This window comes from Tepidimonas taiwanensis, from assembly GCF_020162115.1.
Classification (GTDB): Bacteria; Pseudomonadota; Gammaproteobacteria; order Burkholderiales; family Burkholderiaceae_C; genus Tepidimonas; species Tepidimonas taiwanensis.
This window is the reverse complement of sequence record NZ_CP083911.1, coordinates 1,189,632-1,304,974: the sequence shown is the minus strand read 5'-3', so window position 1 is coordinate 1,304,974 and position 115,343 is coordinate 1,189,632. Positions and strand designations below refer to the sequence as shown.

At 69.3% G+C, this 115,343-nt stretch carries 92 protein-coding genes and 1 pseudogene (2 of these 93 cut by a window edge); 65 read left to right on the top strand and 28 right to left on the bottom strand.

Annotated features, from left to right (window positions below):
- From LCC91_RS05975 to LCC91_RS05935, 9 genes are all read left to right on the top strand, one after another.
- Positions 1-357 carry the 3' portion of an IS481 family transposase gene (locus LCC91_RS05975; protein ID WP_224440934.1) on the top strand. It extends 603 nt beyond the left edge of the window, so only the last 357 of its 960 coding nucleotides appear in the window; the start codon falls outside the window, past its left edge; its stop codon occupies positions 355-357.
- A 340-nt stretch (positions 358-697) separates the two neighbouring features.
- The gene (locus LCC91_RS05970) at positions 698-2,815 is read left to right on the top strand and encodes a 3-hydroxyacyl-CoA dehydrogenase NAD-binding domain-containing protein (RefSeq protein WP_043703574.1); all 2,118 of its coding nucleotides are present in this window, start codon (positions 698-700) and stop codon (positions 2,813-2,815) included.
- A gap of 33 nt (positions 2,816-2,848) precedes the next feature.
- Positions 2,849-4,024, top strand: a complete 1,176-nt coding sequence (locus LCC91_RS05965; RefSeq protein ID WP_043703573.1) for an acetyl-CoA C-acyltransferase — start codon at positions 2,849-2,851, stop codon at positions 4,022-4,024.
- Complete coding sequence (locus tag LCC91_RS05960; protein ID WP_043703571.1) at positions 4,024-5,880, top strand: acyl-CoA dehydrogenase; 1,857 nt, start codon at positions 4,024-4,026, stop codon at positions 5,878-5,880. Before LCC91_RS05965 ends, LCC91_RS05960 begins: the two co-directional genes overlap by 1 nt.
- 46 nt (positions 5,881-5,926) lie before the next feature.
- Positions 5,927-6,718, top strand: a complete 792-nt coding sequence (locus tag LCC91_RS05955; protein WP_043703570.1) for an SDR family oxidoreductase — start codon at positions 5,927-5,929, stop codon at positions 6,716-6,718.
- Positions 6,687-7,169: a PaaI family thioesterase gene (locus LCC91_RS05950; RefSeq protein WP_043703568.1), complete on the top strand. Its 483-nt coding sequence runs from the start codon at positions 6,687-6,689 to the stop codon at positions 7,167-7,169. The genes LCC91_RS05955 and LCC91_RS05950 overlap by 32 nt, the downstream gene beginning before the upstream one ends.
- A 142-nt stretch (positions 7,170-7,311) precedes the next feature.
- Positions 7,312-8,328 (top strand): NADP-dependent oxidoreductase, encoded by a 1,017-nt coding sequence (locus tag LCC91_RS05945; RefSeq protein WP_043703631.1) that lies wholly within the window; start codon positions 7,312-7,314, stop codon positions 8,326-8,328.
- An 80-nt stretch (positions 8,329-8,408) separates the two neighbouring features.
- Positions 8,409-10,064 carry an isovaleryl-CoA dehydrogenase gene (locus tag LCC91_RS05940; RefSeq protein WP_043703566.1) on the top strand — a complete coding sequence of 552 codons (1,656 nt, stop codon included), beginning with the start codon at positions 8,409-8,411 and terminating at the stop codon, positions 10,062-10,064.
- A gap of 188 nt (positions 10,065-10,252) precedes the next feature.
- The gene (locus tag LCC91_RS05935; protein WP_043703564.1) at positions 10,253-11,161 is read left to right on the top strand and encodes an SDR family oxidoreductase; all 909 of its coding nucleotides are present in this window, start codon (positions 10,253-10,255) and stop codon (positions 11,159-11,161) included.
- A 14-nt stretch (positions 11,162-11,175) separates the two neighbouring features.
- On the opposite strand, the gene LCC91_RS05930 is transcribed toward LCC91_RS05935, so the two are convergent.
- Positions 11,176-13,689 (bottom strand): chemotaxis protein CheW, encoded by a 2,514-nt coding sequence (locus tag LCC91_RS05930; protein ID WP_143897799.1) that lies wholly within the window; start codon positions 13,687-13,689, stop codon positions 11,176-11,178.
- 101 nt (positions 13,690-13,790) lie between these two features.
- On the opposite strand from LCC91_RS05930, the gene LCC91_RS05925 reads away from it, so the two are divergent.
- Genes LCC91_RS05925 through LCC91_RS05910 form a run of 4 tightly spaced genes read left to right on the top strand, consistent with a single transcriptional unit; the run spans position 13,791 to position 18,889 of the window.
- On the top strand, positions 13,791-16,124 hold the full coding sequence (locus LCC91_RS05925; RefSeq protein WP_043703560.1) for a Tex family protein: 2,334 nt from the start codon (positions 13,791-13,793) through the stop codon (positions 16,122-16,124).
- Positions 16,125-16,151: 27 nt separating this feature from the next.
- Positions 16,152-16,979: an HDOD domain-containing protein gene (locus tag LCC91_RS05920; protein WP_043703559.1), complete on the top strand. Its 828-nt coding sequence runs from the start codon at positions 16,152-16,154 to the stop codon at positions 16,977-16,979.
- Positions 16,980-16,988: 9 nt separating this feature from the next.
- Positions 16,989-17,795: an HDOD domain-containing protein gene (locus LCC91_RS05915; RefSeq protein ID WP_143897797.1), complete on the top strand. Its 807-nt coding sequence runs from the start codon at positions 16,989-16,991 to the stop codon at positions 17,793-17,795.
- Complete coding sequence (locus LCC91_RS05910; RefSeq protein WP_043703554.1) at positions 17,795-18,889, top strand: patatin-like phospholipase family protein; 1,095 nt, start codon at positions 17,795-17,797, stop codon at positions 18,887-18,889. Before LCC91_RS05915 ends, LCC91_RS05910 begins: the two co-directional genes overlap by 1 nt.
- A 13-nt stretch (positions 18,890-18,902) precedes the next feature.
- Here the strand turns inward: LCC91_RS05910 and LCC91_RS05905 are convergent, their stop codons facing one another.
- Positions 18,903-20,051 carry an iron-containing alcohol dehydrogenase gene (locus LCC91_RS05905; protein WP_043703552.1) on the bottom strand — a complete coding sequence of 383 codons (1,149 nt, stop codon included), beginning with the start codon at positions 20,049-20,051 and terminating at the stop codon, positions 18,903-18,905.
- Positions 20,052-20,216: 165 nt separating this feature from the next.
- Here LCC91_RS05905 and LCC91_RS05900 point away from each other — a divergent pair, with 165 nt between their 5' ends.
- The 3 genes from LCC91_RS05900 to LCC91_RS05890 all read left to right on the top strand — a co-directional run bounded on the left by LCC91_RS05900 (position 20,217) and on the right by LCC91_RS05890 (position 24,277).
- Complete coding sequence (locus LCC91_RS05900) at positions 20,217-21,200, top strand: alpha/beta hydrolase (RefSeq protein WP_082007738.1); 984 nt, start codon at positions 20,217-20,219, stop codon at positions 21,198-21,200.
- Positions 21,201-21,250: 50 nt separating this feature from the next.
- Positions 21,251-21,763, top strand: coding sequence for a MaoC family dehydratase (locus LCC91_RS05895; protein ID WP_052231797.1), 513 nt, complete (start codon positions 21,251-21,253; stop codon positions 21,761-21,763).
- 144 nt (positions 21,764-21,907) lie between these two features.
- A complete protein-coding gene (locus LCC91_RS05890; RefSeq protein WP_043703628.1) occupies positions 21,908-24,277 on the top strand; it encodes a YgiQ family radical SAM protein in 2,370 nt (789 codons plus the stop codon).
- Here the strand turns inward: LCC91_RS05890 and pobA are convergent.
- Entirely contained in the window at positions 24,235-25,428 is a 1,194-nt protein-coding gene (gene pobA / locus LCC91_RS05885; RefSeq protein WP_043703548.1) for a 4-hydroxybenzoate 3-monooxygenase, read from the bottom strand. The two genes, LCC91_RS05890 and pobA, sit on opposite strands and share 43 nt — an antisense overlap.
- Before the next feature lie 155 nt (positions 25,429-25,583).
- Here pobA and LCC91_RS05880 point away from each other — a divergent pair, with 155 nt between their 5' ends.
- Together LCC91_RS05880 and LCC91_RS05875 are read left to right on the top strand one after the other, a co-directional pair.
- Positions 25,584-26,432, top strand: coding sequence for an IclR family transcriptional regulator domain-containing protein (locus LCC91_RS05880; protein WP_043703626.1), 849 nt, complete (start codon positions 25,584-25,586; stop codon positions 26,430-26,432).
- A gap of 18 nt (positions 26,433-26,450) precedes the next feature.
- Entirely contained in the window at positions 26,451-27,080 is a 630-nt protein-coding gene (locus LCC91_RS05875; RefSeq protein WP_082007737.1) for a thermonuclease family protein, read from the top strand.
- Positions 27,081-27,425: 345 nt separating this feature from the next.
- Here the strand turns inward: LCC91_RS05875 and LCC91_RS05870 are convergent, their stop codons facing one another.
- Positions 27,426-29,000: a bifunctional ADP-dependent NAD(P)H-hydrate dehydratase/NAD(P)H-hydrate epimerase gene (locus tag LCC91_RS05870; RefSeq protein ID WP_052231795.1), complete on the bottom strand. Its 1,575-nt coding sequence runs from the start codon at positions 28,998-29,000 to the stop codon at positions 27,426-27,428.
- Positions 29,001-29,312: 312 nt separating this feature from the next.
- On the opposite strand from LCC91_RS05870, the gene rpsB reads away from it, so the two are divergent.
- From rpsB to LCC91_RS05770, 20 genes are all read left to right on the top strand, one after another.
- A complete protein-coding gene (gene rpsB / locus LCC91_RS05865) occupies positions 29,313-30,053 on the top strand; it encodes a 30S ribosomal protein S2 (protein ID WP_043703546.1) in 741 nt (246 codons plus the stop codon).
- Positions 30,054-30,165: 112 nt separating this feature from the next.
- Positions 30,166-31,062, top strand: coding sequence for a translation elongation factor Ts (gene tsf / locus LCC91_RS05860; protein ID WP_043703545.1), 897 nt, complete (start codon positions 30,166-30,168; stop codon positions 31,060-31,062).
- Between the two features lie 126 nt (positions 31,063-31,188).
- The gene (pyrH, locus tag LCC91_RS05855) at positions 31,189-31,899 is read left to right on the top strand and encodes a UMP kinase (RefSeq protein ID WP_043703543.1); all 711 of its coding nucleotides are present in this window, start codon (positions 31,189-31,191) and stop codon (positions 31,897-31,899) included.
- A 23-nt stretch (positions 31,900-31,922) separates the two neighbouring features.
- Entirely contained in the window at positions 31,923-32,486 is a 564-nt protein-coding gene (frr, locus tag LCC91_RS05850) for a ribosome recycling factor (RefSeq protein WP_143897794.1), read from the top strand.
- A gap of 85 nt (positions 32,487-32,571) precedes the next feature.
- Positions 32,572-33,255, top strand: a complete 684-nt coding sequence (gene uppS, locus LCC91_RS05845; RefSeq protein WP_052231794.1) for a polyprenyl diphosphate synthase — start codon at positions 32,572-32,574, stop codon at positions 33,253-33,255.
- Between the two features lie 26 nt (positions 33,256-33,281).
- Positions 33,282-34,121: a phosphatidate cytidylyltransferase gene (locus LCC91_RS05840; RefSeq protein WP_043703539.1), complete on the top strand. Its 840-nt coding sequence runs from the start codon at positions 33,282-33,284 to the stop codon at positions 34,119-34,121.
- Positions 34,122-34,172: 51 nt separating this feature from the next.
- Entirely contained in the window at positions 34,173-35,384 is a 1,212-nt protein-coding gene (gene dxr / locus LCC91_RS05835; protein WP_052231793.1) for a 1-deoxy-D-xylulose-5-phosphate reductoisomerase, read from the top strand.
- A gap of 51 nt (positions 35,385-35,435) precedes the next feature.
- Positions 35,436-36,797: an RIP metalloprotease RseP gene (gene rseP, locus LCC91_RS05830; RefSeq protein WP_043703538.1), complete on the top strand. Its 1,362-nt coding sequence runs from the start codon at positions 35,436-35,438 to the stop codon at positions 36,795-36,797.
- 21 nt (positions 36,798-36,818) lie between these two features.
- Positions 36,819-39,131: an outer membrane protein assembly factor BamA gene (gene bamA, locus LCC91_RS05825; RefSeq protein ID WP_043703537.1), complete on the top strand. Its 2,313-nt coding sequence runs from the start codon at positions 36,819-36,821 to the stop codon at positions 39,129-39,131.
- On the top strand, positions 39,131-39,649 hold the full coding sequence (locus tag LCC91_RS05820) for an OmpH family outer membrane protein (RefSeq protein ID WP_052231792.1): 519 nt from the start codon (positions 39,131-39,133) through the stop codon (positions 39,647-39,649). The genes bamA and LCC91_RS05820 overlap by 1 nt, the downstream gene beginning before the upstream one ends.
- Positions 39,646-40,713, top strand: coding sequence for a UDP-3-O-(3-hydroxymyristoyl)glucosamine N-acyltransferase (lpxD, locus tag LCC91_RS05815; protein ID WP_043703536.1), 1,068 nt, complete (start codon positions 39,646-39,648; stop codon positions 40,711-40,713). The genes LCC91_RS05820 and lpxD overlap by 4 nt, the downstream gene beginning before the upstream one ends.
- A 2-nt stretch (positions 40,714-40,715) precedes the next feature.
- A complete protein-coding gene (gene fabZ, locus LCC91_RS05810) occupies positions 40,716-41,153 on the top strand; it encodes a 3-hydroxyacyl-ACP dehydratase FabZ (protein ID WP_043703535.1) in 438 nt (145 codons plus the stop codon).
- Positions 41,154-41,163: 10 nt separating this feature from the next.
- Positions 41,164-41,958 carry an acyl-ACP--UDP-N-acetylglucosamine O-acyltransferase gene (lpxA, locus tag LCC91_RS05805; protein WP_043703534.1) on the top strand — a complete coding sequence of 265 codons (795 nt, stop codon included), beginning with the start codon at positions 41,164-41,166 and terminating at the stop codon, positions 41,956-41,958.
- A gap of 8 nt (positions 41,959-41,966) precedes the next feature.
- Positions 41,967-43,154: a lipid-A-disaccharide synthase gene (gene lpxB / locus LCC91_RS05800; RefSeq protein ID WP_224441042.1), complete on the top strand. Its 1,188-nt coding sequence runs from the start codon at positions 41,967-41,969 to the stop codon at positions 43,152-43,154.
- A complete protein-coding gene (gene rnhB / locus LCC91_RS05795; protein WP_043703533.1) occupies positions 43,151-43,798 on the top strand; it encodes a ribonuclease HII in 648 nt (215 codons plus the stop codon). Before lpxB ends, rnhB begins: the two co-directional genes overlap by 4 nt.
- A complete protein-coding gene (locus LCC91_RS05790; RefSeq protein WP_043703531.1) occupies positions 43,795-44,583 on the top strand; it encodes a TrmH family RNA methyltransferase in 789 nt (262 codons plus the stop codon). Before rnhB ends, LCC91_RS05790 begins: the two co-directional genes overlap by 4 nt.
- A gap of 149 nt (positions 44,584-44,732) precedes the next feature.
- Complete coding sequence (gene carA / locus LCC91_RS05785) at positions 44,733-45,905, top strand: glutamine-hydrolyzing carbamoyl-phosphate synthase small subunit (RefSeq protein WP_043703529.1); 1,173 nt, start codon at positions 44,733-44,735, stop codon at positions 45,903-45,905.
- Positions 45,906-45,909: 4 nt separating this feature from the next.
- Positions 45,910-49,179, top strand: a complete 3,270-nt coding sequence (gene carB / locus LCC91_RS05780) for a carbamoyl-phosphate synthase large subunit (RefSeq protein ID WP_143897792.1) — start codon at positions 45,910-45,912, stop codon at positions 49,177-49,179.
- A 252-nt stretch (positions 49,180-49,431) separates the two neighbouring features.
- Positions 49,432-49,908 carry a transcription elongation factor GreA gene (greA, locus tag LCC91_RS05775; protein ID WP_043703526.1) on the top strand — a complete coding sequence of 159 codons (477 nt, stop codon included), beginning with the start codon at positions 49,432-49,434 and terminating at the stop codon, positions 49,906-49,908.
- Complete coding sequence (locus tag LCC91_RS05770; protein WP_052231791.1) at positions 49,905-50,378, top strand: DUF4149 domain-containing protein; 474 nt, start codon at positions 49,905-49,907, stop codon at positions 50,376-50,378. Before greA ends, LCC91_RS05770 begins: the two co-directional genes overlap by 4 nt.
- An 18-nt stretch (positions 50,379-50,396) precedes the next feature.
- Here LCC91_RS05770 and folD read toward each other — a convergent pair whose 3' ends face one another.
- Genes folD through LCC91_RS05755 form a run of 3 tightly spaced genes read right to left on the bottom strand, consistent with a single transcriptional unit; the run spans position 50,397 to position 54,458 of the window.
- Positions 50,397-51,248, bottom strand: a complete 852-nt coding sequence (folD, locus tag LCC91_RS05765; RefSeq protein ID WP_043703524.1) for a bifunctional methylenetetrahydrofolate dehydrogenase/methenyltetrahydrofolate cyclohydrolase FolD — start codon at positions 51,246-51,248, stop codon at positions 50,397-50,399.
- A gap of 10 nt (positions 51,249-51,258) precedes the next feature.
- Complete coding sequence (locus tag LCC91_RS05760; protein ID WP_043703522.1) at positions 51,259-51,885, bottom strand: response regulator transcription factor; 627 nt, start codon at positions 51,883-51,885, stop codon at positions 51,259-51,261.
- Positions 51,885-54,458, bottom strand: a complete 2,574-nt coding sequence (locus tag LCC91_RS05755; protein ID WP_143897790.1) for a PAS domain-containing sensor histidine kinase — start codon at positions 54,456-54,458, stop codon at positions 51,885-51,887. The genes LCC91_RS05760 and LCC91_RS05755 overlap by 1 nt, the downstream gene beginning before the upstream one ends.
- A 239-nt stretch (positions 54,459-54,697) precedes the next feature.
- Between LCC91_RS05755 and aceE the strand changes: the two genes are divergently transcribed.
- The 4 genes from aceE to LCC91_RS05735 all read left to right on the top strand — a co-directional run bounded on the left by aceE (position 54,698) and on the right by LCC91_RS05735 (position 61,735).
- The gene (aceE, locus tag LCC91_RS05750) at positions 54,698-57,415 is read left to right on the top strand and encodes a pyruvate dehydrogenase (acetyl-transferring), homodimeric type (protein ID WP_143897788.1); all 2,718 of its coding nucleotides are present in this window, start codon (positions 54,698-54,700) and stop codon (positions 57,413-57,415) included.
- Between the two features lie 15 nt (positions 57,416-57,430).
- Positions 57,431-58,906, top strand: a complete 1,476-nt coding sequence (locus LCC91_RS05745) for a dihydrolipoyllysine-residue acetyltransferase (RefSeq protein ID WP_043703519.1) — start codon at positions 57,431-57,433, stop codon at positions 58,904-58,906.
- A 12-nt stretch (positions 58,907-58,918) separates the two neighbouring features.
- A complete protein-coding gene (gene lpdA / locus LCC91_RS05740; protein ID WP_143897786.1) occupies positions 58,919-60,892 on the top strand; it encodes a dihydrolipoyl dehydrogenase in 1,974 nt (657 codons plus the stop codon).
- Between the two features lie 216 nt (positions 60,893-61,108).
- Positions 61,109-61,735: a c-type cytochrome gene (locus LCC91_RS05735; protein ID WP_185974888.1), complete on the top strand. Its 627-nt coding sequence runs from the start codon at positions 61,109-61,111 to the stop codon at positions 61,733-61,735.
- A gap of 102 nt (positions 61,736-61,837) precedes the next feature.
- Here the strand turns inward: LCC91_RS05735 and fabI are convergent, their stop codons facing one another.
- The gene (gene fabI / locus LCC91_RS05730) at positions 61,838-62,644 is read right to left on the bottom strand and encodes an enoyl-ACP reductase FabI (RefSeq protein ID WP_143897781.1); all 807 of its coding nucleotides are present in this window, start codon (positions 62,642-62,644) and stop codon (positions 61,838-61,840) included.
- 43 nt (positions 62,645-62,687) lie between these two features.
- Between fabI and LCC91_RS05725 the strand changes: the two genes are divergently transcribed.
- The 7 genes from LCC91_RS05725 (at position 62,688) to LCC91_RS05695 (ending at position 71,977) form a co-directional block, all read left to right on the top strand.
- A complete protein-coding gene (locus LCC91_RS05725) occupies positions 62,688-64,610 on the top strand; it encodes an extracellular solute-binding protein (protein ID WP_143897779.1) in 1,923 nt (640 codons plus the stop codon).
- Between the two features lie 27 nt (positions 64,611-64,637).
- Positions 64,638-65,666 (top strand): microcin C ABC transporter permease YejB, encoded by a 1,029-nt coding sequence (locus LCC91_RS05720; protein ID WP_143897803.1) that lies wholly within the window; start codon positions 64,638-64,640, stop codon positions 65,664-65,666.
- 13 nt (positions 65,667-65,679) lie between these two features.
- The gene (locus tag LCC91_RS05715) at positions 65,680-66,732 is read left to right on the top strand and encodes an ABC transporter permease (protein ID WP_143897777.1); all 1,053 of its coding nucleotides are present in this window, start codon (positions 65,680-65,682) and stop codon (positions 66,730-66,732) included.
- A complete protein-coding gene (locus LCC91_RS05710) occupies positions 66,729-68,369 on the top strand; it encodes an ABC transporter ATP-binding protein (RefSeq protein ID WP_058616591.1) in 1,641 nt (546 codons plus the stop codon). The genes LCC91_RS05715 and LCC91_RS05710 overlap by 4 nt, the downstream gene beginning before the upstream one ends.
- 115 nt (positions 68,370-68,484) lie before the next feature.
- Positions 68,485-69,294 (top strand): DUF2189 domain-containing protein, encoded by an 810-nt coding sequence (locus LCC91_RS05705; RefSeq protein WP_082007734.1) that lies wholly within the window; start codon positions 68,485-68,487, stop codon positions 69,292-69,294.
- Between the two features lie 4 nt (positions 69,295-69,298).
- Entirely contained in the window at positions 69,299-69,520 is a 222-nt protein-coding gene (locus LCC91_RS05700) for a DUF2788 domain-containing protein (RefSeq protein ID WP_043703510.1), read from the top strand.
- A gap of 36 nt (positions 69,521-69,556) precedes the next feature.
- On the top strand, positions 69,557-71,977 hold the full coding sequence (locus tag LCC91_RS05695; RefSeq protein WP_224441041.1) for a GspE/PulE family protein: 2,421 nt from the start codon (positions 69,557-69,559) through the stop codon (positions 71,975-71,977).
- Between the two features lie 67 nt (positions 71,978-72,044).
- Here the strand turns inward: LCC91_RS05695 and LCC91_RS05690 are convergent, their stop codons facing one another.
- The 5 genes from LCC91_RS05690 to LCC91_RS05670 are packed head-to-tail and all read right to left on the bottom strand — an operon-like array spanning position 72,045 to position 77,560.
- A complete protein-coding gene (locus LCC91_RS05690) occupies positions 72,045-73,304 on the bottom strand; it encodes an acyl-CoA dehydrogenase family protein (protein ID WP_043703508.1) in 1,260 nt (419 codons plus the stop codon).
- Positions 73,305-73,333: 29 nt separating this feature from the next.
- The gene (locus LCC91_RS05685; protein WP_043703506.1) at positions 73,334-74,413 is read right to left on the bottom strand and encodes a phosphotransferase; all 1,080 of its coding nucleotides are present in this window, start codon (positions 74,411-74,413) and stop codon (positions 73,334-73,336) included.
- Between the two features lie 51 nt (positions 74,414-74,464).
- A complete protein-coding gene (locus LCC91_RS05680) occupies positions 74,465-75,184 on the bottom strand; it encodes a Crp/Fnr family transcriptional regulator (RefSeq protein ID WP_043703608.1) in 720 nt (239 codons plus the stop codon).
- A 56-nt stretch (positions 75,185-75,240) separates the two neighbouring features.
- Positions 75,241-76,020, bottom strand: coding sequence for an oxepin-CoA hydrolase, alternative type (locus tag LCC91_RS05675; protein ID WP_043703504.1), 780 nt, complete (start codon positions 76,018-76,020; stop codon positions 75,241-75,243).
- Positions 76,021-76,024: 4 nt separating this feature from the next.
- Positions 76,025-77,560 (bottom strand): 3-hydroxyacyl-CoA dehydrogenase, encoded by a 1,536-nt coding sequence (locus LCC91_RS05670; RefSeq protein WP_043703502.1) that lies wholly within the window; start codon positions 77,558-77,560, stop codon positions 76,025-76,027.
- A gap of 1,128 nt (positions 77,561-78,688) precedes the next feature.
- Between LCC91_RS05670 and LCC91_RS05665 the strand changes: the two genes are divergently transcribed.
- Complete coding sequence (locus LCC91_RS05665; RefSeq protein ID WP_153004511.1) at positions 78,689-79,957, top strand: hypothetical protein; 1,269 nt, start codon at positions 78,689-78,691, stop codon at positions 79,955-79,957.
- 58 nt (positions 79,958-80,015) lie between these two features.
- Here the strand turns inward: LCC91_RS05665 and LCC91_RS05660 are convergent, their stop codons facing one another.
- Positions 80,016-81,023, bottom strand: a complete 1,008-nt coding sequence (locus LCC91_RS05660) for a D-2-hydroxyacid dehydrogenase family protein (RefSeq protein WP_043703496.1) — start codon at positions 81,021-81,023, stop codon at positions 80,016-80,018.
- Between the two features lie 70 nt (positions 81,024-81,093).
- Between LCC91_RS05660 and LCC91_RS05655 the strand changes: the two genes are divergently transcribed.
- A complete protein-coding gene (locus LCC91_RS05655; protein ID WP_043703494.1) occupies positions 81,094-82,317 on the top strand; it encodes an MFS transporter in 1,224 nt (407 codons plus the stop codon).
- 7 nt (positions 82,318-82,324) lie between these two features.
- Here LCC91_RS05655 and LCC91_RS05650 read toward each other — a convergent pair whose 3' ends face one another.
- The 10 genes from LCC91_RS05650 to dapC all read right to left on the bottom strand — a co-directional run bounded on the left by LCC91_RS05650 (position 82,325) and on the right by dapC (position 94,697).
- A complete protein-coding gene (locus LCC91_RS05650) occupies positions 82,325-83,314 on the bottom strand; it encodes an RsmB/NOP family class I SAM-dependent RNA methyltransferase (protein WP_052231787.1) in 990 nt (329 codons plus the stop codon).
- Between the two features lie 31 nt (positions 83,315-83,345).
- Entirely contained in the window at positions 83,346-85,352 is a 2,007-nt protein-coding gene (locus LCC91_RS05645) for an ABC-F family ATP-binding cassette domain-containing protein (protein WP_143897773.1), read from the bottom strand.
- Positions 85,349-86,287, bottom strand: coding sequence for a 50S ribosomal protein L3 N(5)-glutamine methyltransferase (prmB, locus tag LCC91_RS05640; protein ID WP_052231786.1), 939 nt, complete (start codon positions 86,285-86,287; stop codon positions 85,349-85,351). The genes LCC91_RS05645 and prmB overlap by 4 nt, the downstream gene beginning before the upstream one ends.
- Entirely contained in the window at positions 86,284-87,888 is a 1,605-nt protein-coding gene (locus LCC91_RS05635; protein ID WP_052231785.1) for a L,D-transpeptidase family protein, read from the bottom strand. Before LCC91_RS05635 ends, prmB begins: the two co-directional genes overlap by 4 nt.
- Positions 87,889-87,898: 10 nt before the next feature.
- Positions 87,899-88,888, bottom strand: a complete 990-nt coding sequence (locus tag LCC91_RS05630; protein ID WP_224441040.1) for a YybH family protein — start codon at positions 88,886-88,888, stop codon at positions 87,899-87,901.
- 130 nt (positions 88,889-89,018) lie between these two features.
- Positions 89,019-90,050 (bottom strand): IS5 family transposase, encoded by a 1,032-nt coding sequence (locus LCC91_RS05625; protein WP_143898648.1) that lies wholly within the window; start codon positions 90,048-90,050, stop codon positions 89,019-89,021.
- A gap of 120 nt (positions 90,051-90,170) precedes the next feature.
- On the bottom strand, positions 90,171-91,370 hold the full coding sequence (dapE, locus tag LCC91_RS05620) for a succinyl-diaminopimelate desuccinylase (protein WP_043703488.1): 1,200 nt from the start codon (positions 91,368-91,370) through the stop codon (positions 90,171-90,173).
- Positions 91,371-91,375: 5 nt separating this feature from the next.
- Positions 91,376-92,560, bottom strand: coding sequence for a PilT/PilU family type 4a pilus ATPase (locus tag LCC91_RS05615; RefSeq protein WP_143898190.1), 1,185 nt, complete (start codon positions 92,558-92,560; stop codon positions 91,376-91,378).
- 28 nt (positions 92,561-92,588) lie between these two features.
- A complete protein-coding gene (gene dapD, locus LCC91_RS05610; RefSeq protein ID WP_043703486.1) occupies positions 92,589-93,413 on the bottom strand; it encodes a 2,3,4,5-tetrahydropyridine-2,6-dicarboxylate N-succinyltransferase in 825 nt (274 codons plus the stop codon).
- A 39-nt stretch (positions 93,414-93,452) separates the two neighbouring features.
- A complete protein-coding gene (gene dapC, locus LCC91_RS05605; protein WP_043703484.1) occupies positions 93,453-94,697 on the bottom strand; it encodes a succinyldiaminopimelate transaminase in 1,245 nt (414 codons plus the stop codon).
- Between the two features lie 41 nt (positions 94,698-94,738).
- Here dapC and smc point away from each other — a divergent pair, with 41 nt between their 5' ends.
- The gene (gene smc, locus LCC91_RS05600) at positions 94,739-98,269 is read left to right on the top strand and encodes a chromosome segregation protein SMC (RefSeq protein ID WP_058616695.1); all 3,531 of its coding nucleotides are present in this window, start codon (positions 94,739-94,741) and stop codon (positions 98,267-98,269) included.
- Entirely contained in the window at positions 98,266-99,327 is a 1,062-nt protein-coding gene (locus tag LCC91_RS05595) for a hypothetical protein (RefSeq protein WP_043703481.1), read from the top strand. The genes smc and LCC91_RS05595 overlap by 4 nt, the downstream gene beginning before the upstream one ends.
- A gap of 5 nt (positions 99,328-99,332) precedes the next feature.
- On the opposite strand, the gene LCC91_RS05590 is transcribed toward LCC91_RS05595, so the two are convergent.
- Positions 99,333-99,674, bottom strand: a complete 342-nt coding sequence (locus LCC91_RS05590) for an Hpt domain-containing protein (RefSeq protein WP_052231782.1) — start codon at positions 99,672-99,674, stop codon at positions 99,333-99,335.
- Positions 99,675-99,927: 253 nt separating this feature from the next.
- Here LCC91_RS05590 and LCC91_RS05585 point away from each other — a divergent pair.
- Positions 99,928-100,092 (top strand): annotated as a pseudogene (locus LCC91_RS05585) (EAL domain-containing protein); the annotation flags it as partial.
- A gap of 25 nt (positions 100,093-100,117) precedes the next feature.
- On the opposite strand, the gene LCC91_RS05580 reads toward LCC91_RS05585, so the two are convergent.
- On the bottom strand, positions 100,118-100,684 hold the full coding sequence (locus tag LCC91_RS05580; protein WP_143898194.1) for an NUDIX hydrolase: 567 nt from the start codon (positions 100,682-100,684) through the stop codon (positions 100,118-100,120).
- Positions 100,685-101,221: 537 nt separating this feature from the next.
- Between LCC91_RS05580 and maiA the strand changes: the two genes are divergently transcribed.
- Together maiA and pgeF are read left to right on the top strand one after the other, a co-directional pair.
- Complete coding sequence (gene maiA / locus LCC91_RS05575) at positions 101,222-101,896, top strand: maleylacetoacetate isomerase (RefSeq protein WP_058616233.1); 675 nt, start codon at positions 101,222-101,224, stop codon at positions 101,894-101,896.
- Positions 101,886-102,716 carry a peptidoglycan editing factor PgeF gene (pgeF, locus tag LCC91_RS05570; protein WP_224441038.1) on the top strand — a complete coding sequence of 277 codons (831 nt, stop codon included), beginning with the start codon at positions 101,886-101,888 and terminating at the stop codon, positions 102,714-102,716. The genes maiA and pgeF overlap by 11 nt, the downstream gene beginning before the upstream one ends.
- On the opposite strand, the gene LCC91_RS05565 is transcribed toward pgeF, so the two are convergent.
- Positions 102,618-102,953, bottom strand: a complete 336-nt coding sequence (locus tag LCC91_RS05565) for a hypothetical protein (protein WP_058616234.1) — start codon at positions 102,951-102,953, stop codon at positions 102,618-102,620. The genes pgeF and LCC91_RS05565 overlap by 99 nt on opposite strands.
- A gap of 205 nt (positions 102,954-103,158) precedes the next feature.
- Here LCC91_RS05565 and phaC point away from each other — a divergent pair, with 205 nt between their 5' ends.
- The 4 genes from phaC to dusA all read left to right on the top strand — a co-directional run bounded on the left by phaC (position 103,159) and on the right by dusA (position 108,147).
- Entirely contained in the window at positions 103,159-104,979 is a 1,821-nt protein-coding gene (gene phaC / locus LCC91_RS05560; protein ID WP_224441037.1) for a class I poly(R)-hydroxyalkanoic acid synthase, read from the top strand.
- A 39-nt stretch (positions 104,980-105,018) separates the two neighbouring features.
- Positions 105,019-106,200, top strand: a complete 1,182-nt coding sequence (locus tag LCC91_RS05555) for an acetyl-CoA C-acetyltransferase (RefSeq protein ID WP_143898185.1) — start codon at positions 105,019-105,021, stop codon at positions 106,198-106,200.
- Positions 106,201-106,245: 45 nt separating this feature from the next.
- A complete protein-coding gene (phbB, locus tag LCC91_RS05550; protein ID WP_058616237.1) occupies positions 106,246-106,986 on the top strand; it encodes an acetoacetyl-CoA reductase in 741 nt (246 codons plus the stop codon).
- A 147-nt stretch (positions 106,987-107,133) separates the two neighbouring features.
- Positions 107,134-108,147 carry a tRNA dihydrouridine(20/20a) synthase DusA gene (gene dusA, locus LCC91_RS05545; RefSeq protein WP_082668387.1) on the top strand — a complete coding sequence of 338 codons (1,014 nt, stop codon included), beginning with the start codon at positions 107,134-107,136 and terminating at the stop codon, positions 108,145-108,147.
- Positions 108,148-108,277: 130 nt separating this feature from the next.
- On the opposite strand, the gene LCC91_RS05540 is transcribed toward dusA, so the two are convergent.
- Positions 108,278-108,925, bottom strand: coding sequence for a GntR family transcriptional regulator (locus LCC91_RS05540; RefSeq protein WP_058616239.1), 648 nt, complete (start codon positions 108,923-108,925; stop codon positions 108,278-108,280).
- Positions 108,926-109,018: 93 nt separating this feature from the next.
- On the opposite strand from LCC91_RS05540, the gene scpA reads away from it, so the two are divergent.
- The 5 genes in view from scpA to accC are tightly spaced (at most 19 nt apart) and all read left to right on the top strand, a layout consistent with a single transcriptional unit that may run on beyond the window.
- Positions 109,019-111,184, top strand: coding sequence for a methylmalonyl-CoA mutase (gene scpA / locus LCC91_RS05535; protein ID WP_058616240.1), 2,166 nt, complete (start codon positions 109,019-109,021; stop codon positions 111,182-111,184).
- The gene (gene meaB / locus LCC91_RS05530) at positions 111,181-112,242 is read left to right on the top strand and encodes a methylmalonyl Co-A mutase-associated GTPase MeaB (protein WP_143898183.1); all 1,062 of its coding nucleotides are present in this window, start codon (positions 111,181-111,183) and stop codon (positions 112,240-112,242) included. The genes scpA and meaB overlap by 4 nt, the downstream gene beginning before the upstream one ends.
- Positions 112,236-113,024, top strand: coding sequence for a BUD32 family EKC/KEOPS complex subunit (locus LCC91_RS05525; protein ID WP_143898181.1), 789 nt, complete (start codon positions 112,236-112,238; stop codon positions 113,022-113,024). The genes meaB and LCC91_RS05525 overlap by 7 nt, the downstream gene beginning before the upstream one ends.
- 12 nt (positions 113,025-113,036) lie before the next feature.
- The gene (locus tag LCC91_RS05520; RefSeq protein ID WP_043703466.1) at positions 113,037-114,569 is read left to right on the top strand and encodes an acyl-CoA carboxylase subunit beta; all 1,533 of its coding nucleotides are present in this window, start codon (positions 113,037-113,039) and stop codon (positions 114,567-114,569) included.
- A gap of 19 nt (positions 114,570-114,588) precedes the next feature.
- Positions 114,589-115,343, top strand: partial view of an acetyl-CoA carboxylase biotin carboxylase subunit gene (gene accC / locus LCC91_RS05515; protein ID WP_043703464.1) — the 5' portion only. 1,297 nt of this gene lie beyond the right edge of the window; 755 of the gene's 2,052 nt are visible here — the first part of the coding sequence; the start codon lies at positions 114,589-114,591; its stop codon lies beyond the right edge, outside the window.

Below are 115,343 nucleotides of genomic sequence, written 5' to 3'. Positions count from 1 at the left end.
AATGGCAAGGAGTTCACCGCACGGCTGCTGGGGCAGCCCAGTGCCACCCACGCCTTCGAGAGCCTGTGCGAGGCACTCGGCATCGAGCACCGCACCACGCGCGTGCGACGCCCCCAGACCAACGGGATGGTAGAGCGCTTCAACGGCCGCATCGAGGAGGTGCTGCGCAGCCACCACTTCATCAGCGGCGAGGATCTCGAGAAGACCCTGCTGCGCTATGCTTGGCTTTACAACCACCAGCTGCCCCAGGCCGCACTCAAGGGTCTCACGCCCATGCAGGCCATGAAACAGTGGTACACGTCACACCCGCATCTGTTCCAAAAACGGCCATATGATCATCCGGGATGTGACAGGTAGAGCGGTGGCCAATCCGATATCAATGATTGGGGCAGCCATAAGCGACCGATCCGGTAAAACCAGCGGTGCTGGTAAGCGGGCGCTTCGCTGGCACACGGCTGGCGGTTAGGGTGTCACCGCGTTGTGAACGCCGAACACGGCGATACGTTTTGGTGGCGTTGTGCTCCGTCGCGGTAGCGGAGCGGCATTCGTTCCCTCGGGCGGGGTCAGCTCTCGGTCGAACGGGACGAGACAACCAGGCGACACCCCGACGTAGCCAAACCCCGGCGCATCGGCCTAGAATCGACGCAAAACCGAACGACCGTTCAGTTTTGTCCGTGATCGCTTTCGAGGAGGCACCATGACCGCTCATTACCAGGTCCACGGCGACGTGGCCGTCATCACCCTGGACAACCCGCCCGTCAACGGGTTGGGGTTGTCCACCCGGCAGGCCATCGCCCAGGGGCTGGACCGCGCCAACGACGACCCCGCCGTGCGCGCCATTGTGCTCACCGGCGCCGGCAAGGCGTTCTCTGGCGGCGCCGACATCAAGGAGTTCGGCTCGCCCAAGGCCTATCAGGACCCGAACCTGCTGAGCGTCATTCTGGCGGTGGAGCACTCGGCCAAGCCGGTCATCGCGGCCGTGCACAGCGTTTGCATGGGCGGGGGGCTGGAGCTGGCGCTGGGGGCGCACTACCGCATCGCGGCACCGGGCACCAAGGTGGCGCTGCCCGAGGTCAAACTCGGCCTCATCCCCGGCGCGGGCGGCACGCAGCGGCTGCCGCGGGTCCTCGGGGTGGAAGCGGCGCTGAACATGATCGTCAGCGGCGAGCCGGTGGCGAGCGAAATCCTCGCGGCCATCCCGGGGCAGAAGCTCTTCGACAAGCTCGCCGCGTCGGCCGAGACGCTGTTGGAGGAGGCCATCGCGCTGGCGCGCGAGGTGGCCGATAAGCACGCCGGTGGGGCGCCGCTGCCGCTGGTGCGCCACCTGCCGTGCCAGCATCCGCAGGGCGACGCGTACTTCCAGTTCGCGCGCAACATGGTCGGGGCGCAGGCCAAGCACTACCCCGCGCCGCTCAAGTGCATCGACGCGGTGCAGGCGGCGACGACCAAGCGCTTCGACGATGGGATGGCGTTCGAGCGCGAGACCTTCGTCAACCTGATGAACACGCCGGTGAGCATGGCGCTGCGCCACCTGTTCGTCGCCGAGCGGGCGGCGGGCAAGATCGCCGACGTTCCCGAGGACACGCCGGTGCGCGAGGTGCGGCAGGTCGCCATCATCGGCGCCGGCACGATGGGCAGCGGCATCGCGATCAACTTCCTCAATGTGGGCCTGCCGGTGACGCTGCTCGAGGCCAAGCCCGAGGCGCTCGAGCGCGGCGTGGCGCACATCCGCTCGGTGTACGAGGGCCAGGTCAAGAAGGGTAAGCTCAAGCCCGAGCAGGTCGAGCAGCGCCTCGCGTTGCTGCGCACGACGATGACCTACGACGACATCCGCGACGCGGACCTGGTCATCGAGGCGGTGTTCGAGGACATGGCCGTCAAGCGCCAGGTGTTCGAGCAGCTCGACGCGGTGATGAAGCCCGGCGCGATCTTGGCGACCAACACCTCGACGCTGGACGTCAACCAGATCGCCGCGTTCACGAAACGCCCGCAGGATGTCATCGGTACGCACTTCTTCAGCCCGGCCAACGTGATGAAGCTGCTGGAGGTGGTGCGCGGCGACAAGACGGCCAAGGACGTGCTCGCCACCGTGATGGCGCTGGGCAAGAAGATCAAAAAGACCTGCGTCGTCAGCGGCGTGTGCGACGGCTTCATCGGCAACCGCATGATCGAACAGTACAGCCGGCAGGCCGGCTTCCTGCTGGAAGAGGGCTGCACGCCCGAGCAGGTGGACCGCGCGATCGAGAAGTTCGGCTTTGCGATGGGGCCGTTCCGCATGGGCGACCTCGCTGGCAACGACGTTGGCTGGTACATCCGCAAGCGCCGCTACGTCGAAAAACCGCACCTGCGCTACAGCAAGATCGCGGACCGGCTGTGTGAGATGGGGCGCTTCGGCCAGAAGACGGGTGCCGGCTGGTACGACTATCAGCCGGGCAAGCGCGACGCGATCCCGAGCCCGGTGGTCAACCAGATGATCGAGGACTACCGCAAGGAGCTGGGCATCAACCCGCGCAAGATCAGCGACGACGAGATCGTGCAGCGCCTGGTGTTTGCGCTGGTCAACGAGGGCGCGCACATCCTGGAGGAGAAGATTGCCGCGCGCGCCAGCGACATCGACATGGTCTACATCACGGGTTACGGCTTCCCGGTATGGCGCGGCGGGCCGATGCACTATGCCGAGCAGTTTGGCCTGTTCAACGTCGTGCAGGCGATGAAGCGTTTTGCCAAGAACCCGCACGACGACGCCCAGTTCTGGCAGCCCGCGCCGCTGTTGCAGCGGCTGGTGGCCGAGGGCAAGGGTTTTGCCGCCGTCTGAGGCAGTGGCACCGCGATTACTGGAGAACCGAACATGAGCAATGCCGTCATCGTTTCCACCGCCCGCACACCGTTGGCCAAGAGCTGGAAGGGCGCTTTCAACATGACCCACGGTGCCACGCTGGGGGGGCACGTGGTGCGCGCCGCCATCGAGCGCGCCCGCCTCGACCCCGCGGAGGTCGAGGACGTCATCATGGGCTGCGCCAACCCCGAAGGCGCGACGGGTTGGAACATTGCGCGCCAGATCGCGTTGGCCGCGGGCTGTCCGGTCAGCGTCTCCGGCATGACCGTCAACCGCTTCTGCTCCTCCGGGCTGCAGACGATCGCACTGGCCGCGCAGCGCATCCAGTCGGGCGAAGGCGAGATTTATGTGGCCGGCGGCGTCGAGAGCATCTCGTGCGTGCAAAACGAGATGAACAAGCACATGATGACCGACCCGGCGCTGCTGGCGCGCAAGCCCGAGATTTACTGGACCATGCTGCAGACGGCGGAGCAGGTGGCCAAGCGCTACGGCATCTCGCGCGACGCGATGGACGAGTACGGCGCGGCGAGTCAGCAAAAGGCGTGCGCGGCCGCTGCGGCGGGCAAGTTTGACGATGAAATCGTGCCGATCACCGTGACCGCCGGGGTGTTCGACAAGCAGCGCGGCCTGATCACGCGCGAGGTCACGGTCAGCCGTGACGAGGGCCTGCGCGAGGGCACGACGAAGGAGGCCATTGCTGGCATCAAGCCAGCCATGCCCGGTGGCACGATCGCCGCGGGCAACGCCAGCCAGTTCTCCGACGGCGCCGGGGCGTGCGTGGTGATGGACGAAAAGGTCGCCGAGCGCAAGGGCCTGCAGCCGCTGGGGCGCTTCCTCGGCTTCGCGGTGGCGGGTTGCGAGCCGGATGAAATGGGCATCGGCCCGGTGTTTGCCGTGCCCAAGGTGCTTCAGCGCCTGGGACTGACCGTGGACGATATCGACCTGTGGGAACTCAACGAGGCGTTTGCGGTGCAGGTGATCTACTGCCGCGACCGCCTGGGCATTCCCGCCGACCGGCTCAACGTCAACGGCGGCGCGATCGCCATCGGTCACCCCTACGGCATGTCGGGCCAGCGCCTGACGGGCCATGCGCTGATCGAGGGCAAGCGCCGCGGGGCCAAGCGCGTGTGCGTGACGATGTGCATCGGCGGCGGCATGGGCGCGGCCGGCGTCTTCGAGGTGCTGTGATGGGCCAGGGCCTGCGCGCAGCCATCGACTTTCTGTTGTACGAGTGGCTGCGGGTGCAGGCCCTCACCACTCGCGCGCGTTACGCCGACCACTCGCGTGAGACGTTCGACGCCGTGCTCGACACGTGCGAGCGCATCGCGCGCGAGAAGTACGCGCCGTTCAACCGGCTCGTCGACACGGAGGAACCGCGCTTCGACGGCGAAAAGGTCATCCTGCCCGCCGCGACCCACGAGGCGTGGAAGGCGTACGCCGAGAGTGGCATGCTCAGCGCCGCGCAGGACTACGACGTTGGCGGCATGCAGCTGCCGTACACGATCGAGGCGGCGGGCAATGCGTTTTTTGCCGCGGCGTCGGTCAGCATCGGTGCCGGCATGCTGACGGTGGGCAACGCCAACCTGCTGATGGCGCACGGCACGCCGGCGCAGCGGCGGGCGTTTGCGCTGCCGGAACTGGCGGGGCGCTTCTCGGGCACGATGTGCCTGAGCGAGCCGCAGGCTGGATCCAGCCTGAGCGACATCACGACGCGCGCCGTGCCGGACGGCGACGGCTACGAGGCCGATCCGCTGGGGCCGCGCTACCGCCTGCGCGGCAACAAGATGTGGATCTCCGCCGGTGAGCATGAGCTCACGGACAACATCGTCCACCTGGTGCTGGCAAAGATTCCGGGGCCGGACGGGCGGCTGCCGCCCGGCGTCAAGGGGATTTCGCTCTTCATCGTGCCCAAGCGCCTGGTCGACGCTGAGGGGCGGCTCACCGGGCAGCGCAACGACGTGGCGCTGGCGGGCCTGAACCACAAGTGCGGCTGGCGTGGCACGACCAACACGCTGCTGAACTTCGGCGAGGGGCGCTATCCCGTTACCGGCGCGGCCTTCGGCTCCGGCTTGGACGGCCGCGGGGCCGGGGCGATCGGCTACCGGGTCGGTGCGCCCGGCGAGGGCCTGCGCTACATGTTCCATATGATGAACGAGGCGCGCATTGGCGTCGGTATGGCGGCCACGATGCTGGGCATGGCCGGGTATCGGGCGAGTCTGGATTACGCGCGCACGCGCACGCAGGGGCGCCCCATCGGCCCCGCGGGCAAGGACCCGGCGCAGCCGCCCGTGCCCATCATCCAGCACGCGGACGTCAAGCGCATGCTGCTGGCGCAAAAGGCCTATTGCGAAGGGGCACTGGCGCTGCAACTCTATTGCGCGCGGCTGGTGGACGAGCAGCGCACGGGCGACACCGCCGCGGCGGACGAGGCGCGGTTGCTGCTGGAGGTGCTCACACCGATCGCCAAGAGCTGGCCCAGCGAGTGGTGCCTGGAGGCCAACAGCCTGGCGATCCAGGTGCATGGCGGCTACGGCTATACGCGCGATTTTCCGGTGGAGCAGTACTGGCGCGACAACCGCCTCAACATGATCCACGAGGGCACGCACGGCATCCAGGCGCTGGATCTGCTCGGGCGCAAGGTGCTGATGGAGCAGGGGCGGGGGCTGGCGCTGCTGGGCGCGCGCATCGCCGCGACCGTCGCGCAGGCGCGCGAGGAGCCAGCGCTGGCGGCGCACGCGCAGGCACTGGCCGACGCGTGGGATGCGGTGCTGGCCGCGACCCGCGCCGCGTGGGCCGACGGCGACCCCACCGCGGCGCTGGCCAACGCCGTGCCGTACATGCAGGCGTTCGGCCACACGGTCATCGCGTGGATGTGGCTGGACGTCGCGCGCGTGGCCGCCCGGGGCGATGGCCCCGCCCACCGCGGCCGTCTGCAGGCGTGCCGCTACTTCTTCCACTACGAGCTGCCCAGGATCGAGCCTTGGCTGCGTGTCGTGCGCACGCGCGATCTGACGTGTGCCGAGATGCCCGACGAGGCGTTTTGACCCCACGGTCCCGCAACCCCCTACCGAACCAAAGAGGAGACCCTGCATGACCCGAACCATCACCGAACTGTTTGACCTCAAGGGCCGCACGGCGCTGGTCACCGGCGGCTCGCGCGGCCTGGGCCTGCAAATCGCGCAGGCGTTGGGCGAGGCCGGCGCGAAGCTGATGCTGACCGCGCGCAAGCCCGATGAGCTGGAAGAGGCCGTGCAGACCCTGCAGGCACAAGGGATCGACGCGCGCTGGATCGCCGCCGACTGCGCGCGCGAGGACGATATCCAGCGCCTGGTGTCGGAGACGCTGCAGCGCCTGGGTGACATCGACATCCTGGTCAACAACGCCGGGGCCGCCTGGGGGGCGCCGGCCGAGGACCACCCGCTGGAAGCGTGGGACAAGGTGATGAACCTCAACGTGCGCGGCTACTTCGTCCTGAGCCAGGCGATCGGCAAGGCGTGCATGATCCCGCGGCGGCGCGGCAGCATCATCAACGTCGCCTCCATCGCCGGGCTGGGCGGCAACCCGCCCGATATGCGCACCATCGCCTACAACACGTCCAAAGGCGCGGTGATCAATTTCACGCGGGCGCTGGCGGCCGAGTGGGGGCGCTACGGCATCCGCGTCAACGCGATCTGCCCTGGGTTTTTCCCGAGCAAGATGACGCGCGGCACGCTGCAGGCGATGGGCGAGGAGCGGCTGGCGGCGCACGCGCCGCTGAACCGCCTGGGCGACGACGAGGACCTCAAGGGCGTGGCCGTGCTGTTCGCGTCCGACGCGGGCAAGCACATCACCGGGCAATGGCTGGCGGTCGATGGAGGCGTCAGTGCCGTCGTCGGTGGGTGACATCCCGTTTGCGGTGCGCATCCCGTTCGTCGAGCTGCTGGGCCTGCGCCTGCGCCGCTGGGAGGACGGGGAGGCGGAAATCGCCTTCGACCCGGCACCGCAACATCTGAACTCCTTCGACGTCGTGCACGGCGGCGCGAGCATGACGCTGCTGGACGTGGCGATGGCGCACGCGGCGCGCAGCGTGCAGCGCGACATGGGGGTGGTGACCATCGAGATGAAAACCACCTTCATGCAGGCGGCGAAGGGGCCGCTGCTGGCGCGTGCGCGCCTGCTGCACCGCACCGCGACGATGGCCTTCACCGAGGGGGACATCCGCGACGCCGAGGGGCGGCTGTGCGCCCACGCCACCGGCACGTTTCGCTACGTGCGACGCCTGCCCGCACCGGGGCGCGACGTGCACGACCTCAACCGCAGCGCAGACGCGGGTGGCATCGCGCCCACCGACTGACGCGACCAACGACGGACAACGGACCGTTAGACGAACCACCGCCGATCGACCGGCGAACCGCCGATGACCAAAAGAGGGGTTGTCCCCCATCCACCCACGAATCACAACCGGCGCGTCCCGCGCCATGATGGAGGAACGTGATATGCCGCTGAACAAGCAGATCCTGCTCGTGAGCCGCCCGCAGGGCGAGGCGAGCGTCGACAATTTCCGCCTCGTGCAAACCGAAACACCGCCGCTGGCCGACGGACAGGTGCTGGTGCAGCACCATTACCTGAGCCTGGACCCGTACATGCGCGGGCGCATGAACGAGGGCAAGAGCTACGCGGCACCGCAGCCGCTCAACGAGGTGATGATCGGCGGCACGGTGGGGCAGGTGGTGGAGAGCCGCCACCCGCGCTACGCGGTAGGCGACTGGGTCGTCGGCATGGGCGGCTGGCAGGAGTACAGCGTGGTCGATGCCAACCAGCCCGGGGTGCTGCGCAAGGTGGACGTCTCGCGCATCCCGCCCAGCCACTACCTGGGGGCGGTGGGCATGCCCGGCGTGACGGCGTGGTACGGGCTGGTCAAGATCATCGAGCCCAAGGCGGGGCAGACGATCACGGTCAGCGCCGCGGCCGGCGCCGTGGGCAGCGCCGTCGGCGTGCTGGCCAAGCAGCGCGGCTGCCGCGTGGTCGGGATCGCCGGTGGTCCGGACAAGTGCGCTTACGTGCGCGACGAGCTGGGGTTTGACGACTGCATCGACTACCGCGAGCACCGGGACCTGAAGTCGCTGGCCGGCGCGCTCAAGGCCGCGTGCCCCAACGGCATCGACGGGCACTTCGAAAACGTCGGCGGGATGGTGCTGGACGCGGTGATGCTGCGCGCGAATGCCTTCTCGCGTGTGGCGCTGTGCGGGATGATCGCGGGGTACGACGGGCAGCCGCTGCCGATGCTCAACCCGGCGCTCATCCTCATCAACCGCATGCGCATCGAGGGCTTCATCGTCAGCGAGCACATGGAGGTCTGGCCCGAGGCGCTGGCCGAACTCGGCGAGCTGGTGGGCAGCGGGCGCTACCGTCCGCGCGAGAGCATCGCGCACGGCATCGCGTCCGCGCCCGAGGCCTTCCTGGGGCTGCTCAAGGGCCGCAATTTCGGCAAGCAGCTCGTCAAGCTGGTGTGACCCATCCCCCGCGGGCCGGACGCGGCGCGCCGGCCTTGGCGGGGGGATGAAGGAAGCTGCGCCGCGCGAGGAGTCCGCCCATGGGCACCGCCACGCACGAGGTCTTCAACCAGCCCGAGCCGCTGGTGGACGTCAACCTCTTCGAGGCCAACCGGCCGCTGCAGGACGCGCTGCGCGTGCTGGCCCCGGAGCTGGACTGGACGGACCTGCGCGCCGCGGGGGCGCGTTGGGGCACGCACGAGATGCAGCAGCACGCGCGGCTGGCCAACGTGCACGGCCCGCAGCTGCGCACGCACGACCGGCGCGGCCACCGCATCGACGAGGTGGAGTTTCACCCGAGCTACCACGCGCTGATGGCCGAAGCGACGGCCGCGGGGCTGCACGGCACGCCGTTCGCGCCGCCGGAGGCGGCCAGCGGCCACGCGCACGTCCGCCGCGCGGCGGGCTTCATGCTGTTCACCGAGCTCGAGCCGTCGGTGCTGTGCCCGATTTCGATGACTTATGCGGTCACGCCCGCGCTGCGCGCCAACGCCGCCGTCGCGCGTGACTGGCTGCCCAAGCTCACCGCGCGCGCCTACGACCCGCGGCTCGTGCCGTGGCACGAGAAGGCCGGGGTCACGATGGGCATGGGCATGACGGAAAAGCAGGGCGGCTCCGACGTGCGCGCCAACACTACGCGCGCGCGGCCCGACGGGCACGATGCGTGGGGCGCGCGCTACGCGGTGACGGGGCACAAGTGGTTTTTCTCGGCACCGATGAGCGATGCGTTCCTGATCCTGGCGCAGGCGCCCGGAGGGCTGTCGTGCCTGTTTTTGCCGCGCGTGCTGCCCGACGGCACGCGCAATGCGATCCGTATCCAGCGGCTCAAGGACAAGCTGGGCAACCGCGCCAACGCCAGCAGCGAGGTCGAGTTCGACGCTGCCACCGCGTGGCTCGTGGGGGAGGAGGGGCGCGGCGTGCCGCAGATTCTGGCGATGGGCACGCTCACGCGGCTGGATTGCGCGCTGGGCACGGCGGGGCTGATGCGCCAGGCCCTGTCGCTGGCGCTGGACCACTGCCGCCAGCGCCGGGCGTTCGGCCGCCCGTTGATCGAGCAGCCGCTGATGCGCAACGTGCTGGCCGATCTGGCGTTGGAGTCCGAAGCCGCGACGCTGCTGGCGCTGCGGCTGGCGCGCACCTATGACCGGCCCGACGACGCGCACGAGCGCGCGATGCAACGGCTGCTCACCCCGGTGGCGAAATTCTGGATTTGCAAACGCGGTGCCGCGTTCGCGCAGGAGGCGATGGAGTGCCTCGGCGGCAATGGCTACGTGGAGGAGGGCGGCGAGGGGGTGATGGCGCGTCTGTACCGCGAGATGCCGGTCAACAGCATCTGGGAGGGCTCCGGCAACATCATGGCGCTGGACCTGCTGCGCGCGCTGCGGCAGACGGACGCGGTCGCGGCGCTGGAGGCGGAGCTGGCACCGGCGCGCGGCGTGCACCCGGCGTTCGACCGGTGGCTGGGGACGTGGCCGGCTCGGCTGGACGCTGCCGCGACCGAATCCGACGCCCGGCGCCTCGCCCAGGACGTGGCGCTGGCGGTGCAGGCGGCGTGGCTCGCGCGCTGCGCGCCCGCGCCGGTGGCGCAGGCGTTCTGTGCCTCGCGGCTGGGGGGTGACTGGGGCCAGACCTTTGGCACGCTGCCCGCGGGCGTGGATCTGGCGGCGATCCTCGAGCGCGCGATGCCCCGCTGTTGATCCGGCAGTTGGGGCCTACCGCACAGCGTTCGGTGCTGGTGAGGAGCGCTGGAGACTCCAGACAAAACCGTACCAGAGCAGTGGATTGGCTTGTCCGGGCCGATGCAGGCCACGGAAAGAAGGCACTTGCCGAAGCCGCAACACCAGGGTAACACGGGCCCAGCGCCCGAGACAGCGGAGATGAAACGATGCTCACGCAATGGCAAGGAAAGACCGCGGTGATCACCGGGGCCGGGTCGGGCTTCGGGCTGGAGGTGGCGCGGCTGGCGGCGCGCCGCGGCATGCGGCTCGTGTTGGTGGACGTGCAGCCCGACGCGCTGCAGGCGGCGGCCGACGAACTGACCCACGCCGGGGCCGAGGTGCTGGCCCAGCGGGTCGATGTCGCGGACGCCGCCCAGATGGAGGCGCTGGCGCAGGCGGTGCAAGGGCGCTTTGGGGCGCCTCATTTCGTCTTCAACAACGCCGGGGTGGCGGCGGGCGGCCTGGTGTGGGAGAACACGGTGGCCGACTGGCAGTGGGTGCTCGGGGTCAACCTGTGGGGCGTCATCCACGGCGTGCGGCTGTTCACCCCGATGATGCTGGCGGCGGCGCGCGCCGACCCGGCGTGGCGTGGGCACATCGTCAACACCGCCAGCATGGCCGGGTTGCTCACGCCGCCCAACATGGGCGTGTACAACGTCAGCAAGCACGCGGTCGTGGCGCTGACCGAGACGCTGTACGAGGACTTGCGGCTGGTGACGGACCAGATCGGGGCCAGCGTCCTGTGCCCCTACTTCGTGCCCACCGGGATCAGTCACAGCCAACGCAACCGCCCCGCGGAGCTCGTATCCGCGCCGCCGACGCGCAGCCAGCTGATCGGACAGGCGATGAGCGAAAAGGCGGTGAGCAGCGGCAAGGTGACTGCGGCCGAGGTCGCGCAGCGCGTCTTCGACGCCATCGAGTGCGACCGCTTCTACATCTACAGCCACCCGCACGCGCTCGGGCCTGTGGGACAGCGCCTGCGCGCCATCGTCGATGGTGATAATCCCCCGGACCCCTTCGCCGACCGGCCGGAGGTGGGCGCGCAGCTGCGGGCGGCGCTGCGGGCGGCCAGCTGACGCCGACCGCGCCGCTACCCGAGCACCGCGCGGGCCAGCCGCTGCCCGTTGATCACGGCGATCAGCACCTGCCCGCCGCGGGCGCGGATCAGCCGGTCGATCAGGCCGACGCCGCCACCGAACGGGGCCTCGATGACCTCGCCCGCGTCGAACTCCGGCACCGCGTGCAGCTCGTCGACCAGCAGCCCGAACAGCTGCGTCCCTTGCTGCACGAGGATGATCTGCCGTCCCTCCAGCGGCCGGTGCAGCGGGGTGGCGGGGTTGAGCAGCGCCGCGAGGTCGTACACCCAGATGAAGTGGCCGAGGGCGGTGTTGCTCGTCGGCGGAATGAGGCCGACGCGCGCCGGGTGCGTGCCGGCGGGCGTGGCGGTCATCTGCTCGGCGGGGACCGCCTCGCGCACCATCGTGGCGTCCAGGGCGAGCAGCTCGCCACCCAGGTAGAAGGTGGCGTATTCGTGCCCGCCGCGCCCGCTCGACTCGGTCCACCAGTCGTCCTGGGCGCCGCCGTTGCGCACCGCAGCGTCGCGCACCTGCCCCAGCGGCTGGATGACGATCGCGAGAATGTCGTCGCGATACCCGTCGGTGGTCTTGAACTCCCGGTAGCCCGCCGACGCCGACGCGGCGAGGATCGCATACTGCCCCTCGTGGATGACGACCCGGCTGACCGTCTCCCCGTTGGCCAGCGCCAGCCACGGCGCGGCGGCCGGCAGCACCTCGCCCACCGCCTGGCGGGCATCGGTGCTGGCAACGATGCGCCCAGCGCGGTCGACCAGGTGGGCGTGCGCGTCGTCGCGTCCCCCCAGTGCCCCCTGCAGCATCGCCAGAAATTCACGCTGCGCATGAAAGACGATGCCGATGCCGCCGACGACCTGCCGCTCGTCATCGGGGTGGCGGATGGCGGCGTGGTAGGTGTAGGTCGGCCGCCCGTCGGTGAACGCATCGGTGCGAAAGGGGGTTACGTGGTAGTGCTGCTCGCTCGGCAGCGCCAGCACCGCCTGCAGCGTGTCGTCGTCGATCGGGCGGCCGATGACGCCATCGTCACCCCCGTCGTGCGACTGCGCCACGATGCGTCCGTGGCGGTCGTAGACGAACAGGCGCGCGTACACGGTGTAGAGCGAGTGGATGTAGCGCAGGATCGCGCCGATGGCTTCGAGCGCGGCCGGGTCGGGCTTTTCCAGTGCCAGCGTCGCGCGCAGTTCCGGCGTCAGGGCCCACCAGCGGCAGTCGTCCGCGCGCTCGTAGAGGTTGCGATCCAGCAGGTCCACGGCCAGCTGCGCGACGAAGCGGATCTGCTGCAGGCCCGAGGAGAGCACCGTCTCGTACAGGTCCCGCACCGACTGGGCAAACAGCGTGTTGCTGCGCGCGCCGGTTTCGCTGATCTGGTCCAGGATGGTCTTGAGTCGCTGGCGGTCCACGTGCTGGCCCGCGGTGACGACCTGACCGTTCCACACCACGCGGCGGATCGACTCGGTGGCGCGCAGCACCTCGTACAGCGGCGGGCTCAGGTGCCGGGCGTGCGACAGCAGCCCCGCGCGTATCGCGGCGTCCAGCGAGGCCAGCGCGCTGGTGTCGTCCCGCGCGAACGCCAAATCCACCGGCGTCATCACCTGACCCTGCCAGCCGGTGGGTCCGCGATAGCTCTGATAGCCCTGGGCCTGGCGCGTGCTCACCAGGTACTCCCGTCCCGCGTACAGCAGCAGGCGCGGCTGATCGCCCGGGTTGGTGGGCACGCGGGCACCGACGGGGATCCACTGCGCGTCGCCGCTGGCGATCACGGTGCCCTCGCCGTCGAGCAGTAGCAGGATGGAGCGCGCGTGCGGATCGCGGTAGGCGTGGAAGATGCCCGCCATCTCCGCCTGGAAGCCGAAGACCAGGCACAACACCCCGACGGGCTCGCGCGTGGTGGGGTGCAGCATGCGCTGGGCGTACAGCAGGCTCGGTCCGAGCCCCGGCCGCAGGTCGGTGGGGCGAAACACCTGCACGTAACCGTCCGTCTGCAGCGCCTCGGCCAGCAGCGGATCGTGGGTGCCTTCGACGGCGCAGGCGGCGTCGGTCTGCACGAGCACGCTGCCATCGCGGCCGAGCAGCAGGATCTCGTCGTACACGGTGTATTTGTGCCGGTACGACAGCAGCCGAGAACGCACCGCGTCGACGTCGTGGCCCAGGCCCGCGGCAAACTCGCACAGCACGCGGTCGGTGGCGAGAAAACCGACGTCCGCGGTGCGCTCGTACAGGTTGCGCACGACGATGTCGATGACGTAGCTGGCGCGCGTGCCGATGGCCGACATCACGTTTTCGATCTTTTCCGACACGAGGCTGTGGACCAGCTCGCTTTCCAGCCGGTCGAAGCCCACGCGGGTCGCGGCGATCGTCGGCAGGATCGCCTGCGCTTCGGTGGGGCAGACCATGCGGGCGGTGGATTCGATCAGCCGCCACATCAGGTTGAGTTCGCGCAAAGACGTCTCGCAGCGCGTGACGTCAGGCATGTAGGGCAGGAAATTGTCGACGGCAAGGGAAGGCAGGCTCATCGGAGGGGTGAAACGGGACGGTTCTCGACGGTTATGAAGCAAAATGTGCGCCAGAACCGATGTGGCACACTCGCGCGCTTCCGGAAACACCGCAGCGACCCATGACGACGATCATCCAACGCATCGCCGACGAGCTCGGCGTGCGCGCCGCCCAGGTGCAGGCCGCCGTGGACCTGCTCGACGGCGGCGCCACGGTCCCTTTCATCGCCCGCTACCGCAAGGAGGCCACCGGCGGCCTCGACGACGCGCAGCTGCGCCAGCTGGAACAGCGGCTCCTCTACCTGCGGGAGCTGGAGGAGCGGCGTGCCACCATCCTGCGCAGCATCGAGGAGCAGGGCAAGCTCACGCCCGCGCTGCGCGCCGCGATCGAGGCCGCAGCGACCAAGCAGGACCTCGAAGACCTGTACCTGCCGTACAAGCCGAAGCGCCGAACCAAAGCGCAGATCGCGCGCGAGGCAGGGCTGGAGCCGCTGGCCGACGCGCTGTGGGCCGATCCGACGCTGGATCCCCAGGTCGCTGCACAGCCCTACGTCAAGCCCGCTGTGGGCGAGGATGGCAGCGATTTCACCACCGTCGCGGCTGTGCTGGATGGCGCGCGCGACATCCTCGCCGAGCGCTGGGCGGAGGATGCCGCGCTCGTGCAGCCGATGCGCGAGTGGCTCTGGCGCGAGGGCCTGCTGCGCAGCCGCCGCATCGAGTCGCGCAACCCGGATGACCCGGAGGTGGCCAAGTTCCGCGACTACTTCGAGCACGACGAGCCGATCGCGCGCGTGCCGTCACACCGGGCGCTGGCGATGTTTCGCGGACGGGCGCAGGAGATTCTGGACCTGCGCCTCGTGCAGCCGCAGGAAGCGCCGCCGGGCCAGCCGTCGCTGGCCGAGGGGCGGCTCGCCCAGCTCCTGGGCTGGTCGCACCAGGGGCGCGCGGCGGACGACTGGCTGCGCCGCTGCGTCGCGTGGACCTGGCGGGTCAAGCTGAGCCTCTCAATCGAGCGCGAGCTGTTCGCGCGCCTGCGCGAGGCGGCCGAGGCAGTGGCGATCCAGGTGTTCGGTGCCAACGTGCGTGACCTGCTGCTGGCCGCGCCGGCCGGCGCGCGGCCGACGATGGGCCTGGACCCGGGCATCCGCACCGGCGTCAAGGTCGCGGTGGTCGACGCCACGGGCAAGGTCGTCGACACGGCGACGGTCTATCCTTTCGAGCCGCGGCGCGACGTCGAGGGGGCGCTGGCGACGTTGGCCGCCCTGGTGCAGCGCCACCAGGTGGAGCTGATCGCCATCGGCAACGGCACCGCCAGCCGCGAGACCGATCGGCTGGTGGCCGAGCTGCTGCAACGCCTGCGCGCGGCGGGGGCGTCCCTCGTCCCGCAGAAGGTCGTGGTCAGCGAGGCCGGCGCGTCGGTCTACAGTGCCAGCGAGTTGGCGTCGGCCGAACTGCCCGAGCTGGATGTGAGCCTGCGCGGGGCGGTGAGCATCGCGCGCCGCCTGCAGGACCCGCTGGCCGAACTGGTCAAGATCGACCCCAAGAGCATCGGGGTGGGGCAGTACCAGCACGATGTCGACCAGACGGCGCTGGCGCGTACGCTCGACGCCGTGGTGGAGGACTGCGTCAACGCGGTTGGTGTGGACCTCAACACGGCGAGCGCGCCGCTGCTGGCGCGTGTCTCCGGGCTGACACCGACCACCGCGCGGGCGGTGGTGCGCTGGCGCGACGCCAACGGCGCGTTCCGCAGCCGCCAGCAGCTGTTGCAGGTCACGGGCATCGGCCCCAAGACCTTCGAGCAGTGTGCGGGGTTTTTGCGCATCCGCGGCGGCGAGCAGCCGCTGGACATGACGGGCGTGCACCCGGAGGCGTATCCGGTGGTGGAGCGCATCCTGCGCGCCGCGGGGCAACCGATCGAGGCCGTGATGGGCAAGCCGGACGTGCTGCGCCGCCTGCGGCCCGAGGACTACACAGACGAGCGCTTCGGTGTCCCGACGGTGCGCGACATCCTCGCCGAACTCGAAAAACCGGGCCGTGACCCGCGGCCGGCGTTTCGCGTCGCCCGCTTCGACGACGCCGTGCAGGCCATCGAGGACCTGCGCCCCGGCATGGTGCTCGAGGGAACGGTCACCAATGTGGCGCAGTTCGGCGCGTTCGTGGACATCGGCGTGCACCAGGATGGGCTGGTGCATGTGAGCCAGTTGGCCAATCGCTATGTCGCAGACGCCCGCGAGGTGGTCAAGGCGGGCGATATCGTGCGCGTCAAGGTGCTGGAGGTGGACGTGCCGCGGCGGCGCATCGGCTTGTCGATGCGGCTGGACGCGCAGCCGGGTCCGGCCACCGGCCGCAGCGCGGTGCCGGCCGGGCGTGGGCCGGGACGCGCACGCGAGGCAGCGCCCGCCCCGGCAACAGCGATGGCGTCGGCCTTTGCGAAGCTGCAGGGATGGCGGAGCTGAACGCGCAGCGCCGATAATCACGTTGCCATGACGCTCGACGAACTGCTTCAACAGGCCAAGGCCATTCCCAGTATCCCGCGCGTGGTGTCGGAGGTGAACGCGGAGCTGGACCGTGACGACCCCGACCCCCGGCGCATCGCCGAACGGGTCGCGACCGACCCCGGCATGACCGCCCGGCTGCTCAAGCTCGCCAACTCGGCCTTCTTTGGGCTCACGCGCCAGATCGACAGCGTCGACGAGGCCATCGCCGTGCTCGGGTTCAACCACCTGCGTACGCTGGTGCAGGCGGTGGCGCTGGGCAGCAGCTTCAAGTCCGTGCCCGGCGTCAACCTGGAGCAGTTCTGGCGTTACAGCCTCAACACGGCCAAGATCTGCCGGCCGCTGGCGCGCAGCCTGAAGCTGCCGGACGGGGCGGCGTTCACCGCCGGGCTGGTGCACGCGGTGGGCGAGCTGGTCATGCACATGGGGATGCCCGATGTGGTGGCCAAGATCGATTGGGGCGTCTCGCCGTTCGACATGAAGCGGGCGGAGGTGGAGCGCTCGGTGCTCGGCTACACCTACGCCGATGTGAGCGCGGCGTTCGCCGAGCGCTGGGATTTCCCTCCGGTGATCGCGACGGCGCTCAAGCACCAGCTCGTCCCGTTCGAGGGCGACATCTACGAGCCGCTGGCGGGCGTCGTGCACATGGCGTCGTGGCGCGCGCGGGCGCAGGAGATGAATCTGGATCGCGAGGCGATGGCGGCGACGTTCCCGGATGTGGTGGCGATCCTGCTCGGGCTGAGCCTGGACATGGTGCTCGACAAAGACCCGCAGGAGTGGACGTCGGCCGGAGAACTCGCGGCGTTCCTGCATTGAGGGGGCGGGATGCGTCTGCCGGAACTGCTCCAGTGTCCCGAGGCGTTGCCCGCCGTCCCGGACGTCGCGGCCAGGCTCATTGCCACGTTCGGTCAGGATGAGGTCGATCTGCTCGACGTCACCGCGGCGATCGAGCGCGATCCCGCGCTGGCCGCCGCGGTGCTGCGGCAGGCCAACTCGGCGTTTTTCCGGCTGTTGCGTCCGGTGCACAGCGTGCGCGACGCGGTGAAGGTGCTCGGGCTGCGGCGGGTGCGCTCGCTTGTGCTCGCCGCCGCGGTGCAAAGCCGTTTTCCCGCCCCGCCGGGTATTGCGCTGGAGCGGTTCTGGACCTTCAGTTTCGTGGCGGCGTCCGTCGCCCGGCGTGTGTGCGCGCCGCGCCAGCTGGACGAGGACGTGGCCTTCACGGCCGCGCTGCTGCACGCGGTCGGCGAACTGGTGATGCACCAGGCGATGCCGGATGTCATGCGCGACATCGGGCACGAACACCCCTGGCACGACCTGGAGCGTGCGGGCGCGGAGTACCAGGCATTTGGCTACTCGTATGCCGAGGTGGGCGCCGCGCTGTGCCACCATTGGCGCCTGCCGCGGGCGCTGGTGCAGGCCATCGAGCAGCACGTCGACCCCCTGCACCGCGCGGTCGCCGACCCGCTGGCCGCGGTCGTGCACGTGGCGGACTGGCGCGCGCGGGCGTGGGCGATGGGCAATCAGCGCGACCTGCTGATCCACAGCTACCCCGACGGGGTCGGTGAGCTGCTGGCGCTCGACCCGGACCTGCTGGTTGACCCCGCCGTGGCGGAACCGGAGGGGGGCGTGTGATGCGTGCGCTGCGCATTTACGCTGGGCCAGTCGCGCTCGCGCACGTGCGACGCAACGGCCTGCAACCCACCGATGTGGGCATCATCCCGGGTGCCGCAGGCGGCCCCAAGGGGTTGATCCTCGGGCCGCTGGACCGCTTCGTGTTCGGCGAATGGCTGCCCCGTGGGGGCCACGCGGTCGACCTGGTGGGCGCGTCGATCGGCGCGTGGCGCATGGCCACGGCCTGCCTGGACGACGCGGTGGCGGCGTTCGAGCGGCTGGAGCGCGACTACATCGCGCAGGACTACGTGGTCGAACCGGGCCGGCAGCGCCCGACACCGGCGCACGTCAGCGCCGCGTTCGCTGCCAACCTGCAGGCGTTTTTCGGCGGGCGGCTGTCGCAGATCCTGCACCACCCCCGCTACCGCGTGCACATCGTGACCGCGCGCGGGCGCCACGTGCTGGGGCACGAGGGGCGCTGGCGCACGCCGATCGGCTACGCCGGCGCGTTCCTCGCCAACGCGCTGCGCCGCCGCGCGATGGGGGCGTGGCTGGAGCGCGTCGTTTTCTCGGTGCCGGAGGCGGGGTCCACCACCGGAGGCGCCGCACCGCTGCCGTTCGATCCCGCGGACTACCGCACCCGCCAGGTCGCGTTGCGCGAGGACAACTTCATGCCCGCGCTGCAGGCGAGCTGCTCCATTCCGTTCGTGTTGCAGGCCGTGCACCACATCCCGGGCGCGCCGCCCGGGGCGTACTGGGATGGGGGCATCACCGACTACCACCTGCACCTGCGCTGGCGCGCCGACAGGGGGCTGGTGCTCTACCCCCACTTCCAGCGCCATGTGATCCCGGGCTGGCTCGACAAGGGGTTGCGCTGGCGCCATAAGCCGACGGCCGCGCTGGAGCGCACGATCGTGCTCGCGCCGGATCCCGACTGGGTGCGCCGCCTGCCGAATGGCAAGCTGCCCGACCGCACCGACTTTCCCCGCTACGGCCATCGCCTCTCTGAGCGCATGCGCGCGTGGCAGACCGCGGTGCGGGAGGCGCAGCGCCTCGCCGACGAATTTGCGGCGTGGCTCGAGCGGCCCGATCCGGCGCGGGTGGAGCCGCTGTAGCCAGCCGGTTCGTTTACATCGACGCCTCCAACATTGCGCGGTAGTCCTCCCGCGTCGCCGCGCGTGGGTTGGTCTTGTGGCAATGGTCGGCCATCGCGCCGTCGATGATGCGCTCGAACAGGTCGGGCGTCACGCCCAGTTCGGACAGCCCGGCGGGCAGCCCCAGGCGGGCGTTGAGCGCGCGGATCGCGGGGCCGATGGCCTCGGGGTCGCGCAGGCCCATCACGCGTGCCATCCGTTCCAGCCGCCGCTCTCGCTGCACGCTCTCGGCCTCGGCGTTGAACGTGATGACCGCGGGCAGAAAGACCGCGTTGAGCGTGCCGTGGTGCAGAACGGGGTTCAGGCCGCCCAGGCTGTGGCTGAGCGAGTGCACGCACCCGAGCCCCTTCTGGAAGGCCATCGCCCCCTGCATGCTCGCGCTCATCATGTGCAATCGCGCCTCCAGGTCCTGGCCGTTGCGGATGGCGCGCTCGATGTGGGCCCAGCCGCGTTCCAGCCCATCGAGCGCGATGCCGTCGGCCGGTGGGTTGAACGCTGGAGCCAGAAAGGTTTCGATGCAGTGGGCAATGGCGTCCATGCCGGTGGCGGCGGTCAGGCGCGGCGGCAGGCCCAGGGTCAGCTCTGGGTCCAGGATGGCCGCCTTGGGCAGCAGGTGCCAGCTGTGGAACCCCAGCTTGCGCCCGTCGTCGACGATCAGGATGGCGCCGCGTGCGACCTCGCTGCCGGTGCCGGCGGTGGTGGGGATGGCGATGAGCGGCGGCACGCGGTCCGTGATCCGGGGCGAACCGCCTTCGATCGTGGCGTAGGTTTTGAGCGGGCCCTCGTGCGTGACCGCGATGGCGACGCCCTTGGCGCAATCGATGGCGCTGCCGCCACCGAGCGCGATCAGACCGTCACAGCGGTGTTCGCCGTAGACGGTAGCGGCGGCGCGCACCGCCGCCTCGGTGGGGTTGGAGGGTGTGCCGTCGTACACCGCGTGGGGCATGGGGGCGCCACCCTGCGCCAGCGCGGCGGTCGCCCGTTCCAGCAAACCGGCGGCCCGCACGCCCGCGTCGGTGACGATCAGCGGGCGCGAGATGCCGACCCGCTCGCATTCCGCGCGCAGCAGGCGCAGTGCCCCGGGTTCGAACTGGATCGTGGTCAGGTAGCGGATTTCGGCCATCGGCAAGGTCTCCTCGTCGTTCTCGTAGGTTGGGGAGTGCGATCACTGTAGCGTGCGGGTGATGAGGGAGCCAAACACGCAGGCGACAGTCGTGGCCTCTGCGGTGGTACCCGTACGCCTCGGGCTCCGACCTCGGCAGTGCCAGCCGCGCGACAATCGCGCCCCATGACACACGATCATCCACGGCGACGCCTGACGCCCGCGATGCGCGGGGTGCTCGATCGCATGGCGCGCGCGGGGCGCCCCCCGCTGCACGCCCTGACGCCGCAGCAGGCGAGGGCGTTTTACGAGGCCGGTGCCGGCGTGCTGGATGTGCCGCCGCACCGCATGGCGCGCGAGGAGGCGGTGACCATCACCGCGCGCGACGGCGCGGCGCTGGTGGCGGAGCTGGTCGTGCCGCACCGGCCTGCCGATGCGGCACCGGCGCCGGTCTTGCTGTACTACCACGGCGGCGGTTTCGTCGTCGGCAGCATTCGCACCCACGCCGCGCTGTGCCGGCGCTTGGCGCACCTCGCAGGCTGCGCGGTGCTGTCGGTCGACTACCGGCTGGCGCCGGAGCATCGGTTCCCGACGTCGGTGCACGACGCGTTCGACGCGCTGGCGTGGCTGCGGGACCACGCGGCGCGGCTGGGGCTCGATCCCCACCGCATCGCGGTGGGCGGCGACAGCGCCGGCGGCACGCTCGCCGTCGTCACCGCGTTGCAGGCGCGCGATGCGGGCTGGCCGCTGGCGCTGCAGGTGCTGTTCTACCCCGGCTGCAGCACGTGGCAGGACACGCCGTCGCATCGCCACTACGCGCACGGCTTCGTGCTCGAGGCCGAGACCATCCAGTGGTTCTTCCGCCAGTACATCGACGACGCGCAGCGCGAGGACTGGCGCTTCGCCCCGCTCCTGGCACCGGATTTCGAGGGGGTGGCGCCGGCGTGGATCGGGTTGGCGGAGTGCGACCCGCTCGTCGACGAGGGGGTGATGCTCGCCGACGCGCTGCGGCTGGCGCGTGTGCCGGTCGACCTGGAGATCTACCACGGGGTCACGCACGAGTTCATCAAGATGGGGCGTGTCATCCCCGAGGCACTGCGCGCCCACGAGGACGCCGCGCGGGCGCTGCGCGCCGCGTTGGGCACCGGGTCAACGGTGTCCGGCGCGTGACGCGGGTCAGCCCTGCGCGCTGTTAGGCTCTTACTCCCGGAGACTATCCCATGACCGCCATCGACCCCGTTTCCAGCCCGCACATCCGCTACTGGTGGGAGGACCTTGCCGTCGGTGAGACGCGCGACCTCGGCAGTCTGCGCGTGACCGAAGCAGAAATCCTTGCATTTGCGCGCCAGTTCGATCCCCAGCCCTTCCATCTGGACCCCGAGGCGGCGCGTCATTCGGTGTTCGGCGGCCTGTGTGCCAGCGGCTGGCACACCTGTGCGCTGGCGATGCGGCTGATGGTGACGAACTTCCTGCACGAGACGTCGAGCCTCGGTTCCCCGGGGCTGGAAAGCCTCAAGTGGCTCAAGCCGGTCTTTCCCGGGGACGAGCTGCGGCTGCGCCACACCATCGTGGACAAGCGCCCGATGGGCAAGCGGCCCGACGTAGGGCTGGTGCGCACCGTGTGGGAGATGTTCAACCAGCACGGGGACAAGGTATTGCACATGGAGGGGTGGGGGATGTTCCGGCGGCGCACGCCGGACACAGCGCCGGATCGGGCGCAGGGGGCGGCCTGAAGGGGCTAGCGCTTCGGGGGAGCGGCGGTGCCGGGCGGCCCAAGTGCAGCGGGCCACGCACCTGCCGGGGAGCGCGGGTTTGACTGGCGCGGCGACCACTTTCGCCATACACTGCTGGGTTTTCCTTTGCGGATGCCCGAGTCCATGAACGCATCGCCCGACCGTCCGACTGCCGCGCCGACGCCGCTGCACCGCTACAAGCCGTATTGGGCCAAGCGCTTCGGCGTCGCGCCGTTTTTGCCGATGAGCCGCGCCGAGATGGAGGCGCTGGGCTGGGATTCGTGCGACATCATCCTCGTCACCGGCGACGCCTACGTCGACCATCCGAGCTTTGGCATGGCGGTGATCGGCCGGGTGCTGGAGGCGCAGGGGTTTCGCGTCGGCATCATCGCCCAGCCGGACTGGCACAGCGCGGAGCCGTTCAAGGCCCTGGGGCGGCCGAACCTGTTCTGGGGCGTGACGGCGGGCAACATGGACTCCATGATCAACCGCTATACGGCCGACCGCAAGATCCGCTCGGACGACGCCTACACCCCGGGCGGTGTGGCGGGCAAACGGCCGGATCGCGCTTGCATCGTCTATGCCCAGCGCTGCCGTGAGGCGTACAAGGACGTGCCGATCGTGATCGGCGGCATCGAGGCGAGCCTGCGCCGCATCGCCCACTACGACTACTGGAGCGACACGGTGCGCCGCTCCATCCTGATCGACAGCAAGGCCGATCTGCTGCTCTACGGCAACGCCGAGCGCGCGCTGGTCGAGGTGGCGCACCGGCTGGCGCGGCGCGAGCCGGTCGAATCGATCACCGATGTGCGCGGCACCGCCTTTGTGCGGCGCGGGGTGCCGGCGGGATGGGTCGAAATCGATTCCACCGAGGTGGACCGCCCCGGGCGGGTCGAGCCGCACCCGAACCCCTACGGCGAGGAGGGCGCGATGGCCGCGCCCGGCGCGGGGTGCGCGTCTGCGGCCGCCGAGGCAGGGGACGGTGCGACTGTGCCGCAGCCCGTGCGGCTGGTGCCGCGCGCGGCGACGCTGCGCTTGCCGCGCGAGCGCACGGTGATCCGCCTGCCCAGCTACGAGCAGGTCAAGGCCGACCCGGTGCTGTATGCCCACGCCAGCCGCGTGCTGCACCTCGAGACCAACCCCCACAATGCGCGCGCGCTGGTGCAGCGCCACGGGGAGGGGCCGGCGGCGCGCGATGTCTGGATCAACCCGCCGCCGCTGCCGCTGACCACCGAGGAGATGGACTGGGTCTTCGGCTTGCCGTACGCGCGCAGCCCGCACCCGGCGTACGCGGACGCCAACGGCCGCCACGACGGGCCGACCAAAATCCCCGCGTGGGAGATGATCCGCTTTTCCGTCAACATCATGCGCGGGTGTTTCGGCGGCTGCACCTTCTGCTCGATCACCGAGCACGAGGGGCGCATCATCCAGAGCCGCTCGGAGGATTCGATCATCCGCGAGATCGAGGAAATCCGCGACAAGGTGCCGGGCTTTACCGGCGTCATCTCGGACCTGGGTGGCCCGACGGCCAACATGTACCGGCTGGCCTGCAAGAGCCCGCGCATCGAAGCCGCCTGCCGCAAGCCCAGCTGCGTCTATCCCGACATCTGTCCCAACCTCAACACGGATCATGGGCCGCTCGTCCGCCTGTACCGGCGGGCGCGCGCGCTGCCGGGGATCAAAAAGATCCTGATCGGCTCGGGCCTGCGCTACGACCTCGCGGTACGCAGCCCCGAGTACGTCAAGGAGCTGGTGCAGCACCACGTGGGCGGATACCTCAAGATCGCTCCGGAACACACCGAACAGGGGCCGCTGTCCAAGATGATGAAGCCGGGCATCGGCACCTACGACCGCTTCAAGGCGATGTTCGACAAGTATTCGAAAGAAGCGGGCAAGGAGCAGTACCTGATCCCGTACTTCATCGCCGCGCACCCGGGCACGACGGACGAGGACATGATGAACCTGGCCCTCTGGCTCAAGCGCAACGGCTTTCGCGCCGATCAGGTGCAGACCTTCTATCCCAGCCCGATGGCCACCGCCACCGCGATGTACCACACGGGGCTCAACCCCCTCAAGGGCATCCACCGCGACGAGCGCACGGAGCGCGTGGACGTGGTCAAGGGCGAGCGCCGCCGTCGGCTGCACAAGGCCTTTCTGCGCTACCACGACCCGAATAATTGGCCGCTGCTGCGCGAGGCGCTCAAAGCCATGGGCCGTGCCGACCTGATCGGCAACGGCAAGCACCACCTGGTGCCGACCTACCAGCCCCTGACCGACGGCAGCTACCGTGCACCGCGCCGCGCCAACTCCACGCCGCCCGCGGCACGCTCCCGTGTCCCGGGGGGACCGGCCCAGCCGGCGCATTCGACCCGTCCGCCACATCCTCCCAAGGGGCGGCTGCTGACGCAGCATACGGGCCTGCCGCCGCGGGTGACGGGTGCCGAGCCCGCGGGGCGGACGGGCGGCGTACCTCAGGCGCGGCGCAAACCAAAGTCCAGCGGCAGGCCGACGTAGTTTTCCGCGATCGTGCGCGCACCCGCCTCGCTGTGCAGAAGGTAGTCGAGCTCGGCCTGCTGGAACTTGTGCTCGATTTCCCCCTCGTTGGGGAAGCGGTGCATCAGCCGGGTGAACCACCACGAGAACCGCTCGGCGCGCCAGATGCGGCGCAGGCAGCGCTCGGAGTAGGTGTTCAGCCCCGCGTCCGAGCGCTCGCGGTAGTGTTCGATCAGCGCGTCCGCAAGGTATTTCACGTCCGTCGCGGCGAGGTTGAGCCCCTTGGCCCCGGTGGGCGGCACGATGTGTGCCGCGTCGCCGGCCAGCAGCAGGCGCCCGAAGCGCATCGGCTCGCTGACGAAGCTGCGCAGCGGCGCGATGCTCTTTTCGAGCGCGGGGCCCGTGACCAGCGCCTCGGCCGCCGCCGGGTCGAGCCGGCGGCGCAGCTCGTCCCAGAACGCCGCGTCGGACCAGTCCTCCACCTTGTCCGTGAGCGGCACCTGCAGGTAGTAGCGGCTGCGCGTGCGGCTGCGCATCGAGCACAGCGCGAACCCGCGCGGGCTGTTGACGTAGATCAGCTCGTGGTGCACCGGCGGCGTATCCGACAGCAGCCCCAGCCAGCCGAACGGATACACCTTCTCGTACTCGGTGATGGCGCTGCGCGGCACGGACGCTCGGCAGACGCCGTGAAACCCGTCGCAGCCGGCGATGAAGTCGGTATCGATCCGGTGGGTCTGCCCGCCGTGCGCGTAGGTCACCCAGGGGCGCTCGCCGTCGAAATCGTGCAGCGTGACATTGGCCGCCTCGTACACCGTGGTCTGGCCGCTGGCGGCGCGGGCTGCCATCAGGTCGCGCGTGACCTCGGTCTGGCCGTACACCAGCACCCGCCTGCCACCGGTCAGCCGCGCCAGATCGATGCGGTGGCGCTGCCCGTCGACCAGCAGGTCGAATCCCTCGTGCGGGAGCCCCTCGGCGTGCATGCGCTGACCCACCCCGGCTTCGTCCAGAATGTCCACCGCCACCTGTTCCAGCACGCCGGCGCGGATGCGGCCGAGCACGTATTCGGCGCTCTGCCTTTCGAGGATGACGTTGTCGATGCCGGCTTGGTGCAGCAGTTGCCCGAGCAGCAGGCCCGAAGGGCCTGCGCCGACGATCACGACCTGGGTACGCATGGGGAGTCTCCTGTGTGAAGGGGATGCCGCGATGCTAGGGAGTCGCCCTGACGGTGCCCAGGCTGCGGCGTGCCCGATTGCGCGGTGATCGTGCGTTTTGTGCGAATATCGCGCAAAAGACGACGATGGCGCTGACGATCGGGTATCGTTGCGATATGTCCATCGCCCCTGCGGATTTCATCGCCGGCCTGGCCAAGGGCCTCGCGGTGCTGGAGAGCTTCGACACCGAGCGCCAGCGACTCAACGCAACGCTGGCGGCGCAGCGCGCGGGCCTGACGCGGGCGGCGGCGCGGCGGCACCTGCTGACGCTGGCCCACCTCGGGTATCTGGAAACGGACGGACACTATTTTTGGCTGGCCCCCAAGGTGTTGCGGCTGTCGGGCTGCTACCTCGCGTCGGCGCGCCTGCCGCGGCTGGTGCAACCGGTGCTCAACCGGCTCGCGGCCCAGGCGCGCGAGTCGTTTTCCGTGACCGTGCTGGACGACGACGCGGTCGTCGTGGTCGCGCGCAGCGTCGCACCGTCGGCAGACCCCGGGGACGGCGACGGGGCGTCGCTGGGCCAGCCGGGCCCACGGGCAGTGCCCCGGGCGTTGTCACGCTGGATGGCGCACGGCCTGCACCTGGGCGCGCGGCTGCCCGCCCACGCCACATCGACCGGGCGGGTGCTGCTGGCGGCGCTGCCGCGGGCGGCGCTGACCGAATGGCTGGCGCGGCGCACGGCGGGCACCGGCCATTTGCCGCGGCTGACGCCCTACACCGTGACCGAGCCCGCCGCGCTGCGGCGCATCCTTCAGCAGGTGCGGCGTGACGACCACTGCATCTGCAGCGAGGAGCACGAGCTCGGCGTGCACGCCGTCGCGGTTCCGTTACGGGACATGGGGGGACGCACCGTGGCCGCGCTGAACGCGGTGCTGTCGCAGCGCCGCCTGCACGAGGGCGCGGTGGCGCGCGAGCTGTTGCCGCTGCTGCAGGAGGCGGCGCGCGAGCTGCGGCCGCTGCTGTGAGTGTCGCGGGGGAGGGCGATGAGGCAGGGATTGGGACGCTGGCGTGGGGTCATTTTGATCGGCGCGGCGCTGTGGGCGGCGGTGCTGGCCGCGTGCCGCGGCCCCGTACCGGCAGGGGGCGAGGGCGCTGTGCCGACCGTGACGGTGGTCGCTGTCCACGATGGGGACACGGTGCGCGTGCGCGGCGCCGACGCGCGGGTCCAGGTCGTGCGGCTGGCCACCATCGACGCGCCGGAGCTCGATCAGCCCGACGGCGTCGCGGCGCGCGACGCGCTGCGCGAGCGCGTCCTTGGCCAAACCGTGTGGCTGGAGCCCCGGGGGCGGGACCGCTACGGCCGCACGCTCGCGGTGTTGTGGCTGCCGCAGGACGGGGGCGCGACGGACGTCGCGCTGGAGGCGGTGGAGGCCGGCTGGGCCTGGCACTACCGCGCGCACGCCCACGAGCAGCCGGTGCCGGAGCGCTGGCGCTACGCGCTGGCCGAGACGATCGCGCGGCAGCAGGGGCGGGGGCTGTGGCAGCGGGCCGACGCGGTGCCGCCGTGGGAATGGCGGCGCCACCGTCGCTCACCCGCGGGGGTGTCGTTCACCGAACTGCCGGTCCCCGCAGGGACGGCGCCGGTGCCGCTCGGTGCATCGGCCCTTGACTGAGCGAAGGCGGCGGCCTGCGCGGCCCGGTGATGGTTGCGCACATCCGCGATCTCGATCGACGAGATGTTTTCGCCGACGGGGATGATGATGTCCTTGCTGCGGCTCGTGATCTTGACGTAGCCGTCCGGGTATCGCACGGCCAGATCCAACCTTGTGTTGCCATCGGCCGACAAACGCCTCGGTGTGTCGCGCCGTGGCCGTGGGCGGCGGGAGGGCCTCCGCCGCGTGCGCCGGAAACGACCGTGGCGTCAGCGGCGCGTGGTTCGTGGCGCGGTGGGGCCTGTCGCGGCGATCGAGCGATATCTGGACGGCCCCTTCGAGCGTTCGGCGGGGGCGCGATGCGGTTCAGGCGATGAGGTCGGTGGCCGTCGGCGGCCAGGGCGACGTCCAGTGTCGCACGAGATCGCCGTGGGCGGCAACCGCGTCGGCCACCGCCGCGGCGGTGTCGGCGGGGCTCGTCGCGTCCAGCGCCGCGAGCCGCGCGCCGATCAGCCCGGCGAGCACGTCACCGGTGCCGGCGGTCGCCAGCGCGCCGTCGCCGCCTCCGTTGATGATCGGGGTCACGCCGGGCGCCGCGGTCACCGAGCCGCTGCCTTTGAGCACCACCGTAGCGTTCAGTCGTTTGGCGAGCGTGCGCGCGGCACCGGGGCGGTCCGCCTGTACCTGGGCGACGTCCGTGCCCAGCAGGCGCGCGGCCTCCAGCGGGTGCGGGGTGAGCACGGTCCACCACCCGCGCGTGTGGCGTTCGCGCCAGACGTCCGGACACGACGCGGACGGCGCCGCGATCGGCCCGAGGGCGTTGAGGGCATCCGCGTCGAGCACCAGCCGCGGACACCGGGCGAGGAGATCCGTCAGGTGGGCATGGATCGCATCGCCCCCGCCGCATCCGGCCACCACCACCGCCCGCTGCGGCAGCTCCGACCCCAGGGCCGCTGCCGCGGTGCGCAGCATCAGCGCCGGCTGGACGGGGTCGCAAGGCGGCAGGTCCCGTGCCTCGGCCAGCAGCCCCACGTAGACCCGGCCCGCGCCCGCGCGCAGCGCCGCGCGCCCCGCCAGCAGCGCGGCACCGCCCATCCCGACGCCGGCACCCGCGCCGGGCGACTGGCCGCCGATGACCAGCACGTCGCCGCGGCTGCCCTTGTGGCTCGCGTGGGCGCGGCGCAGCGCGGCGCCGTCTGGCCACGCGGCGGTGGTCTGCAGCCACGCCGTCGGGGCGTCATCGGCTGGCACGCCGAGGTCGTCGAACCAGATCGCTTCCCCCGCGGCCGCGCGCCCCATCCCGGTGAAGAGCCCCGGCTTGAGGGTCAACAAGCTGAGCGTCAGCCGATCGCCGCGCGGTGCGACGGGGGCATCCACCCACCAGCGGCCGGTGTCGGCGTCGAGTCCGCTGGGCAGGTCCACGCACAGCGTCGGCGTCGCCTGCGCGTGCAGCCAGCGCAAGGTGTCGCGCCACACCCCTTCCACCGGACGCGCCAGACCGAGCCCGAACACCGCGTCGACGAGCAGCTCGGCGTCGTCCGGCGGGGTGTCGACCGTGCGCACACCGGCTGCGACGGCGGCCTCGTACGCCCACCGCGCATCGGCGGGCAACCGCTGGACACCGCCCGGCGCCCAGACGCACACCGCCGCACCGGGGACGTCTGCCAGGTGCCGGTGCAGCAACGCCGCCGCATACCAGCCGTCGCCCCCGTTGTTGCCCGCGCCGGCGATGACCCCGACGCGCCGCGCGTGCGGCTGCCACGCGCGTGCGAGCCGCGCAACGGCCATGCCGGCACGCTGCATCAGCGTGTGTGGGGGCAGCGTGGCGGCGGCGCGCTGCTCGATCGCGCGCGACACGGCCACGCCGTACAGGGGCCGGCGCCCAGGCCGGGCCGCCTCGCGGGGCGGCCCGTCGCCGGGCAAGGGCAGAATCTGCAGCATGGGGTCAGTATAGGGGTGCAACGGGCGATGGGAGACGACGGGCGCGCGATGCGCCGCGCCCCGCCCCCGCGGTTTCTCCGGGGACGCGTCTTTCCGGGGACGCCAGTGTCCGCGATGCGGCGATTTGCTACAATCCAAAAGTTTTGCGGATGCTGGGCTCTGGTGCCGTGTACGGTGCCTTGGCCGGGGAAAGCAAAACGAAACGCGAGTCGGCCCTTCCAGGTGCCGGGTGCGGGTGGCGGTACAGTGTGCCGCGCGTCCCACCGGTGCGGGCCGCCTTCAGACCCAACCGTTGGAAACGAAAGTCTCGACATGCCCATTTCGATGCGCGAAATGCTGGAAGCCGGTGTCCACTTCGGGCACCAGACGCGCTTCTGGAACCCCAAGATGGCCCCCTACATCTTCGGCCATCGCAACAAGATCCACATCATCAACCTCGAAAAGACGCTGCCGCTGTTCGAGGAAGCCTGCAAGTTCGTGCGCCAGCTCACCGCCAACGGCGGCACGGTGCTGATGGTGGGCACGAAGCGCCAGTCGCGTGACATCGTCGCGGCCGAGGCGCGCCGCGCCGGCGTGCCCTACGTCGAGCAGCGCTGGCTCGGCGGCATGCTGACCAACTTCAAGACGGTCAAGTCCTCCATCAAGCGCCTCAAGGATATGCAGGCGCAAAAGGAAGCCGGGCTGGAAGGCATGTCGAAGAAGGAGCAGCTGCTCTTCAACCGCGAGCTGGAAAAGCTCGAGAAGAACATCGGCGGCATCCAGGACATGACCGCGCTGCCCGATGCGGTGTTCGTGATCGACGTGGGCTACCACAAGATCGCGGTGGCCGAGGCGCAAAAGCTCGGCATCCCCGTCATCGGCGTGGTCGACACCAACCACTCGCCCGAAGGCATCGACTACGTGATCCCGGGTAACGACGACTCCGCCAAGGCGGTGGCGATCTACGCCCGCGGTATTGCCGACGCCGTGCTCGAAGGCCGCAACGCCGCGGTGGCCAACGTCGTGCAGGCCGCGCGCGGCGACGACGAATTCGTCGAGGTCGAGGAGGCCTGAGGCCCCCGCCGCGTCGGGACACGAGGGGCTGCGCGCCCCTTTTTTGTCACCGTCCCGACACCCTTCTATCCGATACTTCCGGGCGGCGCCTGCCGCCCACAGGAGCAAGACAATGGCAGCCATTACCGCTAGCATGGTCGCGGAACTCCGCGCCAAGACCGACGCCCCGATGATGGAGTGCAAGAAGGCCCTGACCGAGGCCGACGGCAACATGGAGAAGGCCGAGGAAATCCTGCGCGTCAAGCTCGGCAACAAGGCCGGCAAGGCCGCCAGCCGCATCACCGCTGAAGGTGTCGTCGCGTCGCACATCGACGGCAACACCGGCGCCCTCATCGAGGTCAACTGCGAAACCGACTTCGTCTCGAAGAACGAGCTGTTCGGCAACTTCTGCAATGCGCTGGCCAAGCTGGTCGTCGAGCACGCGCCGGCGGACGTGGCGGCGCTGGCGGCGCTGCCGCTGTCGATGGAGGGCTTTGGCCCCACCGTCGAGGACGTGCGCAAGGGGCTGATCGGCAAGATCGGCGAGAACATGACGATCCGCCGCTTCAAGCGCTACGCCGGCGGCGGCCAGCTCGCGACGTATCTGCACGGCGTGCGCATCGGCGTGATGGTCGAGTACGACGGTGACGCCGTCGCTGCGAAGGACGTGGCGATGCACATCGCGGCGATGAAGCCGGTGGCGACCTCGTCGGCCGAGGTTCCCGCTGAGCTGGTGGCGAAGGAGCGCTCGATTGCCGAGCAAAAGGCGGCCGAATCCGGCAAGCCGGCCGAGATCATCGCGAAGATGGTTGACGGCGCGGTGCAGAAGTACCTGAAGGAAGTGTCGCTGCTGGACCAGGTGTTCGTGAAGGCGGCCGACGGCAAGCAAACCGTCGCGCAATACCTCAAGGGCGCCAACACGACGGTCAAGGGCTTCACGCTCTACGTCGTCGGCGAAGGCATCGAGAAGAAGCAGGACGATTTCGCCGCGGAAGTGGCTGCGCAGGTGGCCGCCGCCCAGAAGGCCTGATCGCCCGCATCCCCATCCGGACGGCCGGCCCCCGCCCAGGGGTCGGCCGTTTTTGCAGCCCGATCCGTGGCCCGTCCGTCCCCCCTGTACCCCGTACAATCCCCGACCAGGCAGCGAGACCCCACCATGCCCGCTCTGCAGCGCATTCTTCTGAAGCTCTCCGGTGAAGCCCTGATGGGCGACGAAGCCTTTGGCATCCACCGCGGCACGATCGAGCGCATCGTCGCCGAGGTCGCCGAGGTGTCGCGCCTCGGGGTGCAGGTCGCCATCGTCATCGGCGGCGGCAATCTCTTCCGCGGTGTTGCGGGCGGTGCGGTCGGCATGGACCGCGCCACGGCCGACTACATGGGGATGCTCGCGACCGTGATGAACGCGCTGGCGCTGGGCGACGCGCTGGAGCGCGGCGGCACCAAGGCGCGCGTGATGTCCGCGATCGCGATCGACCAGGTGGTCGAGCCGTACGTGCGGCCCAAGGCGCTGCAGTACCTGGAAGAAGGCAAGGTCGTGGTGTTTGCCGCCGGCACCGGCAACCCGTTTTTCACCACGGACACCGCGGCGGCGCTGCGCGGCGCCGAAATCGGCGCCGAGATCGTGCTGAAGGCGACCAAGGTGGACGGCGTCTACACCGCCGACCCCAAGAAAGACCCGAGCGCCACGCGCTACCAGCGCATCAGCTTCGACGAAGCGATGGTGCGCCAGCTGCAGGTGATGGACGCGACCGCCTTCGCGCTGTGCCGCGACCAGAACCTGCCGGTGCGGGTGTTTTCCATCTTCAAGCCCGGCGCGCTCAAGCGCGTCGTGCTGGGCGAGGACGAAGGCACGCTGGTGCACGTCTGAGACCGTTGACGAAAGGCCTATCGATGAGCAGCATCCCCGAGATCAAAAAGACCGCCGAACAGAAGATGCAGCAGTCGCTGGAGGCGCTGCGGGCCAACCTGGCCAAGGTGCGCACCGGGCGCGCCAACCCGGCGCTGCTCGATACCGTGCAGGTGGAGTACTACGGCACGATGGTGCCGATCAGCCAGGTCGCCAACCTGTCGCTGCTGGACGCGCGCACGATCGGCGTGGCGCCGTGGGAAAAGGGCATGGGCGCCAAGATCGAAAAGGCGATCCGCGAGTCGGATCTGGGCGTCAACCCGGCCTCGCACGGCGACCTGATCCGCGTGCCGATCCCGCCAATGACGGAGGAGCGCCGCCGTGAGCTGACCAAGGTCGTCAAGGCCGAGGGCGAACACGCCAAGGTGGCGATCCGCAACGTGCGGCGCGACGCCAACGAACACGTCAAGCGCCTGGTGAAGGACAAGCTCGCCTCCGAGGACGACGAGCGCCGCGCGCAGGAAGACATCCAGAAGCTCACCGACCGCATGATCGCGGAGGTGGACAAGCTCGTCGCTTCCAAGGAAGCGGACATCATGGCGATTTGAGCGCACCGTGGCGGATCCGACTCCCCCCAGCGCTGCCGCGGCACCGCTCCCGCCCGGCGGGGTGCCCGCGCACGTGGCGATCGTGATGGACGGCAACGGCCGCTGGGCGCGCCAGCGGTTGCTGCCGCGCGTCGCCGGTCACCGCGCCGGGATGGAGACATTGCGCCGCGTCGTGGGCTGGAGCATCGAGCGCGGCGTGCGGGTGCTGACGGTATTCGCGTTTTCGTCGGAGAACTGGAGCCGGCCCGCCGATGAAGTCAGCGCCATCCTGCGCCTGATGGTGCAGGCGCTGATGGACGAGGTGCCGCGGCTGGATGAAGCGGGTGTGCGGCTGCACGTCCCCGGGTCGCGCGATGGGCTGCCCGCGTCGTTGGTAGATGGCATCGCGCAGGCCGAGGCCCGCACGGCCGGCAACGACAGGCTCGTGCTCAACGTCTGCTTCAACTACGGTGGCCGTTGGGACATCGTGCAGGCCGCGCAGGCGCTGGCGGCGCGCGGCGAGCCGATCACCGAGGCGTCGCTCGCCGGGGCGCTGGCGCTCGCGCACGTGCCGGACCCGGACCTGGTCATCCGCACCGGTGGCGAGCAGCGCATCAGCAACTTCCTGCTGTGGCAAATCGCGTACAGCGAGCTGTACTTTTCCGACCGGCTCTGGCCGGCGTTCGACGCGGCGGAATTCGATCGCGCGCTGGCCGCGTACGCGCAGCGGCAGCGGCGCTTTGGCCGTACGCCGGAACAGGTGCAGGCGGCCGCGGCGCGCGCGGCCTAGGGCGGCCCCGGGGCACGACGGACGGTATGCTGCTGCAGCGCGTGATCACGGCGGTGGCGCTGTTGCTGGTGCTGGTGCCGGCGATGGTGTGGCGCGGCACCTGGCCGTTCGCCCTCGTCACCGCGGCGCTGATGGGCGCCGCCGCCTGGGAGTGGGGGCGCCTCAACGGCCTGCGCCATGCGGTGGCAGTGGCCGTCGGTGGTGCGCTCGCGCTCGTGTTGGTGGTGGCGTGGGCGCGGGTCGGCGAGGTGCCCGTCCCGGCGGCCGTCTGGTGGGGCGTGACGACGGGCTGGGCCGTGGTGCTGGTGGCGGCGTTGCGCGGCGGTGTCGAGGGCTGGCCGCGTTGGCCCGCGGCGTTGCGGCTGGTGTTCGGCTGGGTGGCCCTGGCGGCGGCGTGGTGGGCGCTCGTCGGTCTGCACGCCCAAGGGTTTGGTGTGCTGCTGAGCGCGCTGGCGCTGGTGTGGGTGGCGGACGTGGCGGCGTACTTCGCGGGCCGCGCTTTCGGGCGGCGCAAGCTGGCGCCGCGCATCAGCCCCGGCAAGACGTGGGAGGGGGCCGTTGGGGGCTTGCTTGCCGTGTTGGCGCTGGCGCTGGCGTGGACGGCGATCGCGGGCCTTTGGCCGCCGGCGGGCGATGCGCTCTATCCGCGCCTGCTGGCCCACGGGCTGCCGGTCGCGCTGCCGGCCCTGTGCGTGTTGACGGCGGCGAGCGTCGCGGGGGATCTCTTCGAGTCGCTCGTCAAGCGCAGCGCCGGTGTGAAGGATTCCAGCGCGTTGCTGCCGGGGCACGGGGGGGTGCTCGACCGGGTCGACGCCCTGCTGCCCGTGTTGCCCGCGGCGATGGCGCTGCTGAGCGGGGCGATCTGACCCGCCCATTGCCCCCCGACGCTGGCCCCTGAGATCGTCCCATCCGACCCCATGACCCCGCATCCGCACCGTTTTTCCGTCGCCCACCGGCAGCGCGTGGCCGTGCTGGGGGCCACCGGTTCCATCGGCGGCAACACGCTCGATGTCGTCGCCCGGCACCCCGACCGCTTCGAAGTCGTCGCGCTCAGTGCCGAGCGCCAGGTCGAGGCCCTGCTCGCGCTGTGCGAGCGTTTCCGCCCGCGCTGGGCGGTGATCGGGGCGGCGCACCTCGATGCGTTGGCGGTGGGTCTGCGCGAGCGAGGGTTGGCCACGGAGCCGCTGGCGGGGCCGCAGGCCTTGGCGGAGATTGCGGCGCACCCCGCGGTGGACACCGTGATGGCGGCCATCGTCGGGGCCGCCGGCCTGGCACCGTGCCTGGCCGCCGCGCGCGCGGGCAAGCGCCTGCTGCTCGCGAACAAAGAGGCGCTCGTCGTCGGGGCGGAGCTGTTCGTCGACGCCGTGCGGTCCGGGGGCGCGCACGTGCTGCCGATCGACAGCGAGCACTCCGCGATCTTTCAGGCGCTGCCGGAGGATCCGCAGACGTGGCCGCAGCGCGTGGACAAGATCGTGCTGACCGCCTCCGGCGGTCCGTTTCGGCAGCGCGACCCGGCGACGCTGGCGGCCGTCACGCCCGAGGAGGCCTGTGCCCATCCGAACTGGGTGATGGGGCGCAAGATTTCGGTCGATTCGGCGACGATGATGAACAAGGCGTTGGAGGTGATCGAGGCGCGCTACCTGTTCGGTTTTGCGCCGGAGCAGATCGACGTCGTCATTCACCCGCAAAGCGTCGTGCACTCGATGGTGCAGTACCGCGACCGCTCCATCGTTGCGCAGCTCGGCACGCCGGACATGCGGGTGCCGATCGCGTATGGCCTGAGCTGGCCCGAGCGCATCGTCTCCGGCGCCGAGGCGCTCGATTTCGCGACGCTGGGCGCGCTGACCTTCGAGGCGCCGGACCGGCGGCGTTTTCCGGGGCTTTTTCTGGCGTGGGAGGCGCTGTGTGCGCCCGCGGGCACCACGGCGGTGCTCAACGCCGCCAACGAGGTCGCGGTGCAGGCGTTTCTGGACGGGCGCCTGCGCTTCGACCGCATCCACGCGGTCAACGAGGGAACGCTGGCGAGTTTTGCCCCCTCCAAGCCGCAGTCGCTCGACGATTTGCTCGCGCTGGATCGCGAGGCGCGCGTGCACGCCGAGCAGCGGGTGCGCGCCTACGCCGGGGCGTGATGCGCCCGCGCCGATCCGGCACGCCAACCCCGCACGAGGGATGATGCATCCATGGTGACCGTTTTGTCGTTTCTGGTGGCGATCGCCATCCTGATTGCCGTCCACGAATGGGGCCACTACCGCATGGCGGTGGCCTGTGGGGTGCCGGTGTTGCGGTTTTCGATCGGCTTTGGCCGGCCGCTGTGGACCTGGCGCAACCGGCGGGGCACGGAGTTCGTCGTCGCTGCCCTGCCGTTGGGCGGGTACGTGCGCATGCTCGATGGGCGTGAAGGGCCGGTGCCGGATGGCCAGCGGCACTTGGCCTTCGACGCCCAGCCACTGCGGCGGCGCGCGGCGATCGTCGCGGCCGGGCCCGCGGCCAACCTGTTGTTGGCCGTCTTGCTGTACGCGCTCGTGGCGTGGTGGGGCGTGCCGCAGGCCTTGCCGGTGCTCGCGAGTCCGACGCCGGACTCGCTGGCTGAGCGGGCCGGCATCCGCAGCGGGGAGTGGGTGACGGCGGTGGCGCCCGCGCAGGATGAGCCGCGGATGCTGCGCTCCTTTGATGAGCTGCGCTGGCACCTGACGCGTGCGGCGCTCGACGGGCAGGACGTGCGGCTGTGGCTGGCCGACGCGCCCCAGGCGCCAGGGCGTGAAGTGGCGCTGCCGCTGTCGGCGCTGGAGGCGCGGGACGTCGATGCGCGGCTGTTCGAGCGCATCGGCATCGTCGCGCCGTGGTCCGCGCCGCAGGTCGGCGAGGTGTTGCCGGACAGCCCGGCCGCGCTGGCCGGCTTGCAGCCGGGCGATCGCGTGCTGGCCGTCGATGGCGAGCCGATGACGGATGCGCAGCAGCTGCGCGCCCGCATCCGCGTGGCGGTCGATGACGCGGGGCGCGCGCGCGCGCAGCGCTGGCGCATCGAGCGCGACGGGCAGCCGCTGGAGGTCGTCGTCACCCCGCGTGCGGAGCGGCAGGGCGAGGGCTGGGTGGGGCGCATCGGCGCGATGATCGGTGCCGCGCCGGCGATGACAACCGTCTCGCTCGGACCGCTCGACGCGCTGGCGGAAGGCGTGCGCCGCACGTGGGAGGTGTCGGCGCTGTCGCTGCAGATGTTCGGCAAGATGCTGATCGGCGAGGCGTCGCTGCGCAACCTCAGCGGGCCGCTGACGATCGCCGACTATGCCGGGCGCTCCGCGAGCCTCGGGCTGGTGCCGTTTCTGACGTTCCTCGCGCTCGTCAGCGTCAGCCTCGGTGTGCTCAACCTGCTGCCGTTGCCGGTCCTCGACGGGGGGCACCTGATGTATTATCTGTGGGAGGCGGTGGCCGGTCGGCCGCTGTCGGAGGTGTGGATGGAGCGGCTGCAGCGAGGAGGGGTGGCCATCCTCGTGGCGCTGATGTCGCTGGCCATCTTCAACGATCTGGCCCGATTGCTCGGTTGAACCCGGGCGTTCTCGTATCGCATGAAACCCACTCTACAGCGCTCCTGGCGCGCGCGCGCGGGCCTGTTGCTCGCGACGCTGGCCACCGCAGTGCCCGCCTGGGCCGTCGATCCTTTCACCGTCCGCGACATCCGCATCGAGGGCTTGCAGCGCGTCGAGCCTGGCACGGTGTTCGCGTCGCTGCCGTTTCGTGTGGGTGACACATACTCGGACGAGCAGGGCGCGGCGGCGATCCGGGCGCTGTTCGGCCTCGGGCTGTTTTCGGACGTGCGCCTGCAGGTCGACGGCGACGTGCTGGTCGTCATCGTCGAAGAGCGCCCGACGGTGGCCGACGTCAGTTTCAGCGGCGTCAAGGAGTTCGACAACGAGGTGCTGCGCAAGGCGTTGCGCGATATCGGCCTCACCGAAGGGCGGCCGTTCGACCGGGCGCTGGCCGACCGCGCCGAGCAGGAGCTCAAGCGCCAGTACCTCAACCGCAGCATGTATGCGGTGCAGGTGACGACGACGGTCACGCCGATCGAGCGCAACCGCGTCAACCTCAATTTCCACGTCGTCGAGGGCGACGTGACCAAGATCCGCGAGATCCGCATTGTCGGCGCCCAGGCGTTTTCCGAAAAGACGCTGCTCGACCTGTTCGACCTCGACACCGGTGGGTGGCTGAGCTGGTACACGAAGAGCGACCGTTACTCCCGCGCCAAGCTCAACGCCGACCTCGAAACGCTGCGCTCGTACTACCTGACGCGCGGCTATCTCGAGTTCAACATTGACTCCACGCAGGTCGCGCTGTCGCCGGACAAGTCGGCGCTGTCGTTGACCATCAACATCACGGAGGGGCCGCGCTACGCGGTGTCGGCGGTGCGGCTGGAGGGTGACTTCCTCGGCAAGGAGGCGGAGTTTCAGTCGCTCATCCGCATCCGCGCCGGCGAGGCCTACAACGCCGAGCACGTCGCCGAGACGGTGAAGGCGTTCACCGACTATTACGGCGCGTTTGGCTACGCGTTTGCGCGTGTGGAGGCGGTGCCCGAGATCGACCGCGAGAAAAACCGCGTCACGATCGTCCTGCGCGGCCAGCCCTCGCGCCGCGCCTACGTGCGTCGCATCCAGGTCGAGGGCAACAACCGCACGCGCGACGAAGTCATCCGGCGCGAATTCCGCCAGCTCGAATCGGCTTGGTACGACAGCGACAAGATCCGCCTGTCGCGTGACCGGGTCGACCGTCTGGGGTTCTTCACCGAGGTGCGTATCGACACGCAAGAGGTTCCGGGCGCGCCCGATCAGGTCGACCTCGTCGTGACCGTGGTCGAGAAGCCCACCGGTAACCTCACGATCGGTGCCGGCTACTCGCAGGCGGAAAAGCTCTCGCTGCTCGCCGGCATCCAGCAGGAAAACGTCTTCGGCACCGGCAACTACCTGGGGTTGAACGTCAACACCAGCAAGTTCAACCGGCAGTTCGTGTTGAGCACGACGAACCCGTATTTCACGGACGATGGGGTGTCGCGCACGATCGATCTGTACTATCGCACGACCCGTCCATACGATGCGCAGGACGGCGATTACCGGCTGGTGACACCTGGGGCGAGCATTCGCTTTGGTGTGCCGTTTACAGAGATCGACACGGTCTACTTCGGCATCGGCGTCGAGCAGACGAAGATCGAGCCCGGCAATCGCATGCCGGTGGCGTACAACGATTTCATCCGGGACTTCGGTGACAGCCCGCTGTCGGTGCCGCTGACGGTGGGCTGGGCGCGCGACGAGCGCGACAGCGCGCTCGTGCCCAACCAGGGGACGCTGCGCCGGGTCAACGGCGAGCTCGGCATCGCCGGCGACACGCGCTACGTCAAGGCCAGCGCCCAGTACCAGCAGTACATCCCGCTCAACAAGAAGTTCACCGTGGCGTTCAACGCCGAGGCGGGCTGGGGCAAGGGGCTTGGCGGCAAGCCGTTCCCGCTGTTCAAGCACTTCTACGGCGGCGGTCTGGGCTCGGTGCGCGGCTTCGAGCAGGGAACCCTCGGTGCCCGCAGTCCGTTGACCGGCAGCACCGATGTGGCGTACCTGGGCGGCACGAAAATGGTGTTGCTCAATACCGAGCTGATCGCGCCGTTCCCGGGCGCTGGCAACGACCGGACGCTGCGGCTGTTCGGGTTCTTTGATGTCGGCAACGTCTATGCGCCCGACCAGAAGTTTCGGCTGAGCGACCTGCGCGCTTCTGCCGGTGTGGGGGTGAGTTGGATTTCTCCGGTCGGGCCCCTTAGAATCGCCTTTGCCAAGCCGGTGCGCAAGCAAGCCGGTGACAAGACGCAAACCATTCAATTCCAAATCGGTACCGCATTCTGATGGCACTTTCCCTTCGCCGCTGGGGCACCCGCTGCGCGCTGGCCGTGGTCGTTGCATCCACCGCCGTCGCATCGTTCGCCCAGGATCTCAAGATCGGCTTCGTCAGCACCGAGCGCATCCTGCGCGACTCCAACGCCGCCAAGGCGGCGCAGTCGCGCCTGGAGCAGGAGTTTGCCCGCCGCGAGCGCGAGCTCAACCAGCTCGGCGAGCAGCTGCGCCAAGCCACCGAAAAGCTCGAAAAGGACCTGCCGACGCTGTCGGAGTCGCAGCGCGCGAGCCGCCAGCGCCAGGTGGTGGAGCTCGACCGTGACTTCCAGCGCCGCCGCCGCGAGTTCCAGGAGGATCTCGCGCAGCGTCGCAATGAGGAGCTGCAGGCGGTCATCGAGCGCGCCAACCGCGTGATCCGGCAGATCGCCGAGACCGAAAAGTACGACCTGATCCTGCAGGAGGCGGTCTACATCGCGCCCAAGCACGACATCACCGACAAGGTGATCAGCGGCCTGAACAACGCCAAGTGAGCGTCGCGCTGCGCGAACTCCACGCCGCCTTTGGCGGCGTTTTGCATGGTGCGATGGATCGAGCCGTGGCGCGGCTGGCGCCGCTGGCCGCGGCGGGGGAGGATGCGCTCTCGTTCGTCGCGCATCCGCGCTACCGCACGGCACTGGCGGCCTCGCGTGCGGGCGTCGTGATCGCGCCGCCGGCGCTGGTGGCCGACGTGCTCGGGCGCGCCGATCCGCCGCCCGGTGGTTGGGCGTGCTGGGAATGCCCGGATCCTTACCTGACGTTTGCGCGCCTGACGCAATGGTGGCGCGAGCACGTGCAGCCGCGCCCGCGCCGCGCGGGTGTGCACCCGACCGCGTGGGTCGATTCGTCGGCGCAGGTGCATCCCAGCGCGTCGATCGGTCCGCACGCGGTGATCGAAGCGCAGGCCGTCGTCGAGGCGCAGGTGGACATCGGCCCCCACGCGGTGGTGGAGGCGCGTGCCCGCGTCGGCGCGGGGACGCGCCTCGGGCCCGGTGTCGTGATCGGCTACGACTGTGTGATCGGTGCGCGCGGCATCGTGCACGGCGGCACCATCATCGGGGCCGACGGCTTTGGTTTCGCGCCGGCACCGCTGCCGGATGGCACGGGCAGGGAATGGATCAAGATCGAGCAGCTCGGCGCGGTGCGCATCGGCGACGACGTCGAGATCGGCGCCAACTGCTGCATCGACCGCGGGGCGCTGGGCGATACCGTGCTGGAGGATGGCGTCAAGCTCGACAACCTGATCCAGATCGGCCACAACGTCCACGTGGGGCGTCACACGGCGATGGCCGGTTGCGTCGGCATCGCCGGCTCCGCCCGGATCGGGGCTTTCTGCACGCTCGGTGGCGGGGCCATCGTGCTCGGGCATCTGGAGCTGGCCGATCACGTGCACATTTCGGCGGCCTCGGTCGTGATGCGCTCGATCCTGCAGCCGGGACAGTACAGCGGCATCTTCCCGATCGACGACAATCGCGCCTGGGAAAAGAACGCGGCCACGCTGCGCCAGCTGCACGCGCTGCGCGAGCGGCTCAAGGCCTTGGAGCGACGCACCACATGACCATGGACATCCACCAGATCCTCAAACAACTGCCGCACCGCTACCCGATCCTGCTGGTGGACCGGGTGCTGGACGTGCAAAAAGGCGTCTCGATCCGGGCGCTGAAGAACGTCACGATCAACGAGCCGGTGTTCACCGGGCATTTCCCGCACCGGCCGGTGTTTCCGGGCGTGCTGATGCTGGAGGCACTGGCGCAGACCGCGGCGCTGCTGGCCTTCGAGACGCTGGGGGTGACGCCGGACGACAAGACGGTGTACTACTTTGCCGGGATCGACGGCGCGCGCTTCAAGCGGCCGGTGGAGCCGGGCGACCAGCTCGTGATGGACGTGACGCTGGAGCGCATGAAGGCTGGCATCTTCAAGTTCAAGGGCACCGCCCGCGTCGGCGACGAGGTCGCGTGCGAGGCGGAACTGATGTGCACGATGCGCACGATTGCCTGAGTGTCCGCCGATGGCCCGCATCCACCCGACCGCGCTGGTCGACCCGCACGCCCAGCTCGACGCCAATGTCGAGGTGGGGCCCTACACCGTCATCGGGCCGCACGTGCGCATCGGCGCCGGCACGACGATCGGCGCGCACTGCGTGATCGACGGGCACACGACGATCGGGCGCGACAACCGCATCTACCCGTTCGTGAGCCTGGGCCTGCCCAGCCAGGACAAGAAGTACGCCGGTGAGCCGTGCGAACTCATCATCGGTGACCGCAACACCATCCGCGAGTACAGCACCTACCACATTGGTACGGTGCAGGGCGGCGGCGTCACGCGGCTGGGCAACGACAACTGGATGATGGCGTACACCCACCTCGCGCACGACTGCGTGGTGGGCGACCACACGATTTTTGCCAACAACGCGCAGCTCGCCGGGCACGTGCAGGTGGGCGACTGGGCGATTCTGGGTGGCTTTACGGTGGTGCACCAGTTCGTGCGCATCGGCGCGCACGCGATGACGGCGATGTGCGCGCTGCTGTTTGCCGACGTGCCGCCGTTCGTGATGGCGCAGGGGCAGCCCGCGCAGGCGCGCTCGATGAATTTCGAGGGGCTGCGCCGCCGGGGGTTCAGCGCCAGCCGCATCGCCGCGGTCAAGGCGATGCACAAGGCGCTGTACCGCGAGGGGCTGACGCTCGCGCAGGCGGTCGAGCGCATCGACGCGCTGACCGCGCGCTACCCGGATGCGGCGGCGGACGTCGCGCTGATGCGCGCGTTTCTGGCCGGCGTGAACCCCGAGCGGGGCATCGTGCGCTGAGGTGGGCGGTGGCGGACGCGGTGCCCGGTGCCTCGGTCCCGCTGCGCCTGGCCCTGGTGGCAGGCGAGGCGTCGGGTGACGTCCTGGCGGCGCAGCTGCTGCGGGGGCTGCAGGCGCGCTGGCCGGGGCTGCGCGCGGCCGGTATCGGCGGCGAGGCCCTGCAGGCCGCGGGCTTCGAGGCCTGGTGGCCGAGCGAGAAGCTGGCCGTGCGCGGCTATGTCGAGGTGCTGCGCCACTACCGCGAGATCGTCGGCATCCGCCGCCGGTTGCGCGAGCGGCTGCTGGCGCAACGCCCGACGCTGTTCATGGGCATCGACGCGCCGGATTTCAATCTCGCGCTGGAGGCCGATCTGCGTGCCGCTGGGATCCCAACCGTGCATTTCGTCGCGCCGGCGATCTGGGCATGGCGGCCCGAGCGGGTCGCGCTGATCCGCCGGGCGTGCGACCACGTGCTGTGCATTTTCCCGTTCGAGCCGGCGTTGCTGGCCGAACACGGCATCGCCGCGACTTACGTGGGCCATCCGCTGGCCGCGGTCATTCCGGACGAGCCAAACCGTGCGGGGGCACGCCAGCGCATCGGGGTGGACGACGCGTTGGCGCTGGTGGCGCTGTTGCCCGGCAGCCGCCGCGCGGAGATCGCGCACCTGCTTCCGCGGTTTTTGCAGGCGGCGGCGCGGATGCGGCGCGATCGGCCGGACATCCGCTTCGTACTGCCGGCCGTGCCCGCGCTGGAGCCGGCGATCCGCGCCCAGGTGGCGGGCAGCGATGTCGCGGACGCGGTCACGGTGTTGCGCGGCGATGCGCACACGGCGCTCGCCGCGTGCGACGCGACGCTCGTGGCCAGCGGTACGGCGACGCTGGAGGCCGCGCTGTTCAAGCGCCCGATGGTGATCGCGTACCACATGCATCCGCTGTCGTGGTGGCTGACGCAGCGCAAGCGCCTGCAGCCGTGGGTTGGGTTGCCCAATATCCTGGCCCAAGCGTTTCTCGTTCCGGAACTGCTGCAGGACGCCGCGACGCCCGAGGCGCTGGCGCGCGAGACGCTGGCGTGGCTGGCCGACGATGCCGCGGCCCGGGCGCGCCGCGCTCAGGTGGTGGCGCGGTTTGTCGAGCTGCATGCGGCGCTGCGGCGCGATACAGTGGGGTTGACCGTACAGGCGCTGGAGCCGCTGCTCGCGCGCGGAGGCCGCCCATGAGCCGCCGCGCGGTCCGCGCGCCTGCCGTGGCACGTCAGTGCGCGTTCGATTGGGGCGACGGGGGACTGGTCGCCGGTGTCGATGAAGCCGGCCGCGGCCCGCTGGCGGGGCCGGTCGTCGCGGCGGCGGTGATCCTGGACGACGCGCAACCGATCGACGGGTTGGCTGACTCCAAGACGCTCAGTCCCGCGCGGCGTGAGCTGCTCTACGAGGCCATCCGCGCGCGGGCGCTGTGCGTTGGCGTCGGCACGGCCAGCGTGGAGGAGATCGACCGCCTCAACATCCTGCAGGCGACGCTCACCGCGATGCAGCGGGCGGTGGCGGCGCTGCGCCTGCGGCCGTCGCTCGTGCTGGTGGACGGCAACCGGCTGCCGGTGCTGCCGGTGCGCGCGGAGGCGGTCGTGCGCGGCGACGCGACGGTGGACGCGATCGCCGCCGCGTCGATCGTCGCCAAGGTCACGCGCGACCGGCTGATGGACGAGGCGCATGCGGCCCATCCGGCCTACGGGTTCGATCGTCACCGCGGATACGGCACGGCGCAGCACCTCGCCGCGATCCGGCAGTATGGCCCGACGCCGTGGCACCGCCGCAGTTTCGGGCCGGTGGCGCAGGCCTTGTTGGCGCACGGCGGGTCGGTGGCATGACCGGCGACGTCATTGCCTCGCGCGACAACCCGCGCATCAAACGGCTGCGACGCCTCGCGCACGAGGGGGGCGCCTACCGGCGCGAGGGGCAGGTGTGGGTGGAGGGCGATCACCTGTGCGCCGCGGCGCTGGCACAGGGGCATCGGCCCGAGGCGGTGATCGTCACCCCGGCCGGGATGCACTGGGTCGAGCGCTGGCGTCGGGAGGGTGGGCTTGCGGCCGATGTGCCGGTGTGGACGGTGACCGACGCGGTGATGGGGCACATCAGCCCACTGGAGTCGCCGCCGAGCGTGGCGTGTCTGCTGCCGCTGGCGGAGGGTACATCGGTGCGGCCCGATGTGCCGACGGTGGTGCTGGACCGGCTGCAGGATCCGGGCAATGTCGGCTCGATCCTGCGCAGCGCGGCGGCGTTCGGGTTTGCGCAGGTGATCGCGCTGCGCGCGACGGCCGCACTGTGGTCGCCGAAGGTGCTGCGCGCCGGGATGGGCGCGCACTTCGGCCTGCACCTGGTCGAGGGCGCGGACGCCGCGGCGGTGGAGGCGCTGCGCGTGCCGCTGATCGCCACCAGCTCCCACCAGGGGGCGTGGCTGCACACCGCGCGCCTGCCGTGGCCGTGCGCCTGGCTGTTCGGGCACGAGGGGCAGGGCGTCGATCTGCGCTGGATGGCGCGCGCGACGACGACGGTGCGCATCATCCAGCCGGGTGGTCAGGAGTCGCTCAACGTCGCGGCCGCCGCGGCGATTTGCCTGCACGCGAGCGCGGTCAGCGCCTTCGGCGGGCTATAATTCCAAGGTTTACCCAGACCGTCCGCGGAAGCACCCGGCGACTGTCCTGCGAGCCCCCGTCGCACCCTGCCACGCAGGTTGCACCCGGGCGCTGCGGCGGACGGGGCCGGTGCGGTGCGGGCGCGTCTTCAACGTCCTGGAGAGTGTCCGTGTTTCCCGTCCTTGCACCCGCCATCCTCGCGCTCGCAGACGGCACGGTCTTTGAAGGTGTGTCCATCGGCGCCGCCGGACGCACCGTCGGCGAAGTGGTGTTCAACACTGCCATCACCGGCTATCAGGAAATCCTCACCGACCCCAGCTACCGTCAGCAGATCGTGACGCTGACGTACCCGCACATTGGCAACGTCGGGGTCAACGGCGAGGACACCGAATCCGGCGCAGTGCAAGCCGCCGGCCTGATCATCAAAGACCTGCCCGCCCTTCACTCCAATTTCCGTGCCGAACAGCCGTTAGGGGACTACCTACGCGGGCAGGGCATCGTCGCGATCGCCGGGATCGACACGCGCGCGCTGACGCGGCGCCTGCGAGAGCACGGCGCCCAAAACGGTGCCATCATCGCCCTCGCGGTGGGTGAGGCGGTGACGGACGCGGTGCGCGCGCAGGCGGTGGAGGCCGCGCGTTCCGCCCCCCGCATGGCCGGGCTCGATCTGGCGCGCGTGGTCACCACGCCCACCGCGTACGAGTGGACCGAGACCGAGTGGCGGTTGCAGCGCGAGGACGGCACGCGCGGTTACGGCCGCCTGACGAACCCACGTTTTCACGTCGTCGCGTACGACTTCGGGGTCAAGCGCAATATCCTGCGCATGCTGGCCGAGCGCGGCTGTCGCGTGACGGTGGTGCCGGCGCAAACCCCGGCGGCCGATGTGCTGGCGTTGCGGCCCGATGGGGTGTTTCTGTCCAACGGCCCGGGCGACCCCGAGCCGTGTGACTACGCCATCCGCGCGGCGGCCACGATCATCGAGCGCGGCGTGCCGACGTTTGGTATCTGCCTCGGACACCAGATCATGGCGCTGGCCAGCGGCGCGCGCACGTACAAAATGAAATTCGGCCATCACGGCGCCAACCACCCGGTCAAGGACCTCGACAGCGGCCGCGTGAGCATCACCAGCCAGAACCACGGCTTTGCGGTGGACGCCGACAGCCTGCCCGCGACGTTGCGCGCGACGCACGTGAGCCTCTTTGACGGCTCGCTGCAGGGGATCGCGCGCACCGATCGCCCGGCGTTCGGCTTCCAGGGGCACCCCGAGGCGTCGCCCGGACCCCACGATATCGCGTACCTGTTCGACCGCTTCACGGCCCTGATGGCCGATGCCGGAAAGTGATGCCATGCCCAAGCGTACCGACCTTCGCAGCATTCTGATCATCGGCGCCGGGCCCATCGTCATCGGCCAGGCGTGTGAATTCGACTACTCCGGCGTGCAGGCGTGCAAGGCGCTGCGCCAGGAGGGCTACCGCGTCATTCTGATCAACAGCAACCCGGCGACGATCATGACCGACCCGGCCACGGCCGATGCGGTCTATATCGAGCCGATCACCTGGCAAACCGTCGAAAAAGTCATCGCCAAGGAGCGGCCGGACGCGATCCTGCCGACGATGGGCGGGCAGACGGCGCTCAACTGCGCGCTCGACCTGTGGCGCAACGGTGTGTTGCACAAGTACAAGTGCGAGCTGATCGGCGCCAGCCCGGAGGCGATCGACAAGGCCGAAGACCGGCTGAAATTCAAGGAGGCGATGACGCGCATCGGGCTGGAGTCGGCCCGCTCCGGCATCGCCCACAGCATGGAGGAGGCCTGGGCCGTGCAGCGCACGGTGGGTTTTCCGTGCGTGATCCGGCCCAGTTTCACGCTGGGCGGCACGGGGGGCGGCATCGCCTACAACCCGGAAGAGTTCGAGACCATCTGCAAGCGCGGGCTGGAGGCCTCGCCCACGCACGAGCTGCTCATCGAGGAGTCGCTCGTCGGCTGGAAAGAGTTCGAGATGGAGGTGGTGCGCGACAAGGCCGACAACTGCATCATCGTCTGCTCGATCGAGAATCTCGACCCGATGGGCGTGCACACCGGTGACTCGATCACCGTGGCGCCGGCGCAGACGCTGACCGACAAGGAATACCAGCGCATGCGCGACGCCTCCATCGCGGTGTTGCGCGAGATCGGTGTGGACACCGGCGGCTCCAACGTGCAGTTCGCGCTCAACCCGAAGGACGGTCGCATGATCGTCATCGAGATGAACCCGCGCGTGAGCCGCTCGTCGGCGCTGGCGTCCAAAGCCACCGGCTTCCCGATCGCCAAGGTCGCGGCGAAGCTCGCGGTGGGCTACACGCTCGACGAACTGCGCAACGAGATCACCGGGGGGGCGACGCCCGCGTCGTTCGAGCCGACGATCGACTATGTCGTGACCAAGATCCCGCGCTTCGCGTTCGAGAAATTCCCGCAGGCCAACGACCGGCTGACGACGCAGATGAAGTCGGTGGGGGAGGTGATGGCGATCGGCCGCACCTTCCAGGAGAGCTTCCAGAAGGCGCTGCGCGGGCTGGAGGTCGGCGTTGACGGCATGAACGAGAAGACCCAGGACCGCGAGACGCTGGAGCGCGAACTGGGTGAGCCGGGACCGGAGCGCATCTGGTATGTTGGCGATGCTTTTGCCGCGGGCTGGTCGCTCGACGAGGTGCACCACTTCACGAAGATCGACAAGTGGTTCCTCGTGCAGATCCAGGAGATCGTGCAAATCGAACTCGCGCTGGACCGCCACACCGCCGCGCACGGGGCGAACGCGCTGCAGGCGCTGGACGCGACGACGCTGCGCACGCTCAAGCGCAAGGGCTTTTCCGACCGGCGGCTGGCGAAGCTGCTGGCGACCACCGAAGACGCGGTGCGCGCGCGCCGGCACGCGCTGGGGGTGCGCCCGGTGTACAAGCGCGTCGACACCTGTGCGGCCGAGTTCGCCACGACGACGGCGTACCTGTACTCGACGTATGAGGACGAGTGCGAGGCGCAGCCCAGCAACCGGCGCAAGATCATGGTGCTCGGCGGCGGCCCCAACCGCATCGGCCAGGGCATCGAGTTCGATTACTGCTGCGTGCACGCGGCGCTGGCACTGCGCGAGGACGGCTTCGAGACCATCATGGTCAACTGCAACCCGGAGACCGTCTCCACCGACTACGACACCAGCGACCGGCTGTACTTCGAGCCGCTGACGCTGGAGGACGTGCTGGAGATCGTCGCGAAGGAGCGCCCGGAGGGCGTCATCGTCCAGTACGGCGGGCAGACGCCGCTGAAGCTCGCGCTGGGCCTGGAGCGCGCGGGCGTGCCCATCATCGGCACGACCCCCGACATGATCGACGCCGCCGAGGACCGCGAGCGCTTCCAGCAGATGCTGCAGCGCCTGGGGCTGAAGCAGCCGCCCAACGCCACCGCCCGCACCGAGGCGGAGGCGATGGACAAGGCCGCCGAGCTGGGCTATCCGCTCGTCGTGCGCCCGAGCTATGTGCTGGGCGGGCGGGCGATGGAGATCGTGCACGAGCCGCGTGACCTGGAGCGCTACATGCGCGAGGCGGTCAAGGTGAGCAACGATTCGCCAGTGCTGCTGGACCGCTTTCTCAACGACGCCATCGAGTGCGACGTCGACTGCATCCGCGACGCCACCGGCCAGGTGCTCATCGGGGGCGTCATGGAGCACATCGAGCAGGCGGGGGTCCACTCGGGCGACTCCGCGTGCTCGCTGCCGCCGTATTACCTGTCGGCCGGGACGGTCGCCGAGATCAAGCGGCAGACCGCGGCGCTCGCCGAGGCGCTGCAGGTCGTGGGCCTGATGAACGTGCAGTTCGCGATCCAAGAGGTGGACGACGGCCAGGGCGGCAAGCAAGACGTCATCTACGTGCTGGAGGTCAACCCGCGCGCCAGCCGCACGGTGCCGTTCGTGTCCAAGGCCACGGGCATCCAGCTCGCCAAGGTCGCGGCGCGCTGCATGGCGGGCCGTACGCTGGCCGAGCAGGGAGTGACGCGCGAGGTCACGCCGCCGTACTTCAGCGTCAAGGAGGCCGTCTTCCCCTTCGTCAAGTTCCCGGGCGTCGACACGATTCTCGGCCCCGAGATGAAGTCCACCGGCGAGGTGATGGGCGTGGGGCGCTCGTTTGGCGAGGCCTTCGTCAAGAGCCAGCTCGGCGCGGGCACGCGGCTGCCCAGCCCGACGGACGCGGTGCGCAAGGTGTTCCTGTCGGTCAAGCCCGGCGACAAGCCGCGCGTGGTGCCGATCGCGCGCGATCTGGCGGCGATGGGGTTCGAGCTGGTCGCCACGCGCGGCACCGCCGCGGTGATCCAGGCTGCGGGCGTGCCGTGCGAGGTCGTCAACAAGGTTACCGAAGGCCGCCCCAACATCGTGGACATGATCAAGAACGGCGAAATCGCCATGGTCATCAACACGGTGGAGGAGCGCCGCAACGCGATCGCCGACTCGCGCTACATCCGCGTCGCGTCGTTGGCCAACCGCGTCACCACCTTCACCACCATCTTCGGCGCCGAGGCCGCGGTGGAGGGCATGAAGGTGATGGCGGACCTGCCGGTGCATTCGCTCGCGGAGCTGCACGCGCAGCTCGCCTGACGCCCCCGGCTCGGGGGCCGTGCGGTTCCGCTGTCGAGGCGTTGGCGCGGGCTCGGGACGGCCCGGCACGCGGGTCGTGCATGGGGCTGCGCCGCGCGACGCGGCCGCCAATGGAGGGGAGCACACCCACAACGGCCTGCGGGGGCCTTTTGCCCCCGTTTCCCCGCGCGGCAAACCGGTTATCATTGTGGCCCAGACGACACCGCCGACCGGCAACGCTCGGCGGTTTGCTTTTGTGACCACGAGGACGCCATGCCGACCATCCCGCTGACCAAGCGCGGTGCCGAAAAACTCAAGGAGGAGCTGCACCGCCTCAAGACCGTCGAACGACCCGCCGTGATCCAGGCGATTGCCGAAGCGCGCGCGCAGGGCGATCTGAGCGAGAACGCCGAGTACGACGCGGCCAAGGATCGCCAGGGCTTCATCGAGGGGCGCATCAAGGAAATCGAGGGCAAGCTCGCCGCGGCCCAGATCATCGACCCGGCGCAGCTCGACGCCGGTGGCAAGGTGGTGTTCGGCGCCACCGTGGAGCTGGAAGAGGCCACCACGGGCGAGCAGGTGACCTACCAGATCGTCGGCGAGGACGAGGCCGATCTGAAGCTGGGCCTGATCAACGTCTCCAGCCCGATCGCGCGCGCCCTCATCGGCAAGGAGGAGGGCGACGTCGCGGAGGTGCAGGCGCCCAACGGCGTCAAGCGCTACGAGATCGTCGCGGTGCGCTACGAATGAGCGCGGGTGCGTCCGCCACCTCCACCGGCGCCGTGGCCGCGTGGCGCGCGCGCTGGCCGCTGCTGGTCGCGGCCCTCTGGTGGGGCGTGACCACGGGCTTGAGTTTCATCGCCGTGCCGCTGCTGTTCGACCACTTCAGCAACCCGGCGGTCGCCGGTGGCATGGCGGCGCGGCTGTTTCAGGTGCAGTCGTACCTGAGTGTGGCCGCGGCGCTGGCGCTGCTGCTGTGGGGGCGGGCGCAGCGCGGGCGCGGCGCCGCCGGTGACGCAAGCTGGGCACTGCTGCCGTGGCTGCTGCTGGGCGCGCTGTCAGGGTTGGTGCAGGAGTTCGGCGTCGCGGAAAAAATCCTCACCGCGCGCCAGACCGGGGCGAACCTGGCGCTGTGGCACGGGCTGGGCAGCGTGCTGGTCGCGCTGCAGTGGCTGTGCGCGCTGCGCGGCCTGTGGTGGCTGGCCGGCCGCCGCGGCTGAATCGGGCTCCGGGGCGGGTCACGCGGTGGCGCGTTCGGCCGCGTCCACGGTGTTGGCCAGCAGCATCGTGATCGTCATCGGGCCCACGCCGCCGGGCACCGGGGTGATCCAGCCGGCGACTTCGCGCACGGCGTCGAAGTCCACGTCGCCGCAGAGCTTGCCGTTTGCGTCACGGTTGATGCCGACGTCGATCACGATCGCGCCGGGCTTGACCATGTCGGCGGTGAGCATGCGCGGCCGGCCGACCGCGGCGACGATCACGTCCGCCTGGCGCGTGTGGTGCGCCAGATCGGCGGTGGCGCTGTGGCAGATGGTCACGGTCGCGTTGGCCTGCAGCAGCATCAGCGCCATCGGCTTGCCGACGATGTTGCTGCGGCCGATGACGACCGCGTGCTTGCCGCGCAGGTCGACGCCGATGTGCTCCAGCATCTTCATGCAGCCGTGTGGCGTGCACGGCCAAAACCCGGGTTGCCCGACCATCAGCGCCCCGGCGTTGGCGACGTGAAAGCCATCGACGTCCTTTTCCGGGGCGATGGTTTCGATCACCCGGTGGGCGTCCAGGTGCCGGGGCAGCGGCAGTTGCACGAGGATCCCGTGAATCGCGGGGTCTGTGTTGAGCGCGCGCACGCGCGCCAGCAGCGCGTCTTCGCTCAGGTCGGCGGGGTGGGTTTCCAGCACCGAATGGATGCCGACCTCGTGGCAGGCCTTGACCTTGTTGCGCACGTACACCTGGCTCGCGGGGTCGTCGCCGACGAGAATCACCGCCAGCCCCGGCTGCACGCCGCGCGCGCGCAGCGCTGCGACGCGCTCGGTCAGACGGGTGCGCCACAAGCGCGACAGGGCCAGGCCATCGATGAGCTGCGCGGTCATGCGGGGGATCTCAACCTTTGTTGGGCACGGGCGCCAGTGCGATCTTGAGCAGATCGGCCACGGTGTTTGCGCCGAGTTTTTCCATGATGTTGGCGCGGTGCGCCTCCACCGTCTTGATGCTGATGCCGAGGTCGTCGGCGATTTGCTTGTTGAGCCGGCCGGCGACGATGCGCTCAAGCACCTGCGACTCGCGCGTGGTCAGCTTGGCCAGCAGCGCCTCGCGTGTGGCGGCCTGTTCGTGCACGGCGAAGGCCTCCCGGGCCGTCTCCAGCATCCGTTCCACCAGCGCGAGCAGCTGTTGCTCGTCGAAGGGTTTCTGGATGAAGTCCACCGCCCCTTTTTTCATCGCCTCCACCGCCATCGGCACGTCGCCGTGGCCGGTGATGAAACAGACCGGCAGCGGCGATTGGCGCTCGAGCAGGCGCTGCTGCAGCTCCATGCCGCTCATGCCGTCCATGCGGATGTCGGCGATCAGGCACGCCACCTCGCGCGGGTCGTAGCGGGCGAGGAACGCCTCGGCGGAATCGAAGCTGCGCACCCGGAAATCCTTGCCCTCGAGGAGCCATTGCAGTGAATCACGGACGGCTTCGTCGTCGTCGACCACGTACACGGTTCCACGCTTGGGAATCAGGCTCATCATGACGCTTCCGAGGTCTGGGTCTCGTTGACGTGGGCAGCAGGAGTGCCGCGGCTGTCGGTGTGTGGCACGGGCAGCCAGAATGTGAACTCGCAGCCGGCGACTTCCCCGCCATTGTAGAGGTTGCGCGCCTGCAGCCGGCCGTGGTGCGACTCGATGATCGAGCGGCAGAGCTTGAGGCCGATGCCCATCCCTTCGGCCTTGGTGCTGTAGAAGGCCTCGTAGATGCGTTCCAACCGCTCCGGGGGAATGCCGCAGCCGTTGTCGCGCACGATGAACTCGACGCCGTCGCGCCCGTCCAGCCGCCGCGGCGTCACGGTCAGCTCCACGAGCCGCTGCCGTGGCGGGCGCTGCGCGCACTGGATCGATTCGCCCGCGTTTTTCAGCAGGTTGATCAGCACCTGTTCGATCAGGATCGGGTCCACCAGCAGCGCCGGCAGGCGCTCGGCCTGGTACACGTTGAGGCGCACGAGGTGGCGCTTGAGCTCGATGTTGGCCAGTTCCACCGCGTTGGCCACCATCTGCCCGACGTCCGACAGCGTCGGGTTGGGCTCGCTCTTTTTGACGAAGGCGCGGATGCGCTGGATGATCGAGCCGGCGCGCTGCGCCTGGCGCGCGGTCTTCTCCAGCGCCGCCAGCATTTCGTCGTGGTCGGTGCGGCCGGCGCGCAGGCGCGAGATCAGTCCGTTGGCGTAATTGCTGATCGCGGTGAGTGGCTGGTTGAGTTCGTGCGCGACGCTGGAGGCCATCTCGCCCATCGTGATGAGGCGGCTGGCCGCGGCGGCGCGCTCGGCCTGCAACTTGGCCTGTTCTTCGGCGTGCAATCGCGCGGTGATGTCGGTCGCGATCAGCATTTGCACCAGTCGCCCGTCCACCCATGTCAGGTAGCGCGTGCGCAGCTCGAGCCACTTACCCAGTTCCGGCACGTGGATCTGGGCGTGTTCGGCCACGGCCTCGATCAGCGCATCGGCAGGCAGCCCGGCGAGCGCGTCCACCTGGTCGTTTTCCTCCGGCGCCGGCATCACCGGCACCGCGGCGCACAGCTCCAGCAGCCGCTCGTGCCCATGCGGGCCGTCGCCAAACCAGTTGCGGTACATCCGGTTGGCGAACAGCAGCTCGTGGCTGTGCAGCGGCGCGACCGAGATCGCCTCGTCGAGGCTGTCGAGCACGGTCGCGAAGCGGTCGTACGACGCGGTCAGCTCCTCGCGGATGCGCTTGGGTTCGGTGATGTCGGTCATCGACGTCATCCAGCCGGTCTGGCGGCCCTGGGCGTCGATGAGCGGCGAGACGTACATGCGGGCGTAGAAAATGCTGCCGTTCTTGCGCTTGACCGGCACCTCGAAGCCGCCCGGCGCGTTGCGCCCGGCGATTTCGTCGTGCAGCCGCGCCATCAGCGTGTCGTGCTCGCTCTCCGGCCAGTAAGGGAACGGCGGCCGGGCCCCGATCAGCTCCGACTCGCTCCAGCCCGTCATGTCGCAAAACGCCCGGTTGACGTACGTGATGCGCCCCTCCATGTCCAGGGCCCGCATCCCGGTGAGCATGGAGTTTTCCATCGCGCGGCGGAAATTGGTTTCCGCCACCAGCGCGCGCTGCGCCTGCAATCGGCGGCGCGTGTGGCGCATGTTGCCGAGCAGCATCCAGATGGTCGCCACGCTCATCGCGCCCACCAGCCAGAACAGCGCCTCGCTACCCACGTCGCGGTCGGCGCGCAGCCCCTCCGCGCGCACCAGCAGGCTGTTGCCGATCGGGGTGATCGGCAGCTCGTGGCGCTGCGGCCGCGCCGACCACGGCAGGCGCGACAGGGGGGTCTGCAGGGGCTTGAGCGGCGTGCCGGCGTAGAGCGTGCCGTCCTCGCCCACGAGCGTGACCGCGTAGCGCGCCAGCACCTCCGGCGGGACGCCGTAGCGCAGCAGCCCCTCGACCGAATACTCGGCCATCACGACGCCGCCGAAGCGCCGCTGGTCCTCGAACGGCACGAGCAGCAGCAGCGTGGCGCCGCTGTCGTTCCAACGCAGCGGGCGGGAGTACACCGGCTGGTGCAGGTCGCGCGCCAGTTCGAACGCCCCGCCCGTGTCCTCGGTCGTCAGCGGCTGTCCGGCGAGCCGCTGGCTGTGCACCGGGGCGCTGGGGGACGTGTAGCCGGTGACGACCTCGCGGTACGGTCCCACCCAGTGCACCGAGAGCAGTTCCGGGTTTTGCAGCACCAGCGCCTCCGCCTGGAAGACGAAGGCGGTTTCCTCCAGCGTGCGGTTGGCGATGTCCCGCGCCAGCCGCATCAGCTGTTCCTGCCGCTCCAGCAGGCGCAGCCGCAGGCGCTGCTGCGCGTACTCGGTGTCGCGGATCACCGCCTCCTGTTCCTGGCTGGCTACCTGTTCCGTGAAATAGACCAGCGCCGAGAGGATCGCGGCCAGGAACAGCACCACGGAGACCACCGGGCCGAGCACGGCCAGCCGGTCCTGTGTCGCCGGCGGCAGCCGGTCCCACCACGCGCGCCAGCGCTGCAGCGGCCAGCGCCAGCCGGATCGTGCGGCCGGGGGGCGGTGACCGTTGGGGGTGGACTCCGGGTGGGTCATTCGCACAGTTTAGGGCAAACCCTGATCCGGGAAAACCCTGGATCGGGACCGCCTGCTGCGCGTTTCGCGCGGAACACCCGGCGGAACCACGCCGGCGAACGAGCCGGGTCATGGCGTGCATATGATTTTGTAATGTGAAAACAATAACCGCAGTTTGGAAATTGCCATTTTTTGTGCGACACTCGGTGGACACGCCGGCGCCGACGCCGTACCCTTTCCCCTCCAGAGGAGACGACACCATGTCCCAGAGCACCGACCCGATTTCCCCCCTGGTGGCGCCCGACGCCGACCCACAGGAGACGCGCGAGTGGCTCGACGCCCTCGACGCGGTGATCGAGCGCGAGGGCGCCGAGCGCGCCCACTTCCTGCTCGAGCAACTGCTGGAGGAGGCGCGCGAGCACAGCATCGACCTGCCGTTTTCCGCGACCACCGGCTACGTCAACACCATCGAGCCGGACGAGGAGGAGCGCAGCCCCGGCAATCTGGAGCTGGAGGGGCGGTTGCGCGCCTACATGCGCTGGAACGCGATGGCGATGGTGGTCAAGGCCAACCGGTTGGAATCGCCGGACGGCAGCGAGCTGGGCGGGCACATCAGCTCGTTCCAGTCGCTGGCGCACTTGCTGGCGTGCGGCTTCAACCACTTCTGGCATGCGGACGACACGGACGCCGGTGGCACCCACGGCGGTGACCTGCTCTACATCCAGGGCCACAGCGCGCCCGGCATTTATGCGCGCGCCTTCCTGGAAGGCCGCATCACCGAGGAGCAGCTGCTCAATTTCCGGCAGGAGGTCGAGGGCAAGGGGCTGTCGAGCTACCCGCACCCGAAGCTGATGCCCGAGTTCTGGCAGTTCCCCACCGTCTCGATGGGGCTGGGGCCGATCATGGGCATTTACCAGGCGCGCTTTCTGAAGTACCTGCACGCGCGCGGCATTGCCGACACGTCCCGCCGCAAGGTGTGGGTTTTCTGCGGCGACGGCGAGATGGACGAGCCCGAGAGCATGGGGGCCATCGGACTCGCCGCGCGGGAGGGGCTGGACAACCTCATTTTCGTCGTCAACTGCAACCTGCAGCGGCTCGACGGGCCGGTGCGCGGCAACGGCAAGATCATCCAGGAGCTGGAGGGGGACTTCCGCGGTGCGGGCTGGAACGTGATCAAGCTGCTGTGGGGCAGCAACTGGGATCCGCTGCTGGCGCGGGACAAGGAAGGCATCCTGCGCAAGATCATGATGGAGACGCTCGACGGCGACTACCAGGCGTTCAAAGCCAACGACGGGGCCTACGTGCGCAAGCACTTCTTCGGCCGTCACCCGAAGGCGCTGGAGTTGGTGGCCAAGATGAGCGACGAGGACATCTGGGCGCTGCGCCGCGGCGGCCACGACGCGCACAAGGTGTACGCGGCGTTCCACCGCGCGTACCACCACAAGGGGCAGCCGACGGTCATCCTGGTCAAGACCGTCAAGGGTTACGGCATGGGCCGCGCCGGCGAGGGGAAGAACACCGCGCACCAGACGAAGAAGCTCACGGACGACGACATCCGCTACTTCCGGGACCGCTTCAACATCCCGATCCCGGACAGCGAGCTGCCCAAAATCCCGTTCTACAAGCCGGCCGACGACACGCCGGAGATGAAATACCTGCACGAGCGGCGCAAGGCCCTGGGCGGCTACCTGCCCAAGCGCCGGGTGCGTAGCGACGAGCAGTTCACCGTCCCGTCGCTGGAGACGTTCCAGGCGGTACTGGAGCCCACGGCCGAGGGACGCGAGATCAGCACCACGCAGGCCTATGTGCGGTTCCTGACGCAGCTGCTGCGTGATAAAGCGCTCGGGCCGCGTGTCGTGCCCATCCTGGTGGACGAGGCGCGCACCTTCGGCATGGAGGGGTTGTTCCGCCAGATCGGCATCTACAACCCCAAGGGCCAGCTCTACACCCCGGTCGACAAGGACCAGGTGATGTACTACCGCGAGGACCAGGCGGGCCAGATCCTGCAGGAGGGGATCAACGAGGCCGGCGGGATGAGCTCGTGGATCGCGGCGGCGACGTCGTACTCGACGAACAACCGCATCATGATCCCGTTCTTCATCTATTACTCGATGTTCGGGTTCCAGCGCTTTGGGGACCTCGCTTGGGCGGCGGGGGACATGCAGGCCCGCGGCTTCCTGCTCGGCGGCACGTCCGGGCGCACCACGCTCAACGGCGAGGGGCTGCAGCACCAGGACGGGCACAGCCACATGATCGCGGCGACGATCCCGAACTGCGTCAGCTACGACCCGACGTTTGCGCACGAGGTCGCGGTGATCCTGCACCACGGCCTCAAGCGCATGGTCGAGCGGCAGGACAACGTCTTTTTCTACATCACGCTGCTCAACGAGAACTACCCGATGCCGGGCCTCAAGCCCGGCACCGAGGAGCAGATCATCCGCGGCATGTACCTGCTGCAGGAGGGGCCGAAGCTGACGCCGCGCGTGCAGCTGCTGGGCAGCGGGGCGATCCTGCGCGAGAGCCTGGCGGCGCAAACCCTGCTGGCGCAGGACTGGGGGGTGGCCGCCAACGTCTGGAGCTGCCCGAGCTTCACCGAGCTGGCCCGCGACGGACAGGACTGCGAGCGCTGGAACCTGCTGCACCCGACCGAGTCGCCGCGCGTGCCGTTCGTTGCGCAGCAGCTGGCCGACCATCCGGGCCCGGTGGTGGCGTCCACGGACTACGTGAAGGCGTTTGCCGAGCAGATCCGGCCGTACTTGCCCAAGGGCCGCACCTATAAGGTGCTGGGCACCGACGGCTTCGGGCGCAGCGACTTCCGCTACCGGCTGCGGCGGCACTTCGAGGTGGACCGGCACTACATCGTCGTCGCGGCGCTCAAGGCGCTGGCCGAGGAGGGCAGCGTTCCCGCGGCGCGCGTGGCCGAGGCGATCCAGCGCTACCGCATCGACGCCGACAAGATCAACCCGCTGTACGCCTGATCCGGGGAGCACGACATGGCATTGATGGAAGTGAAGGTCCCGGACATTGGGGATTTCAAGGATGTGGCGGTGATCGAGCTGCTGGTCAAGCCCGGGGACACGGTGACGGTGGATCAGTCGCTGATCACAGTGGAGTCGGACAAGGCGTCGATGGAGATTCCGTCGAGCCACGCGGGGGTGGTGCGCGAGCTGAAGGTCGCGCTGGGCGACAAGGTCAGCGAAGGCTCGGTGATCGCGCTGCTGGAGGTGGCGGGAGCGGGTGAGGCAACCGTCGCGCCCGCCGCGGCCCCGGCGGTGAGCGCGCCCGCGGCCGCGGTGTCGGCGCCGGCGGTGGTCGCCTCGCCTGGAGCCGCGGCGGCCTCGGCAGCCGGTCCGGTCGCCGCGTCGGTGCAGGCGGCCAGCGCGGTGGGCGGGGTGCCGCATGCAGCGCCCGTTCCCGCGGCCGTGGCCGCACCCGCGACCGCGCCGTCGGCCGTGGCGGCGGCGTCAGCAGGCGGCACGGCCCCGCTGCCCGCGCACGACCCGACGCGCCCGCCGGTGGGGTTGCCGCACGCCTCGCCCGCGGTGCGCAAAGTGGCGCGCGAGCTGGGCGTGCCGCTGGCCGAGGTCAAGGGCACCGGGCCGAAGGGGCGCATCACCCTGGAGGACGTGCAGGCCTTCACCCGCGCCGTGATGGCCGGCGAGGCGCAGACGCGTGCGCAGGCGGCCAAGGCGGCGGCCGCGCCGTCGGGCGGCGATGGCGCGGCGCTCGGCTTGATTCCGTGGCCGAAGGTGGACTTTGCCAAGTTCGGCCCGATCGAGCGCCGGGAGATGAGCCGCATCAAGAAGATCAGCGGCGCCAACCTGACGCGCAACGCCGTGATGATCCCGGCGGTGACCAACCACGACGACGCGGACGTCACCGAGCTCGAGGCGTTCCGGCTGCAGCTCAACAAGGAGCACGAAAAAGCCGGCATCAAGGTGACGATGCTGGCGTTCCTGATCAAGGCGTGTGTCGCGGCGTTGAAGAAGTTTCCGGAGTTCAACAGCTCGATCGACGTCGAAGGCGGCGGCGACGCGCTGATTTACAAACACTACTGGAACATCGGCTTTGCCGCCGATACGCCCAACGGGTTGGTCGTGCCGGTCATCAAGAACGCGGACCAAAAAGGCATCCTGCAGATCAGTCAGGAAACGGCCGAGCTGGCCAAGAAGGCGCGCGAGGGCAAGCTCTCGCCGGCCGAGATGAGCGGGGCGACGTTCACGATCTCGAGCCTCGGGGGCATCGGCGGGCGCTATTTCACGCCGATTATCAACGCGCCCGAGGTGGCGATCCTGGGCGTGTGTAAGGCGCGCATGGAGCCCGTGTGGGACGGCCAGCAGTTCGTGCCGCGGCTGATGCTGCCGCTGTCGCTGACGTGGGACCACCGCGTCATCGACGGTGCGGCGGCGGCGCGCTTCAACGCGTATCTGGGCCAGATCCTGGCGGACTTCCGCCGTGTGCTGCTGTAAAGGGAGACACCGATGGCACTGGTGGAAGTGAAGGTCCCGGACATTGGGGATTTCAAGGATGTGGCGGTGATCGAGCTGCTGGTCAAGCCCGGGGATACGGTGGCGGTGGATCAGTCGCTGATCACGGTGGAGTCGGACAAGGCGTCGATGGAGATTCCGTCGAGCCACGCGGGGGTGGTGCGCGAGCTGAAAGTGGCGCTGGGCGACAAGGTCAGCGAGGGCTCGGTGATCGCGTTGCTGGAGGCGGCGGCCGGTGACGTGGCCGCGCCGACGGCGGGCGCATCGTCCAGTGCTACCGCGTCGACGGGGGGCGCGCCGGCGGCCGCCGCGTCGGCTGTCCCTGCGGCGTCCGTGGGCGCGGGCAGTGGGGGGCCGCCGATGGCAGGAGTGTCGATGGCGCAATCCTCGAGCGGAAACGAACCGCTCCGCGCCGTATCCGGTGCGGCCATCGCGACGGCTGCCGCCGCAAGCGCCGGAACCGCGGCCACTGCCGCAAAACCGGCCACCGCCTACACCGGGGCGGTCGACCACGAATGCGACGTCCTGGTGCTGGGTGGTGGGCCGGGGGGGTACTCCGCGGCGTTTCGCGCGGCGGATCTGGGGCTGAAGGTCGTGCTGGTGGAGCGTTACGCGACGCTCGGCGGCGTGTGCCTCAACGTCGGCTGCATCCCGTCAAAGGCATTGCTGCACGTGGCCGCGGTGATCGACGAGGCGCGGCATCTGGCGGCGGCGGGCGTCACCTTCGGGGAGCCCACTGTGGACGTCGCGGCGCTGCGCGCGCACAAGGACAAGGTGATCGGCAAGCTCACCGCGGGTCTGGCCGGCATGGCCAAGGCGCGCAAGGTCACGGTGCTGCGCGGCTACGGCGCGTTCGTCGGGCCGCACCACGTCGCGGTCGAGGAAACCACGGGCAGCGGGCAGGACAAGACCGGCCGCACGCAGGTGGTTGCTTTCAAGCGCGCCATCATCGCCGCGGGCTCGCAGGCGGTGCGCCTGCCGTTTCTGCCGGACGATCCGCGCGTCATCGACAGCACCGGCGCGCTGGCGCTGGAGGGCGTGCCGCAACGGCTGCTGGTCGTCGGCGGCGGCATCATCGGGCTGGAGATGGGCACGGTCTACAGCACGCTGGGCGCGCGGCTGGAGGTGGTCGAGATGACCGCGGGCCTGATGCCCGGTGCGGACCGCGACCTCGTCAAGGTCTGGCAGAAAATGAACGCGCACCGCTTCGATGCGATCCGCCTGCAGACCAAATGCACCGGGGCCGAAGCGACGGCCGAGGGCATCCGCGTGCGTTTCGAGGGGCCCGACGGCGCGGTCAGCGAAGGCCTGTACGACCGCGTGCTGCAGGCCGTGGGGCGTTCCCCCAACGGGCGCAAGATTGCGGCCGAGCGCGCCGGCGTGGCGGTCAGCGAGCGCGGCTTCATCCCCGTCGACGTGCAGATGCGCACCAACGTGCCGCACATCTTTGCCATCGGCGATATCGTCGGGCAGCCGATGCTCGCGCACAAGGCGGTGCACGAGGGGCACGTCGCGGCCGAGGTCATCGCCGGCGAGCTGTTGGGCGACGATAAGCTCGCGCGCACGGCGTTCGACGCGCGTGTGATCCCGAGTGTGGCCTACACCGACCCGGAGATCGCGTGGGTGGGGCTCACCGAGGAGCAGGCCAAGGCGCAAGGGATCGCCGTGCACAAGGGGCTGTTTCCGTGGGCGGCGTCCGGCCGGGCGATCGCCAACGGGCGCGACGAGGGTTTCACGAAGCTGCTGTTCGACGCGGCCACCGGCCGCATCGTCGGCGGCGGCATCGTCGGCCAGCACGCGGGCGACATGATCGGCGAGGTCGCGCTGGCGATCGAGATGGGCGCGGATGCCGTCGACATCGGCCGCACCGTGCACCCGCACCCGACGCTGGGCGAGACGATCGGCTTGGCGGCAGAGGCTGCTCACGGCGCGTGCACCGATCTGCCGCCCGTGCGGCGGCACGGCTAAAGCGGCGCAGGTCGCGGTGGCGCAGGGGATGCCGCGGGCATCCTTGTCTGCGCTTTCTCGGTACCTCACCGTCGGTCGTGGCATTCCGTGTTTGCGCGTTGCGTCCCGGTTTGCTCGTTGCGCCCCGCGTTTTCTTGACCGGCGTCAAGGCGGGGTGCCGCCGACCCGCCTAGGATGGCTCCATCGTTGCATGGTGATGAAAGGATGGAGCCGATCATGAAGACGATGTCCGGAGGTGGGGTGTGGCGCGCCGTGGGGCTGGCGGTGGCGATGCTGACGGCGCTGGGCGCGCAGGCGCAGGGGGCCGATCCGCTGGCCCGCGGGGAGCGGCTGGCGCGCGAGCACTGCGCGGTTTGCCACGGTGCGTGCGGGCAGAGTGTCGCGCCCAACTTTCCCCGGCTGGCCGGGCAAAACGCCGGCTACCTGATGACGCAGCTGGACGCGTTTGCGCGCGGTGAGCGCAAGGATCCGACGATGGCGGAAAAGGTCAAGGGTCTGAGCGCCGAGGACCGCGAGGCGGTGGCAATGTACTACGCCAGCCAGAAGCCCGGCCACACGCCCAGCGGGGACACGCTGCTGCTCGCCGTCGGGCAGTTCATTTACGAGCGGGGCAACCGCCACAGCGGTCTGCCGCCGTGCGCCACCTGTCACGGCAAGCAGGCCGCCGGCAGCACCGAGCTGCCGCGGCTCGCGGGTCAGCACCCGCAGTACCTGATCCGGCAGATGCAGTCGTTCCGCCAGGGTGCGGCGCAGCGCGACAGCGCCATCATGCGCGTGATGGCGCACCGCCTGAGCGATCTGGAGCTGGAGGCGGTGGCCGCGTATCTCGGCAACTTGCAGTAAGGTCGGCGTGGGGGACATGCCCCGGCGCGGGCTGGGGGTTCCCAGCCCCGGGTGTCATGGCCCCGCGCGGCGTCGTTCCCCGACCGCGCCGCGGCAGGCGGCTCAGGCGCCGCCCGCGTCCTCGAGCGGGGCGCCGGACATCACGCGGCTGAAGCCGCCGTCGACGTAGATGATCTCGGCGCTGATGCCCGCGGCGAGGTCGCTCAGCAGAAAAGCGGCCGTGTGGCCCACGTCGTCGATGGTCACGTTGCGGCGGATCGGGGCGTTCTGTTCCACGACCCCGAGAATCTTGCCGAAGCCCTTGATGCCGCTGGCCGCCAGCGTCTTGATCGGGCCGGCGGAGATGCCGTTGACGCGCAGGCCGCGCCGTTGCTGGCCGAGCGAGACGGCGAGGTAGCGCACGCTCGCCTCCAGGCTCGCCTTGGCCAGCCCCATCGTGTTGTAGTTGGGCACGGCCCGCACCGCGCCCAGGTAGGTCAGCGTCAGCAGCGCCGCGTTGTCGTTGAGGTAGGGCAGCGCCGCCTTGGCCATCGCCGGGAAGCTGTAAGCGCTGATTTCGTGCGCGGTGCGAAAGCCCTCGCGGCTCAAGCCGTCGAGGAAGTCGCCGGCGATCGCCTCGCGCGGGGCGTAGCCGATGCTGTGCACAAAGCCGTCGAACGTGGGCCAGTGCGCCGACAGATCACGGAAGAGCCGCTCGATCTGCGCGTCGTCGCTGACGTCGCATTCGAACACGAGGTTCGACCCGAACTCCGCCGCAAACTCGGTGATGCGGTCACGAAAGCGCTCGCCCACGTAGCTGAACGCGAGTTCCGCCCCCTGCGCCCGACAGGCCCGGGCGATGCCGTAGGCGATCGAGCGGTTGGACAGCACGCCGGTGATGAGCAGCTTCTTGCCGGCCAGAAATCCCATGGTGTTGGCTCCTCGTTAGCGGAAATTTCGGCAGAATTGTCGCATGCACATCGCGCGCCCCTCTCTCCCCGTTGCCGACCCGCCCGTCGGGGCGAAGCGGCCGGGCGGGGAGCACCGGGGGTGGCTGGCGCGATGGTGCGCCGCCGTGGCTGCGGGGGCTTGGCTGGCCGCGGCGGGGCCGCTCGCTTGGGCGGCGCACGGTTACGCGCTGTGGGGGCAGCTGCGGTACCCGCCGGACTTCCGGCACTTCGCGTACGTGAACCCGGACGCGCCCAAGGGCGGCGAGCTGCGGCTGGTGAGCAACCTGCGCACCTCCACCTTCGACAAGTACAACCCCTTCACGCTGCGGGGCAGTGCGCCGGCCTATCTGGCGGACCTGATGTTCGACACGCTGCTTGCCGGCGCGGCCGACGAGGTGGGGGCGGCCTATGGGCTGCTCGCGGAAGATGTGCAGGTGGCGCCGGATCGGCTCAGCGCCACGTTCCGCCTGCGGCGCGAGGCGCGTTTCCACGACGGGCGTCCGGTGCTGGCCGAGGATGTGCGCCACAGTTACGAGACGCTGATCGGCCCGCACACGTCACCGGCGTACAAGACGCTGCTGGCCGATGTCGCGGGCGTCGACGTGCTGGACGAGCGCACGGTGCGGTTTCGTTTTCGGCAGCCCAACCGCGAGCTGCCGCTCGTGGTCGGCGGCTTGCCGATCTTCAGCCGCGAGTGGGGTAACGCGATCGACCCCAAGACGGGCCAGCGCAAGACGTTCGACCAGGTGGTGATGGACATCCCGATCGGTAGCGGCCCGTACCGCATCGGCCCGGTCAAGTTTGGCAGGGACATTACCTACGTGCGCGACCCGAACTACTGGGCGCGCGACCTGCCGGTGCGGCGCGGCACCTTCAATTTCGACCGCATCACGGTCAAGATCTACCGCGACAACACGGCGCGGCTGGAGGCGCTCAAGGCGGGCGAGTTCGACCTGATGCGGTTTTTCTCGGCCGGTGACTGGGCCCGGCGCGTCAAGGGCAAGCGGTTCGACAGCGGCGAGCTGGTCAAGGCGGAATTCCGCCACCGGTTGCCGACGGGCTTTCAGAGCTACGTGCTCAACACGCGCCGGCCGCCGCTGGACGATATCCGCGTGCGGCAGGCGCTGGCGCTGGCGCTGGATTTCGAGTGGATGAACCAGCGCCTCTTCTATGGCAGCTACGAACGGGTGCGCGGCCTGTTTGGCAACACCGCCTGCGCCGCCGATGCGGGGCCGCCACAGGGGACGGAGCGCGCGCTGCTGGAGCGCTGGCGCGCACAGGTGCCGGAGGCGGTGTTCGGCCCGATGGCCGAGCCGCCGCGTACCGACGGCCCCCGCGGGTTGCGCGAGAATCTCAAGCGTGCGCAAGCCCTGCTGCGCGAGGCCGGCTGGACGTACCGGGACGGGGCCCTGCGCAACGCCCAGGGGCAGCCGCTGGTGCTCGAATACCTGGACAGCAACGAGGTCGGCGCGCGCGTCGTGACCCCGTGGGCGCGCAATCTGGCGCGCATCGGGGTGGAGCTGCGCTTTCGGGCCGTGGATTTCGCGCTGTACCAACAGCGGCTGCGCAGCTTCGACTTCGACATCGTTTCGCTGGCCTTTCAGGGGACGCACAGCCCCGGGGCGGAGTACGCCGACCTCTTTGGCAGCGTGGCAGCGCGCACCGAGGACTCGGGCAACTTCACGGGGATCGCCAGCCCGGCCGTGGACGACCTGATCGAGCGCATGGTGCGCGCCCAGGACGAGCCGTCGTACCGCGCCGCCTGCCGGGCGCTGGAGCGCGTGATCGCGCACAGCCACGTGCTGATTCCGCAGTGGTCGGCACCCACGCACCGCATGGCGTACAACGCGTGGCGGCTGGCGCGGCCGGCGCAGATGCCCCCCTACGCCAGCGGCGAGGGCTGGGCGATCGAGACCTGGTGGGCCCAGCCCGCGGCGCGGCCGTGAACGGAGGGGATGGCGGAGGGGATGGCGATGTGGTCGTATGTCTTCAAGCGCCTGCTGCTGATGATCCCGACGCTGTTGGGGGTGCTGTTGGTCACGTTCGTCGTGATCCAGTTCGTGCCGGGCGGGCCGGTCGACCAGTACCTGGCCGAGGCACGCGCGGGCCTCGGGCACGGGGCGGAGGGGGGTGGCTCGGCCTACCGCGGTGCACAGGGCGTGGACCCCAAGCGCCTCGAGCAGATCAAGGCGCTGTACGGTTTCGACAAGCCGGCGCACGAGCGCTTCTGGCAGATGCTGGCGCAGTTCGCGCGCTTCGACCTCGGGCAGAGTTTTTTCCAGAACAAGCCGGTGGCGCAGCTCATCTGGGAAAAGCTCCCGGTGTCGATGAGCCTGGGGCTGTGGACGTTCGTGATCAGCTACGCGGTGGCGGTGCCGCTGGGTGTGGCCAAGGCGGTGCGCGCGGGCTCGCGGTTCGACGTGGTGACCTCGCTGATCGTGCTGGTGGCGTACGCCATCCCGGGCTTCGTGCTCGGGGTTGCGCTGCTCGTGATCTTTGGCGGGCAGTTGCAGTGGTTTCCGTTGCGCGGACTGGTCAGTGACCACTGGGAAGAGCTGTCGTGGGGCGCGCGCATCGTCGACTACCTGTGGCACATCACGCTGCCAGTGCTCTCGATGGTGCTGGGCAGCTTTGCGGTGACGACGATGCTGACCAAAAACGCGCTGCTGGAGGAGATCCGCAAACAGTACGTGCTGGTGGCGCGCGCCAAGGGGCTGAGCGAGCGGCGGGTGTTGTGGAAGCACGTCTTTCGCAACGCCCTCATCCCGATCGTCACGGGCTTTCCGGCGGCGTTCATCGGGGCGTTTTTCACCGGCAGCCTGCTGATCGAGACGCTGTTTTCGCTCGACGGGCTGGGGCTTCTGAGCTACGAGAGCGTGATCCGGCGCGACTACCCCGTCGTGATGGGCACGCTGTACCTGTTCACGCTGATCGGGCTCGTGACCAAGCTCGTCAGCGACCTGTGTTACGTCTGGGTGGATCCCCGTGTCAAGTTCGATTGACTCTGCGGTACCCATGGAGGTCGGGGTGGGATCGTTGCCGCCCAGTTTCAGCCCCGCACGGCGGGCGTGGCGGCGCTTTGCGCGCAACCGACTCGGTTTCTGGAGCCTGGTGGTGTTTGCCGCGATGGTCGTGGCCAGCCTCCTGGCCGAGGTGCTCTCGAACGACCGGCCGCTGCTGGTGCACTACGAGGGGCGGTATTACTTGCCGCTGCTGCACGACTATCCGGAGACGACGTTCGGCGGCGACTTCGAGACGCCGACCGACTACCTCGACCCCTACATCCGCGAGCGGCTGTCGGCGGGGGACAACTGGGCGATCTACCCGCCCAATCCGTACGGGCCGAAGACGCTGAGCTATTACGCGCCGGATCCGCACCCGGCCCCGCCGTCGGCGGACAACTGGCTGGGCACGGACGACCGCGGACGGGACCTGCTCGCGCAGCTCATCTACGGGTTTCGGGTCAGCGTCCTGTTTGCGCTGGCGCTGACCGCCATTGGCGTCGTGCTCGGGGTGCTGGCTGGGGCGGTGCAGGGGTATTTTGGCGGGCGGCTGGACCTGACGATGCAGCGCGCGATCGAAATCTGGGGGTCGATGCCGGAGCTGTACCTGCTGATCATTTTCAGCGCGGTGTTTGCGCCCAGCGTCGCGCTGCTGCTGGTGCTGCTGAGCCTGTTCGGCTGGATGGGGCTGGCGGATTATGTGCGCGCGGAATTTTTGCGCAACCGCCAGCTCGACTACGTGCGCGCGGCGCGTGCGCTGGGGCTGGGGCACTGGCGCATCATCTGGCGCCACGTGCTGCCCAACAGCCTAACGCCGGTGGTCACGTTCCTTCCGTTTCGCATGAGCGCGGCCATTCTGGCGCTGACGTCGCTGGACTTTCTCGGCTTGGGCGTGCCGCCCGGCACGCCGTCGCTGGGCGAGTTGCTGGCGCAGGGCAAGAACAACATCGACGCGTGGTGGATTTCGCTCTCGACCTTTGGCGTGCTGGTGCTGACGCTGACGCTGCTGACTTTCATGGGCGATGCGCTGCGCGACGCGCTCGATCCGCGAAAGGTCGACGCATGACGGTCCCCGCGCAACCCCTGTTGTCGGTGCGCGGCCTGCGCATCGCGTTCGGCGGCCGGCCCGTCGTGCATGGGATCGACTTCGACGTCGGCGCGGGTGAGAAGGTGGCGTTGGTGGGTGAGTCGGGGTCGGGCAAGACCGTCTCGGCGCTGAGCCTGCTGCGGCTGCTGCCGGACGCGCAGGTCAGCGGTGAGGCGCGGTTCGCCGGTCAGTCGCTGCTCTCGCTGCCGGAGCGGGCGCTGCGCGGCCTGCGCGGTGACGCGGTTGCGTACGTCTTCCAGGAGCCGATGACGGCGCTCAACCCGCTGTACCCGGTGGGCGAGCAGATCGCGGAGGTGCTGCGCGTCAAGCGCGGCCTGCCGCCACGCGAGGCGTGGGCGCGCGCCGAGGCGTGGTTGCAGCAGGTGGGCATCGACGAGCCGGCGCGGCGGGCGCGGCAGTATCCGCACCAGCTCAGCGGCGGCCAGCGCCAGCGGGCGATGATCGCGATGGCGCTGGCGGGTGAGCCGCGCCTGTTGATCGCGGACGAGCCCACGACCGCGCTGGACGCGAGCCTGCGGCTGCAGATTTTGGCGTTGCTGGACGAACTGCGGCAGCGCCTGGGGCTTGCGGTGCTGGTGATCACCCACGACCTGCACCTGGTGCGGCGTTTTGCGGACCGGGTGGTGGTGATGGAGCGCGGGCACGTGGTCGAGGCTGGGCCGGTGGCGCGCGTCTTCTCGGCACCGGCGCACCCGTACACCATCCGGCTGCTGGCCAGTCGCCCGCAGCGTCCCGCGGGGTTCGACGTCGCACCGGTGGAGGCGGCGAATCCCGCGACGGCGGTCCTGACGGCGGACGCCCTCTCGGTGGAGTACCGGGTGCCGCGGCCGGGCTGGCGCGGGTGGTTCCGCTCGGCCACGTTCACTGCGGTGCGGGAGGTGACCGCCCGCTTGGGGCCGGGCCGCACGCTGGGCGTGGTGGGGGAGTCCGGATCGGGCAAATCGACGCTGGCGTTGGCGGTGCTGGGGCTGCTGCCGGCACGCGGCGATCTGCGCGTGATGGGCCGCGCCTGGAGCGGCCGCGTCACCGCGGATCGGCCGTTGCGGCGCGACGTGCAGGTGGTGTTTCAGGATCCGTTTTCGTCGCTGTCGCCGCGGCTGACGGTGGAGCAGATCGTTGAGGAGGGCTTGCGCGTGCACGCGCCGACGCTGTCGGCGGCCGAGCGGCGCGCGCGGGTCGTCGCGGTGCTGCGCGAGGTGGGGCTGCTGCCCGCGGAGGTGCCGGCCGCCGAGACGGCGGCGTGGCTGCAGCGCTATCCGCACGAATTTTCCGGCGGGCAGCGCCAGCGCATCGCGGTGGCGCGCGCGCTCATCGTCGAGCCCAAGCTGCTGGTGCTGGATGAGCCGACCAGCGCGCTGGACGTGACCGTGCAGCGGCAGGTGATCGAGCTGCTGTTGCGGCTGCAGCGCGAGCGCGGCTTGTCGTACCTGTTGATCACGCACGACGTCGATGTCGTGTGGGCGATGGCGCACGACGTGCTGGTGATGCGTGCCGGCCGTGTCGTCGAGGCCGGCCCCGCCGAGCAGGTGTTGCGCGCGCCGCGGGAGGACTACACGCGGCAGCTGCTGGCCGGTGCCGGGCCGCTCGTGGGGTGAGCCCTCCGTTCGGGGGGCGGTGGGCGTGCCGGCTTGTGGTCCAATCGGGGATACCCTCGGGCCGTCACGGTGCGGGGGCTTTCGGGTTGATCCTCGTATTGCGGAGGAGATTGTGATGTCGAGGCCATCCTCACCCCCGGTGACCCCCGGCGACGAGGGGGTGCCATCCGGTACGGTCGTGATCGACGCGGCCGCGCCCCTGCGTTGGTTGCGGCAGGGACTGCGCGACTACGCCACCAACCCCCTGCCGGGCGTGCTGCACGGCGGCATGATGGCGCTGTTCGGCACCATCCTGGTGGTGGCGTTGCGGGACCACTTCTGGTTGCTGGCTGGGGCGTTTTCGGGGTTTCTCATCATCGCCCCGGTGCTGGCGTCCGGGTTGTACGCGGTCAGCGCCCACCTGGAGCGCGGCGAAAAGGTCTGCTGCGCGGAAGTCATCCGCCTGTGGACCTCGGGTGACCGGCGCCTGATGGCGTTCGGGTTTTTGCTGGCGATGGCCGTCACGGGTTGGATGATGACGTCGGCGGCGCTGATCACGCTGTGGGCACCGGTGCCCATCCTCAAGCCCGCGGACTTCTTGCGTCACGTGGTGCTCAACACCGACAGCGCGTTGTTCGAGGCCTGGCTGCTGTTGGGGGGATGGCTCGCCGCGCCGGTGTTCGCCTCCAGCGTGATGACGCTGCCGATGCTGGTGGCGACCCGCACGCCGCTGTGGCACGCGGTGAGCGAGAGCTGGCGCGCCGTTGGGACGCACCCGATCGTCCTGTGCGTGTGGGCGGTGTGCATCGTCGTGCTGGTGGCCGTTGGCATGGCGCTGGCGATGGTGGGTCTGATGCTGACGGTGCCGGTGATCGCGTATGCGAGCTGGCACGCCTATCGCGATTTCGAGCGTGCGGGGGTGATCCGCCCGCTGCGCAGTGAGTGACGGAATGGAAGGAACGCTGTTCGGCTATACCGAGGCGCAGATCGCGCAGTTCGGGCTCACGTTCGGCGTGGGTGCCTTTATTCTGTACATGCTGTTCATCGTGCTCAATCTGGCGCGCGAATCGAAGGCGGGCAAGTTCGGGACCTTCATCCTCTTTTTGGTATTGTCCCTGGGCATGCTTGGCTTTTTGGCCAAAAATGTGATCCAGTGGGCGCTGGGGATCTAGTCATAACGCTATGCAGAGTTGACGCCACAGAAGAATATGCAAGAGACCAATAGCCCTCAATTCACGCTGCCCAATCGCACGACCGACGACACCTATCCCGTGGGAGCCAGCGGTGTCATGGCCGCCATCGAGGGGTGGAACGCCCGCTCTCTGAGCGGAGAGTTGGTGGATTTTCGTCCAGAGTCGGGCAACCTCAAATTATTGGTGGCGGGACAGCCCCGCGCCATCTCGTTGCGCTTCAACCAGATCAAGCGGCTGCGGGTTTTTCCGACGGAGTCCACGCGGGAATCTCCCTCTGGGTTCCCCGATGCGTCAGCCACGGGGGCGTTTGCGGTGCAGTTGCGCGATGGCTCCGCCTATGCCGGCCTGTGTCACGCCTACCGGCGCACTGACAAGGGGTTGTGGATATTTCCCAAGCGGACATCGGAGGACGATCCTGAGCGGGTTTTCATTCCCAAAAGTGGGATCGTTTCGTACCAGATGCGCACCGGGGGCGGCGACACGATCGAAGAGGGGGAGTTTGGCGATAGCCTGCTCAATCCTGAGCGCGACGCTGCCGCCTCGGTCGTCGGCGTCGAGTCCGCAGTGGTCGAGAACCTCGAGCAGCTCAAGGCCGCCCTGCAGCGGCAGGCGACACTGCAGCCTGTGCCGATTGGTGAAGCGTTGTTGGGGTTGGGCAAGATCACTCCCGCGCAGCTCGATGAGGCACTTGCTCGGCAAAAAACGCAACCCAAAAAGCCACTCGGACAGACCCTCGTGGAGATGGGGCTGGTTCAGCCGGCGGATCTGCAAGTGGCGCTGGCGCGCAAGATGGGATACCCCTTTGTCGACGTGCAACGCTACCCGATCGACGCGGATGCGCTGCGCTTGGTGCCCTCGGCTCTCGCGCTGCGCTTGCGGGTACTGCCCATCGCCTTGCTGGGGGGGGGGGCGATCGTGGTGGCGATGGCCGATCCGCTGCAGTTCAAGGTCATCGATGAATTGGAGTTTACGGCGCAGCGCAAGGTGGTGCCCGTGGTAGGCCTTGCGCAGGATTTGCAGCGGCGCATTTTGGAGGCGTACCGCACTTTCGGGCTGCTTGATGAGGCCGCGGCTGCCGGTATCCCGGGGGCGGACGCAGGGGCAGGACAGCCTGCCGAGGCGTGGCAACTCGCGGCGGAGCTGTCGGACGATGGGGAGGCGGACGTCGCCGACGAGCAGTTGCTGGAACAGTCGGACAACACGCTGGTCAGGCTCGTGAATTCGATAATCGTGGAGGCATTTCACCAGCGTGCATCCGACATTCACATCGAACCGTACCCCGGAAAGGAAAAGGTGGTCGTCCGTTTTCGGGTCGACGGGGAGCTGCGCCCCTACCTTGAATTGCCAGCCGTTTATCGCAATTCCTTGGTTGCGCGCATCAAGGTGATGTGCAATCTCGACATTTCGGAGCGCCGCAAGCCGCAGGACGGCAAAATCAATTTCCGCCGCTTCGGTGGTTTGCCCATCGAGTTGCGCGTGGCCACTATCCCCACGGTGGAGGGGTTGGAGGATGTGGTGATGCGCATTCTCAATTCGTCGGAGCCACTGCCGCTCGGGGCGTTGCAGCTGAGTACACGCAACTTGGCAGATATCGAGCGTATCATCGAGCGTCCGTACGGGTTATTCTTGTGTGTCGGGCCGACGGGATCGGGTAAAACCACGACGCTGCACGCGGCGCTGCAACGCCTCAACACACCCAACCGCAAGGTGTGGACGGCGGAAGACCCCGTGGAAATCACGCAGCGTGGGCTGCGGCAAATCCAGGTCAACCCCAAGATCGGCTGGACGTTTGCGCAGGCGTTGCGGGCACTGCTGCGGGCGGACCCGGATGTGATCATGGTGGGCGAGATCCGTGACGCAGAAACCGCCGAGATGGCCATCGAGGCGTCGCTCACGGGTCACTTCGTCATGTCCACGCTGCACACCAACACGGCCGCTGAGACCATTGTGCGCTTGCGGGACTTGGGGGTCGACCCCTTTTCGTTTGCCGACTCACTGCAAGGCATTTTGGCGCAGCGGCTGGCACGCCGGCTCTGCCATGCATGCGTGCGGTTCGAGCCCGTTGATGCCCAGCGGTTGCAGGAGCTCATCCAGGACTACCAAGCGCCGCTGCCCGACGATCACCCCTTGCGGGACGCCGCGGTGCTCGAGCGGGAGTGGCGTCAGCGCTTCAGTCGCGATGGCCAGTTGATGATCGGGCATGCGCCGGGATGTGCGGAGTGCGCCCAGACCGGTTTTCGCGGACGCATCGCGATGCACGAGTTGTTGGTGGGCAGCGATGCGGTCCGGTATTTGGTGCAGACGCGCGCGCGTCCCGCCGAGATACAAGCCCAAGCCCTGCGCGAGGGAATGCGAACCTTACGCCAGGATGGCATCGAAAAGGTCCTGATGGGATTGACCACGCTGGCCGAGGTTCGTGCGGCCAGCAACCTGTAGGGCAGCGGCGAGGGCGAGCCGGCGTGATCCCGGCACGCCACCCCGTGAGCCCTGCCCCTGTAGGCTCTTAGCATCCACGTGTTACCGGCAGCTGCACTTCCTCGTGCGTTGCCATGTGTTTGGCCAGCTCCAATTTCGCGATCGCATTGCGGTGTACCTCGTCCGGGCCGTCGGCCAGGCGCAGCGTGCGTTGATGGGCGTAACTGCGCGCCAGCGGCGTGACCTGCGAGACGCCGGCGCCGCCGTAGGCCTGGATGGCCCAGTCGATGACGCGGCAGGCGACGTTGGGGGCGACGACCTTGATCATCGCGATCTCGGCTTTGGCTGCCTTGTTGCCGACGGTGTCCATCATATAAGCGGCCTTGAGGACCAGCAGCCGCGCCTGCTCGATCAGGCAGCGCGCCTCCGCGATGCGCTCGTGCCAGATGGTTTGCGTGGCGATGGGTTTGCCGAAGGCCACACGGCTGTTCAGGCGCTGGCACATCAGCTCCAGCGCCCGCTCGGCCGCGCCGATGGAGCGCATGCAGTGGTGGATCCGCCCGGGCCCGAGGCGCCCCTGGGCGATCTCGAAGCCGCGCCCCTCGCCGAGCAGGATGTTCTCGGCCGGTACGCGCACGTTGTGGAGCTCGACCTCCATGTGCCCGTGCGGCGCATCGTCGTAGCCAAACACAGACAGCGCGCGCACGACGCGGATGCCCGGCGTGTCGGCGGGCACGACGATCATCGACTGCTGCTGGTGTTTGGGCGCGTCCGGGTTGGTCTTGCCCATCACGATGTAGACCGCGCAGCGCGGGTCACCCGCGCCGGAGGACCACCACTTGCGGCCGTTGATCACGTAGTGGTCGCCGTCGCGCTCGATGCGACACTGGATGTTGGTGGCGTCCGACGAGGCCACGTCCGGCTCGGTCATCAGGAAGGCGGAGCGGATTTCGCCGCGCAGCAGCGGCTCCAGCCAGCGGTCCTTGATCGCTTCACTGGCGTAGCGCTCCAGCGTTTCCATGTTGCCGGTGTCCGGGGCGGAGCAGTTGAACACCTCGGCCGCCCACGGGACACGCCCCATGATCTCGCACAGCGGCGCGTACTCCAGGTTGCTCAAACCCTCCGGGGCGCGCGGGGAATTCGGCAGGAACAGGTTCCACAAACCGGCGGCGCGGGCCTTGGGCTTGAGCTCCTCGATGAGCTGGTTCGGCAGCCACGCGTTGCCCGCGGCGCGGTTGGCCTCCACCTCGGCCTCGAAGCGTTCCTCGTTGGGGTAGATGTGTTCGTCCATGAAGGCCATCAGGCGTTCGCGCAGGGCCTGGACGCGGGGGCTGTAGGCAAAGTCCATCGGGGGGGCTCCTGGAAGGGTCGGGGAAATCAGTGGGCCTGTTGCGCGAAGCGCCACGCCAGCTGCGCCAGCGGCCGGGCACCGGCGGCGCTTTGGCGTGCCTGGGCGCTGGAGGCGATGCCCAGCTCCACGCGTTTGGCGATCCCCTGCAGGATCGCCGCCAGCCGGAACGCGTTGTACGCGAGGTAGAAGGGCCAGTCGCGCCGCAGCGCCTGCGGCGTGGCAAAGCCGGTCTGCGCGCAGTAGCGCTCGATGTACTCGTCCTCGGACGGGATGCCGAGCGCCGACAGATCGAGCCCGGCGATGCCACGAAACGCGCCGGGCGCGATGTGCCACGACATGCAGTGGTAACTGAAGTCGGCCAGCGGGTGGCCCAGCGTCGAGAGTTCCCAGTCCAGCACCGCGACGATGCGCGGCTCGCTCGGGTGGAACATCAGGTTGTCGAGCCGGTAGTCGCCGTGCACGATGCTCACCAACCGCTCGTCCCGCGCCGAGTCCGGCAGGTGCTGCGGCAGCCAGTCCATCAGCGCGTCCATCTCCGGGATCGGGTCGGTGATGGAAGCGACGTACTGCTTGCTCCAGCGGGCGATCTGGCGCTCGAAATAGTTGCCGGGCTTGCCGTAGTCCGCGAGGCCCACGGTCTGCACGTCCACCCGGTGCAGCGCGGCGAGCACCCGGTTCATTTCCAGGTAGTGGGCGCGCCGCTCGGTGGGCGTCATCCCCGGCATCGACTGGTCCCACAGCACGCGCCCCTCGACGTGCTCCATCACGTAGAACGCGCGGCCGATGACGGACTCGTCCTCGCACAGCACGAACATGCGCGGCACCGGCACGGCAGTGCCCGCGAGCGCCTGCATGACGCGAAACTCGCGCTCGATCGCGTGGGCCGAGGGCAGGAGCTTGGCCACCGGCCCCGGCTTGGTGCGCATCACGTAGCGCCGGGTCGGCGTCTGCAGGCGGTACGTCGGGTTGGACTGGCCGCCCGGAAACTTCTCCACCGTCAGCGGCCCGCGAAAGCCGTCGAGGTGGGCTTCGAGCCAGCGCGCCAGTGCCGCGGTGTCGAGCGCGTGCGGACTGGCCGGGGTGTCAGCGGTCGGGGTGTCAGACATGGCGGATCGTGGACTTCGTGGGTGCGCGATCCGCCCGGGTGGCGGAGGCGCTCAGGGTTCGGATTCGACGATGCGCATCAGCATCGAGCGGTCGCGCACGACCAGGCCACCCGGCTCGATGCGGATGGCCCCTTCGCGCTCCATGGTTTTGAGCTCCTGGTTGACGCGCTGGCGAGAGGCGCCCAGCAGCTGGGCCAATTCCTCCTGCGCCAGTTGCAGCCCGATGCGAATTTCGTTGCCGTTCGCCAGGCACGGTACACCATACGAGCGGCACAGGTGCAGCAGCTGCTTGGCCAGCCGCGCGCGCAGCGGCAGGGTGTTGAGGTCTTCCACCAAACCGAACAGCGTGCGGATGCGCCGCGCCTGCAGGCGTAGCAGCGCCTCGTACAGCTCCACGTGCTGGTCCAGGATCTTGCGGAAGTCGCTGCGCGCCACGCACAGCAGCGTCGTCGGGCCGTGGGCGTAGGCGTCGTGGGTGCGCGCGTCCCCATCGAACATCGCGACGTCGCCGAACCACACCCCTGGCTCCACGTAGGTCAACGTGATCTGCTTGCCGGTGATGGAGGTGGAACTCACGCGCACCGCGCCTTTGGCCACCGCGCTCCACACGGTGGGCGGGTCGCCCCGCGCGGCGATGAGATCGCCGTCCTGATACCGTTTGACGAAAGCGCATCGCAGGATGTCGTGCCGCAGCGACGGAGAAAGACTGGAAAACCAGCGACCGTGGTTGATCGCCTCGCGTTCTTCCATTGTCAGCATCGGCTCATCCAGCGGCTGTCTTGTGAGCGACTGGGACATCATCGGCTTGTCTCCTCGGTGACCTCGGGTCAGCGGTAGCGGGCGGGGCGTTTGTCCAGGAAGGCCCGGATGCCCTCGCCGGCGTTCGGGTGGTGCAGGTTGCGCACGAAATGGTCGCGCTCATCGCGCAGCTGGGCCGGCAGGGACTGCGTCAGCGCCTCGTTGGCGAGCGCCTTGATGCTGGCCAGCGCATTGGGCGCCTTGCCGCCCAGGCGCTCGGCCAGGCGCAGCGCCTCCGCCAGCGCCTCGCCCGGTGGGGTGACGGCCGTGACGAGACCGAGCTGGTGCAGCCGTTCGGCCCCCGTGCGTTCGCCCAGCATCAGCAGCTGCATCGCGGTCGCGCGCGGCAGCTGGCGCATCAGGCTCCAGGTGGCACCGCCGTCCGGCGACAGCGCGACGTTGACGTAGGCCATCACGAACACCGCGTCGCGCGCGGCGATGAGCAGGTCACACGCCAGTGCGAGCGAAAAGCCCGCCCCGGCGCACGCGCCTTCGACCGCGGCGATCACGGGTTTCGGAAAGCTGCGCACCGCCTCGATCCAGCTGTGCAGCGCCTCGATGCTGTCGGCCTGGACCGCGGGTGGCTGTTCGCGGTTGGCCAGCAGCCGCTGCAGGTTGCCGCCGGCGCAGAAGGTGCCACTCGACCCGGTGATGACCACGCAGCGCACGTCGGCGTTGCGTTCGGCCGCGATCAGCGCTTCGATACCGGCGACGTAGATTTCGGGCCCGAGTGCGTTGCGGTGCTCGGGGTTGTGGATCGTCAGCACCAGCGTGCTGCCGTGGCTGTGGGGTTGGAGGGTGCCGGTCATCGCGTCAGTCCTCGGTGTGCAGCAGGCTCAGGCCCAGGGCCCCACGGCGGCGCAGCCACGGCGAGGGACGATAGCGCATGTCGCCATAGACGGTCTGCAGGTTGAACAGGATTTCCAGGACGCTCGCCGCACCGACGCGGTCGCCCATCGCGAGCGGGCCGGCGGGGTAGCCCAAGCCGAGCGTGACGGCCGTCTCCAGGTCCGCCGGCGTGCAGATGCCCTGCTGGCAGATGTCAGAGGCGATGTTGACGATGGTGGCCACCACACGCTGGGTGACGAAGCCCCCGCTGTCGCGGATGACGCTGACGGCCTTGCCATCGCGCGCAAACAGCGCGTGGGCCGCTGCCCGCATGTCGCTGCGGGTCGCGGGGTTGGTGGCGAGCACGCGGCGCTTCACCGCGGCATCCGGCAGCAGCATGTCGATGCCGACCGTGCGTCCGGGGTCCAGCCGCTCGACCGCGGCCACGGTCGTGACGTCGTGGCCCAGCGGGGCCGTGACGATCAGCGCCTGGGCCGACGGCTGCGCCGCGGTTTCGACGCTGGCGCCCAGATCTTTCAGCAGTTGCAGCAGGTCCGCGCGGCGCGCGGCCCGACCCGGCACCCACACCGGCGGCAGCGTGTCGAGCACGGGCGCGGGGGCCTCCGGCGGCACCTGCGCCTGCCCGTCGACGTAGCGGTAGAAGCCCTCGCCAACCTTGCGACCGACGACGCCGCCGGCGAGCCGCTGCGCGGCGATCACGCTGGGGCGAAAGCGCGGCTCCTCGTAGTACTGGTGGTAGATCGACTCCATCACCGGTTGCGAGACGTCCAGCGCCGTCAGGTCCAGCAGCTCGAAGGGGCCGAGGCGAAAGCCCATCTGGTCCTTGAGGATGCGGTCGATCGTGGCGAAGTCGGCCACGCACTCGCCCGCGATGCGCAGCGCCTCGGTGATGTAGCCACGTCCGGCGTGGTTGACGATGAAGCCCGGCGTGTCCTGCGCCTGCACGGGCGTGTGGCCCATCTCGCGCGCGAAGGCCGCCAGCCGCTCGGTGACGGCGGCATCGGTCTTGAGGCCGCGCACGACCTCCACGACCTTCATCAGCGGCACGGGGTTGAAGAAATGAAAACCCGCAAGGCGCTGCGGCCGCTGCAGCCGGCTGCCGATGGCCGTGACCGACAGCGACGAGGTGTTGGTGGCCAGCACGGCATCCGGGCCGACGATGCCCTCGAGTTGGGCAAAGAGCGACTGCTTGGCGTCCAGGCGCTCGACGATGGCTTCGATCACCAGTTCACAGCCCGCCAGCGCCTCGACCCCGCTGGCGGGCACGAGGCGCTCGCTGCACGCGGTGGCCGCTTCGGCGGTCATGCGCCCCTTGGCCACCAGCTTGTCCCACGTCTCGCGCAGCGCGGTCCGCGCCGCTTCGACGGCCGCGGGCTGGGCGTCCACCAGGTGGACGGTACAGCCGGCCTGGGCCGCGATCTGCGCGATACCGCGCCCCATGGCGCCGGTGCCGACGAGGCCGATGTTGCGGAACGTGGGTTCGGCGTGTGCGTGAAGCATATAAAGCCTTACGAAGTTTCAAATAAATGTGCCACAATGTTCAGGCTTGGATCGCCCCTGTTCCAAAAATAGGTTACCACGTACCGTTTTGGGCTTTGTGTCATTTCCTGTGAAGGGGGATAGACTCCGCGGATGGAGACGGAACGTCTGCAATCAGGGGCCTTGCAGCCTGAGTGAGATGCCGCCAATGAGCCTGTCTATAGAAAGCCTGTTCACCAAAGTCGTGGACCTGCAATCGCCGGGGAGGGTCCAGCAAGTCGGTCTCAACGCTGCCCAGTGGCGCATCGACTTCGACGTGGAATTGGCGTTCAACAAGCACTCATGGTCGGCCCCTGGTGTTGAGGAACAGGGTATTCATGGCCGGGTACGGCGGCAGTGGCGGCGAGGGACTTTCGCACCGTGGAGAGCTTTACCGCCCGCGCCCACTGGCGCAAGTCCACGCGCAAACACCTGCCTGATAACCCCCTCGTCGTGGCCGCGCCGCTGTTCCTCGGCGGCAACCGTAGCCGCTTTTGAGCGCAAGTTCCGTTGAAAACGGCATAGAGCCATGTTTCTTCGCTATGTACTGCCCGTCTTGCTGTTGTCGCCGATCGTCGACGCTCGTGGCGAGCTGTTGGGTGACGCCAGTGGTCGGGTGCTCTTGGGGCGGCCCCTCGATATTGTGGTGCAAAGCAGCAGCTCTTCGCTGTTGGGCGGTCGACAGGGGTGTGTCCAGGCCAAGGTGCGTTATGGGGACGTTCCCGTGCCCGATGCGGACGTTCAGGTTTCGATTGAAACGCCCAGTGAGCGGGGCGCGGGGCAGGGCAGGATACGTGTTCGGGTCAAGCGCCCGCTCGATGAGCCTTTCGTCTCGCTGACTGTCGCGGTCGGCTGCGGCGGTCAAGAGGGGGTGTTTCGCCGGGAGTGGGTGCTGTTGGCCGATTGGCCTGCCTCGGTGGGGGGGGCTCGGCGGAGACGCAACGAGACGGCGGTGCGATGCTGCATGGGGTTGTCGTTGCGCCGAGTACCGGCTTGTTGGCCCGCTCTCTCTCGGTGGCGAAACCAACGGGTTCGGACGGTGGCGGCTCTCGTCAGACCCCAGTCGTTCGTCGCGACACCACACGCAAAGCCGCGGCGGTGGTTCGCGCAATGCCGCCGTTGGAGCGGCGCTTCAGCTGGAATATTGATCCAGCGCACCTCGCGGTTGCAAACGCTGAGGGTGTAGCGAGCCAAGACCGTTTGCGCCTCGATGTGCGGGACATCTCTGAGTTCGATATCTTTATCGCGCGCAGAATCGCCGAGGAGTGGGGGGTGGCGTTGCCCGCCGCGCAGGATGCGGCCTCATCCGTCGGGGCGGATCAGACCGAGCCGGTTCGGCAAGAGTTGCAGCAGGTGCGCGCGCAGCGCGACGCCCTAGAGAAGCAAGTGCGGCTGCTCGAGCAACAGCTGGCCGACAGCCGCTCATCCGCGTGGGTGTGGCCGGTGTCGGCGGCGGCACTGGGGTTGTTGCTCGGTGGAGGCGTGTTGTGGGGCGCGATGCGTTGGCGTGCACGGCAGTCGGCCAGCAGCCCGTGGTGGCGGTTACCTGCGGTTTCGATCGATACGGGACCGGCGTCCGCGTCGGGGCCTGGGGCGACCGAGCCGCCTGAAGTTTCCGGCTCATTTTCCGCTGCGGTCACGACGGCACAAGAGGCTGCCGACCGATCCCGCAAAGTCGACGCCGGTCATGCCGAGCCAGCGGAGGCCGTCGCCGACGCGCTGCTGGCGCTATGGCAGACGGTGGATTTTTTATTGTCGATGTGGCATTCGCGTGAGGCGGTGGCGTCGTTGCAGGCTTTCGTCGAGGAACATCCCGGTGCGAGTCGTGCCCCATACTTGTACTGGTACTCGTTGGCCCGGCTGAACGACTGGGCCGATGATGCGCATCGGGCGCGGAACGCGCACCGGCGCGACTTTGGGTTCGATGTGTCCGATGCCGACGTGGCCCCGGATGCGGCGGGGCTGGATGCCGATGTCGAGTTGATGCAGCGTATCGCGCGCCGCTGGCCCCATGCATCGGCGCGCGAGACGCTGTTGGCTGCGATCGTGGATGGACGGGTGACCAAGCGGAACGAAGTTCCGCGGCGCAGCCTACATGCGTATGATGATCTGCTGTTGTTGTGGGGGATATTCAATGCATTGCCGCCGGCGCAGGATGAGAAGGCCGACAGCCACGCGGCCGTGCTGAACGCGGCAGAAGAGTCGGTGTCGACGGGGCCATCGGCGACACTGCGTACACACGACGAGTCGCCCGTGAGAGAGGTTCTGACCGCACCCGATGACATGCCCAAAACCACGACATCGGAGTCCCCGGCAACGGACGAGGTCTCCGCGCTCGAGTGGGAGGAGGTATGGACATCGCCATCCAGGAAGAACTGATCCTCATTGACGGATCGCATCCGACGCGGACTGTGACGGTTGTTCACCACGTCGCTTGCTAGCGCCGCACACTCAGCGCCCCCGGGTTGACGATGTTGGTCGGCGTCCCCTTGATGTAGTTGACGACGTTGTCGAACGCGGCGGAGAAGTATTTCTCGTAGTTGTCGAGTTCGACGAAGCCGATGTGGGGCGTGCAGACACAGTTCTCCAGCCGCAGCAGCGCGTGCCCCTGCAGGATCGGCTCGGACTCGAAGACGTCCACCGCCGCCATGCCCGGGCGGCCGCGGTTCAAGGCGGCGACCAGCGCGTCGGGTTCGATCAGTTCGGCCCGCGCGGTGTTGACGAGCAGCGCGGTCGGTTTCATCTGTGAGAGGTCCTCCAGCGTCACGCAACCGGTCGTCGTGTCGCTCAGGCGCAGGTGCAGGCTCAGCACATCGCTGTCGGCGAACAGGGCGGCCTTGCTGGCCGCGGTTTCGTAGCCGTCGGCCGCGGCGCGCGCGCGGCTGGCCTCGCTTCCCCAGACGATGACGCGCATCCCGAAGGCGCGTCCGTACCCCGCGACGAGCTGGCCGATGCGGCCGTAACCCCAGATGCCCAGCGTGCGGCCGCGCAACACCATGCCCAGCCCGAAGTTGGGCGGCATCGCGGCTGACTTCAGCCCCGACTGCTGCCAGGCGCCGTGTTTCAGGTGGCTCACATACTGCGGGATACGGCGCATCGCGGCCATGATCAGCGCCCACGTCAGCTCCGCCGGGGCGACGGGGTCGCCCACGCCTTCGGCCACCGCGACGCCGCGCTCGGTGCAGGCCTGCACGTCGATGTGCCGGCCGACCGCACCGGTCTGCGCGATGAGCTTGAGGCGAGGGAGCTTTTCGAGCAACTGGCGCGTGATCTGGGTCCGCTCGCGGATCAGCACGACGATATCGGCGTCACGCAGCCGCACCGACAGCTGCCCCACGCCCTTGACATTGTTCGTGTAGACCTTGGCGGGGTAGGGGGCGAGCTTGTGCGCGCAGGCGAGCTTGCGCACGGCGTCCTGATAGTCGTCGAGGATTACGATATTCATGGCTGGCTATTGTGCCGCTCCTGTCACGCCGGCGGCTGACGCGGGCGCGCGCTCCGCATATCATGTTCCGATGGCTATCTCATCCCCCGACGCGACGGGTGCGCCGCCGTCCGTTGCCTGGCAGCGGGACGCGACCGTGATCGCGTTGGTCGGGCTGGCCCACGCGACGTCACACTTTTCGCATCTGTTGCTCGCACCCCTGTTTCCGCTGTTCATGCGCGAGTTCGGCCTGAGCTATTCGCAGGTCGGCGCACTCACGAGCCTGTTTTTCGTCATCTCGGGCGTCGGACAGGCGTTGTCGGGGTTCCTGGTCGACCGGGTCGGGGCGCGGCCGGTGCTGTTTGCGTCGATCGGGCTGTTCATGGGGTCGGCGCTGGCCGCGGCGCTGGCCGATGGGTACGGCGGCCTGCTGCTCGCGGCGGTGCTCGCGGGTCTGGGCAACGCGCCCTTCCACCCGGTCGATTTTTCGATTTTGAACCAGCGCGTGTCGGCCCCGCGCCTGGGGCACGCGTTCAGCGTCCACGGCCTGACCGGCAACCTGGGCTGGGCGCTGGCACCGGTGTTTCTGGTCGGCATCACGACGATGACCCACTGGCGCTGGGCCTACTGGGCGGCGATCGGGGTGTACGCGGCCGTGCTGGCGGTGCTGTGGTGGCAGCGCGAGCACCTGCACACGACGGTCGTGCCGCGCCGCCACGGCAGCGCGCGCACCGATGACCTGGCGTTCCTGCGCCTGCCGGTCGTGTGGTGGTGTTTCGGCTTTTTCCTGTTGTCGACGATGACGCTCGCCGTGGTGCAGACGTACGCGACGTCCATCCTGCAGGCGGTGCACGCGGTGCCGCTGGAGACGGCAACGCTGACGGTGACGGCGTACATGCTCGCCGGCGCGGTGGGGATGTTCGTCGGTGGGTTCGTCGCCGCGCGCTGGCGCGCGGTCGACCGCGTGGTGGCGTGGGCGATGGCGGCGGGGGCCGCGCTGATGGTGCTGGCGGCGACCGGCTGGCTTGGGGGCATCGGGTCGATGGCGCTGCTGGCCGTCACCGGCTTTGCGATCGGGATCGGCGGGCCGAGCCGCGACCTGCTGATCCGGCGCGCCACGCCCCAGGGGGCGACCGGCCGGGTGTACGGCACCGTCTATTCGGGGCTGGACACCGGCTTTGCGATCGCGCCGCTGGTGTTTGGCGTGTTGATGGACCACGGCTGGTATGCGGCGACGCTCGCCGGTGCGGCGGTGACGCTGCTGCTGGCGGTGGCGGCGGCGCTCGCCGTCGGCGGGCGCACGCGCCCGGCCTGAACGCGGCTCACCCCGAGTGCCGCCTGCGCAGCCGGCACAGAAAAAACGCGTCCGTCCATTCGGTGGGCAGCATGCGCCGGGCGAGCGCCAGGCCCGGGTGCAGCGGTTGCCCGTTCCAAACGGTCAGGCCGGGCAATGCCGGCAGTTCCACCGGCCACGGCAGCGGCTCCGGCACGAGATCGTGGCGCTCGCGCAAGAGCGCGTCCAGCACGACCTCGTCTTCCTCGGGCGAGAGCGAGCAGGTGCTGTAGACCAACACCCCACCTGGCTTGAGCGCGTCGGCGGCGGAGCGCACGAGTCGCGCCTGCAGCGCGGCGCTCGCGCGCACTTTTTTCGGGCTCCAGTGCGCCCACGACGCCGGGTCGAGCCGGGTGAACTGCGCCTCGGATGAGCAGGGCGCATCGAGCAGCACGCGGTCGAACCGCCCGGGTACGAGCCGCCCGACCTGCGCGCCGTCCTTCAGGTAGAGCTGTGCGTTGCGCACGCCCAGCCGCTGCAGATTGGCCTTGAGCCGGAAGAAGCGCGCGCGCACCGGATCCACCGCGGCGATGCGGCCGCTGTTGCCCATCTGCGCGGCGATCAGCGCGGTTTTGCCGCCGGGCGCGGCGGCGAGGTCGAGCACTTCCTCACCCGGTTGCGGATCGAGCGCCCACACCGCCGCCATGCTCGCCACGCCTTGGATGTAGAGGCTGCCGTCGGCGGCCAGCGGGTGGTGGGTGAGGGCGTCCCGGCCCGATGCCGGCAACCGGTACACGCCGGGAACCCCCGGGATCGGGGTGGGGGTCAGTGGCGCGAGCGCCGCGAGCACCGTGTCCGCATCCGGTGCGCGCAGCGGATTGACGCGAAACACCACGTCCTTCGGGGCCGTGTAGCTGGCATCCACGCGCGCTCGCGAGTCCGGGGGGATCAGCGCGTCGAGCAGCGCAGTGAACGCCGCGGGCAGCGGGGGCAGGTCGGCGGGGATAGCCGTGGGGCCGGGGGCAGGCGTGGCGGGCATCACGCGAACAGGGCGATGGCGGACGGGGGTATCAGGCGGTGGCGATATCGGTATCGCCCAGGGCGGCTTCCCGTTCCAGGGCTTCGATGGTTTCCGACACCGTGAGCCAGCGCTCCTCGACGTCGGCGAGTTCCGCCTCCAGCGCCTTCAGACGCCGGCCCGCTTCGGCGATCTCGGCGCCCTGGGTGGTCTGGGCCAGGCGCTCGTGCAGCGCGGTTTGCTCCGCCTGCAGGGCGGTCATGCGCGCCTCCAGCGCGTCTCGCTCGCGGCGGTGGGGGGCGAGGCGTTGCGCGAGCGCCTGCCGGCGTTGGGCGAGCTGGCGACGGCGCTCCTGCGGGTTGAGCGGGGCGGCGGGCGGCGGAGCCGGGGCCGCACCGCGGTCCGACGCGAGCGCCGCCAGCTCTTCCCGCCGGCGGCGCGCCACGTCGATCAGGTGGCGCTGGGAATCGTCCAGATCGCCGTCGAAGGGGGTGAGCGCCCCGTCGCTGACGAGCCAGAACTCGTCGCAGACGGCGCGCAGCAGCGCGCGGTCGTGGCTGACCAGCATCACCGTGCCCTCGAACGCGTTGAGCGCAACGCCGAGCGCCTCGCGCGTGGTCAGGTCGAGGTGGTTGGTCGGCTCGTCCAGCAACAGCAGGTTGGGCCGCTGCCACACCAGCAGCGCCAGCACGAGGCGCGCCTTTTCGCCACCGCTCATCGTGCCCACCGGCTGCGCGACGGTGTCGCCGCTGAACTGAAAACTGCCGAGGAAGGTGCGCAGGTCTTGTTCGCGCATCGACTGGCCGACGAGCGTGCCCGCGGCCTCGGCCTCGCGCGCCAGCCGCTGCAAGTGCTGCAGCGGCGTTTCGTCCCCGCGCAGGATGTCGAGCTCCTGCTGCGCGAAGTAGCCGATGCGCAGGCCCTTGCCCGGTGTGATGCGCCCGGTGAGCGGCGGCAGCACGCCGGAGATGGTCTTGACGACGGTGGATTTGCCCTGGCCATTGGCCCCGAGGATCCCGATGCGCTGTCCCGGCAGGACGCTGCGACGGATGCCGCGCACGATGGCGCGTGGCGGCTGGCCGTCTTCCCCTGCGTAGCCGGCGTCCACGTCGTGTAGCGTCAGCATCGGGTTGGGCAGCGCCCCGGGGTCATCGAAGCTGAACTGAAAATCCGCGCTGGTCAGCACCGGTGCGATGCGCTCCATGCGCGCCAGCGCCTTCAGCCGGCTTTGGGCCTGCCGGGCCTTGGTGGCCTTGGCGCGGAAGCGCTCGATGAAGCGCTGCAGGTGCGCGATGCGCTCCTGCTGGCGGCTGTAGGCAGCCTGCTGCTGCGCGAGCTGCTCGGCGCGCATCTCCTCGAAGCGCGAGTAATGACCACCGTAGCGCGTCAGCCGTCCCTGCTCCAGGGATAGCGTCACGCGCGTGACCGCGTCCAGAAATTCGCGGTCGTGGCTGATCACGATGAGCGTGCCCTCGTAGCGCTGCAGCCACCCCTCGAGCCACACGAGGGCGTCGAGGTCCAGGTGATTGGTGGGCTCGTCGAGCAGCAGCAGGTCGCTCGGGCACATCAGCGCGCGCGCGAGCTGCAGCCGCATGCGCCAGCCCCCGGAAAAGGCATTCACCGGGCGGTCCAGTTCCGTGGGCGCAAACCCCAGGCCCAGCATCAGCGCCTGGGCGCGCGCGCGGGCGTCGTGCGCGCCGGCGTCGGATAGCGCCGCGTGCGCAAGCGCGATCGCCTCCCCGTCGCCGGCAGCCTCCGCCGCGGCGAGTTGCGCGTGGGCGGCCAGTAGCCGGGTGTCGCCGGCGACCACGAAGTCGGTGGCCGCCTCCGCGGTGTCCGGCATCTCCTGCGCGACATGGGCGATGCGCCAGTGGGCCGGCAGGCCCACTTCACCGCGGTCCTCGTGCAGCTCCCCGCGCCACAGCGCGAACAGGCTCGACTTGCCCGCGCCATTGCGGCCAACGAGGCCGACCTTTTCGCCGGGGTGGATCGTGACGCTGGCGCCCTCGAGCACGACCTTGGCGCCCCGTCGCAGCGTGACATCGCGCAGCGTGATCATCGGCTGTTCGAGCGCGGGTCGGGGGGCAGATCGGCCTGCGCAGCGGCGAGCGCGTCGCGGGTAATGAGCAGCACCGCATCGTCGCCCCCGCTGGTGCGCAGCCACACGACGGGCAGCGTCGGAAACGCGCGCTCGAAGTGCGGCCGCTCGTGGCCGATTTCCAGCACCAGCACCGCGTCCGGGGTCATGTGGTCGAGCGCGTGCGCGAGCAGGTGGCGCACGAAGTCCATACCGTCCTCACCGCCGTCGAGCGCCAACGCCGGTTCGGCGCGGAATTCGGGCGGCAGCTGCGCCATGCTCGTGCGGTTGACATAGGGCGGGTTGCACAGGATCAGGTCGTAGCGGCCGGTGATCGCCGACCAGCCGTCGGAGCGGATGAGCCGGATGCGGTCCTGCAGCCCGTGGCGTTCGACGTTGCGTTGCGCGACGGCCAGCGCGTCGGGGGAGATGTCGCTGGCGTCCACGGTTACCTCCGGCCACGCCATCGCCGCCAGCACGGCGAGCGACCCGTTGCCAGTGCACAGGTCTAGCACACGGCACGTGTCGGCGGACAGCCACGGATCGAGTTCGTCCGCCTGTGGCGCGGCGGCGATCAGCTCGGCAATCAGGCTGCGCGGCACGATCACGCGCTCGTTCACATGGAACGGCACCCCCTGCAGCCACGCCTCGCCGGTCAGGTACGCCGCGGGTTTGCGCGTGCGGATGCGCTCCTCGATAAGTGCCTGCACGGCTTGGGCCTGTTCGGCGTTCACGGGGTCGTCCGCGTGCGCGTCCAGATCCCAGTCCAGCGGCAGCCCCAGCCGCCACAGCAGCAGCCAGGCGGCCTCGTCGCGCGCGTTGGTCGTGCCGTGGCCGAACGCGACACCGGCCTGCTGCAGCCGCTCCTCCGCCGCGCGCAATAGCGCGCCGAGGGTGAGGGAATTCGAGCCGATCATGGCGTGCGTTCCTCCACGATGCGCCAAGTGCCCCGTTCCAAGTGCAAACTGAAACGTTTTGGCGTGGTCAGCCGCTTGCCATCCCCCTCGTAGCGCTGGATCGCTTTCACGATGGCCACACCGTCACGGATACGGATTTCCTGAATGTGCAGTTGAACACGAATACGCTGGCGTCCGAGTATCGCTTGGCGGCGTTGCGCCTCCCACTGCTGACGGCTCAGGCCGCTGGGCGGGCGAAAGTCCTTGGCGTAGTGTGACAGATAGGCATCGACGTCGCGCCGCGACCACGCCTGAGCCCATTGGTTGAGAGCGGTGGCGACCGCCTCGTTTCGTTCGTCCTTGACGGGCGCACCGCGCGCACCGGTCGGCGATGCCTCGGTCCCAGGGGCAATGGCAGCGGATGCGGTGGTGTCTTGCTTCGGCATCCACGGGGCCAGTGCCTCCGGGGTCAAGGCGGTCAGGCCACCCCCTTCGTCGAGACGAATCACGGCAACTTGGGCCGCCGCGGAGGTCGCATCGGGCGCGCGCAGTGAAACTCGCGCGAATTGACTGCCATCCTGATCGCGCCAGACCTGCAGACCGGCATCCGGCAGCGATGCCCGCAACGCGGGCCATTGCCGCCCCAATTGATCCAACACCGCTTGGCGCCGTGCCATCTGCTCCGTGTGGGGAATCCAGCGGATGCTCTGTGCAATGATCACCGGCGCGCGCTCGATATCGGTCAGTGTCAGCAGATGCTGCATGTGGTCGTTCGGGAGAACGACGCAGCCTTCCGATGATTCCGGCGTCCGCGCGTACTGGGACGAGGGTGTTCCGTGCAGCCAGATACCGTACCCGCTGCGCTGATGCCAGCGGTCCACGGGATTGGGATAGTTCAGGGTCAACGCCCCTGCGCCATAAAAATCGGGCAATTCGGCGTCTCGCTTGAGTCCCGTGATGTCGTATACCCCCAACGGCGTTTTGTTGTCTCCCTCGCGACGCTTGCCCGCTCCGGCCTTGCCGATCGAAATGAAGCTGTCGTACACGACGGTGGGCGCCGCGTCGGGTGCCGTTGGGCGTTGCAACAGGTACAGCCGTGAGCGATCGGTATCGACGACAATCGCCCACGGCGATAAGGGGTCGAATGCCAACAGGGCCTCGGGCCAGTGCTGCGGTGGCGGGGGCGTCAGGGCGGCTTGCAACCTTTGCCGCAATTCGCGGTCGAGCCCGTCGCGTTGGGCCGGCGTCGGGATCTGCCCGTGCGCACGGATCGCGTACAGATCGGCGAGCACGAGGTGCGCCAATTGAAAGTTCGGGCGTTGATCGAGCAGTGCTTGGGCCCTGTCGATGGCCGTGTCGAGCTGGCCGTCAATGATTGCTTCGAGTACGGCGAACAGTTGTCGCTCGGTCGGGTCGCGGCTGGTTTGGCTCGGCCGCCACTCGTGAGGTTTTGCCTGCCCCGTCGTTGCTGTATCGGGATCGGGAAGGTCGGCGGCTGCCGGAATGTTCCCACGCAGGGGCCACGCCACTGCCCCGGTTTCCGGGCCGCTCGCCACCCACCATGACGTGGATAGCAGCACCACGATGGCGCCGGTTAGCGCCAACAACCAGCGTTTAAGCATGGAGGGTTGGTCAGCGCAAGGTTCGCTCAGCCGCGATGCGCCACTGCCCATCCACGAGGCGCAAGCGCAACTCCTTGCGCGTCGTCGAACGCAGGCCCGGCGCCTGATACCGCTGGCGGAACCGAACGACCGCCTCCTCCGGGCTTGCCGTTACGACGGTGATGTCATCCAGCTCGATCTCGATGCGACTTTTGTCGGCGATGCGGCGGCGCCGCTCCTGGACCCAGGCCGCATGGCCGCCGGCCTCATCGGACGGTGCGTAGTTCGGCACATAGGCGGCCACGTACGCGTCCATATCCCGCGAAGCCCAAGCGGCGCGCCACCGTTCGACGGCCTGCAAGACCGCTTCACGCGCCGGTGAACCGATCTCGGTCGGTCTGGCCGCGTTCTTCTCAGGTTCCGGCGGGGGCGCCGGTCGGGTACTGGCAGAGGCGGTGGCGGTCACCGCGGCGGGGACGCTTGCACTCGGCCGCGTGGCCGGTGGCGCCTCGGTGCCCCGTGAGGTGCCGTGGGTGAGGCTCACGACCTGGCGTATCAATCGCAACTTGGGCGATACACTGTTGCCGCCGGGCTGGAGGTTCAGCGCGCGAGCATACGATTCGTTGGCCAGGCGCGCGTAAATATCCCCGAGATTTTCGTACGCAATGGCATAAGCCGGGTTGCTCTTGATGGCGAGTTCGAGGGTCGCGCGGGCTTTGGTCAAATCGCCTTCACGCGCGTAGAGTACAGCCAGGTTGTTGTACGGCTCAGGCAACTGCGGGTATTTCAAGATCAGATCCTGAAAGACCTGCTTGGCGTCCTCGTTGCGCTGCGATTCGGCGAGCAGTACCCCCTTGACGAGGGCGAGCGTCGGTTGATCGGGGTTTGCCGCGAGGCGTTGTTCGACCCACTCGAGCGCCTGGCGGGTCTTGCCTTCCTTGAGCAGCCGGTCGAGCTCCGCTTGTGCCGCTGCATCGGTGGAGGCCCACGATACCGCGCAAACCCAAAGACCGTTGCACAACCCCGCCGAGCGGGGGCTTCCTCTCCTTTTCGTCGCCTGGATGCCTCTTTTTTGAGCAGCTTGCGCGGTGTTTTCCCTGTTTGCCCCACCCCAGGCGGGGCTCTGTTGGGCCTTTCGCCCGCTTCTGCCCTCACGCGGGCGCACTGGCCCCCTGTGTCTGCAGCCGCATGAGCTTGCGGTGAGCTTTGAGCAGGTTGAAGCCGATCGCTGCCCAGCACATCTGCGCCTGCACCTTCGCCCGCCCGAAGTAGCGCGCACGATCCAGATGGAAGCGCCGCTTCATCGTGCCGAAGCACTGCTCGACCTTGTAGCGCACAGTGCCGATCAGGCGGTTCAAGGCTTTGAGCACCGCATCGAGCGGGTGCCCCCGCGTGGCCTTGTGCTGGATGAAGTCAGTGATACCACGCTCACGCAGATACTGCCGGTTGGCAGCACTCGCGTAGCCTTTATCGGCAAGCACCCCATCGGGCGTGGCGCCAGTGGCGGCGATGTGGGCTTCGATGATTTGGGGCAGCTTGTTCACTTCGGCCTCGTTGGCCGGGTGGACTTCGACGTGTTGCACATAGCCGTCTTCGGTGTCCGTGGTGGCGTAGCCACGGTAGCCGTGATAGGACTGCTTGCCTTTCTTGAGCCAGCGCGCATCCGCATCGGCGCTGGTCGTGATTTGTGGTTCCTCTTCGCTGACCTCGATGGTCACGCGCGGACGGGCAGCACTTTCGATGATGGTGGCATCCACGATCGCGCCCGTGCTGCCCTGGACCTTGACGCCGATGGCTTCGAGCTGGCGGTTGATGCTGCAAAGCAGCCGCTGATCGAGCTTGGCTTGCACCAAGCGGTTGCGAAAGCGACAGATGGTGCTGGCATCGGGCATCTCCCCGGCCGAGGGGTCGAAGCCACAGAAGACCATGAAGTCGATGCGTACCTTGAGCGCCCGCTCCAGTTCCGCATCCGACAGCCCATGCCACTGACCCAAGAGCATGAGCTTGAACATCGACAGCGGCGCATACGGCTCGGGGCCGCCACCGCGGGTGAGCTCGCGCCGGTACAGGCCCTTGAGCTGCGCGCCGATCGCCTTCCAATCGATGAGCTGGTGCAGCTTGTAGGTCGGCGTGTCTTCGATCAGGGGGCGTGCGCCCAGCAGGAAGAAGCTCTCGGTGGTCATGCTCTGGCGGCAGCGGCTGTCCGATACCGGTATTGGACATCACCCTGCACGCGCAGCCATCGGGGGATGTACCAGTTATGCAACGGTCTCACCCACCCCAACAGTGCGGGCACCAGCAGTTTACGCAACGGGCGTGCCAGGGCGGCTGTGCTTCTCATGGAGTACTTCCAGAACGCGGCGGTAGATGTTGGTCAATACCGCCAAATCGTCCAGCGTGATATGTTCGTCGATTTGGTGTATCGAAGCGTTGGGCGGTCCGAGTTCGACGACTTGGGGGCAGATTTGGGCGATAAACCGCCCGTCGCTCGTTCCCCCTGTCGTGGACAGCTCGGGCTCGATACTCGTGACATCATACACTGCGTGTCGCACGGCATCGACCAGCGTTCCGGGCGGGGTGAGGAACGGCAACCCGCCCACGGTCCAGGTCAGGTCGTAGTCGGTGCCGGCCTGCAGTCCGTGGCGCGCGAGGATGTCGTGCACGCGGGCTTGCAGGCTCTCGGGGGTGGACTCGGTGCTGAAGCGGAAATTGAAGTCCACCACGACTGTCCCGGGGATGACGTTGCTCGCGCCGGTGCCGCCGTGGATGTTGCTGACCTGCCAGCTCGTCGGGGGGAAGTGCGCGTTGCCGTCGTCCCAGCGTGTGGCGACCAGCTCGGCCAGCGCGGGGGCGAGCAGGTGGATGGGGTTGCGCGCGAGGTGCGGGTAGGCGATGTGCCCCTGGATGCCCTTGACCGTGAGCCGCCCGCTCATCGTGCCGCGCCGGCCGTTTTTGATCATGTCGCCGGTGCGCTGCACGCTGGTGGGTTCGCCGACGATGCAGTAGTCGAGACGTTGGCCGCGCTGGCGCAGCGCCTCGCACACGACCACGGTTCCGTCGCGCGCGGGGCCCTCTTCGTCACTGGTGAGCAAAAAACCGATCGACAGCGGGGGCGTCGGGTGTGCGGCCAGAAACGCCTCACACGCCACCACCATCGCGGCGAGTGACGCCTTCATGTCGCTCGCGCCGCGGCCGTAGAGCTTGCCGTCACGGATCGTCGGCGTGAACGGGTCGCTGTGCCAGCGTTCCCGCGGGCCCGGCGGCACCACGTCCGTGTGGCCGGCAAAGACCAGCACCGGCGCCTCCGGTGTCGCGCCGGGCCGCAGCGCCCACAGGTTGGTGACGCGGAAATCATCGGGGCCGCTCGTGATCGTCTCACACGCGAAGCCCAGCGCCTGCAGCCGCTCGGCGAGCAGCGCTTGGCAACCGGCATCGTCCGGCGTCACGGAGGGACAGCGAATGAGGGCTTCGGTCAGCCGCAGCGTTTCGTCGGCGAGACTCACGTCACTCAAACTCGGTTGGGTTGGGAGGTCGATGGCAAAAACCCATCGAAAGAGGGTTCCGCGGCTTTGCCGGTACCGACACCGCCAGCCGCTTCCGCGAATCGACGGTTGCCGATAGTGGCGCGGGCGCGGTCGTCATTTTGCAGTCGCCACAACAAATTGGTCGCCGAGTCGGCGTGGGCCAACCCCTCTTCGCGTGTGACCCGCCCCGAGAGAATAAGACGGGCGATGTCGGCTTCAAAAGTTTGGGATTCTTCGGCCAGGGATTTTTCCAGCGCCTCGCGCACGCCGAAAAAGTCGCCTTTTTCGATGAGCTCGCTGATGAGGCGCGTGTTGACCATGACTTCGACGGCCGGCGTGCGTCCACCGTCGACGGTGCGCAGCAGCCGCTGTGAGATGATGGCTTTGAGGGTGGCGGCCAGATCGCTGAGCATGGCCGAGCGTACCTCGGCAGGATAAAAGTTGAGTATCCGGTTGAGTGCTTGGTAGCTGTTGTTGGCATGCAGTGTCGACACGACCAAATGGCCGGATTGGGCATAGGCAATGGCGTGCGACATGGTTTCGCGGTCACGGATCTCGCCGATGAAGATCACATCAGGGGCTTGGCGCATGGCGTTTTTGAGCGCCGTTTGCAGCGACTCCGTATCCGTGCCGACTTCGCGCTGGTTGATGATGGATTTTTTATTTTTGAAAAGGTATTCGATGGGGTCTTCGATCGTCAAAATGTGGCCTGCGCTGTGCGCATTGCGGTGCTCCAGCAGCGACGCGATAGTGGTGCTTTTGCCGGATCCCGTAGAGCCGACGATCAGGATCAGCCCCCGCTTGGCCATGATCATGTCGGTCAGGATCGTGGGTATACCCAGTTCCGGGAGCTCGGGTATTCGGTTGTTGACATAGCGCACGACCACCGCGCACGTCCCGCGCTGCCGCATGGCACTGACGCGGAAGCGCCCCATGTTGGGAATGGAAACGGCAGTGTTGAGTTCGCCGAAGCGATCGAAAGTCCGCATGTCTTCCACGGAGACCATTTCGCTCAGCAGGCGATACGGTCCGTCCGTGGGCAACCGTTGCGCATTGACGGTGACCGGATTGCCGTGAATTTTGAAGAGCGGTGCACTGCCAGCTGACAGATACAAGTCAGAGGCGTTTTTTTCTACCATCAGCCGCAGCAGCTGTTCCATCAGTCCCATCGCAGCCGTCCTCTCGGGGGTGTCGCCGTCAGTCGCGCAGCAGTTCGTTGAGGCTGGTCTTGGCGCGCGTCTGCGCGTCGACGCGCTTGACGATGATCGCCGCGTACAGGCTGTACTTGCCGCCCTCCTTGGGCAGGCTGCCGCTGATCACGACCGATCCCGCGGGCACGCGCCCGTAGAGGATCTCGCCGGTGGTGCGGTCGTAGATCGGCGTGCTCTGGCCGATATAGACGCCCATCGAGATGACGGAGTTTTCCTCGACGATGACGCCCTCGACGATTTCGGAGCGCGCGCCGATGAAGCAGTTGTCCTCGATGATCGTCGGGTTGGCCTGCAGGGGTTCGAGCACGCCCCCGAGCCCCACGCCGCCGGACAGGTGGACGTTCTTGCCGACCTGGGCGCACGAGCCGACCGTGGCCCAGGTGTCGACCATCGTGCCCTCGTCCACATACGCCCCGATGTTGACGTAGGAGGGCATGAGGATCGCGCCCTTGGCGATGTAGCTGCCGCGCCGCGCCACCGCGGGCGGCACGACGCGCACGCCCGCCGCGGCCATTTCCTGCGGGCTCAGGTGCGCGAACTTGGTCTTGACCTTGTCGTAGAACGCCAGATCGCCGGCGCGCATCAGCTCATTGTCGTTGAGCCGGAAGCTCAACAGCACCGCCTTTTTGATCCACTGGTGCACGGTCCACTGGCCCACGCCGTGCCGGGTGGCCACCCGCAGCGTGCCGTTGTTGAGCGACTCGATGACGTGCTCGACGGCGTCCACCACCTCCTGAGGGGCGTTGCCGGGCGAGAGCTGGCTGCGGTTGTCCCAGGCGTTCTCGATGATTTGTTGCAGTTGTTGCGTCATGGTCGAGGGTCGTGTTGAGGGATCGGGCGGACGTGGGCGTCAGCCCCGGATGAAGCGAACGATGCGTTGCGCGGCTTCGAGGCACTCGTCCTCCGCCGCCACGAGCGCCATGCGCACGCGGCCGGCGCCCGGGTTGACGCCGTCGACGGTGCGCGCCAGATAACTGCCCGGCAGCACGGTCACATTGTATTGGGCGAGCAGTTCGCGGGCGAAGTCCGTGTCGTCGCCCCCCTCACGCCCGCCAAAGCGCGGCGGCACCCGGGCCCAGAGATAAAACCCGGCGTCCGGCAGCCGCACGTCCATGACCTCGGCCAGCAGCGGCGTCACCTGCGCGAACTTGGCGCGGTAGCGCTCGCGGTTGGCGACGACGTGCGCCTCGTCGGCCCAGGCGGCGATGCTGGCGCGCTGCACGGCCAGGCTCATCGCGCTGCCGTGGTAGGTGCGGTACAGCGTGAACGCCCGGATCAGCGCGGCATCACCCGCAATGAACCCGCTGCGCAGTCCGGGCGCGTTGCTGCGCTTGGACAGGCTCGTGAGCATGATGAGGCGCGCAAAGTCGCGCCGCCCCAGCGCCGCCGCGGCCTGCAGGGCGCCGAGTGGCGGCTCGTCACGAAAATAGATCTCGCTGTAGCACTCGTCGCTGGCAATCACGAAGCCGTAGCGGTCACTGAGCGCGAACAGCCGCTCCCACTCCGCCAGCGGCATCACCGCGCCGGTCGGGTTACCGGGCGAACAGGCATAGACAAGGCGCGTGCGCGCCCACACCGCTTCCGGCACGCTGTCCCAGTCCACCGCGAAGTTGCGCGCCGGATCGCTCGGGGCGTACCACGGCACCGCGCCGGCCAGCAGCGCCGCGCCCTCGTAGATCTGGTAGAACGGGTTGGGGCAGACGACCACCGGCTCGTCACCCCGGGCGAACGCCCGCGGGTCGATGACCACCTGCGCCAGCGCAAAGAGCGCCTCGCGCGAGCCCAGTGTCGGCAGCACCTGCGTCGCAGGGTCGACCGCCACGCCGTAGCGCCGCTGCAGCCAGTCGGCGCACGCCTGTCGCAGCGCGGGGGTGCCCGCGGTGGCCGGGTACGCCGACAGGCCCCCGTCCGGGTCGTCGATCGCGGCGTGCAGTGCGTCCTTCAGCACCGCGGGCGTGGGGTGGCGCGGCTCGCCGATCCCCAGGTTGATCGGCCGGTAGGCCGTGGGGGGCGTGATGCCCGCGGTGAGCGCGCGCAGGCGCTCGAACGGATAGGGCTGCAGCCGCTGCAGCAGCGGGTTGGCGTCCGGTGTCATGGGCCGCAATGGTAGCGTGCGCCCACGTACACTAGCGCCCCGTGCGCCTGCAGACCATCAAACTTTCTGGATTCAAATCGTTTGCCGAGCCCACGGTTCTGCACTTGCCGGGGCAGCGCGTGGGTGTTGTCGGCCCCAACGGTTGCGGCAAGTCCAACATCATGGACGCCGTGCGTTGGGTGCTGGGCGAGTCCAAGGCCAGCGAGCTGCGCGGCGAGTCGATGCAGGACGTGATCTTCAACGGCACGACGACGCGCAAGCCCGCCCAGCGGGCGAGCGTGGAGCTGGTGTTCGACAACAGCGCGCGGCGCGCCGGGGGGCCGTGGAACCAGTACGCCGAGATTTCCGTCAAGCGCGTGCTGACACGCGACGGCACGAGCAGCTACTACATCAACCAGCAGCCGGTGCGCCGGCGCGATGTGCAGGACGTCTTTCTCGGCACGGGGCTGGGGCCGCGCGCCTACGCGATCATCGGGCAGGGCACGATCAGCCGCATCATCGAGAGCCGCCCGGAGGAGCTGCGCCTCTTTCTGGAAGAGGCCGCGGGCGTCTCCAAATACAAGGAGCGGCGCCGCGAGACGGCCAACCGGCTCGCCGACACGCGCGAGAACCTGACCCGCGTCGAGGACATCCTGCGCGAGCTCAACGGCCAGCTGGAGCGGCTGGAGCAGCAGGCCGCCGTGGCGCGGCGCTATCACGAGCTGCAGTCGATCGCGACGCGTCGCCAGCACCAGCTCTGGTGGCTCAAGCGCGAGGAGGCCCGCGCGCAGCTCGAACAGGTGCGCTCCGACGGCACGCAGGCCGTCAACGCCCTGCAGGAACGCATGGCCGAGCTGCGCCGCGCCGAGGCCGATCTGGAGGCGATTCGCCAGGCGCACTACGACGCAGGCGAGGAAGTCAACCGCGCGCAGGGCCAGTGGTACGCGGTCGGTGCTGAGGTCGCGCGGCTGGAGGCCGAGATCCGCTTCGCCGTCGAGGGGCGCCAGCGCGCCGAGCAGCGCCTCGCGGCGCTGGTGCAACAGCTTGCCGATTGGGAAACGCAGGCCGCCACGGCGCAGCAGGAACAGGCGGCGCTGGACGAGCAGGCGGTGGCACTGGCGGAGCATGCCGAGATCCTGGCCGCCCGCGTCGCCGAGGAGACCGAGCGGCTGCCGTCGCTGGAGGACGGCTGGCGGCAGGCGCAGGCGCGCGTGCAGCAGCAGCGGCAGCAGGTGGCTGAGGTGCAGCGCGCGATCGGTGTGCTGGCCGCCGAGCAGCGCGCACTGGACGAGCAGGCGCGCCAGCTGCAGCAGCGGCGCGAGCGGCTGCGCGCCGAACGCCACACGGTGGCCGCGCCGGACGAATCCCGCCTGCAGCACTGGCGCGCGGAGCGCGACGCGGCGCGGGAGGCGCTCGCCGCCGCCGAGGCGCGTCTGGCCGAGGGCGAGGCCACGCTGCCCGCTGCGGAGGCCGAGCGCCGCGAGGCGCAGCAGGCCGAGCGGGCCGAGGCGCAGCGGCTGGGCGAAACCCAGGCACGGCTGCAGGCCCTGCGCGCGCTGCAGGAAAAGGTGCAAACCGATGAGCGGCTGCGGCCCTGGCTGCAGCGCCACGGGTTGGAGGGGCTGGCCGCGCTGTGGACCCGGCTGGACACCGAGCCGGGGTGGGAGGCGGCGCTCGAGGCTGCGTTGCGTGAGCGTCTGCAAGCATTGCCGGCGGGGCGGCTGGATGCCCTGCGCGCGTTGGAGCGCGACGCGCCGCCCGCGAAACTGGCGTTCTACGCACCGCCCGCCGGTGGCGTGCCGTCGGCGATGGCCGCGCCGGAAGGCCTCGTGCCGCTGGTGCAGCGCCTGCGCGTTCACGACGCGCCGCTGCACGCGCTGCTGTCCGACTGGCTGCACGGTTGCCTGGGCGCGGACGATCTGGACACCGCGTTGCGCCTGCGCGAACGTCTCGGGCCCGGGCAGCGCTGCTACACCCCGGCCGGTCACAGCGTCGGGGCGCACGACATCGCGTTCTATGCCGCGGACGACGCGCAGGCCGGGCTGCTCGCCCGGGCGCACGAGATCGAGCAGCTCGAGCGCGCCGTACGCGCGCAGGGCTTGCTGGTCGAGGAAGCGCACGCCCGCGCGCAGCGCGCCGACGCCCAGTGCCACGCGATCGGGCAGCAGTTGCAACAGGCGCGGCGCGACGTGGCCGATGCGCGGCAGCGCCTGCACGCGGCCGAGGTCGAGGTGCTCAAGGGCGAGCAGGCGGCCGAGCACTCGCGCCGCCATCAGGCACGTCTCGACCAGGACCTGGCCGAGGTGGACGCGGCGCTGGAGGACGTCGAAGCGCGGCGCGTCGAGGCGGAGGCGCGCTTCGAGGCGCTCGACCTGCAGTTGGCCGACACACAGGAGCAGCTCGCCCACCTCGAAGACGCCGCGGCGGCCGCCGAGCGCGAGCTCGCCCAGGCGCGCGAGCAGGCGCGGGCGGCCGAGCGCGAGGCGCAGGAGGCTGCCTTCGCGCAGCGCGCCGTGGCGCAGCGGCATGCCGAGTGGCAGCGCCAGGCGCAGACGGCGCACGAGCAGATGGCCCGCCTGCGCGACGAGCGCGCGCGGCTGGAGCAGGAGCTCGCGCAACACACCGACCCCGTGGCACGCGAGGCGCTGCAGGTGGCGCTGGCCGAGCGCCAGCGCTGCGAGGAAGCGCTCGCCGCCGCGCGCAGCCGCTATGACGAGCTCACGGCCCGCCTGCGCGCGGCAGACGAGCAGCGCCTGCGCATCGAGCGCGAGCTGGAGCCGCTGCGCACTCGCATCACGGAGTTTCAGCTCAAGGAGCAGGCGGCGCAGCTCGCGCTCGACCAGTATGGCCAGTGGCTGGCCGACGCCGGCGCCGATCCCGACGAGGTGGGCCGCACGGTCGAGGCCGATGGCGTGCGCCTGCAGGGGCTGCAGGGTGAGATCGACCGCCTGCAGCGCGAGATCACGGCGCTGGGCGCGGTCAACCTCGCGGCGCTGGAGGAGCTCACCGCCGCGCGCGAGCGCCAGCAGTTCCTGCACAGCCAGTCGCAGGACCTGCAACAGGCCATCCAGACGCTGGAGGATGCCATCCGCAAGATCGATGCGGAAACGCGCGCCCTGCTGGCGCAGACCTTCGAGACCGTCAACGGCCACTTCGGCCGCATGTTTCCGGAGCTGTTCGGCGGCGGGCAGGCGCGGCTCATCATGACCGGTGAGGAAATCCTCGACGCCGGCGTGCAGGTGATGGCGCAGCCGCCGGGCAAGAAAAACCAGACCATCCACCTGCTCTCGGGTGGCGAGAAGGCGCTCACTGCGATCGCGCTGGTGTTTGCGATCTTCCAGCTCAACCCGGCGCCGTTCTGCCTGCTCGACGAGGTGGACGCGCCGCTCGACGACGCCAACACCGAGCGCTACGCGCAGCTCGTCACGCGCATGAGCCGCGACACGCAGTTCCTCTTCATCAGCCACAACCGCATCGCGATGGCGATGGCCGAACAGCTCATCGGCGTGACGATGCAGGAGCAGGGGGTTTCGCGCGTGGTCGCCGTCGACCTCGCGGCGGCCACGTCGATGATGGAGAATGCGGCGCCATGAGCACCTTGCAATGGGCGTTGATCGGGGTGGGGCTGGCGCTGCTGGTGGGCGTGTGGGCCTATCACCGGTGGCAGGCGCGCCGCTGGATGCCGCGCCGGCAGCGGGCGGCCGTCGCATCCGCCGACACCGATGGTGCGGATGGCGAGGCGGGAACGGGGGACGCGCAGCGGCAGGAGCCGCACCTCGACGTGCCTGCGCCAGCCGCCGCGCGACCGGCGGTTGCACCGGCGCTGCTGTCGGAGCGGCTCGACGTGATCGTGCCGCTCGTCCTCGAGCGGCCGGTGACAGCCGAGGCGGTGTTGCAGGCACTGCCCGGCACGCGCCGCATCGGCAGCAAGCCGTTCTTCGTCGAGGGCCTGCCGGACGACGCGGCCGACGAGGCGGCGTGGGAGGCCCTCACGCCCGGGCGGCGCTACCAGCAGTTGCGCGTCGGCCTGCAGCTTGCCAACCGCGCCGGGCCGCTCAACGAGATCGAGTTTTCCGAATTCGCCCAGCGCCTGCAGCACTGGGCGGAGCACCTGCAGGCGGCGGTCGACTGTCCAGACATGATGGCGGTGGTCCAGCGCGCGCGAGCGCTGGACGCCTTCGCCGCCGCGCACGACGCGCAGCTCACCTTCACGCTGCGTGCGCGGCGCGCGGCGTGGAACCCGGGGTATGTCATGCAGCACGCGGCGCGGCTGGGCTTCGTGCCCGGCTCGTTGCCGGGGCGCATGGTGCTGCCGGCCAGTCGGCCGGGCGGAGCGCCGCTGCTCGTGCTGCAGTTCGAGACGCAGGCCGCACTGGCCGACGATCCCTCGCTGGCCGTGCTGCGCGAGGTGCGGCTCACGCTCGACGTCACACATGTGCCGCAGGATGAAGAGCCGTACTCCCGGTTGTGCACGCTCGCCGACCGGCTCGCCGACGCGATGGACGGCTGGGTGACCGACGACACCGGCCAGGTCCTGGCGGCCGAGGCGTTCGACCGCATCGGCGGTGAGCTGGGCGTGCTCTACGACGCGCTGCGCGAGCGCGGCTTCGAGGCCGGGTCGCCCGACGCCCGTCGGCTGTTCAGCGGCTGAACCGTTCAGGTGTAGCGCCCCGCGACGAGGGCGCGAACGGTCTCGGGGACGAGGCGGGTGACGTCGGCGAGCGCCGCCTCCGCGGCCACGGCGTTTTGTTCGCGCGCCGCCCGCTCCAGCCGGGCGGCCGCTTCCGATAGCGCGACGGCCGCCATGTTACCGCTGCTGCCCTTGAGCGAGTGCGCGGCACGCATCAGCCGCGGCCAGTCGCGCGCCGCCCACGCCGCGTCGAGTCCGGCCCGCTCCGTGTCGAGCTGTTCGACGAACAGGCGCACGATGCCCCGGAAATCATCACCCAGCGCGACGAGCAGCTCGTCGAGGGTGTCACGTTGGATGAGCGGGGTCATGGTCAGGGGCAGGCCGCCGGGGGCGCGGATCGGTCATCACAGCGGCATTGTACGAGGCACGCTCCCGTGCCCGTGCCCGCTGCACGGCCGCGACCCGGAAGTGCTGCTCACCTTCGCGCAGGAAGCCAGCGGCGCGCGCCTGGGGGCGTGACCTGCTCGGCTCACACGCCGGCGACACCCAAGCGAAGCGGCGCCAGCGCATGCTGGCGCTGGAGCAGACGCTGCGCGGGATGGGGCTGAGGTCGCGCTCAGCCAGTCGCTCGGCGTCGAGACCATCGCCGAGGGTGTGGAGACGCAGCGCCAATGCGATTTCCTCGAGGCGATCGGCGTCGGGCAGGTGCAGGGTTACCTGATCGGGCGCGCGATGCCCGCGCCGGATCTGGAGCGCCTGGCGCGGGAGTGGCGGCGCACCGACTGACGCGGCGCTGTCGCCGGGAGCGCCGTCAGGCGATGTCCCCCGTGTGCACCTCGAAGCGACCGCGGCGCCGGTCCGCGAAGTAATGGCGCAGCGTCTCCTGCACCGTGCGGAAGGCCAGCTCGTCCCACGGAATCTCGTGCTCGTGAAACAGCCGCGCCTCTAGCGTCTCGTGACCCGGGGCAAAGCGGTCGTGCAGCAGCCGCGCGCGGTAGTAGATGTGCACCTGACCGACGCGGGCGACGTTGAGCAGGGTGAACAGGCCCTCGATCGCGACCTCGGCGCCGGCTTCCTCTTGCGTCTCGCGCAGCGCCCCCTGCGCGGTCGTCTCGCCGAGCTCCATGAAGCCCGCGGGCAGCGTCCACTTGCCCCAGCGCGGCTCGATGGCGCGGCGGCAAAGCAGCACCTGCGCGCCGTCCGGACCCCACGTCGGGATGGTCCCCACGACGTTGAGGGGGTTTTCGTAGTGGATCGTGCCGCACGACGGACACACCGCCCGCACCCGCGTATCCCCGTCATCGGGGACGCGGTATTCCACCGGGCTGGCACAGGCGCGGCAGAAGCGGATCGCGCTGCGCCACGGGGGGGCGGGCAGGGGGTTCACGGGCGAAGCGGGCGATGGCACGCGGGCGGGATCAGGCCTTGGTGTGCTTCCCGATCAGGCGGCACCCCGAGTGCGACGGCGGCGCCGGACTGGAGCAGGGTGCGGCGGTGGATCATGGGAGCGGTCTCCTGACGACGCGATGGATCGAAGGTCGGGGTTATTCGATGGTGGTGCTGTAGAACGCGCAGCACTGTGGCAGCGAGTGTAGGACAGTTTCCGCGTGGGACGCGCGGCCGTCTGCCTCGCCGGTGTCGGGGTTTTCCGGGGGTTGTGCGGGGGTTGTGCGGGGGTGCACGGCCCCCGGGGGGGGGCACGTCGTGCCGCAGCCGCCGTCGTTGGGGTTTTCCAAGGGGTGTGCGGAGGATGCGTCGCCCGGCACGGTGTGCGGATAGACTCGGGGTGGTCACCTCCCGCTGCGTCGCGGCGGCCCGTGCGGGCGGACGTGCGTTGCCGACGCTCCCGGTATCCGCCGACGCTCCCGTTATCTTCGGTCGCTGTCTGACGTCCCCCAAAACGTTGCCTTCCGTCATGAAGCTCTACAACTACTTCCGCTCCGGCACCTCGTTTCGGGTGCGCATCGCCCTGAACCTGAAGGGCCTGCCGTACGACTACATCCCGGTGCACCTGGCCAAAGGGGAGCAGCACGGCGACGCCTACCGGGCCATCAGCCCCGATTCGCTGGTGCCGCTGCTGGCGCTCGAGGGCGAGCCGGACCACGCGCGCCTGAGCCAGTCGATGGCGATCATCGAGTACCTGGACGAGACGCACCCCGAGCCACCGCTGCTGCCGCGCGACCCGCTCGGGCGCGCGCGCGTGCGGGCGCTGGCGCAGACGGTCGCGTGCGAAATCCACCCCCTCAACAATCTGCGCGTGCTGAAATACCTGGCCCAGCCGCTGGGCCTGGACGAGGCGCAGCGCGCCGCCTGGTACAACCACTGGGTCATGGAAGGGCTGCGCATGTACGAGCGCCGGCTGCAGCAATATGCGGTCGAGCGCGAGCGCGCCGGTCTGCCGCCGTCCGTCTACTCGTACGGGGACACCCCGACCCTGGCGGACTGCTGTCTGGTGCCGCAGATCGTCAATGGCCAGCGCTTCGGCCTGCAGTACGAGGGCATTCCGCTGACGCTGGCGGTCTATGAGCGCTGCATGCAGCTCGACGCGTTCCAGCGCGCCCATCCGTCCCGTTGCCCCGATGCCGAGTGACACGGGCGGCGGCCCGCGGTGGGCCACGCGCGCGGGGCTGACCGGCCTCGCCGCCGACCTCGGCAGCGGCGCGTGCGGATGGATGAGCACGCGCGCCGGCGGGGTGTCCGCCGGACCGTGGGCGTCGCTCAACCTGGGGGATCACGTGGGGGACGACCCCGCAGCGGTGGCCGAGAACCGCGCCCGCTTCGCGCGGGCGCTGGGCGTGCGACCGGTCTTTTTGCGGCAGGTTCACGGCACCAGCGTGGTGCGGCTGGATCCCGACACGCCTGACGGCGTCGAGGCCGACGCCTGCTGGACCGACGCGGTCGGGGTGGCGTGCGTGGTGCTGGTCGCCGATTGTCTGCCGATTCTGTTCGCCGAGCCGGATGGGGCGTCGGTCGCGGCCGTGCATGCCGGCTGGCGGGGCCTCGCGGGCGGCGTGCTCGAGGCGCTGTGTGCCCAATGGCCCGCGGCGCACGACCCGGCGCAGCGCCGCCGGCTGCAGGTGTGGATCGGCGCGGCGATTGGTCCGTCGGCCTTCGAGGTCGGGCCCGACGTGCGCGATGCCTTCGTCGCGCCGGACCCGGGTGCTGCGGGGGCGTTCACGCCCGTCGCGCAGCGGCCGGATCGGTGGTGGGCCGATCTCGCCGCGCTGGCGCGTCGGCGGCTGGCGCGATTGGGATTCGGCACCGTGCACGGCCACGACGGCGCACCGTCATGGTGCACAGCCAGCGACCCGTCACGGTTTTTTTCGCACCGGCGCGACGCCCGGCGGCACGGCAGCAGCGGGCGGCTGGGGGCCGCCGTCTGGCGCGTCACCGGTGCCGGCAGCGGCTGAGTCGCGCGGCAGCGCTGCCGCGGCGGGGGCTGGGTTCGCTTGCTGTTCGTTGCGCCGCCGGGCCTTGCGCCGCAGTGGTGTGCCCAGCAGATACGCCACCAGCGCCATCGGCCCCACACCGTACAGCAGCAGCGTGAAGAAGGCGCCCAACAGCGTACCCGCGGGGCTGAGCGCCTCGGCCAGTGCCATCATCAGGACCACATAGCCCCAGGCGAGGAAGACGAGGTATGCGAACATCGCGGGTGAGTCGGTGGTGGGATCGTGCGTCGGTTGGCACGGATTTTGTCAGGGTTGCGGAAGGCTGGTCGATGACACTGTCATCGAAACGGCGGCCGTCGCGCCCCCCTCCGGGAAATCCCGCACGCGGTGCCCGTCCGTTTGTCACGGAAACGACGCCAGCACGCGTTACGATGGCGTGGCATGACATCGAGGAGACACGGACATGACGCAATCCGGCCATGACGGCACCCCACACGGCGCGGGCGCGTGGATGGACTGGGCCCAACAGGCCATGCAACAGTGGGCGTCGGCGATGCAGTCGCTCTGGCCGGGCGGTGTGCCCGGGGGCGTTGCGTCGCCGATGGGGGGCATGCCCGACTGGGGGCAGATGGCCGGCGTGACCGACGTCTTCCGGCAGATCAGCGGCCAGCCCGTGCAGCTCGACCCGAAGGCCTGGGTCGAGATCCAGCAGGATTACCTGCGCGAGCTGGGGGAGCTGTGGCGTCAGGGGCTACAGGTGCAGCCCCCGAAGGAGGACCGTCGGTTTGCGTCGGACGCGTGGGCGCGCAACCCCGTGGCAGCGTACAGCGCCGCGCTGTATCTACTCAACGCGCGCACGCTGATGCGCATGGCCGAGGCGGTGCAGGCCGACCCCAAGACGCGCGCGCGCATCCGCTTCGCGGTGCAGCAGTGGATCGACGCCAGTGCGCCGAGCAATTTCCTCGCCCTCAACGCCGAGGCGCAGCAGAAGGCCATCGAAACGCAGGGCGAAAGTATCGCCAAAGGGGTGCAGAACCTGTTGCACGACTTGCGCCAGGGGTTCGTCTCGATGACGGACCACAGCGCGTTCGAGGTGGGTCGCAACGTCGCCACCACCGAGGGCCAGGTGGTCTTCGAAAACGCGCTGTTTCAGCTCATCGAGTACAAGCCCCTGACGCCCAAGGTGTACGAGCGGCCGTTCCTCGTCGTGCCGCCGTGCATCAACAAGTACTACATCCTGGACCTGCAGCCGGACAACTCCTTCCTGCGCTACGCGGTGGAGCAGGGGCACCGCACGTTCGTGATGAGCTGGCGCAACCCCGACGCGACGCTCGCGCAGGCAACCTGGGACGAGTACATCGAGGACGCGGTCATCCGCGCGATCGACGTCGTGCGCGAGATTGGCCGCGCCGAGACGATCAACGCGCTGGGCTTCTGCGTCGGCGGTACGATGCTGGGCACGGCGCTCGCGGTGCTCGCGGCGCGCGGGGAGCACAAGGTCGAGAGCGCCACGTTCCTGACGACGCTGCTGGACTTCACCGACACGGGGGTGCTGGACGTCTTCATCGACGAGGCCTTCGTGCGCTACCGCGAGCTGCAGTTCGCCAACGGCGGCATCCTGCCGGGGCGGGAGCTGGCGACGACCTTCAGCTTCCTGCGGCCCAACGATCTGGTGTGGAACTACGTCGTCGGCAACTACCTCAAGGGCGAGACACCGCCGCCGTTCGACCTGCTGTACTGGAACAGCGATAGCACCAACCTGCCGGGCAAGTGGTACGCGTGGTACCTGCGGCACCTGTACTTGCAAAACGAGCTATGCCAGCCAGGCAAGCTCACCGTCTGCGGCGAGCGGCTCGACCTCGGGGCGATCGATATCCCGGCTTACGTGTACGGCTCGCGTGAGGATCACATCGTGCCGATCGGCGGGGCCTACGCGTCCACGCAGCACCTGGGTGGCCCGCTGCGCTTCGTGATGGGGGCATCGGGCCACATCGCCGGGGTGATCAACCCGGCGGCCAAGGGCAAGCGCAGCTTCTGGACCGGGCCCGAGGGGCACTTCCCCGCACAGGTGGACGACTGGATCGCCGCCGCCACCGAACACCGCGGCAGCTGGTGGACCGACTGGGCGCCGTGGCTGGCGTCACACGCGGGGCGACTCAAGCCCGCGCCGCGCAGCTTCGGCAACCGCCGCTACCGCCCCATCGAACCCGCCCCGGGCCGCTACGTCAAGGTCAGCGCCGAGGCCGCGCTGGCCACGCTCGCGACGGGCGGCACGACCGTCTGAACCCCTCGCTTTTTCCACCGCACACGGGACACGCACACCATGAAAGACACCATCGTCATCGTCGACGCCGTCCGCACCCCCATCGGCAAGTTCGGCGGCACCCTCGCCAAGACTCCCGCGACCGAACTGGGCGCCACCGTCATCCGCGCGCTGCTGCAGCGCACCGGCGTGCCGGCCGCCCAGGTTGGTGAGGTGATCATGGGCCAGGTGCTCGCCGCGGGCTGCGGCCAGAACCCGGCCCGGCAGGCGGCCATGGCCGCGGGCGTGCCGAAGGAAACCCCGGCACTGACCATCAACGCGGTCTGCGGTTCGGGCCTGAAGGCGGTGATGCTCGCGGCGCAGGCGATCGCCTGGGGCGACAGCGAGATCGTCATCGCCGGCGGGCAGGAGAGCATGAGCCTGTCGCCGCACGTGCTGCTCGGCAGCCGCGAGGGCCAGCGCATGGGCGACTGGAAGATGATCGACTCGATGATCGTCGATGGCCTGTGGGACGTGTACAACCAGTACCACATGGGCATCACCGCCGAAAACGTCGCCCGCGCCCACGGGATCACGCGGGAACAGCAGGATGCGTTTGCGCTGGCCAGCCAGCGCAAGGCCGCGGCTGCGCAGGATGCCGGCAAGTTCAAGGACGAGATCGTGCCCGTCACGATCCCACAGCGCAAGGGCGACCCCGTCGTGTTCGATACCGACGAATACATCAACCGCAAGACCAGCGCCGAAGCGCTCGCCGGTCTCAAACCCGCGTTCGACAAGGCGGGCTCGGTGACCGCGGGCAACGCCAGCGGCATCAACGACGGCGCCGCGGCGGTGATGGTGATGACCGAGCGCAAGGCGGCGGAACTGGGCCTCACGCCGCTGGCGCGCATCGCGAGTTTCGGCACCAGCGGGCTCGACCCGGCGACGATGGGCATGGGGCCGGTGCCGGCGTCGCAAAAGGCGCTGGCCCGCGCGGGCTGGTCGGTCGCCGATGTCGACCTGTTCGAACTGAACGAGGCGTTTGCCGCCCAGGCCTGCGCGGTCAACCAGGCGCTCGGTGTCGACCCGGAGAAAGTGAATGTCAACGGCGGCGCGATCGCGCTGGGGCACCCCATCGGCGCGTCGGGCTGCCGCGTGCTCGTGACGCTGCTGCACGAGATGCGCCGCCGCGACGCGCACAAGGGCCTGGCCGCGTTGTGCATCGGCGGCGGCATGGGCGTGTCGCTGTGCGTCGAGCGCTGAACCCCGTTTCCTTTACCACCCACCACACACAAAGAGGAGTACATCATGGGTCAACAACGCGTCGCCTACGTCACCGGCGGGATGGGCGGTATCGGCACCGCCATCTGCCAGGCGCTCTACAACGCCGGCTTCAAAGTCATCGCGGGCTGTGGCCCGACGCGCGACTACCAGAAGTGGCTGGACGAGCAAAAGGCGCTCGGCTACACCTTCTACGCCAGCGTCGGGAATGTCGCCGACTGGGACAGCGTCGTGCAAGCTTTCTCCAAGGCCAAAGCCGAGCACGGCCCGATCGATGTGCTCGTCAACAACGCCGGCATCACGCGCGACCGCCTGTTCGTCAAGATGACCAAGGAGGACTGGGACGCCGTCATCAACACCAACCTGACGTCGATGTTCAACGTCACCAAGCAGGTGGTGCCCGACATGATCGAGCGCGGCTGGGGCCGCATCATCCAGATCTCGTCGGTCAACGGCGAAAAAGGGCAGGCCGGCCAGACGAACTACTCCGCCGCCAAGGCGGGGATGCACGGCTTTACGATGGCGCTGGCGCAGGAGCTGGCGTCCAAGGGGATCACCGTCAACACCGTGAGCCCCGGCTATATCGCCACCGACATGGTCAAGGCGATCCGCCCCGATGTGCTGGAGAAGATCGTCGCCCAGATCCCGGTCAAGCGACTCGGCGAACCGCGCGAGATCGCCTCGATCGTCGCCTGGCTGGCCAGCGACGACGCGGGCTTCGCCACCGGTGCCGACTTCTCGGTCAACGGTGGCCTGCACATGGGTTGACGGCCGCGCGCATGATTCCCCCACGTGGGGATGAATGCGTGTGCCGGCAGCCCCGCGCCAGAACGACGCGCCTGACCGCGCGTAGGCGATCCTGCCGCCCGCCGCTGGCGGGCGTTTTTCATGGGGGTCGGGGATAATCGCGACCCCATGAGTCCCCTGCTATCCCCCTCCGGTCACAACCCCTGGCGCCTGAGCGTGGCGCCGATGATGGAGTGGACCGACCGCCACTGCCGCTGGCTGCATCGGCAGCTGACGCGCTACACGCGGCTGTACACCGAAATGGTGACGACCGGCGCGCTGCTGCACGGCGACGTCGCGCGGCACCTGCGGTTCGACCCCATCGAACACCCGGTAGCCCTGCAGCTCGGCGGCAACGAGCCGCGCGCACTCGCGCTGGCCGCGCGCATGGGGGAGGTGTGGGGCTATGACGAAATCAACCTCAATTGCGGCTGCCCCAGCCCGCGCGTGCAGCGCGGGGCGTTCGGTGCCTGCCTGATGGAACATCCCAAGCTGGTGGCCGACTGCGTGCGCGCGATGCGCGACGCGGTGCGCGTGCCGGTCACGGTCAAGCACCGCATCGGTATCGACCGGGTGGAGGACTACGGCTTCGTGCGCGACTTCGTCGGCACGGTGGCCGAAGCGGGGTGCGAGGTGTTCATCGTCCACGCGCGCAACGCGTGGCTCGACGGCCTGAGCCCCGCCGAAAACCGCACCGTCCCGCCGCTGCGCTACGCCGTGGTGTACCGGCTCAAGCAGGACTTCCCGCACCTGACCATCGTGATCAACGGCGGCATCACGACCGACGCGCAGTTGGCCGAGCACCTGCGCCATGTCGACGGGGTGATGGTGGGGCGCGAGGCGTATCACAACCCGTGGTGGCTGGCGTTGTGGGATGCCACGTACTTCGGGGACGGGACGGCCGCACCGCCGGACCGCGACGCGGTGGAGGCGCGCATGGTCGAGTACATGGCGCGCGAGGGGCCGTCGCTGCCCGGCGGCTGGTACGCGATCGCGCGCCACATGCTGGGGCTGCGGCACGGCCAGCCGGGCGCGCGCCGCTGGCGGCAGGTCTGGAGCGACCACCGCTACAAGCACCGCCCGGTGCACGAAGTCGCCGCGCGTGCGCAGGCGGCGTTGCGTGGCGAGGCGTTACCGGCGTAGTCGGCGTAAGAGGCGTTGCAGTGGCACCGGTTGGTTGTCCCCATTCCTGAACTGCCGTTACGCACCGACGGGGCCGCGCGGGGCCGCGGGGGTGCTGTGTACCTTAAGGCTTCCGTTGTCAACGGATCGCTCAGACAGCCGCCTGCAGCCCGTTGGCGAAGTGCACCCGCACCGCCTGCGCCGCGGCGGCCGCGTCGCGGCGCTTGAGCGCATCCAGAATCGCGCGGTGCTCCGCCAGCGATTCGGCGATCCGCCCCTGTTTGGACAGCGACCCGTGGCGGTTGAGCTTCATCACCTTGCGCAGGTCGAGCACGACCTGCTTGCGCCAGCGGTTGTGGCCGAGGTCGAGCACGCGCAGGTGAAACGCTTCGTTGATCTCAAAGAACCGTTCGCGTGAACCGGTCTGTGGGTCCGCCGCAGCCTCCAGCGCCGTGTGTAGGCGCTCCAGTTCCGCCAGTTCCTCGTCCGTCGCCCGCCAGCAGGCGGCCTCGGCCGCATCTGCCTCCAGCAGCGCCAGCAGCTCGTATACCTCGCGCAGGTCCTGCTGCGAGACCTCGGTGACGTAGGCGCCGCGGCGCACCTTCATCGTCACCAGGCCCTCGGCCGCCAGCACCTTGATGGCTTCGCGCAGCGGCGTGCGGCTGATGCCCAGTTCCTGCGCGATTTTGAGTTCGTCGATCCAGGCACCGGGGGGCAGCTCGCGGCTGAAGATGCGCTGGCGCAGCAGTTCGGCCACTTCTTCGTACAAGGCACGCGAGAGCAGAGGGACGGCAGTCATGGTGCAATCATATCGTGGACAGCATTTTGTATCCATAATTATGAATGCGGTAAACTCGCCGCGTCCATCAACGCTGTTGTCCAGGGATTCCCCATGCCGAACGCCGAATTCCGCACCGCCACCCTTGCCGACTGGGAGGCCGCCGCCCAGAAGTCCCTCAAGGGGGGATCGCTCGACCAGCTCAACTGGGTGACGCCGGAGGGCATTACCGTCAAGCCGCTCTACACCGCAGCGGATATCCGGGACCTGCCGTACACCGACACGCTGCCGGGGTTCGAGCCGTTCATCCGCGGGCCACAGGCGACGATGTACGCGGTGCGGCCCTGGACCATTCGCCAGTACGCGGGCTTCTCCACCGCCGAGGAATCGAACGCCTTTTACCGCAAGGCGCTGGCCGCCGGCGCCCAGGGGGTGAGCGTGGCGTTCGACCTGGCCACCCACCGGGGGTACGACTCGGACAACCCCCGCGTGGTGGGTGACGTGGGCAAGGCGGGCGTGGCCATCGACAGCGTCGAGGACATGAAAATCCTGTTCGACGGCATTCCGCTCGACAAGGTGAGCGTGTCGATGACGATGAACGGCGCGGTGTTGCCGGTGCTGGCGGGCTACATCGTGGCGGCCGAAGAGCAGGGGGTGAAGCAGGAGCAGCTCTCGGGGACCATCCAGAACGACATCCTCAAGGAGTTCATGGTCCGCAACACCTACATCTACCCGCCGGAGCCGTCGATGCGCATCATCGGCGACATCATCGAGTACACGGCCAAGCACATGCCGAAGTTCAACTCGATCAGCATCTCCGGCTACCACATGCAGGAAGCGGGGGCGAACCAGGCGCTGGAGCTGGCGTTCACGCTCGCCGACGGCAAGGAGTACGTCAAGACCGCGCTGGCCAAGGGGCTGGACGTGGACGAGTTCGCCGGGCGGCTGTCATTCTTCTGGGCGATCGGGATGAACTTTTATCTCGAGATCGCCAAGATGCGCGCCGCGCGGCTGCTGTGGTGCCGCATCATGAAGGGCTTCGGCGCGAAGAACCCCAAGAGCCTGATGCTGCGCACGCACTGCCAGACCTCGGGCTGGAGCCTGACCGAGCAGGACCCGTACAACAATATCGTGCGCACGACGATCGAGGCGATGGCGGCGGTGTTCGGCGGCACCCAGTCGCTGCACACCAACAGTTTCGACGAGGCGATCGCGCTGCCGACCGAGTTTTCCGCGCGCATCGCGCGCAACACGCAGCTCATCCTGCAGGAGGAGACGCACATCACCAACGTCATCGACCCGTGGGGCGGCAGCTATATGATGGAGGCGCTGACCCAGCAGATGGCCGACAAGGCGTGGGCGCTGATCGAGGAGATCGACGCCATGGGTGGCATGACGCGTGCGGTGCAAAGCGGCTGGGCCAAGCTCAAGATCGAGGCCAGCGCCGCCGAGAAGCAGGCGCGCATCGATTCCGGCAAGGACGTCATCGTCGGCGTCAACAAGTATCGCCTCGACAAGGAGGACCCGGTCGAAATCCTGGAGGTGGACAATCTCAAGGTGCGCGAGGCGCAGATCGCGCGCCTGCAGCGCATCCGCGCCACGCGGGACAACGCCGCGGTGCAGCGGGCGCTGGAGGCACTCACCGCCTGCGCTGCCTCGGGCCAGGGCAACCTGCTCGCGCTGTCCATCGAAGCCATCCGGGCGCGCGCAACGGTGGGCGAAGTGTCCGATGCGTTGGAAAAGGTCTTTGGGCGCCACCGCGCCGACACGCAAAAGGTGACCGGGGTGTACGCCGCTGCTTACGATTCCGCCGAAGGATGGGCCAAACTCCAGCAGGAGATCGCGGCGTTCGCCGAGCAGTACGGACGGCGTCCGCGGGTGATGATCGCCAAGCTCGGGCAGGACGGGCACGACCGCGGTGCCAAGGTCGTGGCCACCGCATACGCGGACCTGGGGTTCGACGTGGACATCGGCCCGCTGTTCCAGACGCCGGAGGAGTGCGCGCGCCAGGCGATCGAGAACGACGTGCACGCGGTCGGCATCAGCACGCTGGCCGCCGGGCACAAGACGCTGGTGCCCGCGATCATCCAGGCGCTCAAGCAGCAGGGCGCGGACGACATCATCGTCTTCGTCGGCGGCGTCATTCCGCGGCAGGACTACGAGTTTCTGTACGAGGCAGGGGTCAAGGGCATTTACGGGCCCGGCACACCCATCCCCGCCAGCGCCAAGGACGTGTTGGAAAAAATCAAGGCCGCGTTGTCGGGGGAAGCACGGTCGTGACCGACACCGCGCGCTGGATCGAGGGCGTGCTGCACGGCAGTGGTGCGGTGCAGCGGCGCGCGATCGCCAAGGCCATCACGCTGCTGGAGTCCACGCGGCCCGATCACCGGCGCGAGGCCGATGCGCTGCTCAACGCGCTGCTGCCGCACAGCGGGCGTTCGCTGCGGCTGGGGCTGAGCGGGGTGCCGGGGGTGGGCAAGAGCACCTTCATCGAGGCGCTGGGGCTCTACCTGATCGAGCGGGGCCACCGGGTGGCCGTGCTCGCGGTGGACCCGAGCAGCAGCGTCTCCGGTGGGTCGATCCTCGGCGACAAGACGCGCATGGAAAAGCTCTCTGTGCACGAGCGCGCCTACATCCGCCCCAGCCCCAGCGGGGGAACGCTCGGGGGCGTGGCCGCGAAGACGCGCGAAGCCATGCTCGTGTGCGAGGCGGCGGGCTACGACATCGTCATCGTCGAGACCGTGGGGGTTGGTCAGAGCGAGACGGCCGTCGCCGACATGACGGACCTGTTTTGCGTGCTGCAGCTGCCCAATGCCGGTGACGACCTGCAGGCGATCAAAAAAGGCATCATGGAGCTGGCGGATCTGGTCGTGATCAACAAAGCCGACCTCGACCCGGACGCCGCCACGCGCGCCCAGGCGCAGATTACGTCCGCCTTGCGGTTGCTGGGGCTGCATGGCCGCCCGGACACCGCCCACCACGATGCCACCGTCTGGCACCCGCGCGTGTTGCAGGTGAGCGCGCTGGCGGGGGAGGGGCTGGCCGCGTTCTGGCAGGCGGTCGAGGAATACCGCCAGCTGCAAACGGCCAACGGGCGGCTGGCCGCGCGCCGCCAGCGCCAGGCCCGGGCCTGGATGTGGGAGCGCATCGACAGCGGCCTGCGCGAGGCATTCGCGCAGCACCCCGTGGTGCGCGAACGGCTGCCGGCGCTCACCGACGCGGTGTTGCAGGGGCGCGAGGTGCCGTCGGTGGCCGCGCGCACGCTGCTGCAGGCGTTCCTGGCGCCCGGCGCCGACACGCCACCGGCGGTCGCGACGCCCACGGGGGCACCATGCTGAGCCCGGCGTCGCTCGAACGCATCGCCGCCTCACCGGGCTGGCGGCGGCACCGCATCGAGGTGATGGACCTGCCGGAAGGGCGCGTCGTCGTCAAGGGGCAGCGCCCGCCGCGGTCGGCCGCGCGCTTCTGGCTGATGCGCCTGCTGGCCCGCTGGACCCACAACCCGCTGCTGCGTCCCGTCCCCGCCCCCGGTGGGGCTGCGGGTCAGGCGACGGAAGCCCGCCGGTTGCGCGAACTGGCCGCTGCCGGTGTGCATGTGCCGGCGCTGTGGCACGAGGGGCCTGATCACCTCGTCATGGCGTACGTGGCGGGGACACCGCTGCCCGCATCGCTCGTGGGCGATGAGGAGGCGGCGCTGGCCGCCTTCCGCTCGGCCCTCGACGCGCTGGCCGATGTCCACGCGCGCGGCCAGTACCTCAGCCAGGCGTTTGCGCGCAACATGGTGCAAACGTCCACCGGCTTCGTTTATCTCGACTTCGAGGACGATCCGCTCGAGGTCATGACGCTCATCGACGCGCAGGCGCGCGATTGGCTCGCGCTGCTGCTGTCCACCGTCTGGATGACCAACGCGCCGCGCGCACACCTGGCGCAGCATTGGCGGGCCGTCGCCGCCCGGTTGCCAGTGCCGGTGCGGGAGCGCATCGACGACGCGGCGCGGCGGCTGGCGTGGCTGCGTCATTTGCCGTCCCGCCGCGATCCCTGGGGCCGCGACGTCGTCAGCCTGCAGGCGCTGGCGGCGTTCCTGGCCGAGGAGCAACGCTTTCACAGTGCATCCCTGTAAGGAGCCTTCACCATGCACGAAATCCTGGAACAGCTCGAGCGCAAGCGCGCCGCCGCACGCCTGGGCGGCGGGCAAAAGCGCATCGACGCCCAGCACGCCAAAGGCAAGCTGACCGCGCGCGAGCGCATCGAGGTCCTGCTCGACGAGGGGACGTTCGAAGAATGGGACATGTTCGTCGAGCACCGCTGCACCGACTTCGGCATGGCCGACAACAAGGTGCCGGGCGACGGCGTGGTCACCGGCTACGGCATGATCAACGGGCGGCTGGTGTTCGTCTTCAGCCAGGACTTCACGGTCTTTGGCGGGGCGCTGTCCGAGGCGCACGCCGAGAAGATCTGCAAGATCATGGACCAGGCGATGAAGGTCGGGGCGCCGGTCATCGGGCTCAATGACTCGGGGGGCGCGCGCATCCAGGAGGGCGTGGCCTCGCTCGGCGGCTATGCCGAGGTGTTCCAGCGCAACGTGCTGGCCTCGGGCGTCATCCCGCAGATCAGCGTCATCATGGGCCCGTGCGCGGGTGGCGCGGTGTACTCGCCGGCGATGACGGACTTCATTTTCATGGTGCAGGACACGTCCTACATGTTCGTCACCGGCCCGGACGTGGTCAAGACCGTCACGCACGAGGAGGTCACCGCCGAGGAGCTGGGCGGCGCGCTGACCCACACCACCAAGAGCGGCGTCGCGGACCGGGCGTTCGACAACGACGTCGAAGCGCTGCTGATGGTGCGACGCCTGTTCAATTACCTGCCGCTGTCGAACCGCGAGAAGGCTCCGGTGCGCCCGAGCGGTGACCCGATCGACCGCGCCGAGCGGAGTCTCGATACGCTCGTGCCGGACAACCCCAACAAGCCCTACGACATGAAGGAGCTGATTCTGAAGGTCGTCGACGACGGGGACTTCTTCGAGATCCAGCCCGAGTACGCGAAGAACATCATTGTGGGTTTCGCGCGCATGGACGGGCAGACGGTGGGGATCGTCGCCAACCAGCCGTTGGTGCTCGCCGGCTGTCTGGATATCAAGAGCAGCATCAAGGCGGCGCGCTTCGTGCGCTTCTGCGACGCATTCAACATTCCGGTCATCACCTTCGTCGACGTGCCCGGCTTCATGCCCGGCACGGCGCAGGAGTACGGCGGCATCATCAAGCACGGCGCCAAGCTGCTCTACGCCTACGCGGAGGCGACGGTGCCCAAGATCACCGTCATCACCCGCAAGGCCTACGGCGGCGCTTACGACGTGATGGCGTCCAAACACCTGCGCGGTGACGTCAACCTCGCCTGGCCCAACGCCGAGATCGCGGTCATGGGGGCCAAGGGGGCGGTGGAGATCATCTTCCGCGAAGACAAGAAAGACCCGGCCAAGCTCGCCGAGCGCGAGGCGGAGTACAAGCGGCGCTTTGCCAACCCCTTCGTCGCGGCGGAGCGCGGCTACATCGACGACGTGATCCTGCCGCACGAGACGCGCAAGCGCATCTGCCGGAGTCTCGTCATGCTCAAGGACAAGAAGCTCGAAAACCCGTGGCGCAAGCACGGCAACATCCCGCTGTGAGGCGCAGGGAGGGCACACCATGTTCAAGAAAATCCTGATTGCCAACCGCGGCGAAATCGCGTGCCGCGTCATCGCTACCGCGCGCAAGATGGGCATCGCCACCGTGGCGGTGTATTCCGAGGCCGATCGCGAGGCCCGCCATGTACGGCTGGCGGACGAAGCGGTGTTGCTGGGGCCGGCCCCGAGCCGGGAGTCGTACCTGGTCGCCGACAAGATCATCGCCGCCGCCAAGGCCACCGGGGCCGAGGCCATCCACCCGGGCTATGGGTTCCTGTCCGAAAACGAGGACTTCGCCCGCCGGGTGGAGGAGGAGGGGCTGGTCTTCATCGGCCCGAAGCACCACTCGATCGCGGCGATGGGCGACAAGATCGCCTCCAAGAAGCTGGCCAAAGAGGCCGGCGTCAACACCATCCCCGGCTGGAACGACCCCATCGACACGCCGGAGCAGGCGGTGGAAATCGCCCGCAACATCGGCTACCCGGTCATGATCAAGGCCAGCGCCGGCGGCGGCGGCAAGGGGCTGCGCGTGGCCTGGAACGACAAGGAGGCGTTCGACGGCTTCACCTCCTGCCGCAACGAGGCGCGCAACAGCTTCGGCGACGACCGCGTGTTCATCGAGAAGTTCGTCGAGGAGCCGCGCCACATCGAAATCCAGGTGCTCGGTGACGCCTATGGCAACGTCATCTACCTCAACGAGCGCGAGTGCTCGATCCAGCGCCGCCACCAGAAGGTGATCGAGGAGGCGCCGTCGCCCTTCATCAGCGACGCCACCCG

What these genes read in the sequence shown, in the direction of transcription:
- LCC91_RS05970 (WP_043703574.1), top strand. Translation starts at nt 698, where the DNA reads ATGACCGCTCATTACCAGGTCCACGGCGACGTGGCCGTCATCACCCTG.
- LCC91_RS05965 (WP_043703573.1), top strand. Translation starts at nt 2,849, where the DNA reads ATGAGCAATGCCGTCATCGTTTCCACCGCCCGCACACCGTTGGCCAAG.
- LCC91_RS05960 (WP_043703571.1), top strand. Translation starts at nt 4,024, where the DNA reads ATGGGCCAGGGCCTGCGCGCAGCCATCGACTTTCTGTTGTACGAGTGG.
- LCC91_RS05955 (WP_043703570.1), top strand. Translation starts at nt 5,927, where the DNA reads ATGACCCGAACCATCACCGAACTGTTTGACCTCAAGGGCCGCACGGCG.
- LCC91_RS05950 (WP_043703568.1), top strand. Translation starts at nt 6,687, where the DNA reads ATGGAGGCGTCAGTGCCGTCGTCGGTGGGTGACATCCCGTTTGCGGTG.
- LCC91_RS05945 (WP_043703631.1), top strand. Translation starts at nt 7,312, where the DNA reads ATGCCGCTGAACAAGCAGATCCTGCTCGTGAGCCGCCCGCAGGGCGAG.
- LCC91_RS05940 (WP_043703566.1), top strand. Translation starts at nt 8,409, where the DNA reads ATGGGCACCGCCACGCACGAGGTCTTCAACCAGCCCGAGCCGCTGGTG.
- LCC91_RS05935 (WP_043703564.1), top strand. Translation starts at nt 10,253, where the DNA reads ATGCTCACGCAATGGCAAGGAAAGACCGCGGTGATCACCGGGGCCGGG.
- LCC91_RS05930 (WP_143897799.1), bottom strand. Translation starts at nt 13,689, where the DNA reads ATGAGCCTGCCTTCCCTTGCCGTCGACAATTTCCTGCCCTACATGCCT.
- LCC91_RS05925 (WP_043703560.1), top strand. Translation starts at nt 13,791, where the DNA reads ATGACGACGATCATCCAACGCATCGCCGACGAGCTCGGCGTGCGCGCC.
- LCC91_RS05920 (WP_043703559.1), top strand. Translation starts at nt 16,152, where the DNA reads ATGACGCTCGACGAACTGCTTCAACAGGCCAAGGCCATTCCCAGTATC.
- LCC91_RS05915 (WP_143897797.1), top strand. Translation starts at nt 16,989, where the DNA reads ATGCGTCTGCCGGAACTGCTCCAGTGTCCCGAGGCGTTGCCCGCCGTC.
- LCC91_RS05910 (WP_043703554.1), top strand. Translation starts at nt 17,795, where the DNA reads ATGCGTGCGCTGCGCATTTACGCTGGGCCAGTCGCGCTCGCGCACGTG.
- LCC91_RS05905 (WP_043703552.1), bottom strand. Translation starts at nt 20,051, where the DNA reads ATGGCCGAAATCCGCTACCTGACCACGATCCAGTTCGAACCCGGGGCA.
- LCC91_RS05900 (WP_082007738.1), top strand. Translation starts at nt 20,217, where the DNA reads ATGACACACGATCATCCACGGCGACGCCTGACGCCCGCGATGCGCGGG.
- LCC91_RS05895 (WP_052231797.1), top strand. Translation starts at nt 21,251, where the DNA reads ATGACCGCCATCGACCCCGTTTCCAGCCCGCACATCCGCTACTGGTGG.
- LCC91_RS05890 (WP_043703628.1), top strand. Translation starts at nt 21,908, where the DNA reads ATGAACGCATCGCCCGACCGTCCGACTGCCGCGCCGACGCCGCTGCAC.
- pobA (WP_043703548.1), bottom strand. Translation starts at nt 25,428, where the DNA reads ATGCGTACCCAGGTCGTGATCGTCGGCGCAGGCCCTTCGGGCCTGCTG.
- LCC91_RS05880 (WP_043703626.1), top strand. Translation starts at nt 25,584, where the DNA reads ATGTCCATCGCCCCTGCGGATTTCATCGCCGGCCTGGCCAAGGGCCTC.
- LCC91_RS05875 (WP_082007737.1), top strand. Translation starts at nt 26,451, where the DNA reads ATGAGGCAGGGATTGGGACGCTGGCGTGGGGTCATTTTGATCGGCGCG.
- LCC91_RS05870 (WP_052231795.1), bottom strand. Translation starts at nt 29,000, where the DNA reads ATGCTGCAGATTCTGCCCTTGCCCGGCGACGGGCCGCCCCGCGAGGCG.
- rpsB (WP_043703546.1), top strand. Translation starts at nt 29,313, where the DNA reads ATGCCCATTTCGATGCGCGAAATGCTGGAAGCCGGTGTCCACTTCGGG.
- tsf (WP_043703545.1), top strand. Translation starts at nt 30,166, where the DNA reads ATGGCAGCCATTACCGCTAGCATGGTCGCGGAACTCCGCGCCAAGACC.
- pyrH (WP_043703543.1), top strand. Translation starts at nt 31,189, where the DNA reads ATGCCCGCTCTGCAGCGCATTCTTCTGAAGCTCTCCGGTGAAGCCCTG.
- frr (WP_143897794.1), top strand. Translation starts at nt 31,923, where the DNA reads ATGAGCAGCATCCCCGAGATCAAAAAGACCGCCGAACAGAAGATGCAG.
- uppS (WP_052231794.1), top strand. Translation starts at nt 32,572, where the DNA reads ATGGACGGCAACGGCCGCTGGGCGCGCCAGCGGTTGCTGCCGCGCGTC.
- LCC91_RS05840 (WP_043703539.1), top strand. Translation starts at nt 33,282, where the DNA reads ATGCTGCTGCAGCGCGTGATCACGGCGGTGGCGCTGTTGCTGGTGCTG.
- dxr (WP_052231793.1), top strand. Translation starts at nt 34,173, where the DNA reads ATGACCCCGCATCCGCACCGTTTTTCCGTCGCCCACCGGCAGCGCGTG.
- rseP (WP_043703538.1), top strand. Translation starts at nt 35,436, where the DNA reads ATGGTGACCGTTTTGTCGTTTCTGGTGGCGATCGCCATCCTGATTGCC.
- bamA (WP_043703537.1), top strand. Translation starts at nt 36,819, where the DNA reads ATGAAACCCACTCTACAGCGCTCCTGGCGCGCGCGCGCGGGCCTGTTG.
- LCC91_RS05820 (WP_052231792.1), top strand. Translation starts at nt 39,131, where the DNA reads ATGGCACTTTCCCTTCGCCGCTGGGGCACCCGCTGCGCGCTGGCCGTG.
- fabZ (WP_043703535.1), top strand. Translation starts at nt 40,716, where the DNA reads ATGGACATCCACCAGATCCTCAAACAACTGCCGCACCGCTACCCGATC.
- lpxA (WP_043703534.1), top strand. Translation starts at nt 41,164, where the DNA reads ATGGCCCGCATCCACCCGACCGCGCTGGTCGACCCGCACGCCCAGCTC.
- rnhB (WP_043703533.1), top strand. Translation starts at nt 43,151, where the DNA reads ATGAGCCGCCGCGCGGTCCGCGCGCCTGCCGTGGCACGTCAGTGCGCG.
- LCC91_RS05790 (WP_043703531.1), top strand. Translation starts at nt 43,795, where the DNA reads ATGACCGGCGACGTCATTGCCTCGCGCGACAACCCGCGCATCAAACGG.
- carB (WP_143897792.1), top strand. Translation starts at nt 45,910, where the DNA reads ATGCCCAAGCGTACCGACCTTCGCAGCATTCTGATCATCGGCGCCGGG.
- greA (WP_043703526.1), top strand. Translation starts at nt 49,432, where the DNA reads ATGCCGACCATCCCGCTGACCAAGCGCGGTGCCGAAAAACTCAAGGAG.
- LCC91_RS05770 (WP_052231791.1), top strand. Translation starts at nt 49,905, where the DNA reads ATGAGCGCGGGTGCGTCCGCCACCTCCACCGGCGCCGTGGCCGCGTGG.
- folD (WP_043703524.1), bottom strand. Translation starts at nt 51,248, where the DNA reads ATGACCGCGCAGCTCATCGATGGCCTGGCCCTGTCGCGCTTGTGGCGC.
- LCC91_RS05760 (WP_043703522.1), bottom strand. Translation starts at nt 51,885, where the DNA reads ATGAGCCTGATTCCCAAGCGTGGAACCGTGTACGTGGTCGACGACGAC.
- LCC91_RS05755 (WP_143897790.1), bottom strand. Translation starts at nt 54,458, where the DNA reads ATGACCCACCCGGAGTCCACCCCCAACGGTCACCGCCCCCCGGCCGCA.
- aceE (WP_143897788.1), top strand. Translation starts at nt 54,698, where the DNA reads ATGTCCCAGAGCACCGACCCGATTTCCCCCCTGGTGGCGCCCGACGCC.
- LCC91_RS05745 (WP_043703519.1), top strand. Translation starts at nt 57,431, where the DNA reads ATGGCATTGATGGAAGTGAAGGTCCCGGACATTGGGGATTTCAAGGAT.
- lpdA (WP_143897786.1), top strand. Translation starts at nt 58,919, where the DNA reads ATGGCACTGGTGGAAGTGAAGGTCCCGGACATTGGGGATTTCAAGGAT.
- LCC91_RS05735 (WP_185974888.1), top strand. Translation starts at nt 61,109, where the DNA reads ATGAAGACGATGTCCGGAGGTGGGGTGTGGCGCGCCGTGGGGCTGGCG.
- fabI (WP_143897781.1), bottom strand. Translation starts at nt 62,644, where the DNA reads ATGGGATTTCTGGCCGGCAAGAAGCTGCTCATCACCGGCGTGCTGTCC.
- LCC91_RS05725 (WP_143897779.1), top strand. Translation starts at nt 62,688, where the DNA reads ATGCACATCGCGCGCCCCTCTCTCCCCGTTGCCGACCCGCCCGTCGGG.
- LCC91_RS05720 (WP_143897803.1), top strand. Translation starts at nt 64,638, where the DNA reads ATGTGGTCGTATGTCTTCAAGCGCCTGCTGCTGATGATCCCGACGCTG.
- LCC91_RS05715 (WP_143897777.1), top strand. Translation starts at nt 65,680, where the DNA reads ATGGAGGTCGGGGTGGGATCGTTGCCGCCCAGTTTCAGCCCCGCACGG.
- LCC91_RS05710 (WP_058616591.1), top strand. Translation starts at nt 66,729, where the DNA reads ATGACGGTCCCCGCGCAACCCCTGTTGTCGGTGCGCGGCCTGCGCATC.
- LCC91_RS05705 (WP_082007734.1), top strand. Translation starts at nt 68,485, where the DNA reads ATGTCGAGGCCATCCTCACCCCCGGTGACCCCCGGCGACGAGGGGGTG.
- LCC91_RS05700 (WP_043703510.1), top strand. Translation starts at nt 69,299, where the DNA reads ATGGAAGGAACGCTGTTCGGCTATACCGAGGCGCAGATCGCGCAGTTC.
- LCC91_RS05695 (WP_224441041.1), top strand. Translation starts at nt 69,557, where the DNA reads ATGCAAGAGACCAATAGCCCTCAATTCACGCTGCCCAATCGCACGACC.
- LCC91_RS05690 (WP_043703508.1), bottom strand. Translation starts at nt 73,304, where the DNA reads ATGGACTTTGCCTACAGCCCCCGCGTCCAGGCCCTGCGCGAACGCCTG.
- LCC91_RS05685 (WP_043703506.1), bottom strand. Translation starts at nt 74,413, where the DNA reads ATGTCTGACACCCCGACCGCTGACACCCCGGCCAGTCCGCACGCGCTC.
- LCC91_RS05675 (WP_043703504.1), bottom strand. Translation starts at nt 76,020, where the DNA reads ATGACCGGCACCCTCCAACCCCACAGCCACGGCAGCACGCTGGTGCTG.
- LCC91_RS05670 (WP_043703502.1), bottom strand. Translation starts at nt 77,560, where the DNA reads ATGCTTCACGCACACGCCGAACCCACGTTCCGCAACATCGGCCTCGTC.
- LCC91_RS05665 (WP_153004511.1), top strand. Translation starts at nt 78,689, where the DNA reads ATGCCGCCGTTGGAGCGGCGCTTCAGCTGGAATATTGATCCAGCGCAC.
- LCC91_RS05660 (WP_043703496.1), bottom strand. Translation starts at nt 81,023, where the DNA reads ATGAATATCGTAATCCTCGACGACTATCAGGACGCCGTGCGCAAGCTC.
- LCC91_RS05655 (WP_043703494.1), top strand. Translation starts at nt 81,094, where the DNA reads ATGGCTATCTCATCCCCCGACGCGACGGGTGCGCCGCCGTCCGTTGCC.
- LCC91_RS05650 (WP_052231787.1), bottom strand. Translation starts at nt 83,314, where the DNA reads ATGCCCGCCACGCCTGCCCCCGGCCCCACGGCTATCCCCGCCGACCTG.
- LCC91_RS05645 (WP_143897773.1), bottom strand. Translation starts at nt 85,352, where the DNA reads ATGATCACGCTGCGCGATGTCACGCTGCGACGGGGCGCCAAGGTCGTG.
- prmB (WP_052231786.1), bottom strand. Translation starts at nt 86,287, where the DNA reads ATGATCGGCTCGAATTCCCTCACCCTCGGCGCGCTATTGCGCGCGGCG.
- LCC91_RS05635 (WP_052231785.1), bottom strand. Translation starts at nt 87,888, where the DNA reads ATGCTTAAACGCTGGTTGTTGGCGCTAACCGGCGCCATCGTGGTGCTG.
- LCC91_RS05625 (WP_143898648.1), bottom strand. Translation starts at nt 90,050, where the DNA reads ATGACCACCGAGAGCTTCTTCCTGCTGGGCGCACGCCCCCTGATCGAA.
- LCC91_RS05615 (WP_143898190.1), bottom strand. Translation starts at nt 92,560, where the DNA reads ATGGGACTGATGGAACAGCTGCTGCGGCTGATGGTAGAAAAAAACGCC.
- dapD (WP_043703486.1), bottom strand. Translation starts at nt 93,413, where the DNA reads ATGACGCAACAACTGCAACAAATCATCGAGAACGCCTGGGACAACCGC.
- dapC (WP_043703484.1), bottom strand. Translation starts at nt 94,697, where the DNA reads ATGACACCGGACGCCAACCCGCTGCTGCAGCGGCTGCAGCCCTATCCG.
- LCC91_RS05595 (WP_043703481.1), top strand. Translation starts at nt 98,266, where the DNA reads ATGAGCACCTTGCAATGGGCGTTGATCGGGGTGGGGCTGGCGCTGCTG.
- LCC91_RS05590 (WP_052231782.1), bottom strand. Translation starts at nt 99,674, where the DNA reads ATGACCCCGCTCATCCAACGTGACACCCTCGACGAGCTGCTCGTCGCG.
- maiA (WP_058616233.1), top strand. Translation starts at nt 101,222, where the DNA reads ATGAAGCTCTACAACTACTTCCGCTCCGGCACCTCGTTTCGGGTGCGC.
- pgeF (WP_224441038.1), top strand. Translation starts at nt 101,886, where the DNA reads ATGCCGAGTGACACGGGCGGCGGCCCGCGGTGGGCCACGCGCGCGGGG.
- LCC91_RS05565 (WP_058616234.1), bottom strand. Translation starts at nt 102,953, where the DNA reads ATGTTCGCATACCTCGTCTTCCTCGCCTGGGGCTATGTGGTCCTGATG.
- phaC (WP_224441037.1), top strand. Translation starts at nt 103,159, where the DNA reads ATGACGCAATCCGGCCATGACGGCACCCCACACGGCGCGGGCGCGTGG.
- LCC91_RS05555 (WP_143898185.1), top strand. Translation starts at nt 105,019, where the DNA reads ATGAAAGACACCATCGTCATCGTCGACGCCGTCCGCACCCCCATCGGC.
- phbB (WP_058616237.1), top strand. Translation starts at nt 106,246, where the DNA reads ATGGGTCAACAACGCGTCGCCTACGTCACCGGCGGGATGGGCGGTATC.
- dusA (WP_082668387.1), top strand. Translation starts at nt 107,134, where the DNA reads ATGAGTCCCCTGCTATCCCCCTCCGGTCACAACCCCTGGCGCCTGAGC.
- LCC91_RS05540 (WP_058616239.1), bottom strand. Translation starts at nt 108,925, where the DNA reads ATGACTGCCGTCCCTCTGCTCTCGCGTGCCTTGTACGAAGAAGTGGCC.
- scpA (WP_058616240.1), top strand. Translation starts at nt 109,019, where the DNA reads ATGCCGAACGCCGAATTCCGCACCGCCACCCTTGCCGACTGGGAGGCC.
- LCC91_RS05525 (WP_143898181.1), top strand. Translation starts at nt 112,236, where the DNA reads ATGCTGAGCCCGGCGTCGCTCGAACGCATCGCCGCCTCACCGGGCTGG.
- LCC91_RS05520 (WP_043703466.1), top strand. Translation starts at nt 113,037, where the DNA reads ATGCACGAAATCCTGGAACAGCTCGAGCGCAAGCGCGCCGCCGCACGC.